Here is a 115343-nt window from a genome sequence, read left to right as displayed (position 1 = left end):
TGGCATCGAGCATGTCACAGCGCCTTTCGTGGCACTCGACGTGCATACCAAGCATGTCTTCCTCGCCGACGGTCAACACATCGCCTTCGATGTCCTCTCACTCAATGTGGGCAGCGACGTCGTCCCGCCGACCCCGACCGGCGCAACCGTGCCTGCCTGGGGCGACGCGCGCTACTGGCACGTCAAGCCTATCGAGCGCCTCGACGCGCTGCGCCAGCATGTACACGCTTCGGCGCAGCAGCACCGTGCTTTGCGCATGCTCGTAGTCGGCGGCGGGCCCTCCGGCGTGGAAATGGCCGCCAATCTGGCGGGGCTGAGCCAACGCCTCGGGGCCGCCAACGACATTCGCCTGGCCACCCGCCACTCGCGCCTCTTGCTCGCCGCACCGGACGACGCGTCCCGGTGGGCCAGTCGTCAGTTGGCACGCCTGGGCGTCGAATGGCAACCCAACGTGGCCTTCGATGGTGGCGCCGGATGGCTCGACACTCTGGATGTCTTTCCCGATGACATCGTCCTCGCCACGGGATTGCGCCCCGCCTACTGCGTCGCCGACCTGCCACTGGCGCTCGACGATAACGGCATCCGTATCAAGGCGACACTACAGAGCGAGGAGCACGCCACCGTCTTCGCCGTCGGCGACTGCGCCTCATTGATCGATCACCCCCTCCCCAAGCGCGGCATCGAAGGCGTACGCCAGGGCCCCGTGCTACTGCAGAATCTGATTGCCCTGCAGAATGGCACGCCACTGCGCGATTACCATCCACCGGCCACGGCACTGGCCATCGTCGACATGCACGACAAGGGGTTGGCGCTTTACGGGGAACACTGGCGAGGCGGTCGCCTGGCCTTGCGGCTCAAGCGCTATATCGATATGCGCTTCTTGCGGCATTATCGGTAGGTAGGCGTCGGCTCAAGGCAAGAGCCACGACGCATCGCACCGCCGAGGATGACGGTGCCTGGCAACGCTCGCGCGTCACACCTGCATATTCATGACATCCTTATAGGCCGTCACAAAGCGGTTGCGTACCTGTGTACCCATTTCAAAGGCGATGCTGGCCTTTTGCATATCGACCATCACATCGTTGAGCTCCACGCCCGGGGCGCCCGCCTCGAACGCCTTGATCTGAGCGTTGGCGGTCTGCTTCAAGCTATTGATGCGTGAGATCGCACTATGCAATTCGCCGGTAAAACCACCGCTGCCGACCGACGTATTGACCTGACTCCCAGGCATCTGGCCCGCCTGATTGGCCATGGACTGCATTTGCTGAAGTGCCTGGGAAATGGCCGGTGCACTCATGACTTCACCTCCACCGTTCGAAAAGCTCCGGGATACGTTGACGAACCCTATCAGCAAACCAGCATGCGTCATATCTGCAATTGAGACCTAAAACATCGGCTTTTCCGCCCTTTATGCTTTTCTTAGCTCCACATAATAGCGGTCATCACACATACGCCTCGTCACGGTATCGATCACACCGTCTCACGAGGCATCAAACGATGCGCAGAATTCTGGAGTTGGACACCCCCATGCTTGCCGCTGGACCGTTTCAGTGCCTACCCCGGCGTCGCCGGAGGATGACATGAGCACAGCAGCATCCTCCTCGAACGAGGCCACTCAAGGTGCGTCAGGGCAACGTCAGGGCAGCGCCGCCCCGGCCAATGCTCAATCGTTCATCGACCGCTTGCGAAGCAATCCGCGTGTACCGCTGATCATCGCCGCCGCCTTGTGCGTCGCGGTCATTGCCGTATTGCTGCTCTGGGCACGCTCGCCCGAGTATCGCGTCCTTTATTCAACGCTCACTCAGAAAGATGGTGGCAAGATCGTCACCGAGCTCGACAGCATGGGCGTGCCCTACCAGTTCAGCGAGAACGGCCAAGCCCTTTTGGTACCCGCCGACCGGGTCAACAGGTTGCGCCTGCTGCTGGCCGAGCAAGGCTTACCCGAAGCGTCCGGTGTCGGTTTCGAACTGATGGACAGGCAGTCTTTCGGCATCAGTCAGTTCACCGAGCATGTCAACTATCAGCGCGCCCTCCAGGGTGAGCTTGCCCGCACCATCGAAGAACTCGGCCCGGTATCCAGCGCTCGCGTTCACCTGGCCATGGCCAAACCCTCGGTTTTCGTGCGCGAAAGCGAACCTGCCAGCGCCTCGGTGGTGCTCGACCTGCAACGTGGACGCGTCCTTGGCGAAGGCCAGGTACAAGCCATCATGCACATGGTTTCGAGCAGCGTATCCGAGCTTGCCACCAGCGACGTGACAGTGGTCGACCAGACAGGGCGCATGCTCTCTCCGGCCAACGATGGCAACAGCGTGCTCAGCGGTTCACAACTGGATTACGCCGCCCGCGTCGAACGCAACTATGCCCAGCGCATCGAATCGATCCTGGCGCCCATCGTCGGTGCGGGCAACGTCAAGGCTGAGGTCTCCGCACAACTCGACTTCTCCAAGCGTGAGGCCACCAGCGAAACCTACGATCCTAACCAGCCGCCCAACCAAGCGGCCGTGCGTAGCAAGCAGACCAGCGTCAGCTACAGCGGTGCCGGCGATCTGGCCATGGGCATTCCCGGCGCGCTGAGCAATCAACCACCGGGTATCGCTGCCTCTCCCATCAACGCCGCGCAAGCCGATGCCGAGGGCAATGATGGAGAAGGCAACAACGCTGCCCAGGGGGATGCCGCTCAGGGGGACGACGCGCAAGGCGCTGAAAACGATGCGGCCCAGGAAGAAGCTCCCCAAGGACGCACGAGCAGCAACCAGACCATCAACTATGAAGTCGACCACACAGTCGAGCATGTAAAGAAGCAGACCGGCACCATCGAGCGCCTCAATGCCGCCATCGTGGTCAACTATCGCAACGGCGTCGACGAAGACGGCAACCCCACGCGGGTGCCGCTAAGCGACGAGGAAATCGCCAACATTCGTAGCCTCGCCCAGCAAGCCATCGGCTTCTCGGCAGCACGCGGTGATCAGCTCAAGGTCGTCAACTCACCCTTCGAGGAGACGTCCAAGCAACTCCCCGAAGCACCGTGGTGGGAATCTCCCCGACTTTGGTCGCTGGCCGCCACGCTGGGCCAATATCTGCTGATCGGCCTCATCGCCCTGTTCCTGTGGTTCAAGGTGCTGCGCCCGCTGATTCAACGTCAGAGCGAACGCCCCGCCTTCACGCCGGCCATGCCGAGCCCCGCCGGTGCAACTGCCGGGGCAGGCGGTGGGGCCGATGCCTACGCGGCCACTCAAGCCGAGACGGCTCACGCCGAGGAAGAGCCACCGGCACCGCCACAGAAGCGGCGTGAACGCCGCTCGGCCAGCTATGAGCAAAACCTCCGTGACGTACGTGAGATCGCCCAGGAAGACCCGCGTCTCGTCGCCATGATCGTCAGAGGCTGGATGAGTTCCCATGAGTAAGATGAGCGGCGCTCGCCGAAGCGCAATTCTGCTGCTCTCGCTAGACGAGGACAGCGCCGCCGAGGTCTTCAAGTACCTCAGCAACAAAGAGGTCCAGGAAATCAGCCTGGAAATGGCCTCGTTGAGCCAGATCTCGCACGAGGAAATGGAAGAGGCGCTGAGCGAGTTCCACGACGAGGTGGAGCAGTTCTCCGCCGTCAACCTGCACAGCAGCGAACACATTCGCACCGTGCTCACCAAGGCACTGGGCAGCGAGCGGGCCAATAGCCTGATCGAGGACATCCTCGAGACGACCGGTTCCGCCTCGGGCATCGATGCGCTGAACCTGATGGAAAGCACCACCGTCGCCGAGCTGATCCGTGACGAGCACCCACAGATCATCGCCACCATCGTCATCCACCTGGATCGCAACTTGGCCGCCGATGTGCTCGAACAGCTCGACGATAAACTGCGCAACGATGTCGTGCTGCGCATCGCCACCTTCAGCGGCGTGCAACCGGCAGCCTTGCAGGAACTCACCGAGGTGCTCGGCAGCATGCTCGACGGCCAGAACGTCAAGCGCAGCAAGATGGGTGGCGTAAGAACTGCCGCCGAGATCCTCAACCTGATGAACTCGTCTCAGGAAGAGCTGGTCATCGACGCCGTGCGGGCACACAACGACGACCTCGCGCAGCGCATCATCGACGAGATGTTCCTGTTCGAGAACATCCTCGACATCGACGACCGAGGCATCCAGCTCATCCTCAAGGAAGTCGACACCAACTCGTTGGTGGTGGCCCTCAAGGGTGCCCAGGAAGCACTGGTCGAAAAGATCACGCAGAACATGTCGCAACGCGCAGCCACACTCATGCGCGAAGACCTCGAGGCACGCGGTCCGGTGCGCGTTTCCCAGGTGGAGACCGAGCAGAAAGCGATTCTGCAGGTGGTGCGCCGCCTGGCCGACAACGGCGAAATAGTACTCAGCGGAGGCGACGACAGTTATGTCTGACAAGCCGCTATCCGACGATGTCATTCATACGCCGGACGACCAGCGCTGGCGCCCCTGGCGCATGGACGAACTCCCGCGTGACCATGACAACGGCAGCGATCAGCTCGACCGGGCGCAACGCTTCGAGCAGCGCCGACGCCAACAGCGCCAGCGTCTCGCCGAAGAGCGCGATGCATTGCATCGCAAGACACGCGATATCGCCCATCGTGAAGGTTACGACGCCGGCTTCGAAGAAGGCCGTCAGGCAGGTTACGCACAAGGCCTCCAGGAAGGCCGCGAAGCAGGCGAACAGGAAGCCAAGCGCCAGCTCGACGATGCCCTCGCCCCGCTCGGCCAACTGGCCGGCGAATTCCGCGCGGCGCTGGATGGCATGGATACTCAGCTTGCCGATCAACTCGTCGAACTGGCCATGCTCACCGGCAAACATCTAGCCGACGAAGCCTTGGTCGCCACACCCGAGCATGTCGTGACGCTCGTTCGCCAGCTACTCCACGAGGAGCCCGTGCTCGACGGCCCCTGCCAACTGTGGCTGCACCCCGACGATCTTGCGCTGGTCAACGATCACCTGGGCACCGAGCTCGAAGCGGCTCATTGGACACTACTCGAAGACACCTCGTTGCAACGCGGCGGTTGCCGCGCCGAAAGCGCCACCGGCGGGCTCGATGCCACGCTGGAGACCCGCTGGCAAGCCGCGTTGAATCAGCGCCGCCAGCGCCATGTCGCGCCTTCCCCGGCAACGGGGCCGGAGGCCGGTAATGACTGACACGCACCTTGCCGATACGCACAACGAGACTTCGCATGGCGCCCATTGGCAGCGCGCCCTGGGCAAGGTCGCGCAGCGTATCGAGGGGCTGGATTCACGCCGCCCCCATGGCAAGATCGTGCGTGCCACCGGGCTGGTGCTCGAAGCCACCGGTTTACGCCTCCCCCTGGGCAGCGCTTGCCTGGTGGAACTCGCCCAGCACGGGCACACCGACTATGCCGAAGCCGAAGTGGTCGGCTTTGCCGGTGATCGACTGTTTCTCATGCCATTGGGTGACACCCAGGGCCTGGTGCCGGGGGCACGTGTGCTGACGCTGGGCAGCAACCAGCGCGATGCCACAAGCGCACGCCGCTTCCCACTCGGCGATGCGCTTCTCGGGCGCGTGCTGGACGGCAACGGCCGCGCGCTCGACGGCAAAGGCTCACTGGAGAACGCACCGCATGCCCCTTTGAACACGCGGCCCATCAACCCGCTCGACCGTGCCCCCATCGAGTCCGTCATCGATGTGGGTATTCGCGCCATCAACGGCTTGTTGAGCGTCGGCCGTGGGCAGCGCATGGGGCTTTTCGCCGGCTCAGGGGTCGGCAAGAGTGTGTTGCTGGGCATGATGTCGCGCTACACCCAGGCCGATGTCATCGTCGTCGGCCTGATCGGCGAGCGTGGTCGCGAGGTCAAGGACTTCATCGAGAATATCCTCGGCGCCGAGGGGCGTGAACGCGCCGTGGTCGTCGCCGCGCCCGCCGACGTCTCGCCGCTGCAGCGTCTACAAGGTGCCGCTTACGCCACGCGCATCGCCGAGGGCTTTCGCGACGAGGGGCGTAACGTCCTGCTGATCATGGATTCCCTGACACGCTATGCCATGGCCATGCGCGAGATTGCCCTCGCCGTGGGCGAGCCGCCCGCCACCAAGGGCTATCCGCCGTCCGTCTTCGCGCGCTTGCCGGGGCTTGTCGAACGCGCCGGCAACGGCAAACCCGGCGGCGGGTCGATCACCGCTTTTTATACCGTGCTCACCGAGGGCGATGATCAGCAGGATCCCATCGCCGATGCTGCGCGCGCGATTCTCGATGGCCACGTCGTCCTCTCGCGGGATCTGGCGGAGAGCGGGCACTACCCCGCCATCGATATCGAAGCCTCGATCAGCCGCGCGATGACCGCTATCACCGAAGGTGTTCATCAACGTCGCGCGCAACGCTTCAAGCAGCTTTTCTCGCGTTATCAACGCAATCGTGACCTGATCAGTGTCGGCGCCTATGCCGCAGGCCACGACCCGCAGCTCGATCGCGCCGTCGCCCTGTATCCGCGTCTCGAAGGTTTCCTCCAGCAGGGAATCAACGAACAGGCCGATGTCAACGCGACCCTGGACGCCCTGGCATCGCTATTCCCGGAGACGCGCTGATGTCATTCACTCTGCATCGCGGTAAGGAGCTCTCATGAACGCACGCTCACCGCTCACCACGCTCAAGGAATTAGCGCAGGAAACCTGCGATCAAGCGGCACAGTCGGTGGGGCATTCCCAGCGCAGCCTGCAGGAAACGCAGCAACGCCTGGACCAGCTCTTGAACTATCGGCACGAGTACCGTCAGCGCCTCGACGCAAGCATGGAAAAAGGCATCGAGCCCGCCAACTGGCACAATTATCAGCAGTTTCTAGCCTCCCTCGATCAGGCCATCGCCAGTCAGCGCAAGGCGCTCCATGACCAGCAGCGCCATCTCGATCGTCAGCAACAAGCGTGGCAAGGCGAGAGACGCAAGCTCAATACCTACGATACGCTGGTCTCACGCCGCGAACAGGTCGAGCAAAAACGTGCCACACGACGTGAGCAGCAACTCTTCGATGAGATGTCGGCGCGCATGTCGCGCCAGCAGGAAAACGATCGCGGTCTCGATATCACCGCGACGGACACCACACATTCCAATAACCGCTTTTGACGAGGCACGCACATGGATATTGCCCTGCTGAACAACCTCCAAGGCAGTAATCACGCCTCCGCAACCTCCCACGGCAGCGCTGGCGAATCGCGCAGTGGCAAGAATGCCGAAGACGGCGCCTCACCGTTCGCTAGCCTCTTGGGCAAGGCCCGTGGCGGCTCGGAAGTCAAGCGCGTTGCCAGCGACACCCAGCCGCTTGCCAAGGACAACACGTCTCAGGACGGAGGCAACGATCTCGCGGCGGCACTTGGCGTGTTGATGCAAGACAGCGATGACGCCAAGCTGCTCAGCGACTGGCTCGAAAGCGGCGACGCCAGCCAGCTCGAAGCCCTGACGCAACGCCTGGCAGAAATACAGCAAACGCTGGGCGGAGATGCGCAGAGCGATTCAGCGCTCGCCAACGACGCTCTGGCGGCGCTACTCGCCGCGCAGCTGCCGGCGAACGTGGCGACTAAAACCACTGGCATCGCCCAAGCTCAGGGCAGCTCCGGCACGCTGGCCGGCCAGCGCGGCGAGCTGTCGCTCAACGACATCCAGCAACGCATGCTGCTCATCCAGCAATCCTCCAGTGCCTCGCAAAACGCGACGGGCGATGCGACTTCGCCCCGGGATCTCATGGCTCGGCTAACCAACGCCGCCACCAACACCGGGCAAGACGCGCCATCGCTCATGCAGTTGATGCAGAACGCACAGAGCGCGTCAGGACAGGCGTCCTCGCAAACCAATGGCCAGGTATCCCCGGCAGCGGCGTTCAGTGCCACCTTGGTGCAGCAGGCCCAGGCCGTCGCCAATGCACAGGGTGGCGAGGCCTTGTCGGGCCAGCACATGGAGCGACAGGGCGATACGTCGCTCTTCACCAATCTGGGGCCCCACGCCGCCTCGGGTAATGCCACCACCGGCGCTGCGGTCAATGCTAACGCGGCTGCCAGTGCCGCCGGCGCATCCGCCACCGCAACACTCACGCCCCAGGTTGGTATGGCCGCATGGGGACAGTCACTGGGACAGCAGGTCGTGCGCATGGCGCAACGCGGTGACCAGCAGATCGAGTTACGCCTGCACCCCGCCGAACTGGGCCCATTGAGTGTCTCGCTCAAGATGGGTGATCAGCAGCAGGCCAACCTGCAGTTCTTCTCCGCTCACGGCGCCGTACGCCACGCCCTGGAAGCAGCGATCCCGCAATTGCGCGAAGCCCTCGCCGATAGCGGCATCGCCCTGGGCGAGACCTCCGTCGGTGAACAGGACCAGTTTCAGCAACAGTCCGACGAGCAACAAGACCAGCCCGGCTCTGGGGGAAGTACCGATGGCGGGCTTCTCGCCAATGACTCGGACGCAGATATGCCGCCCCTGAACGAGACGCCACTGCAATATATCGCGTCCTCGGGCATTAGCCTTTATGCCTGAGCCTAGCTGCCGATAACACTAAAGAGGCGTCCGTCGATGGGCGTCTCGGCAAAGCCCGAAGTGGCGTGCGTGAAGCTTTCTATTCGAGCAATCGAATAGCGCCTTCTATCGCCATACTCGGCCCACTTCATCTACGTCGAAGCGAATAGATATAAACGATGGCCAAGTCCGAATCGGCAACCAACAAGCGCGGCAAGTCCCTATGGCTCATAGGACTGCTGCTCGTCCTGTTCTCAGTCGGTAGCTCCATTGGCGTTTACCTGCTCATGGACTCGCGTCAGGAAGCGTCAGCCAACGAGAAACCGAGCGAGCCCGAAGAAGCACCGGCCCCTATTTTCGTCAAGATCGAGCCGTTCACGGTCAACTTGCAACACGACGAATACAGTAACCGACTGCTCTATGTCGGCCTTTCTCTGCAGGTGGGCGACAAGAAGACGAAAGAGATCCTGCAGCAATACATGCCGGAAGTGCGCAGCCGTTTGCTGATGTTGCTTTCCAGCCAGGAGGCCGAGGTCCTTATCAAGCCCGAAGGCAAGCAACGTCTTGCCAATCAGATTCTGGCGTCGTTCGACGAACCGCTGGCCGAGCCGCAGCCGCCTCTGGACGTCACCGGCGTGCTATTTTCCGAATTCATTGTGCAATAAGACAACATGTCCCAAGACGATCTGCTCTCGCAGGAAGAGATCGACGCGCTCCTAAAGGGCGTGAGCGGTGACGAAGAAAGCGCGAAGGAAGACGATACTTCGCGTCAGGGAAAGGTGCGTCCGTTCGATCCCGCCAAGCAGCATCGCATCATTCGCGAGCGGCTCCATGCGCTGGATATCATCAACGAACGCTTCGCCCGTCAGTTCCGCGTGGCGCTTTTCAACCTGATGCGGCGTAGCGCCGACATCACGGTGGAAAGCGTTCGCTATCAAAGCTATAGCGAGTTCTCGCGCAACCTGCCGGTGCCCACCAATCTCAACTTGATCACCATGAAGCCGTTGCGAGGCTCGGCGCTGGTGGTGTTCCCGCCCAGCCTGGTCTTCATGGTGGTCGACAACCTGTTCGGCGGCGACGGGCGCTTCCTCACCAAATCCGAGGGGCGAGAATTCACGCGCACCGAACAGCGCATCATCCATCGCATGCTCAAGCTGGCGCTGGATGGTTACAGCGAATCGTGGAAATCGGTCTATCCGCTGGAAATCGAATACACGCGTTCGGAACTCCAGGTGAAGTTCGCCAACATCACCAACTCGCCGAACGAGATCGTCGTCAACAGCACTTTCCATGTCGAGGTCGGCAATCTCTCCAGCGAGTTCAACATCTGTATTCCCTACTCGATGATCGAGCCGATCCGGGATACGCTCGCCAGCCCGCTGCACGACACGCATCCCGACGAGGAACAGCAGTGGGAGGCGCGCATGGCTCAAGAAATTCGTCACTCGGACGTGGAATTGACCGCCGATTTCGTCGACATCCCCTTGCGCCTGCGGGATGTCACCCAACTCTCGGTGGGCGACATCATCCCCATCGAATTACCCGAGGCGGTGAATGTCAGCGTCGATGGCATTCCCGTGATGACATGCGATTACGGCAGCCAGAAATCCCAACGCGCGTTGCGCGTTCGGCACCTCATCGAACACGGCTCGAGCCAAGTTGCAGCGAAGGATCCGAAAGATGACTGATTCCAAGAACCCCGATCAGAAAGGCACCGAGGACGAGTGGGCCGAGGCCATGGCGGAACAGAAAGATGCCGCCACGGATACCGATGAGAGTGCCGCCGATGCAGAAGAAGACCTGTGGGCGGCGGCAATGGCCGAGCAAGAAGCGACCGAGGATGACGCGCCAAGCGCTGAGGCTGCTTCGGACACCAGCGCGTCACGCGCGCAAAACGCCGAACACCAAGTGTTCAAGCAGCTCGACGAAGGAGTCGCCGGCACGACCCCGCGTGACCTCGATCTGATCATGGATATCCCGGTCAAGCTGAGCGTGGAGCTGGGACGCACCCGCATCACTATCAAGCAGTTGCTCGAACTTGCCCAAGGCTCGGTGATCGAACTGGATGGCCTGGCCGGCGAACCCATGGATATTCTCATCAATGGCTATCTGATCGCGCAAGGGGAAGTCGTGGTCGTGGATGACAAGTACGGCATCCGCATCACCGAGATCATCACCCCCTCGGAACGCGTCAAAAAGCTGAACAAATGAGTGTCGCCGACAGCGCACGCGAGGCGGCCATCTCGCTCAACGGTAGCGATGAAGCCGCCATGGGCATGGCGTGGGTAGGCAAGGCCACCCTCTCTCTGGCGTTGATCGTCGCCATCATCCTGCTGTGTGCCTGGCTGCTGCGCCGGCTGACGCCGGGGCGCCTGCGTGCGTCCCAGCACGTCAAGGTAGTATCCAACACCGCAGTCGGACAACGCGAGCGTGTGACCATCGTCGAAATCGATGGACGCTGGCTAGTACTCGGTGTCGGCGGCAACCAGGTCAACCTGCTCAAGGACATGCCGGCCGCCGAGAAAAGCGACGCGCCGACGCCCCCAGCACCGCTCAGCGGAAGCTTCGCCCAGCGCTTCCGCCAGGCGTTGGCGCAGAATATCGGCCGCAAATCGCCTGACTACACCGCCTCGCGATCTCAGGATGCCGCTACTGCGGACAAGGAATCCGATCGATGAACGTCGTTGCCATGCTCAACCGGATAGACGTCGCCGTCATGCTGCGTCGAAGCCTGGCGCTACTGTTGCTGGCCTGGCCCGCGCTGGGCTGGGGACAGGAAATTTCCGGCATCGTCAGCGAACCCACGGGCGACGGGGGTCAGCGCTGGTCACTGAGCCTGCAGACACTGCTCCTGCTCAGCTCATTGGCCTTCTTGCCTGCGTTGCTGCTGGGGATGACCTGCTTTACCCGCATCATCATCGTGCTCAGCCTACTGCGTACGGCGATCGGCACCCAATCGACACCCCCCAACCAGGTATTGCTAGGCTTGGCGCTTTTCATGACGTTTTTCATCATGTCGCCGGTCATCGACCGTGTGCATGAGCAGGCGTGGGTGCCTTTTTCCGAGGATCAGATAAGCCTTCAGCAAGCCCTGCAGCAAGGCAGCCAACCATTTCGCGAGTTCATGTTCGGCCAGACGCGTGAAGCCGATTTGGCGCTCTTTGCGCGCATGGCCGATGCCGGTGAAATGCAGGGCCCCGAAGATGTCCCGATGCGCCTGTTGGTGCCGGCCTTCCTGACCAGCGAACTCAAGACCGCTTTCCAGATCGGCTTCAGTATCTTCATTCCGTTTTTGATCATCGACCTGGTAGTGGCCAGTGTGCTGATGGCACTCGGGATGATGATGGTGCCACCGGCAACGATTTCCCTGCCCTTCAAGCTAATGCTGTTCGTGCTCGTCGATGGCTGGCAGCTACTGATCGGCTCACTGGCCGAAAGCTTTTATATGTAAACTGCGGGTGGTCGCGTATAGGCCACTGACACCTAAGCAACGCGAGGAGATTCCGCCATGACCCCCGAAATGGTCATGGGGCTGGCTTACCGAGGCATGAAGGTCACCCTCATGCTCGCCGGCCCTCTACTGATGACGGCCTTGTTGATCGGTCTGCTGGTCAGCCTGTTCCAGGCGGCCACCCAGATCAATGAGATGACGCTAACGTTCATCCCCAAGATTCTCGGCGTCGTCGGTGCGTTGGTCATCGCCGGGCCATGGCTGATTCAAACCATCGTCGATTTCACCCAGGAACTGTTTCGGAACCTTCCTGCGATGGTCAGCTAAACGTCCATGGTTCAGGTAACGTTCGACCAGTTGCACGAATGGTTGACGCTATTCTTTTGGCCGTTCGTACGCATCCTCGCTTTTCTGGCGGCCTCCCCCTTATGGAGCCAGCATAGCGTACCGCGCCAGGTATCGATTGTGCTCGGGGCGCTGATTGCCTTTGTCATCGCCCCCGCTTTGCCGCCAATGCCCGATACCCCCATCGTCTCGATCGGTGGCCTGGGCATTCTCATGCAGGAGATGTTGATCGGGATCGCCATGGGCATGGTTCTGCGCGTAACCATCGCCGTGGTCCAGGCCGCCGGCGAGTTCATCGGCCTGCAAATGGGACTAGCTTTCGCGACCTTCTTCACCCCAGGCGTTGGCAACAGCATGGTGCTATCGCGCATCTTTCAGATGATCACCCTGCTCATGTTCCTGGCACTCAATGGGCATTTGATGACGCTGGAGATTCTCGCCAATTCCTTCCAGACCCTACCGGTCGGCGGTCCCAGAGTGGATGCCAGCGCCGGTGAGCTCATCGCCCGCTGGGGGGGCGAGATTTTCACATCCGGCGTACTGATGGCACTGCCCTTGATCGTCTCATTACTGATCATCAACCTGACACTCGGGGTACTCAACCGTGCCTCGCCGCAGTTGTCGATCTTCTCGATAGGTTTTCCCATGACCCTGACCACCGGGGTCGTGTTGCTGATGACGCTGATGCCGGACCTTTTGCGCTTTCTGGAGATCATCTTCAGCGAAAGCCTGAACACCATGCAGGAAGTGGTGCAACGCTTGGCGGGCGGCTAGATGTTCTATCTATCAAAACTTGCCTTTAGGTAGAATCTGAAACGCCACGTCCTGACGAACGTGGCGTTTGGCTTTCAGGCAGGATTTACGTGCGTAAACACGGTGCTGCGTTCAGGGTGACCTGGTTCACAGATACTGGAACAGTGACATCTTCTGAATATCGGCGAACGACTTCTGCGATGCCTGCAGACCTACCTTACTGAGCATGTAATCGGAGATCGCCGAGTTGTAGTCCAGATCGACCAGATCGGAGCGTGTCTGCTCGTAGGCAAGTTCGCGGTTGCCACCCACATCGTCTAGAGCGTCCAGTTCGTTCATGCGCGCACCGACCGAGGCCCGCGTGGTCAGCACGTTATCCAGCGAGGCGTCCAGCTTGCGACTGGCGGTAGACAGGGTGTTATCCAGCGCCGCCTGGTCGGCATCGGTATCGACGGGCTGACGCAGCGCATTGATGGTATCGCCGATGGTCTTGAACAAGCTGGCCTGCTCATTGCTCATCTCGCCACCCGGCGTGACAGTAAACGAATCACCGCCTGCCGGCTCGCCTTCCAGCGTCAACGCCATGCCACCAAATTCGATGGTCTCACCATCGGTGTACGCCACATTGGTCTGGTCGGTAAACTCCGGCCCGTTGCTTGCAATGTCGTAGGTGCCATCGCCATTGAAGGTGATATCGAATGTTTCACCATGCGCGGGATCGTCAGCATTGCGTACATCCGGCCCCGTGAAGGTGACGCTGCCCGTGTTGGCATCACCGGCCTCAGCGATGTATTCGCTACCCGACGAGAAACTCATGAACACATCGGTGCCGGTATCGTTGGTCGCCATGAGCCGCTCGGCATCCACTTTCTGCTGCTTGGTACCCTGATCGCCTTCATAACTGATGGTATCGACACCCGCGCCGGTATCGGTCCGCGAGAAGGCCTTGGCATTGTCCTGATAGCCGCTGAACAAGTAAGTGCCATTACCGTCAGTGGTATTGGAAAGCCCCACCAGCGTTTCGAACTTACCCTCGAGATCCGAGGCCAGCGATTGGCGATCAGCATCACTCAAGGTACCGTTACCGGCCTGTACGATCAGCGACTGAGCCGATGTAATGGCATCGCTGACACTAGAAAGGACACTTTCCTCCTGCCCCAGGGCATTGCGCGCCGTCGTGCGGCTACTTTCCTGCTGCGCATTGACCGCCAACGACTGCGACACACTGACCGCCCGAGAGGCAGCGCGCGGATCGTCGGATGGGTTCACCACCCGCTTGCCAGACGCAATCTGCTGTCCGATCTCGGTAAAATCGCTTTGCTGGCGATTCATTGCCGAAACGCCTTGCTCGTACATCGTCACGGTGCTGATACGCATCTTTGCTTACCTCGTCACCACGCTGTGTTCACCCAGCGTCATATTGTCTTCGCGAACGTTATCTTCAAGAACGCACCCCAACCGTCATGGCCTTGATAGCGTCGTTCTACCGGCTTTATCAACGCAACTGCAGCACCGAATCGAGGACGGTCGACCCTACGTCGATGACCCGGGCATTGGCTTGGTAATACTGCTGATAGCGCATCAGGTTGGCGTATTCTTCATCCAGGTTCACGCCCGACTCGGACTGCTGATACTCACGCAATTGCTCGGTGAGCCCCGATTGCGCGTCCAGATTGACCTGCGTGATATTGGTGGTGTTCCCAACGTCATTGACCAGAGACGCGTAAGCATCGCTGATCGACGAGGTGCCTCCGACGATCTTCTGGCTCTGCAAGTCGAGCAGCGCCAGTGCATTTTCATTATTGCCGCTACCGCCTGCGTTACTTGCGGCGGCGATCTCCGCGCCCTCACTGATCGCCACTTCGAAATCCTGAGACGCGGTGCGCGTCGGCTGCAACATAAAGGAATCGCCTTCCTGCGCAGTGCCGGAGATATTCAATGTCATGCCATCGAGCTGAACATCGCCGCTGGCATCCGGCGTCAAGGTTGTCGTATCACCGTCCGATAGTTTCTCGGCTTGATACTCTCCTCCCGAGTAGGTGATCCGGTAATCGCTCGAGGTCAGTTTATTGACGTCGCTATATTCGGCGGTGATCGCCCCATTGCCGTCATTTTGGCTATTGGTCATCACGCGCGGCGAGCCGATATCGAAGAAGGCTTTGCCAGCGTCGCCGTTGAGATCCTTGCCACTTTCATGCACGGCGTTGAATTCCGAGCCCAGCACCACCGTCATGCGGCCGAGCTGATTCTGCACGCTATCCAGCGTCTCGTTGCGGAACGACAACAAGCCACCCAGTTCGCCGTTCTCAAAAGCGCTATCATCGATCTGGTTGACGTTTCCCCCGGCATCGCGATAGCCGATCACGGTACGCGACGGGTCCTCATTGGAGGCTACCGCCTCGAGGTCGTAGCTCCTGGTGCCCGAGACCAGCGGCTGGCCATTTTCCAGGTTGATGTTGTAGGTCTTGCCATCCTGAACGTTCAGCTCGGCCCCCACCAACTCATTGAGATCGGCAACCAACTTGTCGCGCTTGTCGAGCAGCGTATTGGGCTCTTCGCCACCGGACTTGGCACGTGCCTGAGTGATCTGGTCGTTGAGCGAGGCGATCTGCGTGGCGGTGTTGTTGATGTCCGTCACCGCCCCTTCGAGCTGGCCATTGAGGCTGCTACGCATGTCACTGAGATAAGAGTCGAACGAACGAAACTGCGCCGCCATCGACGAGGCCGAGCCCAGCACGCCCTCGCGAGCTGCAGGATCGGATGCCGCGCCGGAAAGATCGTCAAGGCTGGAGAAGAAATCCTGAACCAGGGGCGCAAGCCCCGCATCGCTATCGGCCAGCAGATTATCGATCTGAGAGACCTGGCTCTGATAACTCTTGAGGGCGCTTTTCTGGCTGTTGGCGTCGTTGTACTGCTCGGTGACGTAGCTGTTGAATTGGCGCTGCACCTCGTCGACCGAGACCCCGGTCCCCGTCGAGCCGTTGCTATAGCTTTCCCCCAGGATCGTCACCTGACGATTGTAGCCCTCGGTGTAGACGTTGCTCAGGTTGTTGCTGGTCGTCGACAACGCTGTCTGGGCAGCACTGAGGCCACTCAGTCCAATCGAGAAAATGCTCATGACACCTTTTCCTGGCTAGGGGCACCGGACGCTATCAAGTGTGGCCGGCACGACGAATAGTGATTATTTAGGGTATCGGCCATAGCGCGCGCGACTTGAGGAAAAATCCATGCGGACACTCAAAAAATGCCCGATGGCATGCGCGATATCCCATAGGGATCGGACTCGCCAATCTCGCCGCTCGTGCCGGAGCGTTCAGCGGCACTGGCCAGCGCCGGACCGCTCGCGAGGCCGTCATCGATCTGCGCCATGACGTCGATGACCTTATCGGCATAGTTCGGGTCGGTGGCATACCCACCGGACTGCAAGGCACGCGCCGCGTTCTCAGGTGTCGATGCTGTGACCACACCCGCATAACGCGGATTGTTACCGATCAACTGAGCGTAGTCCTTGAACGCGGCTTCGAAGGAATCGTAGACACGAAATTCATCGCGCTGTTGGCGGGCACGGCCGTCGACATACTCCGTGGTCATGATGCGCGTGGTATCGCCATCCCAGCTGCTGCCGGCCTTGATGCCGAAGAGGTTATGGCTATTGCCGCCACTGTGGGTGGGAATCTCGCGCTCCCCCCAGCCCGTTTCCAGCGCTGCTTGCGCCAGGATCAGTGACGCAGGGACTCCGCTCGCCTGGGCAGCCGCCTCGGCGGGCTCACGCAAGCGTGACAAGAACTCTTCGACATGCGGCGCCGTGCGTGTCTCGCCCGTGTCGGCCTCCGCCCCCGTTGGCCGTGTCTCGCGATTTGCCGCCACATCCGGCGGCGTCGAACGTGAAGATGACGCTTCGTCGGCCTGCGTCGCGGCATTCTCCTTGGGACCCCCATCCTCCTTGGGAATTACCGGATCGCTCAGCACTTTTGGCGTTCCCCGCGGGATGCCGGCAATCAGATCGCTGCGCGTGACGTCGTCATCGCGACCGACGATCCCTCTGCCCTGCAGCTGCTCGACCAGCATGTCCGAGAGCCCAATGTTTCCCGTGAGCTTCTGTGCCCATTGCTTGTCGAGCATGGAGGTGTAGGTGTCGGTCTCATTGCTACTGAGCAGATCGGACTGCGGAATCGCGTCACGCATGCTCTTGAGCATCATCTGCAGGAATACCGCCTCGAACTGGTCCGCCGCCTGAGAAAGCCCCTTCTCGGGCGAATGGCTGGCGGTATGCTTGAGCCGCGACAACGACTGCACATCGAGGGCGAACTGGTTTCTAAGTCCATCGACACTCATTAGATGATCTCCAGCTCCGCATTGAGCGCACCCGCCGACTTCAGCGCCTGCAAGATCGACATCAGATCCTGCGGAGACGCCCCCAGCGCGTTGAGCGCATTGACGACATCCATGAGGTCGGCGCTGGTATTGACCATTTGCAGTGCGCCGCCTTCTTGTTGGACCGTGATGTCCGCATTCGGCACGACCACGGTCTCGCCTTCTCCCAGCGGGTTGGGCTGGCTGACCTGCGGGTTGGAATCGATGGTCACCGACAGATCACCGTGCGCCACCGCCGCACGATCCAGCGTCACCTTGCGGTTGAGGACCACCGAACCGGTACGCGAATTGACGATCACCTTGGACGGCCCTTGGCTAGGCGTGACATTCAAGTTCTGGACCCGTGCCATGAAGTTGACCCGTGAATTGCTGTCGCTGGGCGAATTCAGGCGAATCAAGCGACCATCCATCGCTGCTGCCACGGGCGAACCGAACTCAGCGTTGATGGCCTCCACCACGCGCTGGGCCGTCGTGAAATCGGACTTGTCCAGATAAAGATCCAACGTACCATCACGCCGCCCCAGGCGCAGGGCCACGGATTTCTCGACGGTGGCACCACCGGGAATACGCCCGGCCGTCGTATGGTTGACCTGAACACTGCTGCCTGCCTGCTGGGCACTGATGCCACCGACCAGCAAATTGCCCTGTGCCATCGCGTACACATTGCCATCCACCCCGCGCAAGGGCGTCATCAGCAAGGTGCCGCCACGCAAGCTGTCGGCGTTCCCCATCGACGACACGGTAATGTCCATTTCCTGCCCTTGGCGGGCAAACGGAGGCAGTTGCGCGGTGACCATGACCGCTGCCACGTTCTGCAACTGCATGTTAGTGCCTTCCGGAATACTCACACCCAACTGCGATAACATGTTGATCAACGTCTGGCCGGTAAACGGCGTCTGCGTCGTCTGGTCACCGGTGCCATCCAACCCCACGACGAGCCCGTAGCCCACCAACTGGTTCTCGCGGACTCCCGCGAAGCTTGCCAGATCACGTATGCGCTCGGCCTGCGCGGGGACGGCGCAGACGCCACACAACAACAGCACGCCCATCCAACGCAGCAATTTTCTCATGACGTATCTCATCCTCATCAGAAAGGCGCAATGTTCAGCCAGAGACGCTGGAGCCAACCCATGTGCTGCGCCTCGTTGATGTAGCCATCGCCCACGTATTCGATACGCGCGTCGGCCACCTGCCCCGAGGGCACGGTATTCTGCGTCGTCACCGACAGCGGATCGACGACCCCCGAGAAGCGGATGTATTCGGTCCCCTGATTGATGGCGATGCGTTTCTCGCCACGAATCTGAAGGTTCCCATTGGGCAGAATATTCACCACCGTCGCTGTCAGGGTCCCGGTGAAGGTATTGCTGGCACTCGACCCGCCACTACCTTCGAAGTCGTTGGTGCCCGAGACATCCAGACCGTTGTCCTCGAGGAAGCTCATCAGGTCGGGAATCGTCTCCAGATCCAGCCCCATGCTGCTTTCACGACTGGCGCTGGAGGAAGAGTCCTTGCTGGCACTGACATCCTCGTTGATCGTGATCGTGATGATGTCGCCGATCTGACGCGGGCGCCGATCCTGAAAGAGTGGATGAAAGCCACCGCGGGCCTGATAAATGGCACCGTTGGGCGTGGCAAGCGAGGGATCGGGATATGAGATCGGCTGAGCCTCGGGCACCACCGATTCATGCGGCAACTGCGCACAACCGCCCATGATCAACAGCACGACCAGGCACAGCACACGCGCCGACATGCCAAACCCACCGCAACCGGACATCCATCCGACCATCGTCCATCGCGATTCATCATCATCGGCCACGTCCACGTTCGACCCTCTCTCCACGTCCATTTCCGTCACGACGCTACTCCTCACAGCTGCGTCAGGCGCGACAGCATCTGATCGGAGGTTTTCACCGCCTTGCTGTTGATTTCATAGGCACGCTGGGTCTCGATCATGCTGACCATCTCTTCCACCACATTGACGTTGGAGGTTTCGACATAGCCTTGATACAGCCGCCCCGCCCCCTCCATGCCCGGAATCAGGTCGTTACGTGGTCCCGAGGCATCGGTCTGCTGATACAGGTTTTCCCCCATGCTCTGCAGCCCGGCGGGGTTGATGAACTTGGAGAGCATGATCTGCCCGACTTCCTGCGTCGCGGTGTCACCGGGCTGCGTCACCGATACCGTGCCATCCTGAGCCACTGTCACCGACAACGCGTTCTCGGGAATCACGATGGGCGGATCGAGCGGATAGCCACCCGCAGTGACCATCTGGCCGTTTTGGTCGATCTGGAAGCTACCGTCACGGGTATACGACGTCGTACCGTCAGGCATTTGCACGGCGAAGAAACCGTCGCCGTTGATCGCCAGATCCTTGGAATTATCGGTATTCTGCAGGCCGCCTTGAGTATGCAAACGCTCGGTGGCGACCGGACGCACCCCGGTACCCACCTGCAGGCCGGAAGGCAGCGTATCCACCGCCGATGCCTGAGCACCGGGTTGGCGCACGTTTTGGTAAAGCAGGTCCTCGAACACCGGCCGCGAGCGCTTGAAACCGTTCGTCGACACGTTGGCGAGGTTGTTGGAAATCACGTCGAGCTTGACCTGTTGAGCTTCAAGCCCCGTCTTGGCGGTCCACAGCGATCTAATCATGGCGTTTACCTGTTATGCGGGCACCGAGCGGACGGTGCCGAGAATTCGATGGCGCGCGACGCGTCATGTCACCTGCGCGTCGTTACGCTTGAACGGACAGCAGGCTATTGGCACGTTGCGCGTTCTGATCGGCGCTCTCGATCACCTTCATCTGCATGTCGTAACGACGCGCGCCGTCGATCATGGAAACCATGGCATCCGTGGCGCTGACATTACTGCCTTCCAGCACGCCGGACTGCAGCCGCGCCTCCTCATCCAGGGGCTGCGGCGGCGCCATTTCGGCCCCTTCTCCCGGCGGCAGGCGGAACCAGCCATCGTCGCCGCGCTTCAATGCTTCCAAATCCGGCGTGACCAGTTTCAAGCGCCCGATCGGCGCGACTTCATCGGGATTGGCCCCGGCTTGGATCACACTGACCGAGCCATCAGCACCGATGGAGAAGTCCGCATCCGGCGGGACCATCATCGGGCCTTGTTCGCCCATCACCGGCTGTCCCTTGACGGTCAACATGCCGTCCGCGCTGACCTGGAGATCGCCACGTTTGGTATAGGCTTCACCGCCTTGCGGATCCTGAATGGCGAGGAAGGCATCGCCTTGCATGGCGACGTCCAAACGCCGACCGGTGGCATTCATATAGCCCGGCGAAAAGTCCGTGCCCGGCGTGGTCGCCGCCACCGTGGTACGCGTATCCAGGCGGCCATCGCCTTCCACCGGTACCGCCCGCATCGCATCGAGTTCGGCGCGGAACCCCGGCGTCGAGACGTTGGAAAGGTTGTGGCTAATCACCGCCTGCTGGCGCATCGCTTGGCTGGCGCCGCTAGCGGCGGTATAGATAATCCGATCCATGCTGATCGTCCTGCTCGACTCACAACGAATGAAGCCGGCCGCAACGGCCGGCCGACTCAAGGCTTAACGCAAGTTGTTGACTTCTTTCATCACATCGGACTGCGTCTGGATGGCATTGGTATTGGCCTGGAAGTTGCGCTGGGCAATGATCATGTCCACCAACTCCTGCGTCAGGTCGACGTTGGAGGCCTCCACGGTGCCCGACTCCAGGCTCCCGAGCTGACCGGTACCCGCCTGGCCTGTCAGTGCCGCGCCGGAGGCTTCGGTGGCCGTCCACAGGTTGTCGCCCTCCGGCGTCAGGCCTGCAGGGTTGCGGAAATTGGCCATGCCGATGGTGCCGACTTCGCCGCTATTGCCGTTGGAATAGTTGGCCATGATATTACCGTTCTCGGTGATATCCACGCCTACGAAACTACCTGAGGTATAACCGTCCTGAGCAAAGCTTCTTAGCTCGAATTCGGAACCGTACTGGGTGTTGTCTTCTAGATTAATGTCGAAGTTCATCGGCGCGGCCCCCGTACCCAAGGCCGCAGTTGATGCCGTAGCGTTAATAACGCCTCCGCCTGTCAGGGCACCACTGCCGGGATCAAACGTCATATTATTACTTGTACCTACTACCTGGCCTTCCATGACAGCGTTGGCACTCCATGTGTTATCTGCAGTCTTGGTGTAATAAAGACTCAGATCATGTCCCACGCCTAGAGCATCATAGACAGTGCCGGCATTGGTCACATAGTTATATGTATCGCTGTCATTTTGATCAAAGCCGGCAGCGATCGTATCCGCCTCGGCATTCAAGTTGAACCCGGCCTGTACGCCAGTATCAGTACCTGTTGCCTGAGCCCCCTGACTAAATTGCGTTATCTGAAGCGGCTCGCCCTGCTGATTGGTCAGACGTGCGCCCTGGGCATTCTCGAAATAGCCATCGGCGCTCATGGTCAACTGGCCGTTACGCGAATAGGCCATTTGCTCATTCTGCGAAAACTGGAAGAACCCGTCGCCGGCAATGGCCAGGTCGAGCGCCCTACCGGTAGACTCAAGACTCCCCGTAGTGAAGTCTTGCACTGTGTCCGAAACACGCGTGCCAAGGCCTTTACTGTTGGCGTAGATATCCGCGAACTGCACCGATGAGCTTTTGAAGCCGACGGTCTGCGAGTTGGCGATATTGTTGCCGATGGTGTCCAGCTGCGATGAGGCCGCGTTGACCCCGCTCAATGACTGTGAAAAGCCCATTATTCCTTCCCCGCGTTATAAATTAGTGGCGTCAAAACAGCGTAAAATCGTGATCAAAGGATCTGGCGCACGTCCTCGAGAGCGACGCTATCGGAGGTTCCCAAATCGAGGGTCGGCCCGCTTTCGCCCGACGTCACGCCCTGTACCAAGGCATAATTGAGCGGCGTGACGGGGACTTTCTCACCGCCGACCTTGGCCGTCATCTCGACGTTATAAGCGCCCTCGGCCACGGCATTGCCATCCAGCCCAGTGCCCGGCCAATCAAAAGCTTGCACCCCCGCCGGCACGTTTTCCTCGACACTCTGGTGAACCACCTGGCCGGCGCCGTTGGTGATGGTGATCTCGAGCTCATCGGCCCCCGTTGCCAGTTCGGCGCCCAGCGGCGTGGCCACGGCGCTGCCGTCCTCGGCTCTACCCACGCGCACGGTATCGCCCGGCACCATCACGCCTTGACCGATCAACGATGACGCCTGCAACGTCTTGCCGGCATCGATCTGATCGTTGATCTTGCCCAGCGAGTCGTTGAGCTCCTGAATCCCGCTGACCGTGTTGATCTGTGCCAACTGCGCGGTCATCTGCGAGTTGTCCATCGGCTTCGTCGGATCCTGGTTCTGCATCTGCGTGATCAACAACGTCATGAAGCGATCGTTGAGATCCTGAGCAGATTTCTCGCCGGTGGTACGAGTAGTCTCGTTCGCAGCGTTGGCGTTGGGCGTGCCGTTGATCGTGGCAAGCGTATTACTGCCGATGACGGGGCTAGCCATGTCTGTCTCCGTTAACCTTGTCCGATGGTGAGCGTCTGACGCATCAGTGACTTGCTGGTGTTCATGACCTCGACGTTGGCTTGGTAGGAGCGCGACGCCGCGATCATGTCGACCATTTCGTCGACCGGGTCGACGTTGGGCATGGCCACGTAGCCCTCTTCATTCGCCAAGGGGTGTTCGGGGCGGTACTCCATGCGGGGAGGCGCGTCGCTCTCGACCACCTCGGTGGCACGCACGCCCCCCAGCTCGCTGCCGCCTTGCGACTGTGCCTGAAACATGACGTGCTTGGCGCGATACGGTTCGCCATTGGGTCCGGCCACGCTGTCGGCGTTGGCCATGTTGCTGGCGGTGGCATTCATGCGCTGAGACTGCGCACTCATCGCCGAAGAAGATATTTCGAAAATGCTGAACATAGACATAGCGATTCCTTACCTTGCAGGCTGCATGGCAGCTTTGATGCCTTGAATTTTGCTGGTCAAGATCGTCGTATTGGCTTGATAACGCAGTGCGTTGTCGGCGAACGCGGCGCGTTCGCGATCCATGTCAACGGTATTGCCATCCAGGCTCGGCTGCTCGGGAACGCGATACAGAAGGTCCTGAACACCGCCCCCCCCTGTCGCCTGAGCGGGGATGTGGCGCGCGGACGTCGTGGTGAGCGACAAGCCACCCCCGTGGCCGCTGCCACCGGATTGCATGGCGCGATCCAGCTCCGCCGAGAAGTCGAAATCACGCGCCTTGTAATTCGGCGTATCGGCATTGGCGATATTGTTGGCCAATACCTTCTGGCGCTCGTGGCGAAGGCCAAGTGCCTCCTGGTGGTAATCCAGGTAGCCTGCAAGCTTGTCAATCATGCCCTGTGTCCCTGTCATCGCGTTCGTGTCGCGGTTCGTTCCCCTTCGCTAGACATGGGGAAATGTGCACGATGCAGAATAGCCGCGCCGCCGTCACGGCAAACGACTAAACAGGCCGACATTTGAGCGCCATTTCCACCGTTGCTCGTTGCGGTGTCGCACTAGAATCGTGCCATCGGCTTTCGACCTGACTCTCTTTCAGGTTCACTCAAGGGCTCCGGCAATGCAGCGCATCGTTGGCAAGACAATTCGAGCACTTAACAGCACATGCCTGTTCAGCGGATTCGTTGGCTTGCTGATGCTCGCGACAACGCCTGCAGCACTCGCCACGCCGGATGACGCCATCGCCCAAGCCACCCAACGCTTTCTGATGAGCCAGGCCGCGTCCCTGGGGAATGATATCGGCGTCGAGATTCTCAGCGAGACCGCTCGCTTCCCCGAGTGTCACTCACCGCAGCCCTTCTTGCCCCGCGAGGGCATTCCGCAAGGCCGGGTCATGGTCGGGGTACGGTGCAGCAACGATGAACGAGTGCGCTATGTGCAAGCACGCGTTTCAGCCAGCGTCCGTTTCCTGGTAGCCGCCACGGCCATTCAGCGCGGCGAACGCCTCACCGCCGACATGCTCGACTGGGAGCGCGCCGATATCTCGCGCCGGCCACGCAATGCCCTCGACGATCCACGCCAAGCCGTCGGCAAGGTCGTCATGCAGCGTCTCGTCAAGGGTATGGCATTGCAAAGTGATAGGCTGCGTCAGCCCTACCTCGTCCATCGCGGCGACCCCGTGACCCTCATCGCCAAGGGTGAGGGCTTCTCGGTAACCCGCGAGGGCGAAGCGTTGAACAATGGCGGCAAGGGCGACTCGATCCGCGCCCGGATGCCGGATGGAAAAGTACTTCAAGGCCAGGTAGACGCCCGGGGAAGACTCACGATAGGTTACTGATAGATGTGTCAACAGACGCTATAATGCCAGCAGCGTGGCAGTGATCGACCTTTTTCAAAAAGGTACGCTCAATGCCCTACAGTTTTTGCCACCGTGGCCGATGAAGGGTACAAGCCCGCGCTGCAAGAGAGTTCAATTGTGAAAATTTCCAATCTACATCCGCCGACTCAAACCACTCCGAGTGAACAGGGTGACGCCGCCCAGCGCACACGCCGTGGCGATGACACCGCACAAGCGGGCACCCCGGCAAGCATCACCACGTTGAGTCAAAGCAACGAAGCCGACACCAGCCAGGACATCGATACCGCTCGTGTCGATGAGATCCGCCAGGCCATCAGCGACGGCCAACTGGAACTCGACACCGGCAAGATCGCCGATGGCTTGATCGACAGCGTCCGCGACCTGCTCGGCGACACGCCAGAGCGTTGATGCCTAACCCGCGGGCTTGCCAAGAAAGCAACACATAAAGGAACAAGGACCCATGTCGCTCGCCGAAACCCTGGACCGCCAACTCGACGCCATGCAGCGCTTCGTCGCCTTGCTGCGCGAGGAGCGGCAATCTTTGTCTCAGGGCGAGATCGACGGTCCCGAGCTGGAACGCCTCGCCGAGGCGAAGTCCCTGGTCGCCACCGAGCTGGAAACGCTCGACGCCGAACGCCGCCGACTCCTGCATGAACAGGGCCATGGCGACGGCCGCCAAAGCGCCGAGCGTGCCGCCACCGAGGCGCAGCGACAAGACAGCTGGCAACAGCTTCGCAGTACCGGTGAAGAAGCTCGCCAGCTCAACCGCATCAACGGCTTGCTGGCCATGAACCGCATGGAACAGAACCAGCGCATGCTCAACTTCCTGAAAGAAGCCGCCGGCAGCACGATGTACGAAGCCGACGGGCGCTCACGGCACAAGGGACTCAACCGCATCAGCTCGCGGGTATAGCACGGGCTCAATCGACTCCCCTGCCAAGCACTGCCACCTTACTCCCCTCGCCTTGCGTGCAGGCTGAGAAATCGCTCCATATGAACCATACTGATGGCATGCTCATCGTCTAATGGGAGCCTGCCCACTATGGACCTTGTCGCCGTTGCCCTCAGCCTGCTGATAATCCGCCTCGCGCTACCCTCTGATACCCCAAAGAGTTCATGCGCTCACATGCCGCGACTTCACCGACCGCGACATACCGCGCACTACCAGTGCCGACCACCCACGCCACCACCACGTTGCCTTCACCGCCGCAATACAGCGACTTACAAGGATTAACGTAGATTAATAACCCCATTTCATCGCTAAGGCATAGCCCGCATCAGGGTAATATATGCATCGAGACTACGCTGCATCCCAAGTCTAGTCTCTACTCTGCGTACAAAGCTTCGCCCCGTCCTCTTGGACGGGGCTTTTTTCGTTCGTATGGATGTCGCCTGAGCAGCAAATACGTTGTTTTAAACGTCCGACGCAATACCACGCAACCGTTCGATCAATGCCTCGCGCCTTTCCTCGGCCATGAAGGCGGCCTGCAAGGCATTGCGGGTCATGTCGATGAAGTCGTCGCGAGTCCAGTCGAAGGCGGTGTGACAAGCGACATAGTTATCCAGCATGCCGCCGCCGAAATAGGCAGGATCGTCCGAGTTGAGGGTGACGTTGAGCCCCGCGTCGCGCAGGGCGGGCAACGGGTGTTCGGCCAGCGTGTCGGTTACCTTGAGCTTGACGTTGGACAGCGGGCACACCGTCAGCGGCACCTGCGCATCGCGTAGCCGCGCGACCAGTTCGGGGTCTTCCAGGCAGCGCACGCCGTGATCGATCCGACACACCTCGAGCGCCTCCCAGGCTTCGCGGATATAAGTGGCAGGACCTTCCTCCCCGGCATGCGCCACCCCGGGGATGCCCGCCCCACGGGCATGCGCGAACACCTCGGCGAAACGCCCCGGTGGATTGTCGCGCTCGGCGCTATCCAACCCCACCGCATCGATCATTGCATGCCATGGCGCCGCCTGTTCGAACACCTGGAGCGCCTCAGCGGGGTCGCGATCGCGCAGAAAGCTCATGATCAACGCCGAGGAAATATCGTAGCGCGACTCGGCCTCACGACACGCGGCCAGCAGCCCCTCAAACGGCGCCTCGAGCGGCACGCCACGCACTAGATGCGCCTGCGGATCGAAGGACAACTCGACATGCACCACGCCGTCTTCTCGAGCGCGAGCGAAATACGCCATCGCCAGATCGAAGAAATCTTCCCGGGTATGCAACACCCCCATACCTTGATAGTACAAATTCAGAAACGATTGCAGGTCGTCGAAATCATACGCCGCGCGCACCGCCTCTACCGAGCCGTGCGGTAACGTCACACCATTACGCTCGGCCAGCGCGAACATCAACTCCGGCTCCAGCGTGCCTTCGATATGCAGGTGCAGCTCCGCCTTGGGCAACGTTCGCAGCCACGCCGCCATCTGTGTCTCGCTCGTCGTCATCGCGTCTCTCACCTCATGCTGTCCGTTCGGTCAAGGATGCATCAAGGGCTAGCCGGATGCCAATGGCGACCCCCTCACGTCGCTTCCCAACGCCGCACCGCCACCATCGAGACGAACTTGCCTTCCTCACTGAACGTCAGCCGAAACACTCCGCGTGCACCCTCCGGCGTGACGATGCGCCGTAACGCGGTGGCGGGAAAGCTCACCCGGCGCCCATCCACGCTAGTGGCGATCACGGTATGCATGGCGCCTTCATAGTGGTAACGGCAAGTCTCGAGCGATAGATCGAGCATGATATCCAGCGACGGCATGACAGGCGCAAGCTCCAGGGAATCGACGGGCACCAAGTATACCCAGCCACGCCGCATGAAAAAATTTGCAATTCACCCTAAAGCGAATTCCCCCTGCGCCGATAACTGGAATAACGGCCAACGGCGCCGTTGCGGTGGCTAACCCGGATCCCCGGAACGCCGCTGGAGCCTCAAGACCTTGTCGATGGTAAAAAGGAAGGAATACCAAAATGGCAGTTATCAATACTAACATCACCTCGATGATCGCTCAGCAGAACCTGACCGAATCCAAGAGCGGCTTGACTACCGCCATGGAGCGTCTGTCCTCCGGTCTGCGCATCAACAGCGCCGCCGACGACGCCGCCGGCCAGGCCATCGCCAACCGCATGAGCAGCCAGATCACCGGTCTGGGCCAGGCGCAGCGTAACGCCAACGACGGTATCTCCGTCGCCCAGACCACTGAAGGCGCACTGAACCAGGTCAACGACAACCTGCAGCGCGTGCGTGAACTGACCGTTCAGGCCGCCAACGGCACCAACAGCCAGGAAGATCTCAACTCCATCCAGAACGAAATCGGCCAGCGCCTTGCCGAGATCGACCGCATCTCCGAGGAAACCAGCTTCAACGGTGTCAACGTCCTTGCCAAAGACCAGGAGATGTCCATCCAAGTCGGTTCCGAGGATGGCCAGACCATCACCATGAACCTGCAAGAAGTCAACTCTGAAACGCTTAACTTGGGTAGCTTCAACGTCAGCGGCCCATCAGGTGGTACTGGTGCAAATACAGCTGCAATGGCGGCCGAGCTCGGCATCGATGATGCTTCTTACTCCGCATCAGTAGGCCCCACAGACGCTGCTACCGCCATTGCCAATGCCGCATCAGCAGCAACCGGCTCCGTTGATGTTGAAGGATTCACTGCCGACACCGGCACAGCTGCCCTCGTCATGGATCAGGAAGGTAACTTCTTCGTTCAAGGGACAACATCTGATGGCACCGCTTATGTCTCAGTGGACATCACGGCCAACACCAATGAGAGTGGTCAAGTCACTGGAATGAACGTTTCCACTGGTGATACTGCGGTGGGAGCCCGTTCGGAGAACCCACTGGCATCACTGGACTCCGCGATCAGCGATATCGACAGCCAGCGCTCCGAGCTGGGGGCCATGCAGAACCGTTTCGACTCAGCAATCACCAACCTGAGCACTACCGAAACCAACCTCACCTCAGCCCGTTCGCGCATCGAAGATGCCGACTACGCAACCGAGGTGGCCAGCATGACCAAGAACCAGATCCTGCAGCAAGCAGGTACCTCCGTCCTGGCCCAGGCTAACCAACTGCCGCAGAGCGCCCTATCACTGCTGGGCTAAGTTAGCCGCCAATGACAAGATGTGTGACACTGAAGCGGGCCCTACGGGGCTCGCTTTTTCAGTTCTTCTTCCTTTCTTCAGCCTATCCTCCGCAAAAGCTGTAAAAGCTCGTTCCCTAGGTGGCTTTTCCCCCCTTTGACATTGTCGCAGCACTTTATAGTGGTGAAATCGATCACCCTCATCATGCGATCCTTATGTCCAAGAAACGCAATCGCCATCATGCAAGCACGAACCACTCGCTCACCCTGGCTCAGGCTCGCAAGCAGACGCAACGCCACCCCACTGACCCTGATGCGTGGCTGACACTGGGCCGTTTGCACGCGGGTCAGCAAGACTTCGACGACGCCCTCGCTGCCTTAGAAAAGGCCCGGGAGCTACGCCCGAGCCATCATGAGCAAGAGGAGTGGCTCGGCTATGTCGCGCACAAGCAACACCGCCTTAAGGATGCCCTGCAACACCTTGAGCAAGCCCATGCGTTAGCGCCCGAATCGATATTCGGCCTGGTGACGCTCGCGCACCTCTATCTCGAAGGAGGTAGATCGCATAAGGCCCTTGAATACGCCCAAAAAGCCTGGGAAGCCGATCCGCAAGATACTAGAGGTATGGATGCGCTCGCCAACTGCTTGAGTGCCCTATATCGCTTTGATGAAGCCATGGATATCTATGACTTATTAATAAAACGCGACCCGAGAAATTTCGTACACTGGAACAGTGCCGGCAACATGCGGCGTGAACTCGGGCTGCTGGATGAAGCCTATGACTGCTATCAAAAAGCTAGCCAGTTGGCGTCACACAGCGCCATTCCTTACTCCAATCATCTAACCACCCTGCATTACGATCCACGCGCCAGTCGCAGCGAAATCGCTGAATTTGCTCGCTCATGGGAAAATCGTTTTGCTCCTCAACCCGATACACTCACGCCACGCCCAGCACGTCCCGACAAGCCCTATCACCGGAACTTGACCATTGGTCTTCTCTCCGATGGACTACGCAATCATCCAGTGGGCAAGATGATCGTGCGCTGCCTGGAAAACATCTCATCCAGTCAGATGACACTGGTGGCCTACACCACCAGCGAAGTCAACGATGACCTGACGCGCCGGATCAAGGCCCAAACGAAGAAGTGGCAACCCATTCGCCATTTAAGTAATGACGACCTCAGTCAGCAAATTGATGACGACGGCATCGACATCCTCATTGATCTATCGGGGCATAATGCGGGCTCCCGGATGCGTGTGGTTGCCATGCAGCCGGCGCCGTTGATCGTCAAATGGGTCGGCGGGTTGATCAATACCACGGGTGTGCAAGCTATCGACTATTTGATCAGCGATCATGTCGAGACGCCGGAAGGTGAAGACGAGTACTATACCGAGAAACTCATTCGCATGCCGGATGACTATATTGTCTTCAACCCACCAGAGACCCTGCCTGCACTGAGTACGCCACCTGCACAGCAAAACGGCTACATCACCCTGGCGTGCTTCAACAACCCCACCAAACTCAATGATGTCGTACTCAAAGAGTGGGCAGGCATCATGCATGAGCTGCCCAATTCACGGTTACTGCTCAAGGGGCGTCCTTATACCAGCGAGAGTTTCTGCGAACGCCTGTATGCCACGCTTGAAGCTGAGGGCATAGCCCGTGAACGGTTGATTATCGAAGGCCCCAGTAACAACTACGACATGCTGGAAGCCTACAATCGCGCGGATATCTCACTTGATCCTTGGCCCTACTCGGGTGGATTGACGACCTGCGAGTCATTCATCATGGGCGTGCCCGTGGTGACGCTCCCCGGCCCGACCTTCGCCGGCCGCCATAGTGCCACTCACCTCGTTCATGCCGGCATGCCGGAACTGGTGGTCAACAGCTGGGAAGAATACCGCGCCCGCGTGATCGAGCTCGCCAGCGATCTTGAAAGCTTGGCAACCATTCGCCAGCACCTGCGCGATGTACTCCTGCAATCACCGGTATGCGACGGCCCGCGCTTCGCCAAGCATTTCACGGATGCCATGCGCGCCATCTGGCAGCGTTACTGCGACGACAAGGCCCCCGCCGCCCTCACCTTCGATAAAGAGGGACAAGCTTGGTTCGAGGATGAAGACGCCCCGGTGGAAGTCCATTACGCAGAAGCGCCGGAGGATGATACCGAGTTTCAATGGCAATTCGAGGGTAAACTCATCGCCGTCGACAATGGCGGACAACTTCTGCAAAGCGAGGTCGTTCGCCAGCTCTTGCAACGCGAAGCACTTGAACTGATCGCCTTCGACCCAAGCAGCCAAGCGCTGGATACCTCGCTCAAGCAACACAAAGGTGTGCACTACTACCCCAACGCCACGCTGGGCGACGGTCAGCCAGGGCAATTACATGCATGCCTCGACCCCAAGCTGAGCGCCAGCTTGGCGCCACTGGGTGACGAGCATCAGCCCGAGGCCATTCGTACCGGCAGCCAAGTACTCACCCGGCTACCGCTGAACACCATCAAACTCGACAGCATCGACGGCCTCCCCGCCATCGACTGGCTCGTGCTGGATGACCTCAACGACGCCACCGCGATTCTCGACAACGGCACCCAAGCCTTGAAAGACACCCTGTTGCTCCAGGTGAAGGTCGCGTTTCAACCCACGCACGAACGCCAACCCAACCTGGCGGAACTGCAACACTGGGCCAGCCGCCACGGCTTCCGCTTTTACCGGCTACACGAACCGCAACACCGCAGCCACCTTCCGGAAGAAGTACCGGCAGCTCAGCGCCAAGCCACCGAACTGACAAGTGCTGATGCACTTTTGCTGCCTAGTCATGAACGCATGGCGTCGTTAAGCGATAACCAAAGGACTCGACTCGCTTTTCTTTTGCACACGGTTTTTGGGGTGAAAGACGTTATTTATACGCTTTTAAAAGAGACTGGGAATAACTGCGCAGAAGATTACTTAAAATCTGAAAACTTAATCAAAGAATTAGAAACTAACAGCACACCTCAAAAACCCCAAAGCTTAAAGGCTGACGACGACACAATCGCCAACCAAATCGACAAAATCATTAGCAATCTCCCGGAAATTTAAAATTTATGATACCACCTATCAATAAACAGCCAGACGATAGCACCACTCCGTCACCCGAGGCAAAAAGCCAAGGCACAGAGAATAGCGAAAGTGAATTTTTGTCCCTTCTAAAAACTGCTAAGAAAAAAGAGCTTGCAGCTTTAGCTAAACTATTAATGCCTTACCTGGCAGAAGCAGAAATGCGTCAATTACGCATTTGGGGCGACAAAAGCAGGCTGCATTTAGAGCGTGCGACAATCTCTGTAAATGATCTTCTCGTCAACACCCGTTCCGGCCATGTCACGATCGAAGAAGAATGTTTTTTTGGCCATCGCTGCATGTTGCTAACCGGCACTCACGATTACTCTAAAACAGGGCATGAACGGCTCACAGCAGTACCTGATAATGGTCACGATATAATAATTAAGAGAGGTGCTTGGCTAGGCTCTGGCGTTACTGTCTTAGGCCCGGCGACCATTGGTAAAAACGCTGTTGTAGCTGCCGGAAGTTTGGTTACAAGCGATGTACCACCAAATACTATTGTTGCCGGACGTCCTGCTCACCCCGTAAAGAATATTGACGGCACGCCTTATGAATAAACCAACAAAAAACCTCATCTTCACTGTTACACATGGTAGAACAGGCACTACCATGCTAACTGAAGCTTTCAGCATCTTCGCAGACACATGCTCAGTTCACGAACCGGAGCCTAACTATGCGACGGTACTTCCTAGAGTAAAAGAAAATCCTAGGTATGCGCTAGATTTCCTAGACAAAAAACTCAAAGCAATTGAAGACACAACTTCTTCAAATTATGTTGAGACGAGCAATGTTTTTGGGAAGGGATTCCTCATCCCACTATTGAGACAAGGAATATTCCCTAACCTCATATTCCTTAATCGCGACTTCAGGGAGACGGCAAAGAGCCTCTACAAGCGAGGTAGCACTCCCATGCGCACCAAGCGCGGCGCTCACTTTTCAGCCGATCCGAGGGTGCCTGGCAGCCTGCCTATTTTTTCACCCGACACGCTTTCTGACTATCAACTCTGCTACTGGGGAGTACTAGATTCCTATTTTAGACAGATTGAAGCAAAAAAAATTTACGATCAAGAGGAGCAAAGATATTGCTGGGTTACAGCAGACGACTTCCATGATTTTGATTTCACAATATCGGTTGGCAGTCATTTTGGCTTGCAGGTAGAAAATCAAAACTCCGCAAGAATCCTACACTCTAAAATAACATCCAAACACCACAACCCTAACGCTCAGGAAAGAGAAATTCATCATACCAGCCTTCTTAAAGAAGAACTTGAAGTCATCGACAGAATCGCTTTCTTCAACCCTCTTTTCATAGATGAGGTTTTATCTTCTAGCTTTATTTCTGCCGAGGTAAAATCAAAGGTCACCAGTTAAAGCAATTAACTATTATAGGATGTACTGGTATGACAAAAGGGCCAGTTTGGCACACACACAAAGTCGACCGCTCACACCGCGAACAACTCAACGGACACCGAACGTGCCTGTTGTGGTTCACGGGGCTGAGCGGTTCAGGCAAATCCACCATTGCCGGTCTGGTGGAGGAAAAGCTGCATGCCATGGGCAAACGCACCTATCTGCTGGACGGCGATAACGTGCGCCATGGCTTGAATGGAGATTTGGGATTTTCCGATGGGGACAGGGTCGAGAATATTCGCCGTATTGGCGAGCTGTCACGGTTGTTCGTCGATGCGGGGATCATCACGCTGGCCGCGTTCATCTCTCCTTTTCGTGCCGACCGGCATAACGTACGTGAGCTGATGGGAGAAGGCGACTTCATTGAGGTTTTCATCGACACGCCGCTCGCCACCTGCGAGCAACGTGATCCCAAGGGGCTGTATCATCGAGCACGCAATGGGGAGATCAAGCACTTCACCGGCATCGACTCGCCCTACGAGCCTCCTGAAGTGCCTGAACTACGTATCGTGAATGACGGTATCCAGCCGCACGAGGCGGCGGAGAAGGTCATTCGCTACCTGCAAGCCAATGGCTATTTTTCACAGCAAGATAGACAAGCATGATAGGGGATGCCGCCAAGCTGGCACTATGACGACGGTTTTCCTATTCCCCTTGAATTTTGTTGTTTCGGAAAACAATATCAATACAATTTATTGGACCAAAAGTCCCATTTTTATCATTATAGGAGCATTTAAAAAATGGCATGTTCTATCTGCGGGGCCGGTAATCACACAGCCAGGAACTGCCCGAAACCACAGCGCTGCTCTCATTGTGGCAGAACAGGCCATAACGTGCAGACTTGCCCTGATGCCAGGCGCTGTAGTCTCTGTGGCAGCTACCAGCATGACAAACGTACATGCCCTGATAGGTAGGGCTATAATATAGGTTTAAAAAAACCGTGGGGCGACTACAAACATAGCAGCCATCCCAAGCCTAAAGTTTTCGACCCATCAGCCGATCAGGTGCGCTAAGACGGCCTATTGATACCTCATACACCTGTGATACAATACTTATGGATGATAGCTCTTCAAAAAACGATGCCCCGTTGTCCGTCACACTACGGAACGCTACCCACCTGCTTTTTATCACGGCTTCCATGGGGATTTTGACTGCATGTCACATGCTGTTCTTTGGTATCAGCGACATGACAGCTCTATTTCTTTTTATCATTACGAGCTATTTGATATTTCGCTCGGTTCTCGACTTGCGAATGGGTAGTCGAAAAGCACTGCGCGTTTATTTAAAAAAAGAGTCCTTTTTCACCGCCTATCTTTCGCAAGATAAACCATGGGGGCAGATTGCTCTCTCTATCATTACCGCTGCGTTTCTATCCCTGGCATTTATCGTAGTATTAAAAGGCATGTCTTTGTCATATGGATTTTGGTCAATGCTAATCATAGTAGGCATTGCAGCCCTTTTTGTTCGAGCGATCAACATTGGCACTATCAAGGAAACCGTTGGCAACAATGCTACGGACTCCGTCTCACACCATGCCATATCGATGATTTCCACTATTGTAACGGCATTTTGGCTGAACCTACTCCTCTCCATGATTCTCAGTGCTCATGATCTATTTACATTTCTCAGCAGCGAAATCGATTTCTCCTCATTTGTAACTTATGCCGAAACTCGCTCTATCGACGAAACCATCGATAACGAGGTATCAAGATTTTTTGTCAATCTTTACGTTATCATCAATTCCTTCAAAGTCGCCATGGCCAATGAGATCACGACTGCGCTTGATGTAAGCTACCAAGAAAAGTCCCAATACTTCTATGTTTTTTATTTCTCAACGCTTGTCATGAACATGGTGAAATTATTCGGCTTTTCACTTACGTTGGTATTCATACAAAAAACTGTTGAAGAGCGTATCGCTCCTTTTGTCAGAGACACATGGGGAAAAGCATGCCCATTTCTCCATAAGCGTTTTTATTCTGTGAAAAAACGCTAAAGCTTCACCAATAACATGAAATTAAAATATCCAGGAGCAGGAAATGACGGCAAAAAAAGCACCTCCACTACCAAAATCCATAGCACTTATCTTTTTAACTATCGTGTTGACGGGATGCGAGTACGGAGAAAAACTAGAGAACCTTCAAGAAAAAACAAAAACACTCGAGAACAAGGTGAAAAAACTCGAGACACAATATCAAAATATAAAAATAAAATACGATCAACAGCAAAAGGTCAATTCAGAAAAAGTACAAAACATGCTCCGCTGACTCTTCAACGTTCGAGGGAATAGAAAATGAAATGCTAAAGCGCTTCTCTTTCGTGCCGCACAAGCCGCATTTCAGAAAGGAACAACTCTATTGACCGCACAATGCAATTGCATTACCTTTTCTCTATTTCCCTTGCATTGCCATCGAGCGGAGGCCAATCATGAACACGGCCATTGAGGATGACTCCACCCTCACGGATCGCTACCAGACGACCGTGCCGGCATCGGTTCGACGCGCACTCAAACTAAAGCGTCGTGATCGGCTTCACTATACGGTTCGTCCCAATGGAGAAGTCGTGCTCTCGCGTGCCGATGATAAGCCCAGCCAAGATCCCGTGGTAGCTGGCTTCTTGGCATTCCTGGAGCGCGATCTGCAGGCGCATCCGGAAAACATTCGTCCTGTCACCACCAGCACCTTTGCCGAGGCTGAACGCCTAACGTCGGGCATTGAGGTAGACCTCGATGAGACGCTGCCAGAAGACGATGACGACGCATGAGCCCGCTGAAGATCAATGGATGGACGATCTACGCCCATCCACTCTTTCTGGAGCAGGTCGATGCGTTGACCGACAAGGTGAAACGGCTGCAAGCGAAAGATCCGGCTGGATATCAGAGCAAACCCGCCACCAAGCGTCTGGCCGCGATTGTGAAGCTGGCGTTGAACGACATCCCCCAGGACCCATCAGGCCCTCAGTATCGCCAAGGGAACACACTTGGAACAGCGCATACCCATTGGCACCGCGCAAAATTCTATCAGCAATACCGGTTGTTCTTTCGCTACGACCTCGCCAGCAAGATCCTCATTTACGCCTGGGTCAACGACGAATCCACCAAACGCGCCTATGACAGCAAGCACGACGCCTATGCTGTCTTCCACAAGATGCTCGAGAACGGTAACCCGCCGGATAGCTGGGATGACTTAAGGAAAGCTGCCAGTGGTGATGACGAACGCTTAAAAGCGCTGTTGGACGCCAACGCATCGCGATGAAGGGTGGCTAAAACTATCGAGAACAAGTTCTCTCCCGCACAACCGCTACGGTGGGCGGGCCAGCCGCATGGCCAAGCTGGCCACTAAATCAATCAGTGTCTCTCGTCGACACGCATTGCTTGCACCTCGGCCACTGTCAGCCCGGTGGCTTCGACAATCTGCTCATCGCTCAGTACACCCAGCTTGATCAGGTTACGAGCGGTTTCTTGCCTGGCTTCTAACTGACCTTCCTGACGCCCTTCTTGACGCCCTTCTTGACGCCCTTCTTGGCGCCCTTTCTCAAGCCCCAGACGCTCAGCCGTGTTGATGTAAGGCATCTTCTTTTCCTCCTCAATGTTGAAACAGGGCGAGACACATCCACCTACAAAACAGCCACAGGGCCCAGCATATCTTGCCCATTACAAAGTGTTACTCCACTATGCATGATAGTGGAAGTCGGTAAGGCAAGCCTTCTATATGCTGATACAGAATAAGGTGTCCCCTAGGAGATGGAGGCTGCGGCTTGCTCAATGAACTTAAACTAATGGAATCGCAACAGGAAGTCCACGAGCGGATCGCTCGACAGTCGCCGCTCGGCGAGACGCTGGATGCCATTGCCCGCTGGATCGAGGTGTTGCTGCCGGAGGCCGTCGTGGCCTTCATGCGTTTCGATTCCCAGCATCAGACGCTGAGCCTCTACCCTACCCTGCGCTTTTCCCCCGCCTACCAGGCGCGACTCCAAGGCGTGCCGATCGGCCCCGATGCGGCTTCCTTCGGTGATGCGGCCTATCGTCGAGAGCCGGTGGTGACGGAGGACATCCGCACGGACCCGCGCTGGTCGGCGTTCCGCGAAGCGGCCGAGCGCGAAGGGTTACGCGCCTGCTGTTCGAACCCTGTGATGACGGCCGAGGGGGAATTGCTGGGCACCTTCGGTACCTATTTTCGCCAGCCCTTCCACCCTACCGACACGAGTCAACGCCGCCTACGTCAGGCCGCCGCGCTTGTGGCGCTGGCGATCATCCGAGACCGCGACGCTTCCAGCCACCGTACGCTCGCCGAATGGCACCGCTCATTGTTCGTGAATCATCCCGACGGCGTCTACGAATTCGACATGGAAGGCCGCTTCCAACGCGGTAACGCCGCTCTGACCCGTATCACCGGCTACTCGGAGGAGGCCCTGGTTGGGCATCACTTCAACGAATTCGTTGAGCCGGCCTACCGCGAGTTCACCCAGGCGAGTTTCGATGTGGCCCGAGAAGGCGGCTCACGCCAGTACGAAACCATGGGGACGCATCATGATGGCCACGCCTACCACCTGGAGATACTGAATTTCCCTGTCTCCGTGGATGGCGAGGTCATCGGGGTCTATGGAATTTGTCGCGACATCACCGAGCGCAAGCAGGCAGAGGCGTCGCGGCATCTGTTGGAGCGCGGCATCCAGGCAACGCCCAATGGGGTTCTGATGGCCGATGCCACGCAGCCCGACATGCCGCTGGTCTATGCCAACGAGGCCTTCTACGACATCACCGGCTATCCCCCCAGGGAAGTGCTGGGCCGCAATTGCCGTTTCCTGCAGGGAAGCGATACCGAACCGGAGGCAATCGCCGCCCTTCACCGTGCCATCGTTGAGCAACGGGCAGCGGATGTAGTGCTTCTCAACTACCGCAAGGATGGCACCCCCTTCTGGAATCATCTGTCCATCAGCCCGGTATTCGATGATCAGGACCATTGCACCCACTACATCGGCATCCAGCAGGACATCACCCGGCAGCGTGAACAGGAAGCCCAACTGGCATACCAGGCGACGCACGACCTGCTGACCAACTTGCCTAATCGCACCGCCCTCGATGAGCGTCTGGAGGAAGCGTTCGAGCAGGAGGGGCGCCTGCTGGTGGTCATGCATCTCGACCTGGATGGTTTCAAGACGGTCAACGACGGGCTAGGCCACCATATCGGCAACCAACTGCTGGTGGCGGTGGCCGACCGGCTGCAGCAGGTGCTCGGCCAGGACGATACCCTGGCGCGCCTCACCGGTGACGAGTTCGCCCTGCTCTTCACCCGTCTCAAGGATTGTCAGGCCGGGGTCGATATGGCCGAACGGATGTTGGATGCCCTGTCGACGCCTTTCCAGATTGAAGGCAAGCCTGTCCATATCAGTGCCAGCATCGGTATCGCCTGTACCTGCGACTCCGTGGAACATGCCCACGAACTGTTGCAACGGGCCGACCTGGCCATGGCTGACGCCAAGCAGCAAGGCCGTAATACTTGGCACTGGTATGAAGGCGACGAGCTGCGGATCACCGAAGCCTCGGTACTACTGCGTCACGACCTGCATACGGCGCTGCAGGATGATCAGTTCGAACTCTATTACCAGCCGATCGTAGAGGCGGTGAGCGGTCGCATCCGTGGGCTGGAAGCGCTGATCCGCTGGCATCATCCCGAGAAGGGAATGATCTCGCCGGGGATATTTATCCCGCTTGCCGAGCAGACGGGGCAAATCATTCCACTGGGACGCTGGATACTACGTCGTGTTTGTCAGGATGCCGCCGCCATGCAGGCGACAGATGGGCGCACGGTGCCGGTGGCCGTCAATATTTCGTCGCTACAGTTCCGGCGTGCAGGGTTTTTGGAGGATGTTCAGCAGGCATTGAGCGCGTCGGAGCTCCCACCGGAGTGTCTGGAGCTGGAAGTAACCGAGAGCGTGTTGCTGGACGGTGCCGGGCAGGCCATTGAGCTGATCAGCCAACTCAAGTCGATGGGCATCAAGGTAGCGCTCGATGATTTCGGCACCGGCTTCTCCAGCCTGAGTTACCTGCGTGACCTACCGATTCACAAGGTCAAGCTGGACCGCGCTTTCATCAAGGACATCACCACCGACCCGCGCGACGCCGCCATCGTGCAAGGGATCATCGACATGGCACACCACCTGGAACTGGTAGTGGTCGCCGAGGGTATCGAGGAACGTGAACAACAGCAGGATTTGGCCCAACGGAATTGCGACCTGCTACAGGGCTTCCTCTTCGCCAAACCCATGCCGCGAGAGGCTGTCATGGCGCTACCTGATGTGTTGCCTGCAACTCTGGAGGCTTGGGCGCAAGGACATTAATTTAGCAAACACAGATATATAATAACACGCTGCGTTTCCCAAAATTTCGACGCGCCACATCTCGCAAGCAAATTTTAATTTACGTAAACTGGCTGTAGCCAACAACCGCATGAAAGCTCCTCCCGATGCAAATGGGTCTCAATAATAAAATATAAAACCAAAAATTAGTAGCCAGCTCAAGGTGAACCATGTTGACTCAAGACCATGCCGAAAATCATCCCGCGCAGGTATTACGTTCCTTACTCTCCAAGGAACATGCCATCACGATTTTTTCTAAAAAGACGACTAAACCGCTATCCGCCGAAGTCGTCAATCTCGATCTGAACACAGGCCAGTTCGATCTAAGCGTCGATTACCATAAAAGTGATATCGATAAATATATCTACCAGGAACACCTCTCTTTCGATATTGAAATCGAGGGCACCTCTCCAGAAAACGGAACCGAAATATACAATTTCGAGAAGGTGAAAGCGAAGATATTCAAGAAGGATACAGGGCTATACGAAATAAAGTGCCAGCTCGGGGATGAGCTCTTCCTTCAGGAGTCACGCGGGGCGGTACGTATCCCCTTCATCCTGGGGATGAACGCTCATGCCAACGTTGAAGTTTATGCCGACGAATTGAACATCAAGGGGCGACTGCGCAACCTTTCCAGTGGTGGCTGCATGATCGATATCGCATTGGAAGATAGCCTGCCGCTGTACGTCGATCAACTATTGCCGAATATCACCATCGAATTTCCCAATGGGGAATATTTTTATTCGCAGGGTTCCATACGCCACATGCGTCCTTTCGGAAATGAAGGCCATGCCGCCATCGGCATTCAATTCATTGATATACCTCGGGATATGGAGAATACGCTATTCAGGCTGGTCTCGGAATCGGAACGAGAGGCCGCGCATCGCGTGGGAATGAATATGCGCGGCGTGGGGCCCTCCCCTTTATTTGTCCCGAGAAAGAAGGAAAGCAGTATCTTGAAAAATGAGCACCAAGCCAAAGCTGACGAATCCACCAATATGCCGCCGATGGTGAAGGGTATTCGAGAAATTTCGCGTCAGCTTCAAGCCGTGCTGATCTTCGTTAAAAATTGGAATTCATTTCCCGAGGAAACGCTTTATGATTGCACCGATTCGCTGATTTTCCTCGCCAGACAGGACCGTAAAAAATTCTTGTATGCGCTTTCCTTCGTGCGTGATCAGCCCGAATGGGTACGCCATGCCGTTCAGGTCTCCGGCTACTTTGCCGATATGCTGATCGCGCGCGACCCACACTCGGGTCAATTGCGTGAAGCCGTGGCGGGGACACTGATGCATACGATGGGCAAGCCGCTTTTGATGAGCGAAAAGCTACCCTCGCTTAAAACCAACATGACACCTCAGCAGAAGGAGATACTCCTCGGCCACGTTGACAAGTTACTCGAGAAGGTCGCAGCGATGGGCTGGACCCCCAGTAAGGGATGCCTGGATACCATCGAAAATGCCAATGAGCTGCTCGATGGCAGCGGATACCCCGCAGGCAAAACAGGCGAACAGCTTTCCGAGCTAGTGAAGCAGCTCTCGGTCATCAAGGTGATCAACAAGCTCACCAACGAGCGCAATAGTGTGTCGCCACGTACACCACTGGATGCGTATCGCTGGGTGCATGAAAATGATACGAAGTATGAACGCACCGTTATTATCGACTACATCCAGCAATACGGCTTGTATCCCATCGGTAGCCTGGCCAAGTTTTCGCGAGGCTTTCTCGCCTGGATCATGGATATCGATAACAAAGGAATGCCGACCCAGATCCATGTCGTCAAGAATCTAGCTTTCATCGATGCCAGTATCGATACGTATCTCTCTTCCAATGATTTTAGCCAGATTGGTCGGCTGGAAGGTATTGTCAACCCCAATGATTATAGCGTCGATCATAAGCATTGATTTTATAATAAAAAATTAGGTTAAAGTTCATGGCAAACGGGCCGATAGCATTCACGTAGGTATCGCGAGCGCTTTACGTTTATGGATACCGACACTCGCTGTGTATGACGCTTGCCAGCCGGCGAGCCTTGGGCCAGCTTGGCTGGCCCTTTTGTCATCCACCTCATTTTATGGCCTTTATCACTCAGGCGTTGCCATGTCCTCACCCCGCACCCAAATCACCGTTAGCGAGTTAAACAATCAGATCATACCGCGTCTCGATCTGGTCGAGAAGTTGATCAATACCACCTTGGCGTCACTCATCGAAACCACCGAATCCGTCGAGGAACGCGCCCGGCGCGAGGATCAAAAACAACGCTTCGAGCTGATGCTGCTATCCATCCGGATGAATGTCGCCAGTGTATCGCGCCGCCATGCGGCGGTGATTCGCGCCGCCCAGAACGGCGACCCCACTGGCGGTTCTCTGTTGCAGTTGGATGAAAACGAGGCCATCGCCTTGGATAACGCCAAGTCATTATATGATCAGGTCAAGGCGCATACGCGCCAGTAACGTCACGGCGCGTATGCTTCGTTTTCTTGTAAGGTACAGCATAATGCTAGTACGCACTTTAGGGTAAGAAGCACTTGATTTTTCCCTGAAATGCGTTAAACCTGCTGAACTTCTTTGAAAGTGGCTAGCACACCATGCGGGCAATACTGCGCAGTCAGATCGTTATCGTCGTCTTGTGGATTGTGGTCATGGCTACCCTGCCTTACACGACGTACAAGCTATTGATGCTTCAGCGCGAGGCACCGTCACTACTGGGCGAGCACATGGTCGCCCTCGTTATCGGCAATATCGCCATGACGGCCATTTTGATCGTTATGCTGCTTCTGGTGACCGCCGCGCATTCGCAGTTGCGCCAGGGCCGTTCGCAGCGCCGGAGTGAGGCTCCGCCATCTCCACCGCCTAATCGCCAGCCCTCGGCTCGTTCCGCACGCTCGCCACGTCCAAGAGAATCCGCAGGCTCGCCTCGCCCACAGGGGGAAGCACCCGCAGACCCCGCCAACACCGGCCTTCAACTGGTCGAGGTCGGCGCAGACAGTCCCTTGCAAAGCCGTTTGCCAATTGGCGCGGTGGTGATATCGGTGAATGGCACCTCCGCGACATCGCTCGCAGCAGCAGAGTCTGTTCTCAAACCGGGGGTCAATGAACTCGATTGGCTGGACGACGCCGGCAAACGCAATATGGCGTATGTCATGGTGCGCGATGGCAAACTACATGCCGAATTTCGGCCCGTCTAACGCACACCATTAAAGTTTGGCCCACTCCGGTCGATATCCTGCGATATAAGAGCGCAATCTTTATTAACGCGCTTGTGGAGCACAATAAACACGAGGCCTCCGATGACCCATATCGGTACATTCATCACGGAATCCGGCACCAGCATCCACGATAAGCTGACCCACGCTCTGGAAACCCTTCTAGAGCGCGACGCTTCTTTGCTCAAGGCGTCAGCGACCGAGCGCTCGCTTTCCTTTCGCTTGGCCATGTACCTGCAACAGGCGTTCCCCGACTGGGAGGTCGACTGCGAATACAACCGCTGGTCGGGCCCCTGCAAACGCACCCGGCACATGACGACCGTAACCAATACCGCCGATACCGATGCACGTACCGCCTACCCCGATATCATCATCCATCATCGCGGAACCCACGAGAACCTCGCCGCCATCGAGGTACAGAAAAGCACCAATAGCTTCGGCAAGCATCAGGACATCAAGAAGATCCAGGCTTATAAACGCGATAGCAGTTTTCGACATGCCTTCTTCGTCGACATCGGCGTCGGCGACGATGCCGGGCACACGCACATCGACATGATGACGTGATCCGGTTGCCACCGAGTGCTCTTAGGCTCTCTCTGAAAAGAGCCTGCCTCTGAAAAGAGCCTGCGCTCGACAACAAAATCGATAACAAACAAGGGACGCGTATGTCGTCGAATATTCCCGAATTTCCCACTAACAGCGGCCCCGCCACCGCCAACATCACACCCAACCCGTTGAGCGGCCGCCAGCGATTGGACATGGCCCTCGCCCACATCCAGCCCGACAATGACGCTCAGGGGACCTCGGCGTCATCGTCCTTGACCATGAGCGAGCTCGCCGAGCCCATTAGCCGTGTAAACGAGGTAATGAGCGCCTACAACGTCCAATTTGAACTAACGGAATACGAGGGGCGGATCGTGACACGCATCGTCGACCGCGAGAGCCAGGAACTGATCCGCCAGATCCCCAGCGAGGAAGTACTGCGCATCGCCGAAACTCTGGAGCAACGCCAAGGCCGGCTGGTCGATTGGGAAGTATGATTCAAAAGGCCGGCACCGAGAGGCCATGCGCAGCTTCGCCGGTGCCGCGCTTGCGATTCGGCATCAGTAGTCCCTTCCAAGACACGTCCAATACACCTCGTCCCACCCAGAAACAACACCTTGTGCCAGCCCCCTCGTACTTGCACACACGGCCCCCACGTCGCACCATTGGTATCTATTAGAAATACTTCTAGCGTTATATCTTTTCGCTCAGGAGTCTGACTTCCTTGCACACCAACGAGACCCGGATGCTCAAGCGTTACTTTCCCATCATCGAGTGGTTGCCTAGCTACGATCGCCACACGCTATCCCAGGATCTCTTCGCCGCCGTCATCGTCACCTTGATGGTCATTCCGCAAGCCCTGGCCTATGCCCTGCTCGCTGGGCTACCGGCGGTGACGGGGCTGTACGCCAGCATGCTGCCGCTGGTGGCCTATACGGTCTTCGGCACCAGCCGCACGCTGGCGGTGGGGCCAATGGCAATCGTCGCCCTGATGACGGCCGCGGCGTTATCGAACATCGTCGCCACGGGAACCGTCGCCTACAGCGAGGCCGCCGCAACACTGGCGTTCTTGTCCGGCGTCATGCTGATGCTGATGGGTGTCTTCCGGTTGGGTTTCTTCGCCAATTTCTTGAGTCATCCAGTCGTTTCCGGCCTGCTCAGCGCCTCGGGCGTGTTGATCGCCACCAGCCAGCTAGGCAACTTGCTGGGCATCACGATGTCCGGGTTCACGCTGATCGAGCAGCTCGCCGGGCTGGTCACGCATTGGCAGGATTTCAACATACTCACGGCGTTGATCGGCCTCGGCTCGCTGGCGTTTCTGATGGTGATGCGCCGCGCCGGCCCCACGCTGCACCGTTTGGGCATGACCGCGACACTGAGTGGCTTCATCGCCAAGGCTGGGCCGATCATTGCCGTCATGATCTCGACCCTGCTGGTGTGGGCGTTCAACCTGGAGGCGCACGGCGTTGCCGTGGTCGGCGAGATTCCGCGCCATCTACCGCCGCTGGCACTGCCCTCGCTCGACCCGACTTTGATCAGCACGCTGCTCATGCCGGCATTTCTGATCAGCTTGGTGGGCTTCATCGAATCGGTATCGCTGGCGCAGATGCTGGCCGCCAAGCGTCGCCAGCGTATTTCACCCGACCAGGAGCTCTTCGCGCTGGGGGGCAGCAACATCGCCGCCGCAATGAGCAGCAGCATGCCGGTGACGGGCAGCCTGTCGCGCACGGTAATCAACTTCGATGCCGGCGCGCGTACCCCCGCCGCAGGCAGCTTCGCCGCGCTGGGCGTGGCGCTGGTGACGCTCTATCTCACGCCGCTGATTCACTTTCTGCCCATCGCCACGCTCGCCGCCAGCATCATCGTCTCGACCTTCACGTTGCTCGACGCGCGCGGCCTCAAGCGTACCTGGCACTACTCGAAGCGCGACTTCGCCGCCATGCTGGCAACCATCGTGCTGACCTTCGTCAGCGGTGTCGAAATCGGTGTGATGGTCGGCGTGGGGCTCTCGCTGGCGCTGTTTCTCTACACCACCAGTCGCCCGCACAGCGCCCTGGTAGGCCGTGTGCCGGGCACCGAGCATTTCCGCAATGTCGAGCGCCACACCACCGAGCACGACCCCAGCGTGGCGCTGCTGCGCGTCGACGAGAGCCTTTACTTCGCCAACGCGCGCTATCTCGAAGACACCGTCTACGCCATGGTCGCCGAACGCCCGGCACTCAAGCATGTGGTACTGATCTGCTCGGCGGTCAACCTCATCGACGCCTCGGCGCTGGAAAGCCTGGAAGCCATCAACGCTCGCCTCGAAGACTCACAGGTCAAGTTGCACCTCGCCGAAGTGAAAGGCCCGGTGATGGACCAGCTAAAGCAAAGCGACTTCCTGGACCATCTCACCGGCGACGTCTTCCTCAGCACTTATCACGCCTGGGAAGCGCTGCGAGATGAGAAGAGCGCCGTGAATCCGACTCGGGACGCCCCTCGCTAGGCTGCATCTCGAAGCGTGAGTCGATGACCAAGCAAGATAAGAATTGGGGAGATCTATATAGCATATTGCTATTTATTGCAAATTGCTATACGCTTATCCGAACACAAGGAGACACCATTCAGTGCATGTGATTACACAAAGGCGCATATGGGACGCCAAAAGGGCCAATCCTAATACTGCTAACGCGCTGGATGCATGGTATCGGCTGATTAAGTCAAACGATCCCCAAAACTTCGACGCCATGAAACGCTTGTTTCCCGCTACCGACAAAGTCGGTAGGCTCCATGTGTTTGACATAGGTGGCAATAAGTTACGATTGATTGCAATCGTTCATTATCAAGCCAAGAAAGTGTATATCCGTCATATCCTAACGCATGCGGAATACGATCAGGGCAAGTGGAAACAGGAGTGACTATGCACACGCTCGTAGAACAGGCCACTCAGCATTGGAGCTATCTGGCACCGCTGCTCACCATACCCACCGACGATGCCGACTACGACGCGCGTGTCGAGGCCTTGGATGAACTTCTCGACCTGATTGGCGACGACGAATCTCATCTCCTTGCCAGCCTGGCGAGTCGTTTGGGGGACGTCATCGAAGCCTACGATGAAGAACGCCGGCCCCTGCCAGACGTTTCGGGTGTCGATGTACTGCGTTATTTGATGCAGGAGCATCAGATTTCACAAAGCGAGTTACCTGAAATAGGCGCTCAATCGGTGGTATCAGCCATTCTCGCCGGGCGCCGTAAACTCAACTGGCGCCAAGTCTGCGAGCTATCGGAGCGCTTTGGCATCGCGACTGATACCTTCAAGGAGCCCAGCCCCACCCGCCGTGTTGCCGGTTAAATATCTCTCTCAAGGGAGACGCTTATCTTTCCACCAGCGCCTTCACCTTGTCGACGATATGCTTGCCGATGGGGATCGCTGAGGTGGCGGCGGGCGATGGCGCGTTGCAGACGTTGACGCTGCGCCGCGTGTTGACGAACAGGAAGTCGTCGATCATCTTGCCGTCCTTGGCGACGGCCTGGGCGCGCACGCCGGCGGGATAGGGACGTAGATCATCGCGCGTCAGGCGCGGGCAGTACTTGCGTACTTCTTCCAGATAGCCGCCCTTGAACAGCGAGTTCTTCATTTCATGAAGCCCAGGCTTGAGGTTGGCCCATAGGACCTTACGAATTCCCGGGTCGCCGGCCATGGTCGCCAGATCGCCGAACGACACGTCGCGCTTGCGATAGCCTTCGCGTTTGAAGGCCAGCACAGCATTTGGCCCCACGGTCACGCTGCCATCGATCATGCGCGTCAGGTGCACGCCGAGAAACGGCATCGACGGATCGGGAATCGGGTAGATCAAATGATTGACGATGCGATTGTGCTCGGGTGGCAGTCGATAGTATTCACCGCGGAACGGGCAGATGCTGAACTCCGGCGTGACGCCCAGCATGCGTACCACGCGGTCCGCCATCAGCCCCGAACATGACACCAGATGGCGCGTAGTGAATGTGCCTTGGTCGGTGGTAACCACGACTTCTTCGCTGCGCTCTTCGAGGGCCGTGACCAGCGCCGCGTAACGCACCTCCCCACCGGCGTTCTGGAACACTTCGGCCATCTTCGCGGTGACCTGCCGGTAATCGACGATGCCACTGGCGGGTACGAAGATGCCGCCCTGCCCGGTAATGTTGGGCTCACGCTCGCGAAGTTGGTCGGCGTCGAGCCATTCGCGCTCCAGGCCATTGGCGGCGGTGCGTTCCCACAGCGCCTGCATGCGCTGCATTTCTACCGAGTTGGTGGCGACCAGCAGCTTGCCGCAGCTCTCGTAGTTGATGCCGTGGGTGTCGCAAAACACCTTGGTGGCGCGGTTGCCTTCCAGGCAAAAGTGCGCCTTGAGGCTCCCCGGTGTGTAGTAGACCCCGGCATGGATCACGCCGCTGTTGTGGCCGGTCTGGTGATGCGCCGGACCGCTTTCCTTCTCGACGAGCAGTATGCGCTTGTCGGGATAGGCCTCGATCAGTTGCATGGCGGTGGACATCCCCAGGATGCCGCCGCCGATGATGATGAAATCGTACACCGCGTTCTCGCTTGTCAGAGTCGAATCGTTACAGCCTGCGCAACGCCCGGTCGGCGTTCAAGTCATCCGCCTTGCTCATCGCATGACTCTTGCCGCTCAGGCGTGCTTGGGATTGGCGAGCGTCTGCTTGTGCGTGAAATAACCGCGCTGGCGCATCAACTCGCGGCGGAGTTCGGGATGCGGCGTAAAGCGGTCGCGCCCGTGCAGCCAGAAGTGATTGTTGAGCAGCAGGAAGCTGCCGATAGGCACCGGCACGGACAGCCGCGCCTCGCTGCTTTCCAGCGACTCGGAAAGATCGCACAGCCAGTTGCCCTCCTCGAAATCGCGTGGCTGTACGAACTGGTCGATGTAAGACATCACCGGCCGCCCCTCGGCATCCACATCGAACACAGAATGATAAACATCCTTGCTGACATTCTTGCTGGGCGGCGCCGCCCAGCGCATTTCCCGGCGTGCCATGGGGTGTCCGTGGAAACGCTCGAGATCACCCCAGTCGTCGAGGTGCAGCAATAGCGAATTGCCGCCCTGCATATGCTGCTCGTCGATTTTCATCATCAACACGTAGTCGGTGTCCTGCTCGACGAAGGTGCCGTCGTTATGCAGCTCCATTACGCGATGTGGCTGACGCAGATAGCTGTCGGATTTATCGACGTTCTTGACCACGAAGCGTGCATAGTACTGTCCGCTCATGGCGTCGAAGTTGGAGCGCCCGATGCAATGCGCTACCGCCGTGGCGACTTTCACCATGTCGTCGGCCTGCGCCACCTCATTGAGTCCTTCCGGCGTTACCAGCAGGCCACCACCTTGCCATCGGCGCGTATCGACAACTCAAACGCGACATCATTCGCGGCGTCTACGCACCGGGCGAAAAGCTGCGCATAAGCGATCTGAAGGCGCGTTACGATCTTGGCGTGGGGCCCATGCGCGAGGCGCTGTCACAACTCGTCAACGAGCGGCTGGTGACGCCGGTGCCGATCATCAAAGAGGTATTGCGGGAACGAGGGCTCGTTTAACCAAGTTGATCCACAAGCGATCATGTTCTGAGCCGAATTTCGAAATTTTCACATCGACTCGCTTTTTTCACTGACGAAAACAAAATATGAGCGGACTGGGCTCTACCCAATGGGCATCCGCGCCATGTTGTTGATATGAGTCATGAGCCAAAATAACGTCTACTACCTTTTGCCTAATTAAAAATGTTCGATTTCGCGCCACAATGATCATATTAGAACATTGGTGAGCGAACCCGAACATGTGCAACCAACCCTACGATCTGATAGTCATCGGCGGTGGTATCAACGGTGCAGGCATTGCCCGTGATGCGGCAGGCCGAGGACTTTCGGTGCTGCTCGTCGAGGCGGATGATCTCGCCAGTCATACGTCATCGGCTTCGACCAAGCTTATCCACGGTGGCCTGCGTTATCTCGAGCAGTACGAGTTCAAACTCGTGGCCAAGGCCCTCTCCGAGCGCGAGATACTCCTCAAGGCGGCGCCGCATATCATCTGGCCGATGCGTTTCATCCTGCCCCATCAGAAGCATCTGCGGCCGGCCTGGATGATCCGAACCGGGCTTTTCATGTACGACCACTTGGGTGGACGACAGACGCTCGCCGGCTCGCACGGCATCAAGTTCGCCGATCATCCGGCCGGGACACCACTGAAGCCCGAGTTCACCAAGGGCTTCGTCTACTCGGACGCCTGGGTTCAGGATGCCCGACTGGTAGTGCTCAACTGCATGGATGCGGCCAGCCGTGGCGCCTGCATCATGACCCGCACACGTGCCGAAACCGCGGTACGCGGCACCGACGGATGGACCGTCACCCTGCGTACTGTCGATGGCGAGACTCTTCAGGTCGCCGCCCGCGGTCTGGTCAATGCGGCCGGGCCCTGGGCCGTGCGTTTTCTCGACGAGGTCGCATCGCTGGATCACACGTATTCGCTGCGCCTGATCAAGGGTAGCCATATCGTAGTGAACAAGCTATTCGACCACGCTTACTCCTATATCTTCCAGCAACCCGATGGCCGCATCGTGTTCGCCATTCCCTATGAGGCCGACTTCACGCTCATCGGCACGACCGACGTCGAGCATGAAGGCGCTCCCGGCGATATCACCATCGAGGAGGACGAGGTTGGGTATCTCTGCGAATCGGCCAATCGCTATTTCGAACAGCCTATTGGCCCCGACGATGTCGTCTGGCGCTATTCGGGCGTGCGCCCCTTGCTCGATGACCGGGAGGACAACGCCAGCGAGATCACCCGTGATTACCGCATCCAACTCGATACATCCGGCGGTGCTGTGCTGCTCAACGTCTTCGGCGGCAAGCTGACGACCTATCGGCGGCTGGCCGAGGACGCTGTCGATCAATTGGCACCCGAGCTCGGCAATCGGGCAAAAGCCTGGACGGGTAAGGGCCATCCACTGCCCGGCGGCGAAGAAGCGAAACCCCAGCATCTGTTCGAGTCGCTACAGGCCAGTCATCCCTTCATGCCACTGGGCATGGCCAACCGTATGGTCTTCAACTATGGCACTCGGGTCACGAACATCGTCGGTGACGCCGAAAGCCTGGACGATCTGGGGGAGTATTTTGGCGCCGACCTGTATGCCGCCGAAGTCGATTATCTGCGCGATCATGAATGGGCACGCACCGCCGAGGACATTCTCTGGCGGCGATCCAAGTTGGGGCTGCGTCTCAATGACAGCGAACAGCGCCGACTCGCCGGTTACCTCAGCCGTTCCTTCGCTGAATCGCCCAACGTCGATCCAGAGACTTAAAACGAGGAAAATCATGACTCGTCAGCCCATTTGTATCCCCATCGTCATCACAAGGCATGCGTATCCCGCCTTATCCGACCGTGACACTCATTACCGCAAGGCATATCCATGGGAATCGTAGAAACGATACTGGTCCACGAGATCGCTGGAACGGCGTTCCTGACTCTACTGGGTTGCGGCGTAGTGGCCAACGTTCTGCTGAACAAGACGAACGGTAACGGCAGCGATGGCATCGTGATCTTCTTCGGCTGGGGGCTTGCCGTGTTCTGCGGTGTTTACGTCGCCTACGATACCGGTGCGCATCTCAATCCAGCCGTGACACTCGGTTTGCTCATCGGCCCGGCCAAAGAGTATGCCGAGGGTATTCCGATCAATTTCGTCACCACCGTCACCTACTTAGTGGCCGAATTCATCGGGGGGTTTCTAGGGGCTGTCATTTGCTATCTGGCCTACAAGAAACAGTACGATGACACCGAAGATAGCGCGATCAAACTCGCCACTTTTTCCACGGCACCGACCATCCGGTCCTATGGCTGGAACCTGATCAGCGAGATCATCGGCACATTCGTGCTGATCTTCGTGATCATCATGTTCGGTCACACGCCCTCCGGCCTCGGGCCCTTGGCGGTCGCACTCTTGGTGGTCTCTATCGGAGCTTCGTTGGGCGGGACGACCGGCTATGCCATCAATCCGGCGCGCGATCTCGGCCCGCGCATTGCCCACGCCGTATTACCGATCCAGAACAAGGGGCCTAACGACTGGCACTATGCCTGGGTTCCGGTCGTCGGCCCTGTCATCGGTAGCACGCTGGCGGCACTTGTTGCTTACGCCTACTAATCGTCCAAATTGATCGATTTTTTGTAACGAACACGAGGAGTGACCTTCCATGAGCAATGAAAAGAAATACATACTCGCGATCGACCAAGGCACGACCAGTTCCCGCGCAATGCTGTTCGACCACGACGGGCAGATCGCCGGCATCGCCCAACGCGAGTTCGAGCAGATCTTTCCGCAGCCGGGCTGGGTGGAGCACAACCCGCGCGACATCATGACCAGCGTGTTGACCACGCTTACCGAGGTGATCAACAACACCCAGGTCGATGTCTCGGAAATTGCCGGCATCGGCATCACCAACCAACGCGAAACCACCGTCGTGTGGGACAAGAACACCGGTCAACCGGTCTATAACGCCATCGTCTGGCAATCACGCCATTCGGCCGAAATCTGTGACGAGCTACGTGAAGCCGGGCATGAAGAGATGGTCCGCGACAAGACCGGGCTGGTCATCGATGCGTATTTCTCGGGCACCAAGCTCAAATGGATCTTCGATAATGTCGAGGGCGTAAAGGAAAAAGCCGATAACGGTGAGCTGCTGTTCGGCACCATCGATTCTTGGCTGGTGTGGAACCTGACCGGCGGCGAAGTGCATGTCACCGACGTTACCAACGCCTCGCGGACGATGATGTTCAACATCCGCAACCGTCAATGGGACCCGGAACTCCTGGCGTTGTTCGGCGTGCCCGAATCGATGCTGCCCAAGGTCAAGTCCTGCAGTGAAGTCTATGGCAAGGTGCTGCCGAAGTACTTCTTCGGCAATGAACTGCCCATCGCGGGTATGGCCGGTGACCAGCAAGCCGCGCTGTTCGGCCAGGCCTGCTTCAACCCCGGGATGGCCAAGAACACCTATGGCACGGGTTGCTTCACGCTGATGAACACCGGCCCGGAAGCCACGGCCTCTGAAAACGGCCTGCTCACGACCGTGGCCTGGGAAGTAGACGGCCAGCTCGAATATGCCCTCGAGGGCAGCGTGTTCGTCGCTGGCTCGGTGATCCAGTGGCTACGCGACGGCCTGCGCATGCTGGGCAAGTCTTCCGATTCCGAAGCCTATGCCGAGCGCGCCGGCGACAACGACGGCGTCTACCTCGTACCGGCGTTCACCGGTCTGGGCGCGCCTTACTGGGATTCCAACGTCCGCGGCGCGATGTTCGGTCTGTCGCGCGGCACGAGCAAGGAACATTTCATCCGTGCGGCGGTGGAATCCATGGCCTACCAGAGCGCGGACGTTCTCCACGCGATGCAGGCCGATGCCGATCTCGAACTCACCGAACTGCGTGCCGACGGTGGCGCCATCGCCAACGATTTTCTCGCCCAGTTTCAGGCCGACATCCTGGGCGTGGACGTTCTGCGTTGCGCGGTCAATGAAACCACCGCACTGGGTGCCGCCTACCTGGCCGGTCTCGCACTCGGCTTCTGGGAATCGCGCGAGCAGATTGCCAAGCAATGGGCCATGGACCGCCGCTTCACGCCCCAGATGAGCGTGGAAAAGCGCGACGAACTCTATGAGGGCTGGAAGCATGCCGTCCAAGCGACCATGGGCTTTCATGTGGCTTCGTGATCCGCATTCGCGCTTGGCAGCTCTCCCATCGTACGTGGATTGCTCTCAGTAGTAAGTTGGATAGTTCGTTTAGCCGGCATCAAGGTCCGAGTCTGTCTTCCGCGAGGCTCGGACCTTTTACGCTTTATCTATACATAGACGAGCAAGCCGGCACTTGTTTTTTGCCTTCATATACCTATACTGAAAGCATAATGAAAGCATTCGACATGCATGGGTGCAGAAGGAGGCATACGCTATGGGCATGATGTCAGTCAGGAATATTCCCGAAGAAGTACACAATGCGCTGAAAGCGCGAGCCAAACGGCACAATCGTAGCGCCGAGGCTGAGGTGCGCGCCATCCTGGAAGAAGTAACGCGACCAGAGACACGCCTTCACATGGGCGACGCCCTTGCTGACGTGAGCCGTCAGGCTGGGCTGACCAATGAAGACGTTACCGCTCTTGAGCAAGTGCGCAACAAGACGCCGGCAGAGCCACTGAGGTTCGAATGATCGTCTTGGATACCAACGTCGTTTCCGAGGCCATGAAACCCGAGCCTGATCCGGTCGTGAAAGCTTGGCTCAATGAGCAGTCGGCCGAAACACTCTACCTGTCCAGTGTCACATTGGCAGAGCTGCTGTTCGGCATCGCAGCACTGCCCGACGGGAAGCGCAAGAATATGCTGAACGAGGCTTTGGATGGCCTTGTGCAGCTGTTCAAGGGACGCTTCTTGTCCTTCGACGCCGACGCTGCTCGCCAGTATGCCAAACTGGCTGTAACGGCTAGAGCTGCCGGGCAAGGCTTCCCCATACCAGATGGCTACATTGCAGCCATTGCCGTATCACAGGACTGTCAGGTTGCGTCCCGTGACACGGCACCGTTTAAAGCGGCCAATGTGGACGTCATCAATCCGTGGGATCAGAAAGGACGCTAGGCGTCACCCTTCGCGAGGGATGCTAACGCCCTATCGCAGCGCGGTAGGGCGTCGCGGCGATGGGCGAACATCAGCGCTTCTGACAGCCACACCACCGTTTATCCATAGGATTCCCGAAAATACTGGTAGGAATCGAGATCATTTCAGCATTTTCAGACGAACCAAAAGCTGCTCCAACATTACCTCGTTAAAGCTGCCTCCACTGAATGAGATCAGCGCACGTAGTGGGCTGTAGCGCCACATCGCCGTCATCATCTCGCTCGCTTCATCCTCCTTGCTACCCTGCATCGCAGCGAGCAGCGGGACGTCGCCGGCCACGGGGGCTAACGCCTCGTGGATATACTCGCGGGCCTGCGGGAAGTCGCTCAGATCACCGATCAGGGTGTTACGATCAATCGTCGGCAGCGGACGCGGATCGCCTTCGACCTCGACCGAACGCGTCAGGCGGATATCGCGTGATGAGGCGCCGATACGGATCTCGAACGCCCCTGTCGGCACGCACCAGCGCTGCTGTTCGACATCGTAATAGGCGAAGTCACGCCGCGTGAGCGTAAGCGCGACGCGATGCGTCTCGCCGGGTTCGAGAGCAAGCTTGGTGAACGCCTTGAGCGCCTGGTCAGGCGTCGGCACCGTGCAGCTGGAATCGTGGAGGTAGAGCTGAACAACTTCCTTGCCGGCGCGCTCGCCGCTGTTGGTGAGATCGAAGCTGATCGTGAGCGTCTCGTCGCGGCCCAGGCGTTCGCTGGATAGTGAAAGCTCACCGTAGGTGAAGCGGGTATAGCTCAGGCCATGGCCGAAGGGAAACAGTGGCGCAACACCCGCACTGTCGTAGTGGCGGTAGCCGACGAACAAGCCCTCGCTATAGCGTGCCACGTCACCCTCTCCCGGGAACGACAGGTAGCTGGGCGTATCTTCCAGCCGCTGGGGGAAGGTTTCAGCCAGCTTGCCCGAGGGGCTGACGGCACCGAACAGCAGATCGGCAATCGCCGCGCCGAGCGCCTGGCCGCCCAGGTAGCCTTCGAGAATCGCGGCGACCCGCGATGCCCACGGCATCATAATCGGCGCGCCGTTGGCCAGCACCACCACGGTGCGCGGCTGGACCTCGCTCACCGCCTCGATAAGGGCTTTCTGGTTGGCGGGCAGATCCAGGTGAGAGCGGTCGTAACCTTCGGATTCGTAGCGCTCCGGCAAGCCGATGAAAAGCACCACCACGTCGGCGCCGCGCGCCTGGGCGACAGCTTCTTCGAGAAGTGCGGCATCACTGAAGTCGTGCGCAATCGCGAAACCTTGCGCATAACTGAGACTCTCCGGCACCGTGGCACGCAGGGCCTCGAGCGGCGTTTCAACTCGGGTCGGATTGACGTGGGAGCTGCCGCCGCCCTGATAGCGCGGCTTTGCGGCGAACTCGCCAATCACGGCGATGCGCTGCGTCGGCACAAGAGGCAGAGTACCGTCGTTTTGCAGCAGCACCATGCATTCGCGCGCCACTTCGCGCGCTAGCTGGTGGTGTGCTTCGGCGTCGTAGCTGGCCTGCGGACGGTGTGCCTCATGGGCGCGCAGGATGATGGTCAGCAACCGGTGCACGGCGCGGTCGAGCACCGCCTCGGCGAGCTCACCGCTGCGCACCGCTTCGACGATCAGGCGGTCGCGGTCGCCGTCGGTGGCCGGCATCTCCAGTTCGAGACCCGCCGCGAGCCCGGCAACACGCTCGTTGACTGCCGCCCAGTCGGAGACGACGAAGCCGTCGAAGCCCCACTCGTCACGCAGGATCTCGGTCAGCAGCTTTTCGTGCTCGGCACAGTAGGTGCCATTGACCTTGTTGTAGGCGCACATCACCGTCCACGGTCTGGCCTCACGCACCGCCTTCTCGAAGCTTTCGAGATAGATCTCGCGCAGCGTGCGCTCATCGATCTGGGCATCGACCGACATGCGCCGATGCTCCTGATTGTTGGCGGCGAAGTGCTTGAGCGAGGCGCCGACGCCCTGGGACTGCACGCCTTCGATGTGGGCTGCGGCAAGGGTCGACGACAGCAGCGGGTCTTCCGAGAAGTATTCGAAGTTGCGCCCGCACAACGGTGAGCGCTTGATGTTGGCGCCCGGGCCGAGCACGATCCCCAACCCTTCGGCCTGCGCTTCCTGGCCGAGGGCTTCGCCGAGACGGCGCAGCAAGGCGGGATCCCAGGAACTAGCCAGCCCCGCAGCGGTGGGAAAACAGGTCGCTGGCACACTATCGAGCAGGCCGAGATGGTCCTCGCCCGGGCCGTTAGGCTGCTTACGCAGGCCATGCGGGCCATCGGACATCATGATAGAGGGAATATCGAGGCGTTCGACCGCCTTGGTGTGCCAGAAGTCCGCACCCGAGCATAGGCTCGCCTTCTCTTCGAGGGTCATCCGCGCAATCAGCGTCTCAACGGGGGTATTCATAGCGTCTCTCCTTGCAAGAATGGGGTCATGCCACCGTAGGCTTGGCCGCACGAATGTGGCTCATGCGTCGGTCAGTGAGTGAATAGATCAGCATCAAGACGACGATGCCCAGTGCGCCGACAGCGGGCAAAAGGCTCATCATCGTCTTGATCAGGGTCAGGACTTCGGCGCTCTGCGACGTGTTGGGGATATAGCCGTAAAACGAGAACAGCACGCCAGTTAACATGCCACCGATGCTCATGCCGAATTTCTGACTGAACGTGACCGCGCTGGTCGAAGCGCCAGTGGCCTTGCGGCCCGAGCGGTACTCCACGTAATCGGCAATATCGGCAACCATCGCCCACATCGTCGGCGAGATAATGCCGTTAAGAAACTTGGCCACGAAGAAGGCCATGAAATAGGCCGGTGCGCCCAGATCGGCGGCGAAGAAGAAGCTCGCCAGCGCTACTGCGTAGCCGAGATTAGCCAGCAGCATCACCCGACGCTTGCAATAGCGGCGAAGCACGAACTGATTGAACAAGATGCCGAGGAGGACGCCGATATAACCCAGCGCCAAAAAATAGGACACCTGTGCTTCATCGCCGATGTAGTATTTGAAGAAATAAATCGCTGCCGCGTCGGGCATCAGCATCAATGTGAAGGTTAGAATGCTGACCGCGAACATGATCCAGAATGGCTTGGCACGAGCAATATGGCCGAAGGTTTTGAGCGGATTACGGTCTTCCTCACCCTCGGTGTAGCGTTCCTTCACGCCGCGAAAAGTCAGCAGGAAAAAAGCGAAAGTCACTAATCCATAAAGGGCGTAGGTCATTGCAAAACCGCGCTGTTCATCACCATTGCCGAACCAGTCAACCAGCGGCAAGGTCGAGTAGCTGATGATGACGAAACCGATGTATGAACATAGCATGCGCGCATTGGTCAGCTGGCGGCGTTCGTCGTTGTCGATGGTCATCGCCACCGGGAGCGCCGAGTAGGGAATGTTGACCAGCGTGTACATGCCCATCAGCACGATGTAGGTGACGAAGGCGTAGACCGTCTTCGCCGTGTCGCCGAACGCCGGGGTAGTGAAGGTCAGTGCGAGCACGACACCAAGTGGCAGCGAGAAGAACAGCAGATAGGGGCGCAGGCGGCCGAAGCGAGAGCGGGTGCGGTCGGCCATTAGCCCGACGATGGGATCGGTGATCGCGTCCCACAGCCGCGTGACCAGAAATAGCGTGCCGACCAGGGCCGGGCTGATGCCGAATACATCAGTATAGAAATACATCAAGTAGAGCGACAGCGATGCCCATGTGAAAGCGCTTGCAAAATCACCTAAACCGTAGCTCAGCTTCTCTTTTGTTTCTATCATGGCGTTCTCCCTGTATGGATAGCAGGAGGCATTGGCAGAGCTTCATTTTATTTTTATGAAAGCGCTTTCATTATTAGGCTAGACACTTACCGCTCACCACACCACTTTTGTCTAATGAATTGGGCCGGAGATCTCGCGTCTAATTCCGTATCATCGCCCTAGCCAGAGGCGCGAATCCGAGCGCACAGAAGAGTAAACGGCTTTCAGGAGAGAACATGTCAACCATCAAGGAGGTGGCGGAGCAGGCTGGCGTCTCCCAGGCAACGGTCTCGCGCGTCATGAACGGTGAGGTGCGCGTCGCCGAGCCGACACGACTGCGCGTCGAGGCTGCGGTCGCGGCGCTGGGCTATCACCCCAACGCCTTCGCCCGCTCGCTGGCCTCTAACCGCTCCCACGGCGTGGGCCTGATCATCTCCCATCTCGGCGGGCCGTTCATGGGCCGCCTGATGCTGACGCTGGAGGATGTGCTGCGGCGGCACGACAAGTCGCTGCTGGTCGCCTCAGGGCGCAGCGACCCCGAGCGTGAGCGCGAAGCGGCAAGGTTTTTGTTGGCTCGGCGCTGCGACGGTCTGCTCGTCCATGCCGATGGCATGAGCGACGAAGAGCTTGAGGCACTAGCGGCGCAGACACCACTGGTGGTGATCAACCGACTGGTGCCGGCGCTAAGCGATCGCTGCGTTCATGTCGACAACGTCAGTGGCGGCTACCAGGCCACGCGACATCTGATCGAGCAGGGCCATCGCCGTATCGCCTGCATCACCGGCCCACTATGGAAGCAAGACGCCACGCAGCGGCTGATGGGATATCGCCGCGCCATGGCGCAGGCCAAGCTTGCAGTAGACACCGATGCTGTGTTCGAAGGCGATTCCTTGGAGCACAGCGGCCGCCTCGCCGTCGAACGGCTGGCAACGCGCGGCGTCGACTATACCGCGCTGGTGACAGGCAACGACGAGATGGCGCTCGGCGCGATCGCGCGACTACGCGAACTGGGCCGTAGCGTGCCGGAAGAGGTTTCAATGGTCGGCTACGATGACGAGGCCTATGCCCGCTACGTCTCACCGGGGCTGACCACCGTTCACGCCCCGCTCGAAGAGATGGCCGCCGCTGCCGCCCAGCGCCTGCTCGCGTTAGCCTACGACCGGCCATGGCAGGGCGAACTGCGCTTCACGCCGTGGCTAGTCGAACGCGGCACGGTTGCACCACCGGCAAGCTAAGCTTCTCAGCGACTACGTGAGTCCGCTGTAGTATGGAGACGCACCACATACTAGGCCCAACCCGATCTACGTGAGCACCGGTATCGAGACAGCCCTATCGCAGCGCGGTAGGGCGTCGCGGCGATGGGCGAACATCAGCGCAGTGCGCCCGTCGAGCCAGGTGTCGAGCCGCTCAGCCACCGTCGTCGCGGTGGCGGCGTCCAGCCCCGCCAACGGTTCGTCGAGCAAGACCAGCGGCGCATCCCGCAGGATCACCCGGGCCAGCGCCACGCGTCTCGCCTGCCCGCCGGAAAGCTGCCGCCCCGCCTCGCCGACCCATGTCTCGAGCCCGTGCGGCAGTTCGCGCGCCCAGCCGTCCAGATCGACGATCCATAGCGCCTTCCACAAGGCCCGCGCGGCAGCCGCTTCATCCAGGTCGTGCTCGATCGGCAATCCCAGGCGCAGATTGTCAGCCAACGAGGCATGGAAGAGCTCGGTGTGCTGGGTCAGGTAGGCGAGCCGTCCATGCAACGCTTGCGGCGCCAGGCTGCGTAGGTCCTGCCCTGCCAATTGCACGCTGCCCGCGTCGGGGTCGAACGCGCGGACGACGAGCTGGGCAAGGCTCGACTTGCCGCTGCCCGAGGGACCCAGCACGGCGACACGCTCGCCGGCGGCTACATGCAGATTGACGTTTTCGAGGGCCGGCGTAGTACCCATGCCCGGATAACGCAGCGTCACTGCCTCGAAGGTGAGCGACGGCGCCTCGGTATGCGCCATGGACGCCTCGTCGTCACTCGCAGGCGCCGACGCCTCGGCATTGAGCCGCGCGGCCGCCATACGCGTGGCCCCGAGTTGCACGAAGGCGCCCGGCAGCATGGCGAGTCCTTCATTCAGCGCCAGTACCGCCAGTGGCAACATGCTCGCCACCGGTGCCGAGAGCTTGCCCGCGGCAAACGCGAGCAGCGCCAGGCATAGAATCGCCACGGCGGCGCCTTGCACAGTCAAGGTGACCAGCGCGTTACCCAGCGCGGTGCGGCGGGCTAGACGCCGCTGATCGTCGAGCAACATCCGCTGCTCATGCTCTACTCTTTCCCGGTGAGCGCCGAGTACACCGAAGGTACGCAACTCGGCCAGGCCTTGCAGATGCTCCAGGGCGCGAACGCGCAAGCGTTCCAGCGTCTCGACGCGTCGTGCGCTGGGGCCACGCCCCGCCACGGCCATGCCCAGCGTGACGATCACCCACAACGGCAGCATGATCGCCAGCAACACGCCGCCCAGCGCGGGCATGGCCAGCGCCAGAATGCCACCGACGACGAGGATCGCCAGCAGCCCCACCAATGGTGGCGCCAGCAAGCGCAGATAGAGATTGTCGAGCGCGTCGATGTCGGCGGTCAGCCGGTTGAGCCATTCACCGGCGCGGTAGCGCGCCAGTTCACGCCCCGACAGCCGTGACAGGCCGGCAAAGGTACGCCCACGAATATCCGCCAGCAGGCGCAGCACGGTATCGTGATTGTAGAGCCGCTCGGCGTAACGCGCGGCGGTGCGTCCCACGGCGAAGAAGCGAATGCCGCTGCCCGGCGTGAAAACATTGATCGTCGCCGTTCCGCCCGCCGCGAGAATCATCCCGGTCAAACCGGTGGCGGTGATGAACCACCCTGACAGCGTCAGCAGTCCGATGGCGAACAGCAGCGTCGCCAGCATCAGCAACGCCCCGAGCAACAAACGTGCACGCCGCTCGGCCATCAGGCGCAACCATGGGCCCAGCACCTTTCTAGTGGACCCCTTCATGGTAGTGGCCCCCTTCATGATAGTGGGCTCCGTCATGACAAGGCCTCCGACGATGCCGATACATCCTGTGAATGCCACTGCCCCGCCTCGAGACGCAGCACACGGTCGGCCATGCCCATCACGGCGGGATGGTGCGTGGCGATCACCAGCGTCCGCCCTTGCGCGGCTAGTTGCTTGAGCCCCTCGATCACACGGCGCTCACTATCAGGATCGAGACTCGCCGTGGGTTCGTCGAGCAACACCAGAGGCGCGTCACTGAGAAACACCCGCGCCAGCGCCAGGCGACTGGCCTGCCCGCCGGAAAGCCCCAGGCCGCGCTCGCCGAGGAACGTCGCGAGTCCGTCGGGCAAGGCATTCAGCAAGTCGCCGAGCTGCGCCGCAGTCATCGCCTCCTGCAGCCGCTCGTCACTGGCCTCGGGCGCGACCAGGCGCAGGTTCTCGGCCAGCGTGCCCTGCATCAGGAACGGCCGCTGATCGAGCCAGGCCAGGCATGTCTCTGCACGCAACGCGACCTCGCCCGCCTCGGCGTCGACGAAGCCGGCGAGCACTTGCAGCAGCGTCGACTTGCCGACGCCCGACGGCCCCACCAGCGCCACCACCTCGCCATCGGCGATATCGAGATCGAGCGGCCCCAGCACGCGACCACGGCCGGCATGCGCCACACTGACGCCAGCCAAGCGCGCCCTCGGCACTGTCGCATCATCGCTTGGACTATCGAATGCCTGCATACGCACGCCCTGTGGGGGCGTCTGCGACAGCAGTGCGCGCAAACCCTCGGCGGCGCCTAACGCACTGGCGCGGTCGTGATAATGCTGAGCAAGCAAGCGCAGCGGCTGGAAGAAATCCGGCGCCATGAACAGCAGGAACAACCCGCTGAACAGCGTCAGTTGATCGGCGGGGCCGAACTGGATGTAGCCCAGCAGCCCAAAACCAATGTAGATGGCGATCACCGCAATCGACACCGAAGCGAAGAATTCCAGTACCGCCGAGGAGAGAAACGCCACGCGTAGCGTCTTCATATTGCGCCGCCGGTAGTCGTCGGCCACCGCTTTGACCTCCTCGGTGGCCTGACGGGTGCGACCGAACAGCTGCAGGGTGGTCAGCCCGCGCACGCGGTCGAGGAAATGCCCCGCGAGACGCGTCATGGCCTGGAACTGCTGCTCGTTGAGGCGCTGGGCGCCCATTCCGATCAACGCCATGAACAACGGGATCAACGGCGCCGCGATCAGGAAAAACAATGCCGCCAACCAGTCCAGCGAGAACGCCACGCCGAGAAAGATCAGCGGCAATACCACCGCCAGCGTGGCCTGGGGCACGTACCGCGCGATATAGCCTTCCAGCGCCTCGACCTGATCGACCAGTTGCGCGGTGCTGCCGGCGCTATGTCGCTCGGCCAGAGACACCGGCCCCAACGCGGCGAGATGATCGAGCACCTGGGCGCGCACGCGTGCCTTGACGCGCAGCCCGGCTTCCAGACCGCTGGTCTCCTGCAGCCACTGCGCCAGAGCACGCAGGACCACCGCGCCGGCCAACGCCGCCGCATAGGGCCATAGCGTCACCAAGGCCGTGTCGTGGATCACGACGGCGCTGATCAGCCACGCCATCAGGCCCAGTTGCGCGAGGGTCGCGAGCCCGCCGACGACACCGGCGGCGATAGCGAGACTCAGCCAGCCACGTACATCGCGGGATTGCGCGGCCAGCCATTGGCGCGATGCGCGCGCCGGTGTGTGTGCTTGAGATCGGGACACGGCTCAGTGATACCCGTCGCCGACACGTACCTTGCCGCGGAACACCCAGTACGACCAGGCGGTATAGGTCAGGATGATGGGCACCACGAACAGCACGCCGATCAGCAGGAAGAACTGCGATGCGGGGGCGGAAGCGGCTTCCCATAGGGTGTAGTCCGGGGGAATGACGTACGGCCAACGGCTCACCAGCAGCCCTAGGTAGGTGAAGATGAACATGCCCAGGGTACAGAGGAACGCCAGCAGCTCGCGCCCCTTGCGATTGGCAATATAAGTGCCGATCACACAGGCCAGAGCCAGCGCCGGCAGCAACCAGATCACCTGCATGTGGTCGAACCAACGCTCCCAGACGTCAGGGTCGATCCACGGCGTCCATAAGCTGACGATGACGAAGACCAACACGACGCCGACGAGCAACTTGGGCACCAGGGCGCGCGCCCAGTCACGCACATGGCCTTCAGACTTGAGCACCAGCCAGGTCGCGCCCAGCAGCGCATAGCCTGCTACCAGACCGAGACCGGTGATCACCGAAAACGGCGTCAGCCAGTCGAGCGGCCCGCCAGTGAAAACGCGGTTGGCGGTCTCGAAGCCTTCGATATAGGCCCCCACCACAGCGCCCTGGGCGAAGGCCGCCACGAAGGAGCCGCCGGCAAAGGCCGCATTCCACCAGTTGCGTGTACGCCGCGACTTGAAGCGGAACTCGAAAGCCACGCCGCGGAAGATCAAGCCCGCCAGCATCAGAAAAACCCCGATGTACATCGCCGGCAAGAGGATCGAATAGACCAGCGGGAAGGCCCCGATCAATCCTGCGCCACCCAGCACCAGCCAGGTCTCGTTGCCGTCCCAGACCGGGGCGACGGAATTCATCATCACGTCGCGCGCGTCTTCGTCGGGGGCGAAGGGGAACAGTATCCCCAGCCCCAGATCGAAGCCATCCATGAGCACGTACATGATCACCCCGAAGGCGATGATGACGGCCCAGATCAACGAGAGATCGAACGTTTCCATGGCTTAGCTCCTGTTCGGGGCGCGATCGTCGCGCGCATCATCAAAGGGCACGTGGGCAGCGGACATGGGCCGCGCCGGACGGTCGTGGCTATCCAAATCCTCCGTGTCGTCGCGCTCATCGAGTCCCTGGTCGATCACCTTGCACAGGTAATAGACACCGGCGATGAAGATCACCGCATAGACGGCGATGTAGCCGATCAACGTGAACAGCACCATGCCGCCACTCAACGATGGCGTGACGGCGTCGGCGTAATCCAGCACGCCGTAGATCAGCCAGGGAGAGCGTCCGGTCTCGGTCACGAACCAGCCCGCGACCACCGCCACGAACGGCGCCAGCGTCATGCCTTGCAGCCCACGCAGGAACCAGCGGCTGCGATAGATGCGTCCGCCCTTGCGCAGCACCAGCCCGGCGACGGCGAAGGCGATCATCAGTAGCCCCAGACCCACCATCACGCGGAAACTATAGAAGGTGATCCACACCGGCGGTTGCCGCTCGGGAGAGATCTCCTCGAGTCCCGGCACGACGCCATCGGGATCGTGGCGCAGAATGAGACTCGCGCCATTGGGAATGCCGATCTCGAAATGGTTGCCTTGTATATCGCGGTCCGGCAATGCGAACAGCAACAGCGGCACGTTCGACTGGGTTTCCCAGTTAGCTTCCATGGCGGCGATTTTCATCGGCTGGTGTTCCAGCGTGTTCAAACCGTGCTCATCACCGACGTAAGCTTGCAGCGGCGCCAGGATCAACAACAGCCATAGCGTCATCGAGAGCGCACGCTTGTGGGCATCGACTTCACGCCCGCGCAGCAAAAACCAGGCACTGACCCCGGTCACCACGAAGCCGCCGGTCAAGAACGCGGCCAGCGCCATGTGCGTGAAGCGGTACGGGAAGGACGGGTTGAAGATCGCATCAACCCAGGAGGTCACATGGATCACGCCCTCGCGGATCTCGTAGCCGTCGGGGGTCTGCATCCAGCTGTTGGTGGCGAGAATCCAGAACGCCGAGATGAAGGTGCCCACGGCGACCATCAACGCGGCGAAGAAGTGTACCGCCGGCGAGACACGATGACGGCCGAACAGCAACACCCCCAGGAAGCCGGCCTCGAGGAAGAACGCCGTGACCACCTCGTAACTCAGCATCGGGCCGATGAAGTTCGCCGCCATCTGCGAGAAGTTGCTCCAGTTGGTACCAAACTGGAACGCCATCACGATGCCGGACACCACCCCCATGCCGAAGACCACGGCGAACACCTTGGTCCAGAACAGGCCGAGGCGATCCCAGACGCGATTGCCCGTGGACACGTAAAGGCCCTGCAGTACGGCAATATAGGACGCCAGACCGATCGTGAAGACCGGGAAGATGGCATGAAAGGAAACCACGAATGCAAACTGCAATCGCGACAGGAGGATCGGATCTAGCGCCATGGCTGACTCCTTGAAGCCCACGTAGTCGAAATGTCATCGGAATGAGGGGGTCATAGCCGGAAACGGCCCGCCGCCTGGATCTTATTGTTGCGTTTCCAATACCCCTACATCGTAGAGGGTTTATATAGCCTTAAAAAGCGCTATGACTGGGTTTGGTATGTGTCGCGTTGCCGCAAGGCAAATTGCCGCATGCGCGCCGATGTCGCAGGGCCTTTGTTCTGCACCGTTCGTCTAACGGAAAACACCATCCCTCTTTGGTAGCGTAGCCGCATCAAAAAATACGGTCGGCGCCCCGCATGACCTATCTCGACAAGGATCACTCATGAACGCTATCTGGATCGCCATCTTTGGCGCTGTGTGTTTCGTGATGGGCTATCGTTTCTATTCGAAGTTCATCGCCGAACGCATCTACCGTCTCGACCCCGATTTCCAAACGCCCGCGCACGCCTATCAAGATGGCGTCGACTACGTGCCCACCAACAAATGGATCCTGTGGGGACACCATTTCACCTCGGTGGCTGGCGCAGCCCCCATCGTGGGGCCCGCCATCGCCATCTACTGGGGGTGGCTGCCGGCCATCCTGTGGGTCGTGCTGGGGACCGTATTCGCCGCCGGGGTGCATGACTTCGGCGCGGTGGTGCTTTCCAATCGCCACAAGGGCCATTCCATCGGTACGCTGGCCAACAAGCTGATCGGCCAGCGCGCCAAACTGCTGTTCCTGTTCATCATTTTGATTCTGGTATTGATGGTCAACGCGGTCTTCGCCTGGGTCATCGCCAAGCTGTTCATCACTTTCCCGGCCAGTGTGCTGTCGGTGTTCATCCAGATTCCTCTGGCGGTGTGGATCGGCTATCGCGTCTACCGCCACTCGGGATCGATGCTCTTGCCTTCGGTGATCGCCCTCGCCGTCATGTATGGCGCCGCGTTATTGGCCAGCGAGATCCCCATGCTGCAAATCGATCTGGTCAGCTGGTTCGGCGGTGCCGAAGCCTCGGTCGTGGGTGGCTTCAATGCTACGTCGATGGCCTTCCTGGTATGGATCGTGGTGCTGATGGTGTATGTCTACATCGCTTCCACGCTGCCGGTCTGGAAGCTGTTGCAGCCGCGTGATTACATCAACTCGCACCAGCTAGTGGTCGGCTTGGCTCTGCTGTATCTGGGGCTATTCTTCGGAGCACCGGAGATGACCGCACCCAGCGTCAATGGCGAAGCCGATATCAGTTGGTATCCATTGCTGTTCATCACCATCGCCTGCGGGGCGATTTCCGGCTTCCATGGTCTGGTCGCCTCGGGCACGACATCCAAGCAGCTCGACAAGGAAACTGACGCCCGCATGATCGGCTATGGCGGCGCTCTGGGCGAAGGCATGCTGGCGATGATCGCGATCATCGCCGTGGGCACGCTGTTCGCGTCCGGTGCGGATTTCACCGCCACCTACTCGAGCTTCTCGGCGGCCGGTTCCAGCGGGCTCGGTTCTTTCGTGAAAGGTGCTGGCCAGCTCGCCGGTAACCTCGGCATTCCCGAGCACATGGGCTCGACCCTGGTGGCAGTGATCGTGGTCAGCTTCGCCGCCACCACGCTGGATACCGCGGTGCGTCTGATGCGTTATATCATCGCCGAACTGGGCATCGAGTACGGCATGCCAGTGATCGCGCGCAAGCACGTCGCGACCAGCATCGCCGTCATCTCCAGTGCCGCGCTGGTGATCCTGCCAGAAGGCCCCAACGGCTTCGGATCCGGCGGCTATCTACTGTGGCCGCTGTTCGGCACCAGCAACCAGTTGCTGGCCGGTATCACGCTGATGCTGGTGTCGGTATGGCTCAAGCGTCAGGGCCGTCCGGTGGTGTTCACGCTGGCGCCGATGCTGTTCCTGCTGGTCATGACGCTATGGGCCATGGGGCAACAAGTGATCTTCACCTGGTCGGGCTTCGGCGATGCCGATCGCAACTTGCTGCTGTTCACCTTCGGCAGCTTGATCATGGTCTTCACGCTATGGATTCTGCTCGAGGCTTCACGCAGCTTCCGCCAGGGTGGCGTCCCTACGCAGCAACAACAGCCGAGTTCCGATGAGTCGCGCTGATGACGAACGTACCGCGTCCGCCGGCTGGCGGACGCGGGTCAAACGACTCATCGAGGGTTACGATTCGGTGCTGAGCCTTCAGCACCGGCGTGAAATCATCCGTGAACTCCAGGATGAAGAAGATCTCTTCATGCTGCTGTGCTTCTGCGACATGATGGGGATTCCCAACCCCGTCGGCGACATGACCCTGGAGCTATATCCCTACATGCTGGACCGCTTTCACGAGTGGCATCAGCGCCAGGGCATGCCCCGCTCGCCCCTGGATGGTTTTCGCTGTTGCTGAGCGGCGCCGATGACGCGTGGCATAACCGAGGAGAGATAGCCGATATGGCCAAGAGCCTGTTTTTCGGCGGCAAGGGCGGCGTCGGCAAGACCAGTTGCGCGACCGCCTACGCACTGAGCTGCGCGAATGCCGGATGGAACACCCTGCTGGTGTCCACCGACCCGGCCCACAACCTGGCCGATCTATTCGGTCGCCAGCCCGGCCCGACACCGACACGCATGCGCCCCGGCCTGGATGTCGTCGAACTCGATCCTGACCATGAAACCAAGCGTTATTTGGACCAGGTCAAGGACACCATCAAGCCCATGGTGAGCGGTGAACGTAGCGCGGCGGTCTTCCGCCAGCTCGATCTGGCCCGTCACGCACCGGGCACCGAAGAAGCTGCTCTGTTCGACGCCCTGGTCGGCTTGCTACTCGATACCGGGCAACACTACGACCGCTTGATCTTCGATACCGCGCCAGGCGGCCATACCGTGCGCTTGCTTGCATTGCCGGAGATCATGGGCGCCTGGGTGGACGGCTTGATGCAGCGTCGCCACAAGGTGCGCAGCGATTACAAGGCCTGGCTGGGGGATGGCGAGGTCGTCGACGACCCTATCCAAGAGGCGCTGATGCGCCGACGCGGACGCCTCGCCGCCGCTCGCGAACACCTGACCTGCCCTGCGCACTCGGCGATGATTCTGGTCGCTAACCCGGAACGCCTGCCGGCGCTGGAAACCGCTCGCACGCGTGACCTGCTGGAAGCCAATGGCCTGCATGTGGGCGCGGTGGTCATCAACAAATGCCTGCCCACGACGGTCGATAGCCAGTGGCTCGCCAATTGGCGCGAGGAACAACGCCCGTGGATCGAGCAGCTCGAGACGTCATTCGCGGACCGCACATGCATACGCATCGAACATCAGCCCCACGCCCCAGCCTCCATCGACGATCTACGGCCTCTCAGCGACGCCCTTGGCGTGCTCTCGCCGTGGCAAGCGCACGCCTGATTCACGCGCTCTTTAGCGCCCGCCGATGACCGACACGACCAACCATGTCGTATAGGCAATAAACGTTGCCAACAGCAAGGCCGCCTCCAGGCGGTTGATTCGCCCCTGGCCCTTCCAGCCGATGCCGAACACGGTCAGCGCAAGGGTCAAGCCCGCCATGACCGGCCAGTCACGCACTACGACCGCGTTATCCACGTCGATCGGATCGATGATCCCCGCCAGCCCAACCACGGCGAGGGTATTGAAGAGGTTGGAACCCACCACGTTGCCGAGCACCAGATCATGCTCGTTCTTGCGCACCGCGCTGATCGAGGAGGCAAGCTCCGGCAACGAGGTCCCGATGGCGACCACCGTCAAGCCGATGACCAGATCGCTGACGCCGAATGCCGAGGCGATATCCACCGCGCCCCATACCAGCAAGCGTGAACTGACGATCAGCATGACCAGTCCCACCAGCGTCCAGGTGATCGCACGCTTGAGCGTCATCGACTGAGTATCGAGATTGGCGGTGGTATTGTCGGCCAGCGTGTCACTGCCCTGCTGACGCCCCCGCATGATGCTGAACACCAGAAAGGCCACCAGCATCGCCAGCAGCAACAGCGCATCCACCCGCGACACACTGCCATCCTGCAGGCACCATAGCGATGCCACCGTCACCAGCATCAAGAGTGGCAACTCTTGACGCAGCACTTGCGAGTGCATGGTCAGGGGGCTGAGCAGTGCCACGAACCCCACGATCAAGCCAATGTTGGCGATGTTAGAGCCATAGGCGTTACCCAGTGCAAGGCCGGGATTGCCTGCCCAGGCGGAAAGCCCCGAGACCATCAGCTCCGGCGCCGAGGTGCCGAAGCCGATGACCACCATGCCGATCAACAGCGGTGGCAACCCCAGATGACGCGAGGTCGACGCCGCGCCATCGACAAACCGGTCGGCGCTCCATACCAGAACCGCCAACCCCAACGCTACGGCGATGATGGCCATCAGCACGATACTTCTCCTTGAATGTCGTTGTCCTTGAATGTCGTCGTGTCATGCATGTTATCGCGATGCCGCGCTATTCTAACGCAATCCACTGAGTACGCTACTGACAAACATACGTAAGTGAATGTATGCTGTCCGCGCTGCTGATGTTATCAGGCAAAAGTCTGTCGGAACGACACCGCGCCGAATTGCTATAGTGCATGCATCATTCGGCACCATGAACCCATGAGCGAGACTGAGTTTGGCAGATAACGTTTCGTCACAAGCGCCTCATCACTCGCCATGCGACGCGGCGACGCCGGTGGCGACGACGCGCCATTCTCGGCGCCGTCTGCGCGCCTGTCACGAATGCGACCTGCTGGTGGCACTACCGCCCTTGCAGCCACGCCAGAAAGCCAACTGTCCACGTTGCGACCATACGCTAGCCACGCGCCATGACAAACCCGCCGAGCGTAGCCTGGCACTGGCCATCGCCGCCTTGATCATGCTGATGCTGTCGGTCGTCTTTCCCTTCATTAGTTTCGAGGCCCGCGGCGTCACCAACCGCATCGAGCTGACTGACACCGCCTCGACGCTAGTCGGCTTCCATGAACCCTTGGTGGCGATTTGTGTGCTACTGACCGTCATCATTCTGCCTGTGGTCTATTTGTGTGGCGTCACCTGGCTCTCGTTAGGGCTCATGGGGCGCCGCATACTGCCCCATTCGCGCGGCATCGCTCGTGCCCTGGAGCATTTGACGCCCTGGATGATGGCCGATGTCTTCGTCATCGCGGCGCTGGTCAGTCTGATCAAGGTCGCGGGTATGGCCGATGTCAGCCTGGGGCTCTCGTTCTGGACGTTTTGCGTTTATGCCTTGCTATTGCTGCTCACCACCCAGTCCATCGACACCGACTGGATGTGGTTCGCGCTGGCCAGCGAGCCCCTGGCACCGGAAGGCGCCCGCTCGGGCGAGCCCGCAACGCCGCAAGGCTTGAGCGGATGCGCGACCTGCGGGCTGGTCAATCGTCTCGATACACAAGGGCGCGGGCGCTGCCGACGCTGCGGGGAAACGCTTCATGCGCGGACACCTGGCAGCCGACAGCGCACGCTGGCCTTGCTGCTCGCTGCGGTGGTGATGTACGTTCCGGCGAACATTTACCCGATCATGAGCACGACATCGCTGGGTAACACATCGCCTTCGACCATCATCGGCGGTGTCATGCTGTTTCTGCAGCACGGCGACATTCCCATCGCAGTGATCATCTTCACTGCAAGCGTGGTGGTGCCCATCGGCAAGATCCTCGCACTCGGCTGGTTGTGCTACGCGGTACGTCATCGCGGCGAGCCACTCAGCAATGTCACCCGCGTGCGCCTCTATCGCATCACCGAGTTCATCGGCCGCTGGTCGATGGTGGATGTTTTCGTGGTCGCCATCCTCGTCGCGCTGATCCGCGCGGGCGAGTTGATATCGATCACGCCGGGGCCTGCCGCCCTCTCCTTCGCCAGCGTCGTGGTGATCACCATGCTGGCAGCCAATAGCTTCGACCCGCGCATGATCTGGGATGAGCTCCCTGAACGCCCGGATCGCACGTGGCGACCTCGTCTGACACGGCGCACCGCAACAGCTTCAACACGCAAGGAACCCGACGATGCCTGATGCTCCACAGCGCGCGACCCGCCAATATCGCCGGCGCCTCTCGCCGATCTGGATCGTACCGCTGGTGGCGGTCCTCATCGGCATGTGGATGCTTTACGACAATTTTTCCGGCCTGGGGCCGACGATCACCTTGGAAATGAAGAACGCCGAGGGTATCGAGGCAGGCAAGACATTGATCAAGACACGCAATGTCCAAGTCGGCCGCGTCGAGGAAGTGGCGCTCTCCGACGACATGTCACACACCGTGATCACCGCGCGCATGAAACCCGACACAGAACGCATGCTCAATAACGAGACACGCTTCTGGGTGGTCAAGCCACGTATCGACCGTGAAGGCATCAGTGGCCTGGGGACCGTGCTCTCAGGGGCGTACATACAACTCCTCCCTGGCAGTAGCGACGAGTCTCAACGCAACTTCGATGTGCTCGACCAGCCCCCCGTGGCCCCTCCCGATGCGCCAGGCATTCGCATCAACCTGGTCAGTCAAGTGGGAAGCTCCCTGCGTACCGGCGACCCCATCACCTATCAGGGCTTCACCGTGGGACGCGTGGAAAACACCGAATTCGACCCCCAAGAAAAGGAAATGCGCCACCGCCTCTACATTCAGTCACCCTATGATGTACTGGTCACCGATACCACGCGCTTCTGGGTGTCGTCCGGCATCGATCTGAGCCTGAATTCCCAGGGCTTCCAGGTCAATGTCGAGTCAATAGAGTCACTCATCGGTGGCGGTGTGACCTTTGGGGTCCCCGAAGACGTCAAGATGGGGCAACCCGCCGAGCCAGGCGCCACCTATCAATTATTCAGCGACAGGGAGAGCGCCCGTGAAGGGACCTTCGATCGTTATCTCGACTATGTGCTGCTCGTCGACGATACCGTTCGTGGCCTCGGCAAGGGGGATCCGGTCGAGTATCGAGGGGTGCGCGTTGGCACAGTGGAGGCGGTGCCATGGCGTTTCTCCGCACCGCAGCCCGATACCTTGAATCGCTTTGCGATTCCGGTCTTGATTCGCATCGAGCCTCAACGCTTCGATGATATTCAGGCAGACTTCAATGCCGACGAGTGGCGCGAACGCTTACAAGGCATGTTCAAACACGGCCTGCGCGCGACGCTCAAGGCCGGCAATCTATTGACCGGCGCCTTGTTCGTCGACCTAAACTTCAAGGAGGACCCCGCTGCTTATCAACCTTTGACCTTTGAAGGCAAGCAGGTCTTTCCCACGACATCCGGTGGTTTTGCCCAAATTGAACAGAAGGTCGCAAACCTGCTCGATAAACTCAACGAGTTGCAGGTCGAACCGATCCTTGACTCGCTCGACAAGACGCTTTCGACGACACAGGCAACGATGCGTCAGGTCAACGAGATAGCCAATTCCGTGGATGCCTTACTGAACGATCCCGCGACTCGCCAATTGCCGCAAAACCTTAACGCCACGCTACGTCAGACCCGTGAGACCTTAGAGGGTTTCTCCCCCGGCTCGCAGGGTTATCGCGAACTCAACGATACCCTCTCGCGACTCGAATCGTTGATGCGCGACCTGCAACCCTTCGCCCGTACATTGAGCGAAGAGCCCAACGCCTTGATTTTTGAGAGCAAAGACATTCCAGATCCGCAACCGAAGGCCCCGCAATGATGACCGAGACGACCTTTGACCGTAGTCGACGCCTGGTACGCCCGATACGACTTCTCGTCATCGTCGGGCTGGGGCTTATCACGATGGTGCTGGCCGGTTGTGCCAGCCAAGGCATCGAGCAATCCCGCTATACGTTGCCCAGCGAAGTAAAAGATGTCGACGTCGCCGGCAACTTCAGGGGGAGCGTATGGCTCGCGCCACCCAACATGGCCAGCTACCTGAAGGACGGCGGCATCGTCATGCAACTCGGTGAACTTCGTATCCACCAGGCCCGCCACCATCTTTGGGCCGAGCCCCTGGCTCGCCAGTTGCAAGAGCGCATGCGCCGACATCTCGCTCAGGCCTTGCCCAATGCCGAGGTGCTACTTCGCGGCCAGCCCGCTGCGGCGCCCTCGCCGGCGCTGCATGTCCAGCTCGACGTCGACCGATTCCAGGGCCGCGACGACGGCATGGCCGTGGTCAGCGGCGAGTGGCGTATCCGCGACGATCAAGACCGCACGCTGTCACGCGAGTCCTTCAAGATCGCGCGCCCGCTGGAAGACGATGGCTACCCCGCCCTGGTAAGGGCGTTGGGCGCGGCCTGGAAGACTCTCGGCGACCGCCTGGCTGAGACCCTGGCAGAGGTGGAGGTCAAGACGGAGACACACTGACGCCGCGAACGTTATAAGCAGGCCGACGTTTATAGCGGGATGATCCTTGTACTCGCCCCGCCCGGCCCCCATTATCGCTTCCGCCATTGTTACCATGAGATACTTTTCCCATGCCCTTCTCACGGATACCGGAAGCCGAAAATGCCGAAGGCCTGCTGGGTGACCATGGTGTCTCGATCAATACGCACAAAGCCTTGCGACGTCTGCGTAGACTGGTCGATAGCTGGCCCGACGGCGTTCTGGTGTGCGATTTCGGAAGCTTGTGTATCTACGAATGGAATAGCGCCGCGCGCCACCTGATCGACGCGCGAGGTGCCGCCATCAAAGGCTCGCGATTGCCGCAATGGTTTCTTTCCAGCGATCGACGCATTTTGCAGCGGCGCATCCGCCAAGAGCTTGCCGAGCAAGGCGACACGCTGCGACACAACCTGACGCTGCATAACGATACGCCGGTCGAGATCACCCTTGTGCCGATGCGCGACACCGACGCTACCTCGCTGATCGTGGTGTTACGCGACCGGCGGCCCTATCTCGACCATCTGCATAAGGTAAAGCGCAAGCTCGCCGAGGCCGAGGAGATGATCAGCCAGGATGCGCTGACAGGATTGCTCAACCGATTCGGCTTCGAGCAGGCCATCGAGGAATTCATGACCGAGGCACGGCATGGCACGCCCTTCGCGTTGATGATCGCGGATATCGATCACTTCAAGGATATCAACGATACCCATGGGCATCAGTGGGGTGATGAGGCGCTGAAAGTCGTCGCATCCCGTCTCGCCGAACAACTCCGCGACGACGATGCCGTGGCACGATACGGTGGCGAGGAATTCTGCATCCTGATGGCAATTCCCGACACAAGAGTCGTGGAAATCGCCGAGCGTGTGCGACATGCAGTGTCGGCGACCCCTATCGGACTCGCCGATGGCAGTTGGTTGACGCTGACGATCAGCATCGGCGCCACCTATTATCAGCCGGCACTGAGCGCGGAGGCCATGTTCGAGCGCGCCGACGAGGCACTTTACGAAGCCAAGGAATACGGTCGCAACCGTACGGTCATGCTACAGCCGTTGCCCGTAACCGCCGCAGACGAGGAAGAATGAGCCTCAGGCCGCGAGCCGCCCCCTGAGACGTGCCACGGCCTGGCTATGCAATTGGCATACTCGCGATTCGCTGACCCCGAGCACGGCACCGATTTCCTTGAGGTTGAGTTCTTCCTGGTAATAAAGCCCCAGCAACAGCTTTTCACGCTCGGGCAACTGCTCGATGGCCTCGACCAGATGCGTGCGCGCATCGCCTTTCAGCAATGCCTCGTGCGGAGTCGCCGGGGCGGTTTCGCCCCCTGGTGGTTCGCCGAGCTCGGACACGACCTCGTCGAAGCCCAGCAGATAGCCGTTATTGGCATCCAGCAGCAACTGATGATATTCATCGACGCTCATATCCAGCGCGCTGGCGATCTCGCGCTCGTCCGGGGCACGCCCCAGCGACTGTTCGAGCTTGTGTACTGCCTGATCCAGCGCCCGCACGCTGCGCCGCACGCTGCGTGGCATCCAGTCGCGACTGCGCAGTTCATCGATCATCGCGCCGCGCACGCGCTGGTTGGCGAAGGTGGAAAAACTCGCCCCCTGGGCGGTATCGAAGCGCTCCAGCGCATCGAGTAACCCCACCATGCCGGCTTGAATCAAATCATCGAGTTCGACACTGGCCGGTAAGCGTACTTGCAATGCCAGCGCATGACGCCGCACGAGCGGCATGTATTGCTCCAGCAATGCGTGTTGGTCGATTTTGCCCTGTGCCGTATACATCTCTATCGCCTCGGATGTTCGGGTCGACGCTCGACGCGACGCCCGCTGACATTATCGAGCTTCCGGCCCGATGCCCAAGGCCGGAATAACCCTCGCTAGATGGGCCTTTTCCCGAATTCATCCCTGCCGCGACCAATCAGTGGTAATTCACGATTAACTGCAGATTCTCGATGCGCACGCCAGGACCCGCTGCGCTTGCAGAAGCGGCACACCGGAAACGCAGTACAAAGGGCCCTTCAGCAGACAGCCCCTCCAGAGCTTGGGTAGCGCCACGCCGGGTCGCCAATTCGACACAACCGCGTGGATGGCATAACCACGCCCGCACTGCGTGCGTCTCCTGCATGGCGTAGCGCCAGGATACCCGCGTGATGCGACCATTGCCGACCAGCTGGGACGTAGGCGGACGCAGGGGCTTCGTGCGCTCGTCACGTCCCGGTGTCGTCAACAGCGGACCTCGCGGCAGTGTCACCGCCCAGCTGCCGGCTTCGGCGGCGTTTGCGCTGGGTGTCACGCCCAGCGCGGCACTCAGCACAGCCATCACGACCAGAACACATCCCCAGGATGTCATGAGCGACGCTCGTTCGTGGGACGTGTTTGCGCCAGCCACTCAGCGGGTTCCACGACCAGCTCGACCGCCAGGAAGCGGCGTGCCGTGTCCACCAAGTTGCCAAGCGGCATGTCACCCGCGCTGGCCGGATCACGTATCACCAACAGTCGCGGCAGGCGTTCACGCTGCGACCACTGCTTGAGTTCGCGATAGGCGCGCTGCAGGCCTTCCGCGCCAGAGGCAACCCAGATGCCCCAGTGTGGCGAGGCGCGCTGGCCGGCTGTCACCTCACCGACGGCGAGAGGCAAGGTCTCCCAGGCAAGCCCACTAAGTGATTCAAGTCGTTCACAGGTCGCCGTCACCGCCTGAGGCGACGGATGGCCGATCGTCACCAGACTCGCCTTGTCACGCCGTTGACTCGCATAGGCCCGCAATCCCGCCGCTTGATCGCTCATCGTCACCTCACGATGCCTGTGACAGCGCCGCATGCGCCGTCAGCAAGTGCATCAAGCCATGCAAAAGGGTTTCGGGACTGCGTCGTTTGCGCTCGCCGGCGAGGCGCTTCACCACCGGCCGTGCATCCACCGCCCAGCCTTCGTCGCTTAAATCCATACGCAGCGCCAAAGCCGCCAACTGAGCCGCCAGATAGACACGTAATTCACAATCCAGCGACGCCCCCAGCTGTTGCCAGGCAGTACGCATCAAGCGCATCAGATCGTCCTGTTCGAGCTGCCGATAGATGAAGGCGCGCATGTCGATATCCAACGCATCGCCCCTGCGACCCAGCCAATGGTACACGCCCCGCCGGCGACCGCTTTCGGGGTCGTGACTCGCCGCGATCCATAGCTGCAGATCATCCGCCTCGGCTTCGGCCAAGGACACGGGTAAACACGATAGTGTCACGCGACGCGCGCGTCCGCGTAGGCGGCAGGTATGCTGGCCACATGACTCGGCCAAATCGCCCAGTTCGCCTATTGCCAGACGTTCACCGGCATGCCAGACACGCTGCTGCACGTGCGCGCGTGCCAGCCAGGGGCTGTCTGTCTCGCGCAGCTGTTGCCTCACCTCAGTGTCGGGCACGCGTGCGAATACATGCCAATGACTGCCCAGGTGGCGACGCGCCAGGGTCAAACGTTGCGTATCGGATGGCGGCCAGCGGTGCAGGGGCCACGCCATCGGTAACACATCGCCGTTGGCATCCAACGGCAGCATTGGCGCAACCCAGTCCATCCCCCGCGGCCTCCCGCTGGGCCAGAACAGACCGGTGGCCTCGGCCTCGCCCCATGCCTTGACCATCGGCGGCGGCGCCAGATGCGACTCGAGCCAAGTTTGCTGCATGCTACGCGGCGACTCGCCACGGCGCCAAGCAGCGGCAAGCAACGCCATACCCGGTACGTCGCGCTGCAGTGCCTCCATCACCCGCGTCAACTGGTGACGTTGCGCCAAGAGGTCACGCGATAATGCCTGCAAGCCCTGTCCGGAGTCGGTGGGCCGCAGCATGTCGGTAAGCACGTTTTCATCGAAGGTGAACGGCGAGCCCTGCCCCACGGCCAAGGCCTCATCCAATAATGCCGGCGCTTCAGCCAGGCGCATGTCTTCAGGCACACGCTGACCATGGGACACGTAATATAGCCGCAGTCCGTGACGCATGACGACATCCAGCGCGGCTCCCAGGCGGGGCGCCTCGTCCACCTTGGTCAACAGACATCCATATAATGGTGCCCCCGCGTCGCGAGAGGCACGTTGATAGGTATCGACGACTTCCTCGAGCGTATCGCCATGGCTGGCTGCGTTCAGTAACAGCAGACGCCGCACCGGACGCCCCGCACCGCCGAGACGCGCGATCTGCCCTGCCACGCGCTGATCGCGCTGACTCATGCCCACGGTATCGACGATCACCATGCGCTTGCCTTCAAGCGCCGACAACAGCCCTTCGAGGTCGTCTTCGTGGTGCACCGCATGCACATCGACCCCCAACAAACGCGCATAGATACGCAACTGCTCATGCGCACCGATACGATAATCATCGGTCGTCACCAGTGCCACGTCGTCCCCACCGAAGCGCATCACGTAGCGTGCTGCGAACTTGGCGGTGGTAGTGGTCTTGCCCACGCCGGTCGGCCCCACCAACGCAAACACGCCGCCGGTCTCGAGCATCGTTGCTTCGTCATCGAGTACCTCGAGACGCGTTTCCAATTGACGCCGGCTCCAGGCCAGCAAGCGCGGATCATCGGCCTCGACGTCGGTGAACTCGTCAGGCAGCGTCTCTAGCATTTCGCGCACCAGTCGTGCGCTGAAGCCGGCAGTAATCAAACGCTGGCGCAGAACGCCACGCACCCCGGGACGTGCACTCCGCGGGCGCGGTGTCTCGGCAATATGCGACATCAGCAGTTCGCGCATGGCCTGCATCTCGGCGTACAGGCGATCCTGCCCCGGCGCGGGCGATGCGTCGCTCATGGGCGGGGACGCCGGATCTGCAGGTGCTGTTCTAGTCTCGGCCTGCTCGACCAGTGACGACTGTGCCTCTTCGGCCACCGCCACGACCTCGACGCCATCCTCCACACGCCGATTGGAAACAATCAGCGCGTCGTCTCCCAGCGCGTCTCGCACCTGCCGCATCGCCTCGCGGCTGTTGACACCGAGAAAGCGCATCACGCTCATGAACGGGCTCCGATGTGGGTGGTGACACGCAAGGTGCGGTCATCAGGAATTTCGGCATTGGACATCACCACCAGATGGGTGATGCGCCGGCGCAGGAAGCGGGCCAGCAAGGCGCGCAAGCTATGCTGGACGACCAGCACCGCCGGCTCGCCACGCCCTTCCTGGCGCTCCACGGCGGCCACCGACTGTTCCATGAGCGTGTCGGCCAGCCCCGGTTCCAGGCCACCACCGTTGCTCAGTGCTTGGGTGAGGACCTGTTCGAGATTGGCTTCCAGACCGATGACATGCATCTCCTGGTCCCCTGGGAACCACTGCTGGGTGATCGAGCGTCCCAACGCCACACGCACCATGGCGGTCAACTCATGGGGATCGGCCTGCTGTGGCGCATACTCGGCCAGCGTATCGAGGATGGTGCGCATATCGCGAATCGAGACTTCTTCGGCGAGCAGGTTCTGCAGAATGCGCTGCATCGCAGTCAGGGTCAGCAGCTTGGGCACCACGTCCTCGACCAGCGATTTGTTCTCGGCGGCGATCTTATCGAGCAATTGCTGCACTTCCTGACGTCCCAGCATGTCATTGGCGTGGCGATGCAGCAGGTGGTTGAGATGCGTGGCCACCACAGTACTCGCGTCGACCACGGTGTAACCGTAAACCTGAGCGCGTTCACGCTGCGCGGCGTCGATCCATACGGCGGGCAAGCCGAAGGCTGGATCCTGGGTCACAGTGCCTTCCACCTTGCCCGACACTTGCCCCGGGTCGATGGCCAACCATTGCCCCGGATGCGCATCGGCGCGTCCCACCTCGACGCCCTTGAGGGTGATGACGTAGGTCGACGGCCCCAATTCGAGGTTGTCGCGAATATGCACCACCGGTGGCAGAAAGCCGACATCCTGGGCGAATTTCTTGCGAACGCTCTTGATACGCCCCAGCAACTCACCCTTCTGGCGATGGTCGACGAGCGGAATCAAGCGATGGCCGACTTCAAGACCCAGGGTGTCGACCAGTTGCACATCGTCCCAGCTAGCTTCCGGCACTTCCGCCTGTGGGGGCGGTGTCTGGGGCGATGCTTCCGGGGTATCTTGTTGTTGGTTGCGACGCCACATCCACCAGGCCAAGCCGCCAAGCAACGCGGTAAACAGCAAGAAGACTACGTTGGGCATCCCTGGCACGAGGCCCAGCAGCCCCATGACACCCGCCGCCAGCATCAATACCTGTGGGTTATTGAAGAGCTGGCTGATCAGTTGCTGGCCGACGTCCTGTTCGGTATTGACGCGCGAGACGGTGACACCCGCTGCCGTGGAAATCACCAGTGCCGGGATCTGCGCCACCAGACCGTCGCCGATGGTCAGCAGGGTATAAGTATGGGCGGCTTCGGAAAAGCTCAGGCTGTGTTGCGCCATACCGATCACCAGGCCGCCGATCAAGTTGATCATCATGATGATGATGCCGGCGATGGCATCACCGCGCACGAACTTGCTGGCCCCATCCATGGAACCGTAAAAATCGGCTTCTTGGGAGATTTCCTGACGCCGCGCGCGTGCATCTTCCTCACCGATCAAACCGGCATTGAGGTCGGCGTCGATCGCCATCTGTTTGCCGGGCAGGGCATCCAGCGTAAAGCGCGCGCCGACCTCGGCGATACGCCCGGCCCCCTTGGTGATGACCATGAAGTTGATCACCACCAGGATCATGAAGACGACCAGACCGACGGCGAAATTGCCCCCGATCAGGAATTCGCCGAACGCCTGGATCACCTTGCCGGCGGCATCGCCACCCTCGTGGCCTTCCATCAAGACCACGCGTGTGGAAGCGACGTTCAACGACAACCGCAATAGGGTCGAAAACAACAAGACCGCCGGGAAGGCCGCGAAGTCGAGCGGCTTCTGCGTGAACATGCTCACCAGCAACACCATGATCGCCAGGGTGATATTGAAGGTAAAGAGAAGGTCCAGCACGAACGCCGGCAACGGCAGGATCATCATGCTCAGGATCATGATGATCAGCACGGGGCCGGCCAGCACCTTCAGGCGGGTGTCGTTCAGCCACTCACGACGGCCCCATAACTGACTCAACGCATTCATGGTGTGTCCTTGGCGTCGGCAACGTTTGGCCGAGACGGATCTAACTCGTCGGGCACGGGCAGGTCATAAGGCGTTTGCGGCCAGTCACCCCCTTCCTCGCGCACACGTTTCAAGCGGTAGGCCCAAGCCAGGACCTCCGCCACGGCGGTATACAGATTCGCGGGAACCTCTTGATCGAGGTCCACATGCTGATGCAGAGCACGTGCCAACGGGGGCGCTTCCAGCAAGGGCACACCATGCGCTTCGCCCATCTCGCGAATACGCGTGGCGACCATGTCCGCCCCCTTGGCCACAACGCGTGGCGCCTCCATCTGGCTCCCTTCATACATCAGCGCCACGGCATAGTGCGTCGGGTTGGTGACGATAACGTCCGCATCCGGCACCTTGGCCATCATCCGTCGCCGTGCCATGGATTGCTGCTGGGCGCGCATGCGGGCCTTCACCTGGGGATCGCCCTCGGTTTCCTTATGCTCTTTCTTGACCTCGTCCTGGGTCATGCGCAGCTTCTTGGAAAAGCTCCACAACTGGAAAGGCACGTCGATCAACACCACGACGATGAGCGTCGCCACGCACAAGGCCAGACACAAAGCGGCGAGCTTCATACTGCGCGCCAATGCTTCGTTCAGCGGCAGGTTCATCAAGCCCAGGAGATCGCCGCGATGCCACCAGAGGAAAGCCACGGCGACACCCCCCACCAACGTCGACTTGGCCACGGCCTTGCCCAGCTCGGCCAGCACCTGGGAAGAGAACATGCGCTTTAAGCCCTTGATGGGATTGAGCTTGGAAAGCTGTGGTTGCATCGACTTCGCCGACATCAGCCAGCCACCCAGCATGACCGGTGCTGCCAGGGCGACGACCGCTACGATGAGGAACAACGGCAACAAGGACAGCAGCATGTTTTGGCCCAGCGACCAGACATGCGACATCAGCACGGCGGTGTCGAACGCCTCACCACGCGAGAAGATGAACGACTTCTCCATGGCCGCTCCCAAGCTGTCGTAGAGGTGTCCGCCCAGCATCCACAACGTGGCCACGCCCGCCGCCAATAGCATGAAGGTGGTCAGTTCACGCGAGCGCGCGACCTGCCCGTCTTCCTTCGCCTTTTCGAGGCGTCGGGGTGTCGGGTCTTCGGTCTTTTCCTCGTCGCTTTCGCTACCTTCGGCCATGGCCCCTCTGACGTCGCGGCAATAGACGCCCCGCACCAAGGCAACCACCAAGGCACCGGACGAGCACATGCATAGAATGCGGGCTATTTTCTCGGGAACGCGGGACGGCCGATCACTGGAATAGCGACTACTTAGCCGTGCTATTCAGGCGACGCGAGGCTGAAATGCTGCCGGCGGGCCACCGGCAGCGCAAGGAGGGATCAGAAGCCCAGGCTATCGAGGAGGTCGTCGACCTGGTCTTGGTTATTGACGACATCGGTGCCTTCGGGCTTGATCTGCGGCCCGTTGAGCAACTCATCACCACCCTTCTGAGGTTTACGCGAACGCTCGTCGGCAAGTTGCTGCAACTCTTCCTTGTTATGGCTCTCCGGCGCGGTATCGATCAGCACCTGTACTAGCTGCTGTTCGATCTCACGAATGACATCCATCATTTTCTTGATGACCTGGCCGGTCAGGTCCTGAAAATCCTGGGCCATCATGATTTCGAGTAACTGCGCGTTGGTCGCCTTGGTTTGCGTGGGCACATCACGCAAAAATTCTCGCGTGTCCTTCACCAACTCCTTGGCGTCGTCCAGTTCGACAGGCGCCGCAAACCATTCTTCCCAGCGTTGATCGAGTTTCTCGGCCCCCGACTCCATACGCTCTTGCAATGGCTGTGCCTGGTCGATGGCATTCAGCGACCGTTCCGCCGCTTGCTCGGTCATGGCCGCGACATAACTGAGGCGATCCCGCGCATCGGGAATCGCTTCGGCCGCCTTTTCGATCTCCTTATCCAGCCCCAGCTCACGCATGCTTTCGTGGAGCATCCGCGTCATTTTGCCGATCTTGTGAATCAGCTCGTCAGCGGGGGCGCCATCCGCACTGTTCTCCGGCTGCGTTTCACCGCTCATAGCCTACCCTCCTCGTGCGAACTTACTTGCCCAGTTTCTCGAAAATCTTGTCCAGCTTCTCTTCCAACGTGGCGGCGGTGAACGGCTTAACGACATATCCATTCGCCCCCGCCTGAGCGGCGGCGATGATGTTTTCCTTCTTGGCTTCCGCCGTGACCATCAGCACCGGCAGTTCCGACAGCGCATCGTCCTGACGAATCTCCTTGAGCATCGAGAGACCATCGAGATTAGGCATATTCCAGTCCGAAACCACGAACTCGAAGCCACCGGCACGCAACTTGTTGAGCGCTTCTTGACCGTCTTCCGCTTCATCGACGTTATTGAAGCCCAGCTCCTTGAGCAAACTGCGCACGATGCGCCGCATGGTCGGGAAGTCATCCACGACCAGAATGCTCATATTTTTGTCTGCCATACATCCTCCGATTCATTCAACCTGGCTAATCGATTCGCATCACACGCTTGCTACCAGGGTGGCGTACCACCCTGGCGTATGGCCTAAAACTCTTCCCATTCGTTTTCTTCGTGCGCCTTCGCGGCTGGTTTCGACGGTACATGATGCGTCTGCGCTGAAGACTTGGACGTCGCGGAGGGTGTAGACACCGCCGACTTGGCCGTTGACGAACGCTTCCCGGGCAATGCCTGGTGTGACGCGCCGCCCGGCAGGCGGAAGACCGCGACAACGTCTTCCAAACGCTGTGCCTGCTCTTCCAGCGACGCGGACGCGCTCGAGGCTTCCTGAACGAGAGAGGCGTTCTGCTGGGTCACCTGGTCCATCTGGGTCACGGCCTGGCTGACCTGCTCGATGCCATCGCTCTGCTCCTGCGAGGCTGCGGAGATCTCATCCATGATGTCACTGACGCGTTTCACCGCCTGGACGACATCGCGCATGGTGGTCTCGGCGTTACCCACCAGTTCGGAGCCCTGCTCGATCTGAGTCGTCGAGGTGTGGATCAGCCCCTTGATTTCCTTGGCGGCCTCGGCACTGCGGCTGGCCAGGTTACGTACCTCACTGGCGACGACCGCGAAGCCACGCCCCTGCTCGCCGGCACGCGCCGCCTCGACCGAGGCGTTCAACGCCAGAATATTGGTCTGAAAGGCGATCGAGTCGATCATGCCGATGATGTCGGAGATCTGCTTGGAGCTTTCGGTGATGCCCTGCATGGTCGTGGAAACCTCCTGCATGACATCGCCGCCGCGCCCTGCCGTGGTCGAGGCATCGCTCGCCAGGGAACTCGCTTGACGGGCATTGTCGGCATTCTGTTTCACGGTGGAGGTCAGCTCTTCCATGCTCGAGGCGGTTTCCTCGAGCGAGGCGGCCTGCTGTTCGGTACGCGACGACAGATCGGCATTGCCGGAAGCGATCTCACGGGCGCCGCCATGAATCGAACCGCTGGCGTCACGCACCGAGGTCACCGTGCCCACTAACCCGTTTTGCATGTCGCGCATGGCGGTGAACAGGCGACCGATCTCGTTCTTGCCGCGTTCGGCGATGCGATGCGAGAGATCGCCCTTGGCAATGTGTTCGCAATGCTCGACCGCTTCGTCCAACGGTTTGACCACATTCTTGACCAGCACCATACGCACCAAGACGGCGACGATAATCGCGAGTACCAACAGCACGATGGACAGAATTTCCATCAGCCGGCTGTTCTCAGCATCGGCCACGATGGCACCGTCGACGCGTGCTTCGGCATACTGGATGAAGTCCCGCACACTCTCGTCAAGATTTCTCATCAGCGGATTGATGCGCTGGTCGTCCTCGGCGCGCACCGCCTCCTCGCCAGCCTGCATCTGGCGCTGGACTTCATCGCGGAATGCTGCATAGGCCTCGCCGATACGTGCGGCGTACGGCTCACCGGACTCGGTTTTAGGCACTTGTTCGAACTGCTGCATACGATCGTTAGCGTTGCTCAACGCCGCTTCGATCTCGGCTTGCAACGCTTGCGCACGCTGTGTGTCGTCCACCTCCACCGCATTGCGATAGCTGGCCACCAACGCGCGCGCGCGCACCAAATTGATGGTGGCGCGATTAACCGTGTTGGTCTGCTCGAACCCGATGGTGCCGATGGTATCCAGCGCTTCGGCACTTTTCTGGTTGGAATAGAACCCCAGCGCACTAATGACCGCAATCATCACGACCATGATGGTCAGCGCGATCGTCAAGCTGGCCCTGACCGAAAGGTCGTTGAGTATTTTTCCCATGTCGTCTCCTGACAAGTTCCCTGGCATAGATTGAGGTAGATGAGTCGAGCGTTATTGTTCGAATGCATTCATGCGTAAGCTTTATACGCGTTGTGCGCGTCCCGAGGCTTCGGCACGCTTCATCAAGGCAGCGGGGATCTCGGAAAGCGCAATGGTATCGGTGGCGCCACCGAGGATGACGGCTTCGCGCGGCATCCCGAAGACCACGCAACTCGCTTCATCCTGGGCAATGGTATAGGCCCCCGCCTGACGCATTTCGAGCAGGCCCGCCGCGCCGTCCTTGCCCATGCCGGTAAGAATCACGCCGATGGCGTTACGGCCCGCATTTTGCGCGGCGGAATGAAACAACACGTCCACTGAGGGGCGATGCCGGTTGACCGGCGGCGCATCGTCCAGGCGAATGACATAGTTGGCCCCCGAACGCGCGAGCTTCATATGCCAGTCTCCCGGCGCGATGTAGACGTGACCAGGCAGAACACGCTCGCCGTCCGCCGCTTCCTTGACCGAGATGCGACATAGTTTGTCGAGGCGTTCGGCGAAGGATTTGGTGAAGCCACCTGGCATATGCTGAGTGATTAGAATCGCCGGGCTATTGGCTGGCAGAGGCTCCAGCACATGGCGGATGGCTTCAGTGCCGCCTGTGGAAGCCCCAATAATGATCACCTTTTCGCTCGATAACAGCGGTGCCTTGAGCGGTGCCTTGTCCTTGGCCGGCGGCTGCTTGGACACGGCTTTCGGACGTGAGCGCGCCGCCGCTCGGATCATGTCGGCGATCATTTCGGTATATTCGAGCATGCCCTCGCGAATGCCCATTTCCGGCTTAGCGACGAAATCGACGGCGCCTAGTTCCAGTGCGCGCAGGGTGATCTCGGAGCCTTTCTGGGTCAGCGAAGACACCATCAATACCGGCATGGGGCGTAACCGCATCAAGCGCTCGAGGAAGTCGAGGCCATCCATGCGCGGCATTTCCACATCCAGCGTCAATACGTCGGGGTTGGTACGCTTGATCAGATCTCTGGCCACCAGGGGATCGGGTGCCGTGGCCACGACCTCCATATCCGGCTGACTGTCGATGATCTTGCTCATTAGGTCGCGAATCAGCGCCGAATCATCGACACATAGCACCTTGATCTTATTCGAGGACAACGCCACCACTCCTTACGCACTGTCTGCAAGCTGTCTGCGCTCGCCGACTGTTCAGACAGGGCTTAATCTTCGTTCCAGGGATATCGCGGGGCCACGCATGAAAACTAACGACGCACTGCCGGGCACGACAAACCAACATGCATGTTCTATCGGCCGGTCACGTGAACCCTGAAGGGTCAGCGCGATAATTCGTACACGGTCTGCCCCCGCAGCTTGAAGCGCTGCGTCAGGTAGGAGAAATTCTCGGAATGGCCGGTAAACAAAAGGCCATTGGGTTTCATCAGGGGTGCAAAACGCTCCAGGATCCGCGCTTGCGTTTCCTTGTCGAAATAAATCATCACGTTACGACAAAAGATGGCATCGAACGGCCCCTTCGCCACCCAGCTACCCGAGGTCAGGTTGAGTGATTGAAAATCGATCATCGAGGCCAGTTCCGGGCGAATCTTCGCCATCCCGGCACGTGCTCCGCTCCCCCGCAGGAAAAACTTTCGACGACATGCTTCGGAAACCTTCTCGAGCTGATCCAGCGCGTAGATACCCTTGCGTGCCTTGTTCAGCGCGTCGGTATCGATGTCGGTGGCCAGGATCTGTGCCTGAGAGGCTCTGCTACCCAGCGCTTCGCTCAGGGTAATCGCCAACGAATAGGGCTCTTCCCCCGTCGACGCCGCAGCACACCAGATGCGCACGGGAGATGTCGCTTGCTTGACATGCTCCGCAAGCAGCGAGAAGTGATGTGCCTCGCGGAAAAATGACGTCAAGTTCGTCGTCAATGCGTTGGTGAACGCCTCCCACTCCGGCGAATCTGGATGCTGATCCAGACGCGCCAGATAATCGCTGAAGCGGCGCATACCATGTAACCGCAGCCGCTTTGCCAAGCGGCTGTAGGCCATTTCACGCTTGTGCGACGCCAGCACAAGGCCGGCGCGCTGATAAATGAGCGTGCGTATCTTATCGAAATCCGCCTCCGTGAATTCCAGATCTCGGTCGGCGCTTCCGAACAAGCTAGGATGTTCTTCCTGCGGCACAGGAGACTGACGAAATTCGCTCAAAAGGACTCCCACTCCTCTTCATGTGATGCCTGGTGAGCGCCCGCCTTAGGCGACTCCTGACGCTGCGACACCAGAGAGGTCTCTTGACGTTGCGCTGAATGTGACGTCGCCTGCTTACCGCCACCGTGACTTGCGGGGGCCTGCGGCTTGGCAAGGCTCGCCGAATTCTTGTTGCGGCGCACCATTTCGACGCCGCTACCGGCCAAGCGGAAGACAGCCACAGAGCGCGATAGATCGATGACGCTGGATTCGAGTTCTGCAGCGACCGAGGCCGTCTGCTGTACACGATGGGCATTCTGCTGGGTGACATCGTCCATCTGGGTGATGGCCTGATTGATCTGTTCGATACCGCTGCTCTGCTCGTCTGAGGCGGCCGTGATCTCGCTCATGATGTCGTTGACACGCGTCACCGCATTGACGACTTCTTCGATGCTGCCCTCGGCCTTGCGTACCAGGTCGGTGCCGCCTTCGATCTCTTGCGTCGAATTGTCGATCAAGGCGCGGATCTCCTTCGAGGCGTCCGCGCTGCGACTGGCGAGATTGCGCACCTCTCCTGCGACGACGGCGAAGCCACGGCCCTGTTCGCCGGCACGTGCGGCTTCGACGGAAGCGTTCAAGGCCAGGATATTGGTCTGAAAGGCGATCGAGTCGATCATCCCGATGATATCGGCCATCTCATGTGAGCTATTACGGATACGCCCCATGGTGTTGACCACTTCTCCCATGACCTCGCCACTCTGACGCACCGATTCACTGGCGGTGTTCGACAGCTGGCTGGCCTGACGCGCATTGTCGGCATTCTGCTTAACGGTAGCGGTCATCTCTTCCATGCTGGAAGCCGTCTGGGCGAGCGAAGCGGCTTGCTGCTCGGTCCGCGAGGAAAGATCCTCGTTGCCCTCGGCAATGTTGCGGGTTGCCGGTGCCACCACCCCGACGTTCTCATTGACTTCCTTGACGATATTGCCAAGGCTGCGACGCATGGTGTCCAGGGCACGCGTCAGACGGCCGATCTCATCTTGCTTGCCGCCTTTGAGGCTGGCACCGAGGTTACCGGCCGCGATCTGCAACGAGAAATCCAGTGCTTCACGTACCGGGCGTAGTGTCGAACGCACCGTGATGATCCCCAATACCACCAGCACGATCAGTCCGAATATAAAGACGCCTGCCTGCCACAGCAGCATCTCTTGCTGCGTCTCGGCCGCTTCTCTAGCCATGGTCATGGCGTCGTTGCGTTTTTCACCGATCAAGGCATTGAGTTGCTCACTGACCTGGTCGCTTTCACCTTCCAGAATATCGTTGTAGGCCACATAGGCTTCGTAGAAGTCGCCTGCATTGAGCGTGTCCAGTACCACTTGCATGCCATCGTTCAAATAGCGTTGCACGGACGCATCGAACGCCTTAGCCGCCTGAGTATGATTGGCAGGGCGATCCTGATAGTAGGCATTCCATGTATCGCGAAGCTTCGCCATCAACGACTCAGCCTTCTCGGTCACCACCTCCATATCACCGGACATGGGATTGCTGACCGGCTTATCGACCAGATCACGTCCTTGAGACATCAATTGGCCGACCTGCTGCAAGCGCGCAACGTCTTCCAGCCCTTGTTTGGACAAGGCCTGCAGCTTGTCGCCGGCGCTTTGCAGGCTGGCCATGGACAGCACACTACTGACCGCCAGCATCAACACCGCGACCACGACCATGGTCACCAAGCGCCCCTTGAAGGTGCTCAGCTTGAGACGTTTGAGACGCGCTAGAACACCAGTATGCTGGATCTCGCCACGTTCGAGCTTGACCCCGCGACGCTTGCCGGCCGACATGGCCGCATAGGTGCGCTCCGCATCGGCACGCGCCTTGGCGGAGGGCTTCACACGCACCGAGGTATAACCGACGATCTCGCCGCCTTCGAAGATCGGGGTCACCGTAGCATGCACCCAGTAGAAGTCACCGTTCTTGCAACGGTTCTTGATCACCCCGCTCCAGATCTCGCCTTTCTTCAGCGTGACCCAAAGATTTTCGAAGGCTGCCGGCGGCATGTCCGGATGACGCACGAGATTGTGTGGCGCCCCCACGAGTTCCTCGTAGGTAAAGCCGCTGATCGCGATGAAAGCCGGATTCGCGTAGGTGACAACCCCTTTCAAATCCGTTCTGGACAACAGGTAGTCTTCATCCGCGAGCTCATGCTCGCGCTGGGTAACGGGCTGATTGTTGCGCATGATACGGTTCCCTGGTGTTCGTTTTTTATTGGTTTGTCTCGGCGCGCTCTGGTGGCGACTCGCGACAGCTTATTGTGCTTGTTGCTCGACCAATGCCATTTCCTCGCTCGTCAGCAGTTTCTCGATATCGACGATGACCAGCATGCGATCTTCGAGACTGCCCAAGCCACTGAGATAATCGGCAGACAACGTCTCACCGAACTCGGGTGCGGGCTTGATCTGATCGGCAGAGAGCGTCATGACGTCGGACACGCCGTCGACGACGATGCCCACGACTCGGTCGGCAACGTTGACCACGATCACCACGGTTTGCCCTTCGTATTCGACCTTGTCGAGGTGGAACTTGATGCGCAGATCGACGATCGGCACGATCACGCCACGCAAGTTGGTCACGCCCTTGATGAAATCGGGGGCATTGGCGATACGAGTCACGTTTTCGTAGCCACGGATTTCCTGCACTTTCAGGATATCGACGGCGTACTCTTCGCTACCCAGCGAGAACACCAGGTATTCCTGGCTTTGCGTATCGATAGCCGCCTCGGCGGCCTGGGTCATGTCACTCATGAAACTACATCCTCCTGGCGTGATGCGGTTAGTTCGGCGTGCTTGGGGGAGTTGGCACGCTGACGGTGCAGACGATTGACATCGGCGACGTCGAGAATCAGCGCCACGCTGCCATCCCCTAGGATCGTCGCTGCCGAAATGGCCGGCACCTTGCGATAATTGGTTTCGAGATTCTTGACCACCACTTGTTGCTGACCGACGAGGTCATCGACCAACAAGGCGTAGCGCCGCCCCTCGGCCTGCAGGATGACCGCGATACACTGGGTCGGGTCCTGCTCGGAGCCGTCGATGTGCAGAATGTCGTGCAAGGCGATCAGCGGCAGGTACTCGTCACGCACCTTGAGCAGTTTGTCGTTGCCCGCCATCGAGTAGATATCATCGTTGCTGGGCTGTAGTGACTCGAGCACTGCCGAGAGCGGCAGGATGAAGATTTCCGGTCCACTCTTGATCGACATCCCATCGAGAATGGCCAAGGTCAGCGGCAATACCACGCGGGTCGTGGTGCCTTTCCCCGGCCAGGACTGAATTTCGACGTGGCCGCCCATGGCCTGGATATTGCGTTTGACGACGTCCATGCCCACGCCGCGTCCGGAGACATCGCTGACCTGATCGGCGGTCGAAAAACCCGCCGCGAAGATCAGCTGCCATACCTCGTCGTCACTCATGGCATCGGAAACCGTCAGGCCATTGCTGGCTGCCTTGGCGAGGATCTTGTCGCGATTCAGCCCGCCGCCATCGTCCTTTACCTCGATGAGAATGTTACCGCCCTGGTGCTGGGCGGAAAGCGTCAGTTGACCGGTACGCGGCTTGCCGGCGGCCTCACGCACATCAGGCATCTCGATGCCATGATCGAGACTATTGCGCACTAGGTGCGTCAACGGATCGATGATGCGCTCGGTCAGGCTCTTGTCGAGTTCGGTGGACTTGCCCTCGGTGACCAGCTCGATATCCTTGCCTAGCTTGCCGGTGAGATCGCGCACCAAGCGAGGAAAGCGGCTGAACACGTAGTCCATCGGCACCATGCGGATCGACATCACCGACTCTTGCAGGTCACGCGCATTGCGCTGCAACAGGTTCATGCCATTGACCAGTGGGCCATGGGCGGCGACGTCGAGTTCGCTGGCCGTCTGCTCGAGCATGGATTGGGTAATGATCAATTCGCCGACGAGGTTGATGATCTGATCGACCTTCTCCACCGGCACGCGAATCGTCGCCGACTCTGCGCCGGCCTTTTTCTTGGCACCACCGCCCTTGTTACCTGGCGCCGCATTCGTGGGCTTATCGTCGGTCGCTGCCTGGGCCGGCGTTTTTTCTGCGGGAGCCGCCGTCTGCTCAGCAGGGGCCGGTACCTCAGGTGTCGGTGTATCGTCCTGAGACACAGCAGGTGTCGAAGCAGATGCGGCATCTCCCTGCGCGGTCTCGGTCGGTGCGGCAATCGCCGCGATGTCTAGTTGCTCCGGCTCGACGATGAAGCACATCACGGCTTCGATATCGTCGCGGCTGGAGGCACTTTCCAGCACCACTTCAAAACGCGCGGCGTCTCCGTGCTGCTCTGTCACGGTCCCCAGGTTCCCGAGTTCCTCGACGAGGAGTTCACGATCCTTGTCAGAGACATTCAAAAGCACGACACGCAGCCAGCCACTATCGGCGTCGGCGTCCTGCCCCCCCTGCGCCTGCTCCTCCGACGCTTCCTCGCCAACCGTACTCCCAGCCGGGCTTTCGGTTTCACCCGCCGCCCGCTCGGAGGACGCGGTATCGGCATCTGGCTCGCTACCCACGCCATGCCCCAGCTCCGCCAGCGCTAGCTGCTTCAGCGTCTGGCAAATACGGGCAAAAGCTTCCGGGTCCGGCTCGGCGCCGTTGCGGTAAGCATCAAGTTGGTCGTGAAGCATATCCTTGGTTTCCAGAAAGAGGTCGACGATATCCGTGCGCAAGATGAGCTCGCCCTGCCTGGCATAATCCAACAGGTTTTCGAGCATGTGCGTGGTTTCTTGCAGCACGCTGAACCCGAAGGTGCCCGCGCCACCCTTGATCGAATGCGCGGCACGAAAAATGGCGTTGAGTTGCTCCGGATCCGGCTCGTCGAGATCCAGCTCGAGCAGGTGGCGCTCCATGTCGCCCAGTAGCTCTTCGGCCTCTTCAAAAAAGGTCTCGTAGAATTCTGTTATATCCATGCTCGTTCCACGTGATCGTGATCGTTAGGGCGATGGCTGATCTTGCCCTTCACCGCCACCGGTGGTGCGTTCATACACTTGCGGGAGTGCATTACGCATCAATGAGTCAGCGCCCTGCGTCGGCGACAACCCTTCCGAGCGCGGACCTCCCGCGCCATCAAGTATTGCTTCGGGGCTAGGTGCACCCATCTCGCCACGGTCGCGTATCTGCTCGGCGGCTTTCTCCGACAACACAACGATGCTGATACGTCGATTGACGGCATCATTGGGTTGCGTGCCTTCGAGATTGACACGTGACCCCATTCCTGCGACTCGCAGTAGCTTGTCGGCGTCGAGCCCGGCCGCCACTAGCGCACGACGCGAAGCGTTAGCTCGATCAGCCGACAACTCCCAATTGCTGTAACCTTCTTCGCCCCCTGCGTAACGCAAGTTATCCGTATGGCCGGTCAGGCTGATCGCATTGGGGACGCTATTGAGTTCAGGCGCCAACGCTTGCAACAGATCGCGCATATAGGGGGCTAGGCGGGCACTGCCCAGTTCGAACATGGGACGCTTGTCGGTATCGACCAACTGTATGCGCAATCCTTCGGGGATAAAGCCGGTACGCAATTGCGAACTCACCCTGCGCAGATTCGGATCTTCACGGACCTGACGCTCCAGACGTTCGCGAAGCATCCTCAAACGACGCATTTCATCGCTGGGCCGCGAGTGCTGACGAACGTCCAGGCGTCGCTCCTCGCCTTCCGAAAAAGTCGGATCCGCTCCCCCTCCAGGGATAGCACTGGTGCTTGCCGTCGATTTGTCGCCACCAGTCAGCGCCACTGCCAGAGGAGTACGAAAATACTCGGCAATATGATGGAGCTCGTTCTTGGGCACCATGGCCAGTATCCAGAGCACCAGAAAAAGTGCCATCAGTGCCGTCATGAAGTCGGCGTAGGCAATTTTCCAATTACCCCCCTTATGGCCCTTGCTGACGACCTTCCGGCGCTTGACGATGATCGGGCGGCGTTCGGCACTCATGCTTAGCCCGTCCCAGTGCCACGCGTGGAACTTCCTTCTGAGCGAACATGGTCTTCAAGCTCGGTAAACGAAGGACGCTCAGCGATAAACAAGGCCTTGCGTCCGAACTCCACCGATAATTGGGGTGCCAGGCCATTCAGACTTGCCATCAGTGTCACACGAATGCATTGCAGCATCTTGGTCGCTTCGGTGACCTGAAGCTGGAGTCGCTGAGAGGCGGGAATCACGAAGCCATAGGCGAGCAGAATCCCCAGAAATGTCCCTACCAGCGCCTGGGCAATCATCTGCCCCATGGCTGCGGCCCCCTGATCAGCCGCTCCCAAGGCGTGAACGACGCCCATGACAGCCGCCACGATGCCGAATGCAGGCAAACCATCGCCGACACTGTGCAGGGAATGCGCAGGAATTTCCGCCTCGTGCTGGAAGGTATCGATCTCGTGTTCCATGAGCGTATCGATCTCGAATGGATCCATGTTGCCGCTAACCATCAGGCGCAGATAGTCAGTGATGAACGCCATGATCAAGGGGTCGCTGGAAATCTTGGGATAGTCGGAGAAGATCGCACTATCCTCGGGGGCATCGATATCACGCTCGATAGCCAGCATGCCGTCCCGACGCGCCTTGGTCAGCAAGCGGAACTGCAATGCCATCAGTTCCATGTACATCGCCTTGTTGTACTTGTTCGTACGCTTGAGTTTCGAAAACGTACGCAGGGTCGCCTTGATCGCCTTGCCATTGTTGGCGGCGATGAAGGCCCCCACGGCAGCACCGACAATCATGAGAATTTCCGATGGCTGGAACAGCGCACCGAAATGACCTCCAACGAGAGTGTACCCCCCCGCGATCGATGCGATAACAATCACATAGCCGATTAGAATCAACACAGCAGAACGCTCCTAGCGACATGCATGACTGGCCCGTTGATATCTCTATCGGCAGGAAGAGACACACCTTGAATGAAAAAATACAGAAATGCGGCGGGTCGCCTCCCGGTGTCGCGCGTTACGCATGCGCTCACGACGACACCGGGATCGGCTTCTTCTTATCTCGCGACGAGTCGGCGTGCGGTCATGACGTCCGACGCAGCCGCCGACACGGCCTGCCGAGGGGGCGTGGCCACGCGTTCCTCGGCCTGACGTTTCTTACGCGTTTTTCCGGCACGCGATGGCGGCTGACAGATACCGCACACGAAGTCGTGATCGGGACTGTGCGCATGAGCAACGAACCGCCCACCACAACTGGTGCAGGCAGAGAGCTGCATCATGCCGCTTTCGAAGAAGCGAATGAGCGTCCAGGCGCGCGTCAACCCCAACACCGGCTCACCCTCCTCGAGGCTCACTTGCTCCAGATAGAGCCTGAAGGCTTTGACGAAGGCCGACATCCGCTCGCAGCCTCGGGCTTCGAGCAGGCTCCCGTAAATGTTGTAAAACAACGAGGAATGGATATTCGGCATCCAGGTAATGAACCAATCGGTCGAAAACGGCAACATGCCCTTGGGAGGTGACATGCCACGCACTTCCTTGTAGAGCTTGATCAAACGCCCGCGGCTCAAATCCGTCTCGGTCTCGAGTACTTGTAGACGTGCCCCTAGATCGATCAATTCGATGGCGAGCTGCACCTGCAGCATTTCGCCAACTAGACTTTTTTCACTCACGACGACACTCCTCAATTCGAAGAGACGGACGAGCACTCGTTGCGTGCGCTCGCCATCAACAGGGCAGCATGCGTCTGCCCCAACCCCTGCTCCCGCTGATTGTGAGTCAGCTTGTAAAGTTGTTCCGGATCGTCATAACAGAGCCGGCAGAGCAGTTGGTTCGTGCGAGTTGTGTCAGTTGCTTGATCGACAAGGAAGCGATGAGATCCGCCATTTCGTCGTCCATCTTGAGACGAAAGAGCGCGGTGGTGCGATCTTCGCTGATCATGCGCTGCGCAAGCAGCAGGTAGGACAGGTTGATATCTTGGATATCATCCAGAAGGCTATCGGTTTCCATATAATTCCCTGCGTACGACGTTATTGTGGCGAAGGAGGCTTCTACGGCCCCTCTTCCATGAGTCTTTTTTGCTTTTGAAGCTGACTCGATTCTTACCGTCGCATCATTTTGAGACGTTTTTATGAAAAGATTCAACATCTCCTACACGGGAACCAACAAATACTTACAAAAAAAGGATGAGTCCTCTCATCCATAACGACGATATCAGCCATGCTGAATGGAGCTGCAACACACGAGCGGCAAGCGTTGCCGACGATTGAAGGCCTGCCACAGCAGATTAATTATTAGCAAGCTATATATCGCAGGGTGCGTCAATAAACCGCACCCCATCGTCGCAATTCAGCGACTCGAGGACGTTCCTGACTCCGTGCTCGAGGCTGCTTCTTCACGCTCCAAGTCATAGACCCAGGCCAGTAGCTCGGCAATGACTTGATACAGCGTGGGAGGAATCTGGGCATCGAGATCGACCTGCATCAAAAGCGCCACCAACTCGGGAGCATCATGCACGAAAATGCCATCGCTCTTGGCTGTCGAGACGATACGCTCGGCCAGGTCACCGTACCCCTTGGCCACTACCACCGGCGCTGCCGAGGGATCTTGATAGGCCAGCGCAACGGCACGCCGCCTTTCGTCGGGCGTATCACTCATGGCGTTCCTCGCTCCCCTCTTCGTCAGTCAAGCGCCGCACATCGATCACAGCCTGCACGCCCAAAGCATCGAGACGTTCATGTAATGCCGTCACCTGCTCCGAAAGACGTGCGAGGGCTGGCCCCTCAGGCGCCGAAATCGACACCGAAACCTGCTCAGAACGCAGCGTCATGGCCAAATGCACATCACCGAGATGAGGCAAGGAAATATTCATCTCGCTATGCCAGGGGGATTTATCATTTCCTTGAGATGGCGATTGATCACCGGCTTCTTGACCATCGCCTCCCGACCATTGCTGCAGCGTCATGGCCAGCATGACACCTGGCCACAGCATGCCCTCCCAGCGCAGTGTCGGCGTTACCAGCATTTCCAGCTGGTGGCGGACGACCGACTGCAACGTATCGTTTTGATCCGCGCCGATTTGCTTCAAGGCCGCACTCGCCAGCGCTGGGCGTTGTTCATTCGCCGGCATTTCCCCTCGTGCCAAAGACAATTCAGGGGACGCGGCTTGCTGGGCAAGCAAGGGCGCATTGACGAAGCGATTGACGGCAAACGCGGGACGTAAGGAGGTAAGTGTCGGTAGCGCCGTCTCGGCCATGGCTGAGCGAGAGGCAGTCGGCCCCGCATCCGGACGCGCCGCATGAGTCACCGGGTCGGCACCAAGGCCCGCCGTCCCCAGCATGCGCGGCGCCAATGCCATCTGAGGTTCACGCGCCAAGGCAGCCGTCGACCATTCGCCCTTCAACCAGCGCGCCAGATGCGACTCGTAAAACACGCCGCTGTGTTGAATATTTTGCTGCAATTGAGAGGCCAGAAACCTCGGCGAGGCATCGCCTTGCTGGAGCAATGGCTGCGGTGAGGTAATCGATGAAGGTGGCGCAGGAAAGCGTGCCAACACATCAGCAATGGTACGCGCGGCGGTACTAAAATGCGTAGTGGATGAATGGGGAGTTGCCGAATTTTCCCCTGCTTTGCCTGACGACACGCCCAGCTCGGGAGACATAGGCGTCTTCGTCGGCGCAAATTCGGCTTGCGATGAGCCGCGCTGCTGAAGCCCGCCGCCCTCACGACTGAATGCCTCGATGGCATTACCGTACGCCACCGGCTTGACCGGCGCCGGCAAATCGCTCGTTCGCAACGCATCTACCCGTTGCCCCAGTACCTGATGGAGCAAGGTGTCGATGATGGGCGTGATGCCGCTCACGTGCGCCCTTCAGTGCCCCGAGAGGGGCGTGTACGCTGCGATAATGAGCCCTGCCCTTGATTGTAGGCACGCACCAACGCTTGCTGGCGCCGAGAGCTACCAATCAATTGCGTAAGCTCCTCGCAACGCGCATCTAGCTGGTCTCGAATGGCGCGGTCGTGCTCAAGAATCTCCTCGATCATCCGCGCGCAGTACTGACGCTCTTGCGCATTGAGCCGATCGCCTTGAGGCATGCGCCGCAACGTCTCGACATCGTCCACGTAGAGAGCACGCTGCTGGATCAGCGTATCCCACTCCTGGTGATGCGCGCTTTCACGCATCGCCCGAGAACGCTCAAGCATATCCTCATAGATATTCAGGCGATCCGACGCATCGTTCATATCATGACCCATCCACTTGTGGGGCTATTTCGCGCCAGGCCGAACCGATATCTTCCAGCAGGTACGCGGCCTCGTCGAGCGCGGCCTGATCATTGCGCAAGTTAGCTTTCAGCAATAGGCGTGAGATATAGTCATACAGGCTACTCAAGCGCTCCGCAATTTCACCGCCGCGCTCATGGTCGAGTGCAGCGGACAACCCATTGTTGACGATATCCAAGGTCTTGGAAATGGCCTGCCCCTTGGCGGCGGAATTGCCATCTTCCATGTGTAGCTTGGCAGCACGGATGGAGGCTTGCGCGCCGTCGAACAGCATCACGATCAACTGATGAGGACTGGCCGACATCACCCCGGATTCGACGCCGACACGGGCATAGGCCTGGGCACCTCGCATCATGTTCATGATAGTTCCCCTATTGGTTCAATTGTGTATTCAAGCTATCGAATTGCTGGGTCAGATAAGAACTCGTCGAGTTCATCTGCGACACCAGCGAGTCCAAATCAGCGAATTGCGTTCGATAGCGATCCACCGTTGCGTCGATGGACTCCTGCATACGGGTATAGCGTTCACCGAGGCGCTCGATCGACGTATCGATGCCACTGGTAGCGGTATCCAGTGTTCCACCATCCTCCAGCAGGCTACCCAACACCGTCTCCAGGTTGGCAGCAAATCCGCCTTGCTCTTCAGAACCGACGAAAAACGCACTGACACTGTCGAGATTGCCCTCGATCGCTTCATCCAAGGCCTCATCGTCGATTTCGAGCGTTCCATCGAGCGCCAAGGAAATCCCCATGTTGGACAGCAACCCATAGTCCCCTTCACCAACATCCCCCATGGCATTGCGCAATTGCGACTCCACGCCGCGCAGTGTGGAATTGCCCAGCAGCTCACCCGCCGCTCCGGTCTCGACATCGAACGAGGTGAGGTTCGACATGGTGCCTTGCAGCGAATTGTAGGCCTTGACGAAACCTTCGATGGAACCCTTGATCGCAGCGTCGTCGCGGCTGAGCGTCAATGTATCCGCCGCGCCTTCATTGGTCGCCGTCAGGTCGAGTGTGACGCCCTGCAGGGCCCCTTCGACATGATTCGAGGTACTGGTGATGGCGATACCGTTCACGCTCAACTGCGCATTCTGAGCCGCCACCGTCTGGCGCATGTCGCCAGCCGCAGGCGCCGCAGGGTCAAAACCGAAGGTCGTCTGCAGCGCCGCATTCGTGGAAGAAATCGCGATCTGATTCGTCTCGCCCGTCTCGGTGGCGGTCAACACCAGACGCTGGGGCGTGGCGCTGCCATCGTTGATGATTGAGGCGCTGATACCGGCACCTTCCGCGTTGATCGCGTCTCGCAAGCCTTCCAGAGTGTTATTGTCAGCGTCGAGCGTGATGGAAAACGCCTCCTCCCCAACGCTGAAGGCAAGCTCGCCGGTACCGAGTTCGGCCGCTTCTTCAAAACCTCCTGAGGCCAGCGTCTGCGACTGGGCCAAGGCAGTGACTTCGACCTGGTAGCGGCCTGGCACAGCAGTACTATCGGCCGACGCGCTGACGGCATCGCCCTGCATTTGGCTGCTGAGCGCCTGAAAGGTTTCGGAATCATCCAGCGCCGTCGCCGCCTCGCGCAGCGAGTCCAAGGCATTCTCCAGCTTCCCGAAAGCCGACAGCTTGGCCTTGTAGCTTGCCCTCTGTTCGGTAATCGGCTCTAGCTTCACGCTTTCAGCCTTTTCCAGCTCGTCCAGCAAGCCACTCAAATCCAGCCCCGAACCAACGCCCAGGGAAGTAATCGTTGGCATGACATGCCCTCACTGAATGGATCGATATTTTTACCACGAGGCTCGTCGACACTAGCGCCGAAAAGACACACTTTACGAACTTAATTCGTACATCGGCACCCGACGCGCAAACTTTAGGCCTGGCGTATCATCATTTCCCGTGGCGTCGGACACGACGCCCATCACCTCGTACAACCGTGGACGCTGGCAATATCACGCCTCGATGAGCGATGATAGGCAATTCGAATCGACCCTAGGAGCCACAGCCACGATGGACTCGACATCGCTTTTCGCCGACTACGCACGCTGGCAACGCTTTCAACGTCAAGACCAGCTCCATCGCGAGCATAACGCTGCCGTGCGCAAACTGGCCGAGTCAGGCGCAATGGCGTCGCGTGTCGCCGAGGGCTACCGCAGCATGGCGGAGAAAGGCGCCGCAGAAGGCGCTTGTTACCGAACGCTTTTCCTTCGCCGACGCCCACATGAAGCTTCCCTAGCCTGTGAAGGCTGGCTGTTCGTACGCCGGGTTCTTTCTGAAGGCGGCATCACCCGCGTACGCGGGACGTTACTGGAGAGTTTCACTCTCGAAGACGGAAGCATCGCGCCCGGCGACAAGCCAGCTCTCAAGGTCACGCTGGATATTTACGATGAAATTCTCGTCCAACGCACTATGAAGATGGGGTGCCGTATCGACCGTCAGGATGATGATCGCGACCTCCATTTCATTACTTTTCTCGACAGTGTACGTGGCGATCTTCGCCAGCACATCTAAAACCTGCTCGCCGGGCTGCGTCCTGCGGCCTCCAACGCGACCTGGCAGCTTAGCAAGTGAGGCAATGCACCATGACGACATCTTCCACACCGCACCTCTACTCCACGCTGACCCTATCGGAGCTGGACGGCGTCACCGGCATCGCTCAACCGCGCGTCACCCACCACAAGCTAACGCTGGATAGCCCCGCGGCACGCCTGTTGACCGATTTCAGCACACAGCGTGCCCAGACCATCCTGACCTCCAACACCATCTCGCAGGCCCTCAACACCATGAAACAGGCAGGTGTGCGCTTGCTCATGGTCATGGGCCCGGATGGAAGTTTCACGGGTGTCATCAATGCTCGCGAGCTGGTCGGGGGACGCAAGATCACCATCGCCATGCAGCAACACGACGTGCCACGCGAGGAAGTCACCGTGGACATGATCCAGACGCCACGCGAGCAGTTGCACTCGCTGTCGCTAGCGCAGTTGGAAACCGCACGCGTCGGCGACCTCGTGGAAACACTCAAGGCCTCTGGTGACCAACACTTGCTGATCACCGCGCCCGGCGAGCAAGGCCCGATCATTCGCGGCTTGGTGTCGGCCTCCGATATCAGCCGGTCGCTGGGGATCGATCTCGATCACCCACCGGAAGCGCGTAGCTTCGCCGCTATTTGCCAAGTCATTCTCGGGCACGACCTGTAACGCACGCCTCACCGAGCTCGGCACTCATCGCCGAGCTCGGTAGCGTCTTTTACCGGTCGAAGGAGCTTGCATGCTCAAGTGGTTGCAAGACCGCCTGTCCCGCCGACAGAGCATTGCCATCTGGGTCGTCAAACAACTCGACGACACGACCTTGCATCTGTGTGGCAGAGGAATGGCAGAGGGCACAGAGCGGATTTCGCATCGTCGAAGCGCCTTGGCCCACGGCACGTTCGTAGGGCCCGTACGTATCGGTGAGCATCACGAGGTCTGGCATTCCGATCTCTTCGCGCGGCTACCACTACGCGACGAGCTACGCTTGATCGATGAGCGTGAAGCCGAATATGCCGGTCGACGTTATTACGTTTCCTGGGTCCCCGAGCGTTGCTGGAATTTCCAGGCCCGCTGATTTCTCAGCCTCAGCGCAATGACGGTAAATTGCGCTTCGTCAGCCACGAAGACGTCGCTGCAATACGCCAGAAGGCTGCCACCCCGGATGCCTCGGCAACGCCACCGCGCCCTTCCGATGGGTGGTCGCTGGCCGAACGAGACGTCGACTAGCTATCATCACACTCTTACGATATCTCCCCGGACACCCGTGACACCATGATTTCCAACACCGTTCTCGTCCTTTATGCCGGCGGCACCCTCGGCATGCTCGACGGGCCTCGAGGACTTCGCCCCGGCGGCGACTTCGAAGCACGTCTGCGCCAAGCCTTCACACACCTCACGACGTCCCGGCGTGATGCCCTCCCGCCTTTCGAAATGCTCGAATACACGACGCCCATTGACTCGAGCAGCGCCACGCCCGCCGACTGGCAACGTCTGGCGCGTGACATCGCCGAACGCTATGCGGACTATGCCGGCTTCGTAGTCTTGCATGGCACCGATACCTTGGCGTGGTCGGCCTCGAGCCTGGCCTTCCAATTGCAGGGCCTGGGTAAGCCGGTCATTGTCACGGGCGCGCAGAAACCACTGGAAGCGCCCCACAGCGACGCACTCGACAACGTCGAAACGGCGCTGCGCTTCGCCACCCTGACGGATCTCACCGAGGTGGCTATTGCCTTCGGCGGCAAACTCATGCGCGGCTGTCGCACGCGCAAATGGGATACCCAGGCGTTCGATGGTTTCCATTCTCCCAACTGGCCGCTGTTGGGGGAAATCATCGAGACTCAACCGGTCCTCTATGCTGCGCGGCTCCTCTCTTCTGGCGGCGCACCACGCTTCGAGCTTCCCGACCTGAAGTCCATGTCATCTATCGTGCGCTTGCCACTGTGGCCCGGCATCCAGGCACATCAAGTCGCGCGTCTACTCGACGACGACACGGTACACGGCGCAGTGCTCGAGTGCTGGGGCAGTGGCAACATTCCCGAAGACAACGCCCTCATCGGAGCACTTGCTAACGCCAGCAGCAGCGGCAAGTTACTTGCCATCATCAGCCAGTGTCCGCACGGCCCCGTTGCGTTGAGCACTTATGCCAGCGGCAACGCCCTCAAGGATATCGGCGCGCTCGCTGGCGACGACATGACCCCCGAGGCGGCATTCACCAAACTCGCCCACCTGGTTTCGCAGCCGCTGCCCGAAGCTCAACGCCGTCGCCAATTCCTGACCTCACTATGCGGCGAACGCAGCGCGCTGACTTGACGCCACGCTAGCCGGCGAATGGTTCGCCGGTTACACTGTGCGCGCTTCGCCCGGACCGGATCCCGGGCGTGTTTTCCGCGAGTGTTGCGACACTTGCGGGAGGCTACAAATTCTCCGCTCAGGACAAATCTCATGACCGACGTACCACGTCACTCTCTCCGGCCATCCGAGACTGGAGAACCCCCCATCACCGCACTCACCACTCCCGACGACACTGCCAAGGCCGTGGTCATCTATTCCGGCGGGATGGATTCCTATACCGTGCTGCATCGCGCCTTGCGCGCCGGGTTCGACGTCCACGCTTTGTCGTTCCACTACGGTCAGCGCCACTCACGCGAACTCGAGACCGCAAGCCAAGTCTGCCAGCAGCTGGGTGTCGCCCACCAAGTGGTCGACATTCGTGCCATCCACGGCCTGATCGGCAATTCCGCGCTTACCGATGCCGAACGCGACATGCCCGGAGGCGATTATGATGCCGACAACATGGCCGCCACGGTAGTGCCCAATCGCAACATGATCCTACTTTCATTGGCCATCGGTCACGCCATCAACATCGGTGCCAACGTCTGCTTCTATGGTGCCCATGGCGGCGATCATGTGCTGTATCCCGACTGCCGCCCCGAATTCGTCGAAGGCGTTAACGCGGTTGCCGCCATCGCGGATTTCAAGCCTGTGCGCATTGCCGCCCCCTATTTGTATGCCAGCAAGCACGGGATCCTGGCCGATGGTTTGTCCATGGGGCTCGACTACGCTCAAACTTGGACCTGCTACCTGGGAGGCAAACACGCCTGCGGTCAATGCGGTAGCTGCCGGGAACGTCTGGCGGCCTTCGCCGCGCAGGGGATCGACGATCCCCTTACCTATGTCGCGCCGGAGAAGATGTCGTAATGTACAGCGTCAAGGAAGCTTTCTATACGCTCCAGGGCGAAGGCGCCCGCGCCGGGCGTGCCAGCGTTTTCTGCCGTTTCACGGGCTGCAATCTCTGGTCGGGGCGTGAACGCGACCGTGCCACCAGCCACTGCCGCTTTTGCGATACCGACTTCATCGGTACCGACGGTCAGCACGGCGGTCGCTTCGAGGACGCCCACGCCTTGGCGGCCCATCTCATGAGTCTCTGGCCTCACGCGCAAGAGGCTGCCGTACCCTACGTAGTATTCACCGGCGGCGAGCCGCTGCTACAACTCGACACAGCGCTTATCGAGGCCATGCATGCCCAAGGTTTCGAAATTGCCGTCGAGACCAACGGCACGCTGCCATCGCCCGACGGCATCGATTGGCTATGCGTCAGCCCCAAGGGCGACGCAACGTTACGCATCACACATGGCGACGAGCTGAAGCTGGTATTTCCGCAGTCCGATGCTATGCCCGAGCACTTTACGCATCTCGCCTTCAGGCATTTCTTCCTGCAACCAATGGATCTCGCGCCGCGCGGCGGGCAAGGCACGACCATGCGAGAAACCGTGTCTTACTGCCTTGCTCATCCACAGTGGCGCCTGGCGCTGCAAACCCACAAGATCGCGGGAATCGACTGATGACGCTTTTCGTCAACCACCTCACCCATATCGACGCATCGCTGTGGTCACCCACGTACGGGCTAATGGGTGCCAGCTGGCATGTCGATGCCGAACTCGACGGCGAGCTGGGCCCCGATGGCATGTTGTTCGACTTCGGCGAGGTCAAACCTTGGATCAAGGCATACCTCGACGGCGGCCTCGACCATACCTTGCTGGTACCAACTCAGGCGCCTGGAATCCAGGTGTTCGATTGCGCCGAAGGGCTCTGCCTGCGCACGCAGTTTCCCTACCCCATCGAGCTTCGAGGTCCGCGCCAAAGCTTCACCTTGCTGCCCTGGCCGGAGATCACCATCGAGCAATTGGCCACGCACCTCTCCGCCGAACTCAGCCGTCGACCACCCGTCAAGGTGGAGACGATTCGCCTACGTTTGCGCGACGAAGACATCGAGACGGCCGCCTATACCTACAGTCATGGACTCAAGCACCATGCTGGCAACTGCCAGCGTATCGCCCATGGCCATCGTTCACGCCTGCACATCTGGCAAGATGGGCAGCACGCCCCCGAGCTGGAGCGACAATGGGCGCAGGCGCTGGATGCCTGCTATTTGATCCACGAGGAGGATCTCGCACCGCAAGCCGATGAGTCTCTGGATACGTTCAGCGTGGCCTACAGCGCCGAACAAGGCCGCTTTTACCTGACGCTTCCCCGCGAGCGCTGCCATGTGCTCTCGACACCCACGACCATCGAGCATATCGCCGCCTGGCTGGCCGACAAGATCGCCCAGGAGACGCGCAGCCGGATTCGCGTGCAGGCGTTCGAGGGCATCGATAAGGGCGCCATCGCCGAATCAGTGTGATCGAGACGTCAAACACATCACCCATTCTATACGGAACATCTCCATGTCGTGCCGCGTCGGTTGTGGCGCGTGTTGCATCGCGCCGACTATCAGCTCTCCTATTCCTGGCATGCCCGATGGCAAGGCCGCAGGCGTCCGCTGCGTTCAACTCGATGAAGACAATCGCTGCCGACTGTTCGGCGACTCCCGACGGCCCACCGTCTGCCGGGCATTCGATTACGATCGCGCAATCTGCGGCGACAGTCGCGAAGAGGCGCTGACCATCCTCGATGATCTGGAACGTCATACCGAAACGTTTTCTTAAGCTTTTCCCCTGATCGACAACCTATAAACGACCTCCTGCACAAATAAAAAAGCGCGGCTCCAGGAGCCGCGCTTTTGACCTTCCCACGTGAACATCGGTCAATGACGTTTGATTTCGGCGTCTTCGCGCAGTGTCTCGATCAAGCCCTGAATGGCAGCTTGTGCGCGCAATCGCTGAGCCATTTGCGCACTGCCCTCCGTACCCTCAGTATCGCCGGCACGCACGCTGGTCAACTCGATAACCGCGACCCCATCCTCGGTCGGCGTCTGCCCGAAGCTACTGCCCTGACCGGGATGTGGTAGGCGGAAAGCCTGGCGCAATACCGCATCGGGAGCGCTATCGCCATTGCGCGTGGCATCCTCGACGCTCTGCCAGTCGAGTGACACCGAGTCACCGTTGTCGAGTTTCTTGATCAATTCCTCGGCCCGGGCTTCAAGCGCTTCGCGCGTTTTCGCTTCCTTGACCGCTGTACGTACCTGGTTTTTGACTTCATCGAGCGGCAGGGTCGTGGCATCACGATGGTCGACGACGCGCACCACAGCACGGCGCTGGGCGTCGAGTTCCAGCACATCACTGTTGTAGCCATTTTCCAGCACATCCTCGCTGAACACGGCATCCATCACGCCAGGCTCGGCAAGCATCCCTTGGGCACTCTTTCTGGAAACCCAGTCACTCGTGTGCAGTGTCAGACCTAGCTCCTTAGCCACGCTTTGCAGATCTTCTGCGGCATAGCTTTGGTCTTCCAACGCCTGAACTTTCTTATTGAATGCCTCGCTGGAATTATTGAGACGCACTTGCTGGGCAAGCTGGTCACGCCGCGCCTCGAAGCTAGGGAAATCAATGTCGGTGACCTTGATCAGATGCAAGCCATCGCCGCCATCGACGATCGACGACACCTCACCTTCATTAAGCGAAAAAGCAGCGTCATCAAAAGCATCGCCGAAGAAGCCACGTTTGATCACCCCCAGGTCACCGCCGTCATCGGCAGACGTCGCATCATCGGAGTACTCGGCCGCCACGGACGCGAAATCCTTACCCTCATCGAGCTCGCTCTGCGCCTCTTTGATACGCGCCATTGCCTCCTCGCGAGTGCGCTCATCGCCATAATCGACCATGATGTGGGCAACCTCACGAGGAGCGTCCTGACGCTGCTGGGCATAGGCATCGCGCAATTGCTTCTCATCGACGTCGACATCCTGGGCCACCTTCTGCTGATTCAGCACGACATAAGCGACCTTGACCTGTTCGGGGCGCTGATACTGTTCACGATGCGCATCATAATAGGCCCGCAAGTCGTCTTGGCTCACCTCTACCGGCGCTTGCAGATCTTTCGGCGAGAGCACTGCATAGCGAAAATCGCGTGTCTGGTTCTGTAGGGCCTGCAGGCGATTCGCTTCGCTAGGCAGGACAAACGTCGACAGCGCCAGCCCTTGCTGAAGCTGCTGGCGCTTCATGTCACTGCGCAGCTCCCTGCGAAAGGACAAGGGCGTATAGCCCGCTTGCGCAAGACGGTTGGTGAACAGTTCCTGGGAAAAATTACCCTGCGAATCCTGGAACTCGGGACGACTGACGATGAGCTGGTCGACCTGAGCATCAGAGAGATGCATACCTCCGTCATTGGCGTATTGATCCAACAACTCAGTGGTAATCAGTCGGTCGAGGACATCTTGACGAAGCTCGCGCTCCTGACCGGGCGGCACTTGCCCTGAACGAATGGCGCGTTGTACCTGCAACTCGACCGCCCGCTTGCCGATCGATTCGCCGTTCACGGTCGCGGCGTCATTACTGCCGGAGGTAAAGACCCCGACCAGGGACTCGGCCCCGAAGAGTGCGAACGTCACGATGATCGCGCCGACGATCATTTTGGCGGCCCACCCTTGGGAACCCTCTCGAATTCGTTGCAGCATGCTTGCCTCGACGTGATGGAGATTCTTGAAATCTGGGACGGATTATACCGGCAACGAGTGCGTCCCGGTCAAAGCGGGGCACGTTGCGGAATGGCCATCGCATGAAAAAGGCGCACCGCTTACGCGATGCGCCTTTTTGGCTGGGCCGAGTCGACACGATATCTCGCTTCAGACACGGCTTCCGTCATGCGTCGCGCTCACGACGGCCACTCGGCCCCGCTCGGCCGGTCTTAGTTGACCGAATCCTTGAGCGCCTTACCTGCCTTGAACGTCGGCACCTTGGCGGCGCTGATTTCGATCGTCTGACCGGTCTGAGGATTACGACCAGTACGTGCAGCACGCTCCTTGACAGAGAATGTGCCGAAGCCGACCAGTGCGACGGAATCGCCCTTTTTCAGACTATCGGAGACGGTCTCGACCATGGCGTCGAGCGCACGGCCTGCAGCCGCCTTGGGAATGTCGGCAGATGCAGCAATGGCTTCGATCAGCTCGGACTTGTTCACACTTCACCCCTTGACTGTTTCGGTAATGACTGGAAATCGGCGCGAAACTTCCACTTCCTGAAGCGTCACAACAAAGGCTGGGATTTATAGCAATGCCACGAAACTCTTGTCAAGAAAGCTTCGCGCCGAGCCGCGCCATGCGCGGTTTTATACCGCGACATGGCCGCTAAATTCTGTCAATGCGTGCTGATGTTGGAACGCGAAGGCTGATCAGTCTCCGTTAAGGAGTCACCGGTTTCAACCTCTGCCTTTCCGACCAGCGCCGCGTCGAGAACTTCATCGATCCATTTCATGGGCCGGATATCCAAAGCATCCTTGATATTATCCGGCACTTCCTTGAGATCCCGGCGATTTTCCTCCGGTATTAGCACCGTCTTTATACCACCGCGTCGCGCCGCCAGCAATTTCTCCTTGAGACCGCCGATCGGCATCACCTCGCCCCGCAGGTTGACTTCGCCGGTCATGGCCACGTCACAACGAACCGGGCGCGCGGTATACGCCGACACCATCGCAGTCACCATGGCGATACCCGCGCTCGGGCCATCCTTCGGCGTCGCCCCTTCCGGCACGTGGATATGCAGATCTTCCTTCTCGAAGCGATCCGGGTCGATCTCCAACGCAGAGGCACGAGCACGTACCACGGTATGCGCAGCATCCACGGATTCTTTCATGACATCGCCGAGCGAGCCAGTCTTGTTGAGACGTCCCTTGCCCGGCGATACCACCGACTCGATATTGAGCAGTTCACCGCCTACCGAGGTCCAGGCAAGCCCGGTGACTCGGCCCACCTGATCTTGCTGATCGGCCAGCCCATAGCTATGACGGCGCACACCGGCATAGTTTTCGATATCCGATGCGGCAAGCCATTGCGGCCCCTGCGCACCTTGCCGTTTCTCAGCCTCGACCCGCTCGCGCAGCACCTTACGGCTTACCTTGGCGATTTGACGCTCCAACTCACGCACGCCCGCTTCACGGGTATAATAGCGCACCAGTTCGAGCAACGCGTCATCCGAGAAGCTGAGCTCGCCATCCTTGAGACCATTGGCCTTGAGCTGCTTGGGCACCAGATAACGCTTGGCAATCGCCAGTTTCTCGTCTTCGGTATAACCGGGCAGGCGAATGATCTCCATGCGATCGAGCAGCGGCTCGGGAATGTTCATCGAGTTCGCGGTGCAGATGAACATGACATCGGAGAGATCGTAATCCAGTTCCAGGTAATGATCGCTGAAGCTGTTGTTCTGCTCGGGATCGAGCACCTCCAGCAACGCCGACGAAGGGTCGCCACGATGATCCATACCGATCTTGTCGACTTCGTCGAGCAGAAAGAGCGGGTTGCGCACCTCGGCCTTGCTCATGCGCTGAATCATCTTGCCCGGCAGCGAACCGATATAGGTACGCCGGTGGCCACGAATCTCCGACTCATCGCGAATCCCGCCCAATGCCAGACGCACGTAGCGCCGGTTGGTAGCCCGCGCGATCGATTGCCCCAACGAGGTCTTGCCGACCCCCGGGGGGCCCACTAGACACAGTACCGGTCCCTTGAGCTTCTTGACGCGCTTCTGGACGGCCAAATACTCGAGAATCCGCTCCTTGACCTCTTCCAAGCCATAGTGGTCTTCATCGAGCACTTTCTGCGCATTCACAAGGTCGTGCTTGACGCGCGAGCGCTTTTTCCAGGGCACCGCCACCAACCAATCGAGGTACGAACGCACCACCGTCGCCTCGGCCGAGGTCGGTGCCATCATCTTGAGCTTGCCCAGCTCCTGGCGCGCCTTCTCGGCCGCTTCCTTGGGCATGCCCGTGGATTCGATCAGTTGCTCGTACTTGTCCGCCTCGTTGGGCGCATTCTCGAGCTCACCCATTTCCTTCTGGATGGCTTTCATTTGCTCGTTGAGATAGTACTCGCGCTGCGACTTCTCCATCTGATCCTTGACGCGCGAGCGAATGCGTTTTTCCACCTGCAGCAGGTCAATCTCGGATTCGATCAGCGCCATCAGGTGCTCGATGCGATCACGCACGCGATCCATCTCGAGCAATTCCTGCTTATCGCCAATCTTGAGCGACAGGTGCGCACAGATGGTATCCACCAGACGGCTGGGGTCCTCGATGCCGGACAACGAATTGAGGACTTCGTTGGGTACCTTCTTGGACAGCTTGACGTACTGCTCGAACTGATTGAGCAGCACGCGTACCAGCGATTCCTGTTCGCGTTCGGTCAGCGCCTCGCTTTCACGGCGCACGGCTTCGGCCGATGCGTACCCCGCATCGTCCTCTTGGATGTCGCGAATGTCAGCCCGGTAATCGCCTTCGATCAATACCTTGACGGTGCCATCGGGCAGCTTGAGCAGCTGCATGATTTCGGCCACCGTGCCGACATCGAAGAGATCGCCGAATTCAGGATCGTCCTGACCGGCCTCGCGCTGTGCAACGAGCAATATCCGCTTGTCGTGTTCCATGGCCGTCTCGAGCGCGCGAATCGACTTTTCGCGCCCCACGAACAGCGGAATCACCATCTGCGGATAGACGACCACGTCCCGCAGCGGCAAAAGGGGAAGACTCAGGGTCTGTTCAGCGTTCTGCTCCATCGCAGACGTTCCTCAACAAATTCGGTGGATGGGCCGCGAGACGGCACTAATGCCTGGGAAATTGGGGCGCATCCAGCATGATGCAACCGTGCGGCCCGTCGGTTTCATGGCTCAATGGCAGGAACACATACGAAAAGGGGGCCCTTGGGCCCCCACAGTGACTCGGGCCGGACATCAACCGTCCTTGCCAGCCACCTTGCTTTCTTCCTGCTGGGAGTAAATCAGCAGCGGTTCGCTGTCACCGGTGATGACCGAAGCGTCGATGACCACCTTGGAGACGTCCTCGAGCGACGGTACCTCGTACATGGTATCGAGTAGCACGGACTCAAGAATCGAGCGCAGACCACGTGCACCGGTATTGCGCGCCATAGCCTTGTGCGCTACGGCGCGCAAGGCGTCCTCGCGAAAATCCAGCTCCACGCCTTCCATCTCGAACAAGTGCTTATACTGCTTGATTAGCGAGTTCTTGGGCTCGGTCAGAATCTGGATCAAGGCTTCTTCGCTGAGCTCGGTCAGTGTCGCGATGACCGGCACACGGCCCACGAACTCCGGAATCAACCCGAACTTGACCAAGTCCTCAGGCTCGACACCAGCGAGAATATCGCCCATCGCTTTTTCGGAGTCTTTACTCTTCACCTCCGCGTTAAAGCCGATGCCTCCTTTCTCGACGCGATCACGAATCACCTTCTCCAGCCCTGCAAACGCCCCGCCAACGATAAACAGCATATTGCTGGTATCGACTTGCAGGAATTCCTGCTGGGGATGCTTACGTCCCCCCTGGGGCGGTATCGAGGCCGTGGTACCCTCAATCAGCTTGAGCAGCGCCTGCTGGACACCTTCACCCGAGACATCGCGGGTAATCGAAGGATTGTCCGATTTGCGAGAAATCTTGTCGATCTCATCGATATAAACGATGCCGCGCTGCGCCTTATCGACATCGTACTCGCACTTCTGCAGCAGCTTCTGGATGATGTTCTCGACGTCTTCACCCACATAACCGGCTTCGGTCAGGGTCGTCGCATCGGCGATCGTGAACGGAACGTTAAGCAGTCGGGCCATGGTCTCGGCCAACAAGGTCTTACCACTACCGGTCGGGCCGATCAGGAGAATGTTCGACTTGCCGAGTTCGACATCGTCGGTCTTCACATCGGCACGAAGACGCTTGTAGTGGTTGTAGACCGCCACCGACAGCACCCGCTTGGCACGGTCCTGCCCGATGACATAATCATCCAATGTATAACGGATTTCACGCGGTGCCGGCAGGCGCTCTTCATCGCCCTCGGCATCGGCTTCCAACACTTCTTCGCGAATGATGTCGTTACATAGATCGACACATTCGTCACAGATGTAGACGGAAGGACCCGCGATCAGCTTGCGCACTTCGTTCTGGTTCTTGCCACAGAACGAGCAGTACAGCAATTTGCCGCTCTCGTCTTTGCCTTTGCCGTCAGCCATTCGTGTACCTCGTGATAGCGGCAGCCCTGACGGGCCGCCGGTAATAAATGCATGTCTCGCTAAACGCTACCATGTTTGGTTAAACGCTATCAGGATACAGGGCGCTTATCCAGCATGGCATCGATGAGGCCGTACTCAGCCGCCTGGGCACCGTTCATGAAATTATCGCGATCCGTGTCTCGTGCCACCGTTTCTACATCCTGGCCGGTATGCTTGGCGAGAATCTCGTTGAGCTGCTGACGGATGTTGAGAATTTCCTTGGTGTGGATCTCGATATCGGCGGCCTGACCCTGATATCCGCCTAGCGGCTGATGAATCATCATCCGCGAGTGCGGCAGGCAGTAGCGCTTGCCCTCGGCACCACCGGCAAGCAACAACGCGCCCATGCTGGCGGCCTGGCCAACGCAAACGGTGGACACGTCGGGCTTGACGAACTGCATGGTATCGTAGATAGACATTCCTGCTGTCACCGAGCCGCCAGGCGAATTGATGTACAGATGGATGTCCTTGTCGGGATTCTCGGATTCGAGAAACAACAACTGAGCTACCACCAGATTGGCCATGTAGTCCTCGACCGGGCCAATCAGAAAGATAACGCGCTCTTTGAGCAGGCGAGAATAAATGTCGTAGGACCGCTCGCCACGCGCGCTCTGCTCCACGACCATGGGGACTAAACCGCCGGCATTGCTGATATCGAACTCGTTGCCCATTGCGTGGCTTCCTTAAATCCGGTGACTAATTGCTCCAGTGACTAGAGACCCGGCCGTAGCCGGGTCCAGGCACTTGCGACGGAACGCGAGATAACGCTTAGGCGCTGGTCTCTTCCTGCGCTTCGCCCTCATCATCTGCTTCTTGCTGCTGTTGTGCCGCTTGCAAAGCCTGCTCGTAGGACATCTCGACATCCTTAACCTGAGCTTGCTCCAGCAGCTTGTCAACCGCCTTGTCTTCAAGAACCGAGGACTTGACCTGGTTTTTCATGTCCTCGTTCTTGAGATAGTGCTCAACTACTTGCTCGGGTTGCTGATACTGCTGTGCCAACTCTTCGACACGTGCCTTGATTTCGTCGTCGCTCGCGTCGAGCTCATTGACCTTGACGACTTCAGCCAACAGCAGGCCAACCTGAACACGCTTCTTCGCCTGGTCGGCGAACAGCTCGTCGGGCAGCTGGGAAACATCGAAGTCTTCCCCCAGACCGAACTGCTGCGCCGCTTGGCGTTTGAGTCCCTCGGTCTCCTGCTGAATCAATGACTGCGGGACCGGAATATCATTGGCCTGCTGCAACGCTTCGAGCGCCTGCTGCTTGACGCGATTGGTCACGGCCTGCGATAGCTCGTGCTCCATGTTCTTCTGCACATCGGCACGGAAGGCAGCGACGCCACCCTCTTCGATACCAAAGCGCTTGATGAACTCTTCGTCGACCTCAGGCAACTGCTTGCCGGCCACTTTGTGCACTTTCACTTTGAAGGTGGCTTCCTGGCCCGCCAGATGCTCCGCCTGATAATCTTCGGGAAAGGTCACCTTGATCTCGAGATCGTCACCGGCCTGGGCACCCACCAGTTGCTCTTCGAAACCGGGGATGAAGCTATTGGATCCCAACTCCAGCTCATGGCCTTCGGCGGCGCCACCTTCGAACGGCTCATCGCCCAGGAACCCCTGGAAATCGACAGTCACCTGATCGCCATCGGCCGCAGCACGCTCGACTTCTTCCCACTCGGCATTCTGCGAGCGCAGGGTATCGATCATCTGATCGACATCGGCCTCGGTCACTTCCGCCTGGGGGCGCTCGATCTCGGTGTTTTCGATCGTGTTGAGCTCGAACTCGGGATACACCTCAAGGGTCGCGACGAACTCCAGATCCTTGCCGTCTTCGTCGACGGTCGGCTCTACCTGCGGAGAACCCGCCGGATTGAGGCTTTCCTGAGTGATCGCCTGCACATAGTGCTGGCGCATCATTTCGCCCACTACTTCGTTGCGGACTTCTTGGCCGAAACGTTGACGTACGACCGTCATCGGAATCTTGCCACGCCGAAAGCCGTTCAGCCGCACGTTCTTGGCGGTTTCCTGCAGGCGGGTAGCCACGGCTTGATCGACTTCGGTCGCCGGCACTTGGACGGTGACACGACGTTCGATCTGGGAAGTCGACTCAACGGAAACTTGCATGAATGATCCTCTACCGACTGGGGCGTTCTGAAAAAGCGTAATAAGACGAGGATTCTATGAATCCCCATCCGCGCTGGCAAGCGCAATGCGTGGTTTATGGGGCTGTATGCCTCATCTTACAAGGGAAAAGACACGAAAAAAGGGCGAATGGTCATCATGACGACGCAAAAAAACCGAACGAAGCACCTCGGTACAGGCGTGCGACGTGCAGACTAGCGAAGACGGTGGTTACACCAAGGAAAAAACCGGGAGAAGAAGGAGAAAATCATCGCTGGGGTGGATGATGGGGATCGAACCCACGACCACCGGAGCCACAATCCGGGGCTCTACCACTGAGCTACATCCACCACGACGACGAATTGTTGCAACGTATTCAAGCATGGGGTGGATGATGGGGATCGAACCCACGACCACCGGAGCCACAATCCGGGGCTCTACCACTGAGCTACATCCACCAGAACTTGTATACGCTCGGGAATGATCCCGACACCGACACGCATTGACCTATAGCATGGCGCGCCCAGCAGGACTTGAACCTGCAACCTACGGCTTAGAAGGCCGTTGCTCTATCCGGTTGAGCTATGAGCGCTTGATAACGCCGGCACAGGCCCAACCTAGAACCGACCCTCGAGAGGATTCGGATGCTGGTCGGGGTAGAGGGATTTGAACCCCCGACATCCTGCTCCCAAAGCAGGCGCGCTACCAGACTGCGCTATACCCCGTCGCCCCGAGACCGCTTGGGCATGGCCAATCGAGCCCGTCGATGCGCAGCGTATTCTACGCATCTTCCTTGCCAGGTCAAGCCCTTACACTCCACCTTCCGACTTGTCCCAGCGCAGGATACATTGACTGCGCCTCCCAGCGTGCGAAAATTGCGCATCTTTCAAAACGCCGCCCCTCACCGGGCCACGCACGCCAAAGGAACGAGTCGATGACCGCTCAGTTGATCGACGGCAAAGCGATTGCCGCTAATGTCCGCGAACAGGTATCTCGTCAGGTCCAGGCACGCCGCCATGATGGCAAGCGTGCCCCAGGGCTCGCGGTCGTCCTCGTCGGTGAAGACCCCGCCTCCGAAGTCTACGTCCGCAACAAGCATCGCGCCTGCGACCAGGCCGGTCTGCATTCGGTGCAGCACCAATTGCCCGCCACGACCACGCAGACGGAACTCGAGGCATTGATCGACTCGCTGAATGCCGACGCCGACATCGACGGCATCCTGGTGCAACTGCCTTTGCCCGAGCATCTCGACGAACGCCCGATTCTCGAACGCATCCGCCCCGACAAGGATGTCGATGGGTTTCATCCTTACAATCTCGGCCGCCTCGCTCAACGACTTCCCGTACTGCGCCCTTGCACCCCCAAAGGCATCATGACGCTGATGCAACAGAGCGGCATCCAGGTACGCGGTCTGGATGCCGTCATCGTCGGCGCCTCCAATATCGTCGGGCGCCCCATGGCCATGGAGCTGATGCTGGCGGGTAGCACGACCACTGTCTGCCATCGCTTCACCCAAGATCTCGAATCGCACGTACGCCGTGCCGACTTGCTCATCGTTGCTGTCGGCAAACCCGGGCTCGTCAAGGGCGAATGGGTCAAAGAAGGAGCCGTCGTCATCGACGTGGGCATCAATCGCCAAGCCGATGGCAAGCTCGCGGGCGATGTCGAGTTCGCGCCCGCCGCCGAACGTGCCAGTTTCATCACCCCCGTACCCGGCGGCGTCGGCCCCATGACGGTCGCTTCACTGCTGGAGAACACCCTGCTCGCCGCCGAACTCCATGACGGCATGCATGCCTGACATACAGGCGTTACAATGAACAGCGATACCGAGATCGAGAAAATAGGAGTGGATAGATGAGCGATAAAGAAATGAATGTCGAAAGCTTCAACCTCGACCACACCAAGGTCAAGGCACCTTATGTGCGCCTGGCCGGCATCAAGACCGGCGAGCAAGGCGACGCAATTCATAAGTACGATCTGCGCATCTGCCAGCCCAACAAGGCACACATGGAAATGCCTGCGCTGCACTCCTTGGAACACCTGATGGCCGAACTGTCGCGCAACCATACCGACAAGGTACTCGATATCAGCCCCATGGGCTGCCAGACCGGCTTTTATATTTCGCTGATCAATCATGACGACTATGACGACGTGCTTGACCTGATCGACAAGACCCTCAACGACGTCCTCGTCGCCACGGACGTACCGGCCTGCAACGAGATGCAGTGCGGCTGGGCCGCCAGCCACAGCCTGGAAGGTGCGCAAGCCCTG

At 59.3% G+C, this 115343-nt stretch carries 109 protein-coding genes, 4 tRNA genes and 3 pseudogenes (2 of these 116 cut by a window edge); 59 read left to right on the top strand and 57 right to left on the bottom strand.

Going from position 1 to position 115343, the window contains the following annotated elements; translation table 11 throughout:
- Window positions 1-898: the 3' portion of an NAD(P)/FAD-dependent oxidoreductase gene (locus tag RVY79_RS09075; RefSeq protein WP_317463800.1), read on the top strand. The gene continues 203 nt to the left of window position 1, outside the view; only the last 898 of its 1101 coding nucleotides appear in the window; its start codon lies off the left edge, out of view; it ends in the stop codon at window positions 896-898.
- A gap of 75 nt (window positions 899-973) precedes the next feature.
- Here the strand turns inward: RVY79_RS09075 and fliE are convergent, their stop codons facing one another.
- Window positions 974-1297, bottom strand: coding sequence for a flagellar hook-basal body complex protein FliE (gene fliE, locus RVY79_RS09070; RefSeq protein WP_317463799.1), 324 nt, complete (start codon window positions 1295-1297; stop codon window positions 974-976).
- Window positions 1298-1580: 283 nt separating this feature from the next.
- Between fliE and fliF the strand changes: the two genes are divergently transcribed.
- The 13 genes from fliF (at window position 1581) to fliR (ending at window position 13036) form a co-directional block, all read left to right on the top strand.
- Entirely contained in the window at window positions 1581-3404 is a 1824-nt protein-coding gene (gene fliF / locus RVY79_RS09065; RefSeq protein ID WP_317463798.1) for a flagellar basal-body MS-ring/collar protein FliF, read from the top strand.
- Window positions 3397-4392: a flagellar motor switch protein FliG gene (gene fliG / locus RVY79_RS09060; protein ID WP_317463797.1), complete on the top strand. Its 996-nt coding sequence runs from the start codon at window positions 3397-3399 to the stop codon at window positions 4390-4392. Before fliF ends, fliG begins: the two co-directional genes overlap by 8 nt.
- Window positions 4385-5155 carry a flagellar assembly protein FliH gene (locus RVY79_RS09055; RefSeq protein ID WP_317463796.1) on the top strand — a complete coding sequence of 257 codons (771 nt, stop codon included), beginning with the start codon at window positions 4385-4387 and terminating at the stop codon, window positions 5153-5155. Before fliG ends, RVY79_RS09055 begins: the two co-directional genes overlap by 8 nt.
- Window positions 5148-6554, top strand: a complete 1407-nt coding sequence (gene fliI, locus RVY79_RS09050; protein WP_317463795.1) for a flagellar protein export ATPase FliI — start codon at window positions 5148-5150, stop codon at window positions 6552-6554. Before RVY79_RS09055 ends, fliI begins: the two co-directional genes overlap by 8 nt.
- 34 nt (window positions 6555-6588) lie before the next feature.
- Complete coding sequence (fliJ, locus tag RVY79_RS09045) at window positions 6589-7086, top strand: flagellar export protein FliJ (RefSeq protein WP_317463794.1); 498 nt, start codon at window positions 6589-6591, stop codon at window positions 7084-7086.
- Window positions 7087-7098: 12 nt separating this feature from the next.
- A complete protein-coding gene (locus RVY79_RS09040) occupies window positions 7099-8487 on the top strand; it encodes a flagellar hook-length control protein FliK (protein ID WP_317463793.1) in 1389 nt (462 codons plus the stop codon).
- Window positions 8488-8645: 158 nt separating this feature from the next.
- On the top strand, window positions 8646-9131 hold the full coding sequence (gene fliL, locus RVY79_RS09035) for a flagellar basal body-associated protein FliL (protein ID WP_317463792.1): 486 nt from the start codon (window positions 8646-8648) through the stop codon (window positions 9129-9131).
- A gap of 6 nt (window positions 9132-9137) precedes the next feature.
- Window positions 9138-10154 carry a flagellar motor switch protein FliM gene (gene fliM / locus RVY79_RS09030; RefSeq protein ID WP_317463791.1) on the top strand — a complete coding sequence of 339 codons (1017 nt, stop codon included), beginning with the start codon at window positions 9138-9140 and terminating at the stop codon, window positions 10152-10154.
- On the top strand, window positions 10147-10677 hold the full coding sequence (fliN, locus tag RVY79_RS09025) for a flagellar motor switch protein FliN (protein ID WP_317463790.1): 531 nt from the start codon (window positions 10147-10149) through the stop codon (window positions 10675-10677). The genes fliM and fliN overlap by 8 nt, the downstream gene beginning before the upstream one ends.
- A complete protein-coding gene (fliO, locus tag RVY79_RS09020; RefSeq protein WP_317463789.1) occupies window positions 10674-11144 on the top strand; it encodes a flagellar biosynthetic protein FliO in 471 nt (156 codons plus the stop codon). The genes fliN and fliO overlap by 4 nt, the downstream gene beginning before the upstream one ends.
- Entirely contained in the window at window positions 11141-11917 is a 777-nt protein-coding gene (fliP, locus tag RVY79_RS09015) for a flagellar type III secretion system pore protein FliP (RefSeq protein WP_411161715.1), read from the top strand. Before fliO ends, fliP begins: the two co-directional genes overlap by 4 nt.
- A gap of 57 nt (window positions 11918-11974) precedes the next feature.
- Complete coding sequence (fliQ, locus tag RVY79_RS09010) at window positions 11975-12244, top strand: flagellar biosynthesis protein FliQ (RefSeq protein WP_317463788.1); 270 nt, start codon at window positions 11975-11977, stop codon at window positions 12242-12244.
- Window positions 12245-12250: 6 nt separating this feature from the next.
- Window positions 12251-13036 carry a flagellar biosynthetic protein FliR gene (gene fliR, locus RVY79_RS09005; RefSeq protein ID WP_317463787.1) on the top strand — a complete coding sequence of 262 codons (786 nt, stop codon included), beginning with the start codon at window positions 12251-12253 and terminating at the stop codon, window positions 13034-13036.
- A 126-nt stretch (window positions 13037-13162) separates the two neighbouring features.
- Here the strand turns inward: fliR and flgL are convergent, their stop codons facing one another.
- From flgL to flgB, 11 genes are all read right to left on the bottom strand, one after another.
- Window positions 13163-14392 carry a flagellar hook-associated protein FlgL gene (flgL, locus tag RVY79_RS09000; RefSeq protein ID WP_317463786.1) on the bottom strand — a complete coding sequence of 410 codons (1230 nt, stop codon included), beginning with the start codon at window positions 14390-14392 and terminating at the stop codon, window positions 13163-13165.
- 118 nt (window positions 14393-14510) lie between these two features.
- Window positions 14511-16133 (bottom strand): flagellar hook-associated protein FlgK, encoded by a 1623-nt coding sequence (gene flgK / locus RVY79_RS08995; protein WP_317463785.1) that lies wholly within the window; start codon window positions 16131-16133, stop codon window positions 14511-14513.
- A gap of 119 nt (window positions 16134-16252) precedes the next feature.
- Window positions 16253-17350, bottom strand: coding sequence for a flagellar assembly peptidoglycan hydrolase FlgJ (gene flgJ, locus RVY79_RS08990; protein ID WP_317463784.1), 1098 nt, complete (start codon window positions 17348-17350; stop codon window positions 16253-16255).
- The gene (locus RVY79_RS08985) at window positions 17350-18459 is read right to left on the bottom strand and encodes a flagellar basal body P-ring protein FlgI (RefSeq protein ID WP_317463783.1); all 1110 of its coding nucleotides are present in this window, start codon (window positions 18457-18459) and stop codon (window positions 17350-17352) included. The genes flgJ and RVY79_RS08985 overlap by 1 nt, the downstream gene beginning before the upstream one ends.
- Before the next feature lie 17 nt (window positions 18460-18476).
- Complete coding sequence (locus tag RVY79_RS08980) at window positions 18477-19139, bottom strand: flagellar basal body L-ring protein FlgH (protein WP_317463915.1); 663 nt, start codon at window positions 19137-19139, stop codon at window positions 18477-18479.
- A gap of 116 nt (window positions 19140-19255) precedes the next feature.
- Window positions 19256-20038 carry a flagellar basal-body rod protein FlgG gene (gene flgG / locus RVY79_RS08975; protein WP_317463782.1) on the bottom strand — a complete coding sequence of 261 codons (783 nt, stop codon included), beginning with the start codon at window positions 20036-20038 and terminating at the stop codon, window positions 19256-19258.
- An 82-nt stretch (window positions 20039-20120) separates the two neighbouring features.
- Complete coding sequence (locus tag RVY79_RS08970; RefSeq protein ID WP_317463781.1) at window positions 20121-20882, bottom strand: flagellar basal body rod protein FlgF; 762 nt, start codon at window positions 20880-20882, stop codon at window positions 20121-20123.
- Window positions 20883-20945: 63 nt separating this feature from the next.
- Window positions 20946-22115: a flagellar hook protein FlgE gene (locus RVY79_RS08965; protein ID WP_317463780.1), complete on the bottom strand. Its 1170-nt coding sequence runs from the start codon at window positions 22113-22115 to the stop codon at window positions 20946-20948.
- Between the two features lie 53 nt (window positions 22116-22168).
- On the bottom strand, window positions 22169-22879 hold the full coding sequence (locus RVY79_RS08960) for a flagellar hook assembly protein FlgD (RefSeq protein ID WP_317463779.1): 711 nt from the start codon (window positions 22877-22879) through the stop codon (window positions 22169-22171).
- A gap of 11 nt (window positions 22880-22890) precedes the next feature.
- Window positions 22891-23298: a flagellar basal body rod protein FlgC gene (gene flgC, locus RVY79_RS08955; RefSeq protein ID WP_317463778.1), complete on the bottom strand. Its 408-nt coding sequence runs from the start codon at window positions 23296-23298 to the stop codon at window positions 22891-22893.
- A 9-nt stretch (window positions 23299-23307) separates the two neighbouring features.
- Entirely contained in the window at window positions 23308-23730 is a 423-nt protein-coding gene (gene flgB, locus RVY79_RS08950) for a flagellar basal body rod protein FlgB (RefSeq protein ID WP_317463777.1), read from the bottom strand.
- Window positions 23731-23953: 223 nt separating this feature from the next.
- Between flgB and flgA the strand changes: the two genes are divergently transcribed.
- The 3 genes from flgA (at window position 23954) to RVY79_RS08935 (ending at window position 25604) form a co-directional block, all read left to right on the top strand.
- Window positions 23954-24670, top strand: coding sequence for a flagellar basal body P-ring formation chaperone FlgA (gene flgA / locus RVY79_RS08945; protein ID WP_317463776.1), 717 nt, complete (start codon window positions 23954-23956; stop codon window positions 24668-24670).
- Between the two features lie 138 nt (window positions 24671-24808).
- Window positions 24809-25099 (top strand): flagellar biosynthesis anti-sigma factor FlgM, encoded by a 291-nt coding sequence (gene flgM / locus RVY79_RS08940; protein WP_317463775.1) that lies wholly within the window; start codon window positions 24809-24811, stop codon window positions 25097-25099.
- Between the two features lie 52 nt (window positions 25100-25151).
- Window positions 25152-25604: a flagella synthesis protein FlgN gene (locus tag RVY79_RS08935; RefSeq protein WP_317463774.1), complete on the top strand. Its 453-nt coding sequence runs from the start codon at window positions 25152-25154 to the stop codon at window positions 25602-25604.
- Window positions 25605-26104: 500 nt separating this feature from the next.
- Here RVY79_RS08935 and RVY79_RS08930 read toward each other — a convergent pair whose 3' ends face one another.
- Both RVY79_RS08930 and RVY79_RS08925 read right to left on the bottom strand, forming a co-directional pair.
- Window positions 26105-27109, bottom strand: coding sequence for an adenosine deaminase (locus tag RVY79_RS08930; RefSeq protein ID WP_317463914.1), 1005 nt, complete (start codon window positions 27107-27109; stop codon window positions 26105-26107).
- A gap of 95 nt (window positions 27110-27204) precedes the next feature.
- Window positions 27205-27474 (bottom strand): DUF2835 family protein, encoded by a 270-nt coding sequence (locus tag RVY79_RS08925; RefSeq protein ID WP_317463773.1) that lies wholly within the window; start codon window positions 27472-27474, stop codon window positions 27205-27207.
- A gap of 176 nt (window positions 27475-27650) precedes the next feature.
- Here RVY79_RS08925 and RVY79_RS08920 point away from each other — a divergent pair, with 176 nt between their 5' ends.
- From RVY79_RS08920 to RVY79_RS08880, 9 genes and pseudogenes are all read left to right on the top strand, one after another.
- Window positions 27651-28787, top strand: coding sequence for a FliC/FljB family flagellin (locus RVY79_RS08920; protein WP_317463772.1), 1137 nt, complete (start codon window positions 27651-27653; stop codon window positions 28785-28787).
- 194 nt (window positions 28788-28981) lie between these two features.
- Entirely contained in the window at window positions 28982-31846 is a 2865-nt protein-coding gene (locus RVY79_RS08915; protein WP_317463771.1) for a tetratricopeptide repeat protein, read from the top strand.
- A 404-nt stretch (window positions 31847-32250) separates the two neighbouring features.
- Window positions 32251-32424, top strand: a pseudogene (locus RVY79_RS08910) (acyltransferase); the annotation flags it as partial.
- A 52-nt stretch (window positions 32425-32476) separates the two neighbouring features.
- On the top strand, window positions 32477-33238 hold the full coding sequence (locus tag RVY79_RS08905; RefSeq protein WP_317463770.1) for a hypothetical protein: 762 nt from the start codon (window positions 32477-32479) through the stop codon (window positions 33236-33238).
- A 29-nt stretch (window positions 33239-33267) separates the two neighbouring features.
- A complete protein-coding gene (cysC, locus tag RVY79_RS08900) occupies window positions 33268-33882 on the top strand; it encodes an adenylyl-sulfate kinase (RefSeq protein ID WP_317463769.1) in 615 nt (204 codons plus the stop codon).
- 449 nt (window positions 33883-34331) lie between these two features.
- Entirely contained in the window at window positions 34332-35270 is a 939-nt protein-coding gene (locus RVY79_RS08895) for a hypothetical protein (protein ID WP_317463768.1), read from the top strand.
- 43 nt (window positions 35271-35313) lie between these two features.
- Window positions 35314-35541, top strand: a complete 228-nt coding sequence (locus RVY79_RS08890; protein WP_317463767.1) for a hypothetical protein — start codon at window positions 35314-35316, stop codon at window positions 35539-35541.
- A gap of 160 nt (window positions 35542-35701) precedes the next feature.
- Window positions 35702-36037, top strand: a complete 336-nt coding sequence (locus tag RVY79_RS08885; protein ID WP_317463766.1) for a type II toxin-antitoxin system PrlF family antitoxin — start codon at window positions 35702-35704, stop codon at window positions 36035-36037.
- Window positions 36034-36528 carry a type II toxin-antitoxin system YhaV family toxin gene (locus RVY79_RS08880; protein ID WP_317463765.1) on the top strand — a complete coding sequence of 165 codons (495 nt, stop codon included), beginning with the start codon at window positions 36034-36036 and terminating at the stop codon, window positions 36526-36528. Before RVY79_RS08885 ends, RVY79_RS08880 begins: the two co-directional genes overlap by 4 nt.
- Before the next feature lie 92 nt (window positions 36529-36620).
- On the opposite strand, the gene RVY79_RS08875 is transcribed toward RVY79_RS08880, so the two are convergent.
- Window positions 36621-36845 carry a hypothetical protein gene (locus tag RVY79_RS08875; RefSeq protein ID WP_317463764.1) on the bottom strand — a complete coding sequence of 75 codons (225 nt, stop codon included), beginning with the start codon at window positions 36843-36845 and terminating at the stop codon, window positions 36621-36623.
- A 185-nt stretch (window positions 36846-37030) separates the two neighbouring features.
- On the opposite strand from RVY79_RS08875, the gene RVY79_RS08870 reads away from it, so the two are divergent.
- From RVY79_RS08870 to RVY79_RS08830, 9 genes are all read left to right on the top strand, one after another.
- Window positions 37031-39613 (top strand): EAL domain-containing protein, encoded by a 2583-nt coding sequence (locus tag RVY79_RS08870; RefSeq protein ID WP_317463763.1) that lies wholly within the window; start codon window positions 37031-37033, stop codon window positions 39611-39613.
- Window positions 39614-39801: 188 nt separating this feature from the next.
- Window positions 39802-41535 carry a PilZ domain-containing protein gene (locus RVY79_RS08865; RefSeq protein WP_317463762.1) on the top strand — a complete coding sequence of 578 codons (1734 nt, stop codon included), beginning with the start codon at window positions 39802-39804 and terminating at the stop codon, window positions 41533-41535.
- Between the two features lie 196 nt (window positions 41536-41731).
- Window positions 41732-42085, top strand: coding sequence for a hypothetical protein (locus RVY79_RS08860; RefSeq protein ID WP_317463761.1), 354 nt, complete (start codon window positions 41732-41734; stop codon window positions 42083-42085).
- A gap of 188 nt (window positions 42086-42273) precedes the next feature.
- Window positions 42274-42819, top strand: coding sequence for a hypothetical protein (locus tag RVY79_RS08855; RefSeq protein ID WP_317463760.1), 546 nt, complete (start codon window positions 42274-42276; stop codon window positions 42817-42819).
- Between the two features lie 102 nt (window positions 42820-42921).
- A complete protein-coding gene (locus RVY79_RS08850) occupies window positions 42922-43401 on the top strand; it encodes a hypothetical protein (RefSeq protein ID WP_317463759.1) in 480 nt (159 codons plus the stop codon).
- Between the two features lie 101 nt (window positions 43402-43502).
- Entirely contained in the window at window positions 43503-43877 is a 375-nt protein-coding gene (locus RVY79_RS08845; RefSeq protein WP_317463758.1) for a flagellar protein FlaG, read from the top strand.
- Window positions 43878-44125: 248 nt separating this feature from the next.
- Entirely contained in the window at window positions 44126-45865 is a 1740-nt protein-coding gene (locus RVY79_RS08840) for a sulfate permease (RefSeq protein WP_317463913.1), read from the top strand.
- A 121-nt stretch (window positions 45866-45986) separates the two neighbouring features.
- Window positions 45987-46277: a type II toxin-antitoxin system HigB family toxin gene (locus tag RVY79_RS08835; protein ID WP_317463757.1), complete on the top strand. Its 291-nt coding sequence runs from the start codon at window positions 45987-45989 to the stop codon at window positions 46275-46277.
- Window positions 46278-46279: 2 nt separating this feature from the next.
- The gene (locus RVY79_RS08830) at window positions 46280-46711 is read left to right on the top strand and encodes a transcriptional regulator (RefSeq protein WP_317463756.1); all 432 of its coding nucleotides are present in this window, start codon (window positions 46280-46282) and stop codon (window positions 46709-46711) included.
- Window positions 46712-46733: 22 nt separating this feature from the next.
- Here RVY79_RS08830 and lhgO read toward each other — a convergent pair whose 3' ends face one another.
- Together lhgO and glaH are read right to left on the bottom strand one after the other, a co-directional pair.
- On the bottom strand, window positions 46734-47930 hold the full coding sequence (lhgO, locus tag RVY79_RS08825) for an L-2-hydroxyglutarate oxidase (RefSeq protein WP_317463755.1): 1197 nt from the start codon (window positions 47928-47930) through the stop codon (window positions 46734-46736).
- 96 nt (window positions 47931-48026) lie between these two features.
- Window positions 48027-48695 carry a glutarate dioxygenase GlaH gene (glaH, locus tag RVY79_RS08820; RefSeq protein WP_317463754.1) on the bottom strand — a complete coding sequence of 223 codons (669 nt, stop codon included), beginning with the start codon at window positions 48693-48695 and terminating at the stop codon, window positions 48027-48029.
- A gap of 44 nt (window positions 48696-48739) precedes the next feature.
- On the opposite strand from glaH, the pseudogene RVY79_RS08815 reads away from it, so the two are divergent.
- From RVY79_RS08815 to RVY79_RS08790, 6 genes and pseudogenes are all read left to right on the top strand, one after another.
- Window positions 48740-48901, top strand: a pseudogene (locus RVY79_RS08815) (GntR family transcriptional regulator); the annotation flags it as partial.
- A 281-nt stretch (window positions 48902-49182) separates the two neighbouring features.
- Window positions 49183-50703 carry a glycerol-3-phosphate dehydrogenase gene (gene glpD, locus RVY79_RS08810; protein ID WP_317463753.1) on the top strand — a complete coding sequence of 507 codons (1521 nt, stop codon included), beginning with the start codon at window positions 49183-49185 and terminating at the stop codon, window positions 50701-50703.
- Between the two features lie 108 nt (window positions 50704-50811).
- Entirely contained in the window at window positions 50812-51540 is a 729-nt protein-coding gene (locus RVY79_RS08805; protein WP_317463752.1) for an MIP/aquaporin family protein, read from the top strand.
- Between the two features lie 49 nt (window positions 51541-51589).
- Complete coding sequence (glpK, locus tag RVY79_RS08800) at window positions 51590-53098, top strand: glycerol kinase GlpK (protein ID WP_317463751.1); 1509 nt, start codon at window positions 51590-51592, stop codon at window positions 53096-53098.
- Window positions 53099-53339: 241 nt separating this feature from the next.
- The gene (locus RVY79_RS08795; protein WP_317463750.1) at window positions 53340-53588 is read left to right on the top strand and encodes a FitA-like ribbon-helix-helix domain-containing protein; all 249 of its coding nucleotides are present in this window, start codon (window positions 53340-53342) and stop codon (window positions 53586-53588) included.
- Complete coding sequence (locus tag RVY79_RS08790) at window positions 53585-54010, top strand: type II toxin-antitoxin system VapC family toxin (RefSeq protein ID WP_317463749.1); 426 nt, start codon at window positions 53585-53587, stop codon at window positions 54008-54010. Before RVY79_RS08795 ends, RVY79_RS08790 begins: the two co-directional genes overlap by 4 nt.
- Before the next feature lie 138 nt (window positions 54011-54148).
- Here RVY79_RS08790 and RVY79_RS08785 read toward each other — a convergent pair whose 3' ends face one another.
- A complete protein-coding gene (locus tag RVY79_RS08785; RefSeq protein ID WP_317463748.1) occupies window positions 54149-56434 on the bottom strand; it encodes a glycoside hydrolase family 3 C-terminal domain-containing protein in 2286 nt (761 codons plus the stop codon).
- A 25-nt stretch (window positions 56435-56459) separates the two neighbouring features.
- Window positions 56460-57782 carry an MFS transporter gene (locus tag RVY79_RS08780; RefSeq protein WP_317463747.1) on the bottom strand — a complete coding sequence of 441 codons (1323 nt, stop codon included), beginning with the start codon at window positions 57780-57782 and terminating at the stop codon, window positions 56460-56462.
- 215 nt (window positions 57783-57997) lie between these two features.
- On the opposite strand from RVY79_RS08780, the gene RVY79_RS08775 reads away from it, so the two are divergent.
- Entirely contained in the window at window positions 57998-58996 is a 999-nt protein-coding gene (locus tag RVY79_RS08775; protein ID WP_411161714.1) for a LacI family DNA-binding transcriptional regulator, read from the top strand.
- Between the two features lie 66 nt (window positions 58997-59062).
- On the opposite strand, the gene cydC is transcribed toward RVY79_RS08775, so the two are convergent.
- Genes cydC through RVY79_RS08755 form a run of 4 tightly spaced genes read right to left on the bottom strand, consistent with a single transcriptional unit; the run spans window position 59063 to window position 64941 of the window.
- A complete protein-coding gene (cydC, locus tag RVY79_RS08770; RefSeq protein ID WP_317463746.1) occupies window positions 59063-60799 on the bottom strand; it encodes a thiol reductant ABC exporter subunit CydC in 1737 nt (578 codons plus the stop codon).
- The gene (gene cydD / locus RVY79_RS08765; protein WP_317463745.1) at window positions 60796-62511 is read right to left on the bottom strand and encodes a thiol reductant ABC exporter subunit CydD; all 1716 of its coding nucleotides are present in this window, start codon (window positions 62509-62511) and stop codon (window positions 60796-60798) included. The genes cydC and cydD overlap by 4 nt, the downstream gene beginning before the upstream one ends.
- A gap of 3 nt (window positions 62512-62514) precedes the next feature.
- Window positions 62515-63516: a cytochrome d ubiquinol oxidase subunit II gene (gene cydB, locus RVY79_RS08760; RefSeq protein WP_317463744.1), complete on the bottom strand. Its 1002-nt coding sequence runs from the start codon at window positions 63514-63516 to the stop codon at window positions 62515-62517.
- A 3-nt stretch (window positions 63517-63519) separates the two neighbouring features.
- On the bottom strand, window positions 63520-64941 hold the full coding sequence (locus tag RVY79_RS08755) for a cytochrome ubiquinol oxidase subunit I (RefSeq protein WP_317463743.1): 1422 nt from the start codon (window positions 64939-64941) through the stop codon (window positions 63520-63522).
- Between the two features lie 322 nt (window positions 64942-65263).
- Here RVY79_RS08755 and RVY79_RS08750 point away from each other — a divergent pair, with 322 nt between their 5' ends.
- The 3 genes from RVY79_RS08750 to RVY79_RS08740 are packed head-to-tail and all read left to right on the top strand — an operon-like array spanning window position 65264 to window position 68290.
- On the top strand, window positions 65264-67021 hold the full coding sequence (locus RVY79_RS08750; protein WP_317463742.1) for a carbon starvation protein A: 1758 nt from the start codon (window positions 65264-65266) through the stop codon (window positions 67019-67021).
- The gene (locus RVY79_RS08745) at window positions 67008-67304 is read left to right on the top strand and encodes a cory-CC-star protein (protein WP_317463741.1); all 297 of its coding nucleotides are present in this window, start codon (window positions 67008-67010) and stop codon (window positions 67302-67304) included. Before RVY79_RS08750 ends, RVY79_RS08745 begins: the two co-directional genes overlap by 14 nt.
- A gap of 44 nt (window positions 67305-67348) precedes the next feature.
- The gene (locus tag RVY79_RS08740; RefSeq protein ID WP_317463740.1) at window positions 67349-68290 is read left to right on the top strand and encodes an ArsA family ATPase; all 942 of its coding nucleotides are present in this window, start codon (window positions 67349-67351) and stop codon (window positions 68288-68290) included.
- Window positions 68291-68302: 12 nt separating this feature from the next.
- Here RVY79_RS08740 and RVY79_RS08735 read toward each other — a convergent pair whose 3' ends face one another.
- Complete coding sequence (locus tag RVY79_RS08735) at window positions 68303-69277, bottom strand: calcium/sodium antiporter (protein WP_317463739.1); 975 nt, start codon at window positions 69275-69277, stop codon at window positions 68303-68305.
- A gap of 235 nt (window positions 69278-69512) precedes the next feature.
- Here RVY79_RS08735 and RVY79_RS08730 point away from each other — a divergent pair, with 235 nt between their 5' ends.
- From RVY79_RS08730 to RVY79_RS08715, 4 genes are all read left to right on the top strand, one after another.
- Window positions 69513-70907, top strand: coding sequence for a PqiA/YebS family transporter subunit (locus RVY79_RS08730; RefSeq protein ID WP_411161713.1), 1395 nt, complete (start codon window positions 69513-69515; stop codon window positions 70905-70907).
- On the top strand, window positions 70900-72540 hold the full coding sequence (gene pqiB, locus RVY79_RS08725) for an intermembrane transport protein PqiB (protein ID WP_317463738.1): 1641 nt from the start codon (window positions 70900-70902) through the stop codon (window positions 72538-72540). Before RVY79_RS08730 ends, pqiB begins: the two co-directional genes overlap by 8 nt.
- Entirely contained in the window at window positions 72537-73190 is a 654-nt protein-coding gene (locus RVY79_RS08720; protein ID WP_317463737.1) for a membrane integrity-associated transporter subunit PqiC, read from the top strand. The genes pqiB and RVY79_RS08720 overlap by 4 nt, the downstream gene beginning before the upstream one ends.
- Window positions 73191-73300: 110 nt before the next feature.
- The gene (locus tag RVY79_RS08715; protein ID WP_317463736.1) at window positions 73301-74290 is read left to right on the top strand and encodes a GGDEF domain-containing protein; all 990 of its coding nucleotides are present in this window, start codon (window positions 73301-73303) and stop codon (window positions 74288-74290) included.
- A 3-nt stretch (window positions 74291-74293) separates the two neighbouring features.
- Here the strand turns inward: RVY79_RS08715 and RVY79_RS08710 are convergent, their stop codons facing one another.
- The 23 genes and pseudogenes from RVY79_RS08710 to fliD all read right to left on the bottom strand — a co-directional run bounded on the left by RVY79_RS08710 (window position 74294) and on the right by fliD (window position 98712).
- Complete coding sequence (locus RVY79_RS08710) at window positions 74294-74992, bottom strand: RNA polymerase sigma factor FliA (RefSeq protein WP_317463735.1); 699 nt, start codon at window positions 74990-74992, stop codon at window positions 74294-74296.
- Window positions 74993-75128: 136 nt separating this feature from the next.
- Window positions 75129-75560, bottom strand: a complete 432-nt coding sequence (locus RVY79_RS08705) for a flagellar protein FlhE (RefSeq protein WP_317463734.1) — start codon at window positions 75558-75560, stop codon at window positions 75129-75131.
- Window positions 75557-75994 carry a hypothetical protein gene (locus tag RVY79_RS08700; RefSeq protein ID WP_317463733.1) on the bottom strand — a complete coding sequence of 146 codons (438 nt, stop codon included), beginning with the start codon at window positions 75992-75994 and terminating at the stop codon, window positions 75557-75559. Before RVY79_RS08700 ends, RVY79_RS08705 begins: the two co-directional genes overlap by 4 nt.
- Before the next feature lie 7 nt (window positions 75995-76001).
- Window positions 76002-78200 carry a flagellar biosynthesis protein FlhF gene (flhF, locus tag RVY79_RS08695; RefSeq protein WP_317463732.1) on the bottom strand — a complete coding sequence of 733 codons (2199 nt, stop codon included), beginning with the start codon at window positions 78198-78200 and terminating at the stop codon, window positions 76002-76004.
- Window positions 78197-80281, bottom strand: a complete 2085-nt coding sequence (gene flhA / locus RVY79_RS08690) for a flagellar biosynthesis protein FlhA (RefSeq protein ID WP_317463731.1) — start codon at window positions 80279-80281, stop codon at window positions 78197-78199. The genes flhF and flhA overlap by 4 nt, the downstream gene beginning before the upstream one ends.
- Window positions 80278-81447 (bottom strand): flagellar biosynthesis protein FlhB, encoded by a 1170-nt coding sequence (gene flhB / locus RVY79_RS08685; RefSeq protein ID WP_317463730.1) that lies wholly within the window; start codon window positions 81445-81447, stop codon window positions 80278-80280. Before flhB ends, flhA begins: the two co-directional genes overlap by 4 nt.
- Before the next feature lie 200 nt (window positions 81448-81647).
- Window positions 81648-82337: a protein phosphatase CheZ gene (gene cheZ / locus RVY79_RS08680; RefSeq protein WP_317463729.1), complete on the bottom strand. Its 690-nt coding sequence runs from the start codon at window positions 82335-82337 to the stop codon at window positions 81648-81650.
- 22 nt (window positions 82338-82359) lie between these two features.
- Complete coding sequence (cheY, locus tag RVY79_RS08675) at window positions 82360-82749, bottom strand: chemotaxis response regulator CheY (RefSeq protein ID WP_075369676.1); 390 nt, start codon at window positions 82747-82749, stop codon at window positions 82360-82362.
- An 83-nt stretch (window positions 82750-82832) separates the two neighbouring features.
- Window positions 82833-84539 (bottom strand): methyl-accepting chemotaxis protein, encoded by a 1707-nt coding sequence (locus tag RVY79_RS08670; protein ID WP_317463728.1) that lies wholly within the window; start codon window positions 84537-84539, stop codon window positions 82833-82835.
- Between the two features lie 81 nt (window positions 84540-84620).
- Window positions 84621-85685, bottom strand: a complete 1065-nt coding sequence (locus RVY79_RS08665; protein WP_317463727.1) for a chemotaxis response regulator protein-glutamate methylesterase — start codon at window positions 85683-85685, stop codon at window positions 84621-84623.
- A gap of 176 nt (window positions 85686-85861) precedes the next feature.
- Window positions 85862-86734, bottom strand: a complete 873-nt coding sequence (locus RVY79_RS08660; RefSeq protein ID WP_411161712.1) for a CheR family methyltransferase — start codon at window positions 86732-86734, stop codon at window positions 85862-85864.
- The gene (locus tag RVY79_RS08655) at window positions 86731-88947 is read right to left on the bottom strand and encodes a methyl-accepting chemotaxis protein (protein ID WP_317463726.1); all 2217 of its coding nucleotides are present in this window, start codon (window positions 88945-88947) and stop codon (window positions 86731-86733) included. Before RVY79_RS08655 ends, RVY79_RS08660 begins: the two co-directional genes overlap by 4 nt.
- 69 nt (window positions 88948-89016) lie before the next feature.
- Window positions 89017-89511: a chemotaxis protein CheW gene (gene cheW, locus RVY79_RS08650; protein WP_317463725.1), complete on the bottom strand. Its 495-nt coding sequence runs from the start codon at window positions 89509-89511 to the stop codon at window positions 89017-89019.
- Window positions 89508-91685, bottom strand: a complete 2178-nt coding sequence (cheA, locus tag RVY79_RS08645; protein WP_317463724.1) for a chemotaxis protein CheA — start codon at window positions 91683-91685, stop codon at window positions 89508-89510. Before cheA ends, cheW begins: the two co-directional genes overlap by 4 nt.
- Before the next feature lie 24 nt (window positions 91686-91709).
- Window positions 91710-92705, bottom strand: coding sequence for a flagellar motor protein MotB (gene motB / locus RVY79_RS08640; protein ID WP_317463723.1), 996 nt, complete (start codon window positions 92703-92705; stop codon window positions 91710-91712).
- A gap of 2 nt (window positions 92706-92707) precedes the next feature.
- Entirely contained in the window at window positions 92708-93589 is an 882-nt protein-coding gene (gene motA, locus RVY79_RS08635; protein WP_317463722.1) for a flagellar motor stator protein MotA, read from the bottom strand.
- Window positions 93590-93747: 158 nt separating this feature from the next.
- Window positions 93748-94359 (bottom strand): flagellar transcriptional regulator FlhC, encoded by a 612-nt coding sequence (flhC, locus tag RVY79_RS08630; RefSeq protein WP_317463721.1) that lies wholly within the window; start codon window positions 94357-94359, stop codon window positions 93748-93750.
- 11 nt (window positions 94360-94370) lie between these two features.
- Window positions 94371-94834: pseudogene (gene flhD / locus RVY79_RS08625) on the bottom strand (flagellar transcriptional regulator FlhD).
- 201 nt (window positions 94835-95035) lie between these two features.
- The gene (locus RVY79_RS08620) at window positions 95036-95344 is read right to left on the bottom strand and encodes an EscU/YscU/HrcU family type III secretion system export apparatus switch protein (RefSeq protein ID WP_317463720.1); all 309 of its coding nucleotides are present in this window, start codon (window positions 95342-95344) and stop codon (window positions 95036-95038) included.
- A complete protein-coding gene (locus RVY79_RS08615; protein WP_317463719.1) occupies window positions 95337-96548 on the bottom strand; it encodes a flagellar hook-length control protein FliK in 1212 nt (403 codons plus the stop codon). The genes RVY79_RS08620 and RVY79_RS08615 overlap by 8 nt, the downstream gene beginning before the upstream one ends.
- The gene (fliT, locus tag RVY79_RS08610; RefSeq protein ID WP_317463718.1) at window positions 96545-96928 is read right to left on the bottom strand and encodes a flagellar protein FliT; all 384 of its coding nucleotides are present in this window, start codon (window positions 96926-96928) and stop codon (window positions 96545-96547) included. Before fliT ends, RVY79_RS08615 begins: the two co-directional genes overlap by 4 nt.
- Window position 96929: 1 nt before the next feature.
- A complete protein-coding gene (fliS, locus tag RVY79_RS08605) occupies window positions 96930-97328 on the bottom strand; it encodes a flagellar export chaperone FliS (protein ID WP_317463717.1) in 399 nt (132 codons plus the stop codon).
- A 10-nt stretch (window positions 97329-97338) separates the two neighbouring features.
- The gene (gene fliD, locus RVY79_RS08600) at window positions 97339-98712 is read right to left on the bottom strand and encodes a flagellar filament capping protein FliD (protein WP_317463715.1); all 1374 of its coding nucleotides are present in this window, start codon (window positions 98710-98712) and stop codon (window positions 97339-97341) included.
- Between the two features lie 250 nt (window positions 98713-98962).
- Between fliD and RVY79_RS08595 the strand changes: the two genes are divergently transcribed.
- The 8 genes from RVY79_RS08595 (at window position 98963) to RVY79_RS08560 (ending at window position 104465) form a co-directional block, all read left to right on the top strand.
- A complete protein-coding gene (locus tag RVY79_RS08595; protein ID WP_317463714.1) occupies window positions 98963-99463 on the top strand; it encodes a hypothetical protein in 501 nt (166 codons plus the stop codon).
- Between the two features lie 71 nt (window positions 99464-99534).
- Window positions 99535-100149, top strand: a complete 615-nt coding sequence (locus RVY79_RS08590) for a CBS domain-containing protein (RefSeq protein ID WP_317463713.1) — start codon at window positions 99535-99537, stop codon at window positions 100147-100149.
- Window positions 100150-100219: 70 nt separating this feature from the next.
- A complete protein-coding gene (locus tag RVY79_RS08585; protein WP_317463712.1) occupies window positions 100220-100555 on the top strand; it encodes a hypothetical protein in 336 nt (111 codons plus the stop codon).
- A 197-nt stretch (window positions 100556-100752) separates the two neighbouring features.
- On the top strand, window positions 100753-101790 hold the full coding sequence (locus RVY79_RS08580; protein WP_317463711.1) for an asparaginase: 1038 nt from the start codon (window positions 100753-100755) through the stop codon (window positions 101788-101790).
- A 132-nt stretch (window positions 101791-101922) separates the two neighbouring features.
- A complete protein-coding gene (gene queC, locus RVY79_RS08575; RefSeq protein WP_317463709.1) occupies window positions 101923-102678 on the top strand; it encodes a 7-cyano-7-deazaguanine synthase QueC in 756 nt (251 codons plus the stop codon).
- Window positions 102678-103322 carry a 7-carboxy-7-deazaguanine synthase gene (queE, locus tag RVY79_RS08570; protein ID WP_317463708.1) on the top strand — a complete coding sequence of 215 codons (645 nt, stop codon included), beginning with the start codon at window positions 102678-102680 and terminating at the stop codon, window positions 103320-103322. The genes queC and queE overlap by 1 nt, the downstream gene beginning before the upstream one ends.
- Complete coding sequence (locus RVY79_RS08565; RefSeq protein ID WP_317463706.1) at window positions 103322-104161, top strand: 6-pyruvoyl trahydropterin synthase family protein; 840 nt, start codon at window positions 103322-103324, stop codon at window positions 104159-104161. The genes queE and RVY79_RS08565 overlap by 1 nt, the downstream gene beginning before the upstream one ends.
- 43 nt (window positions 104162-104204) lie before the next feature.
- Window positions 104205-104465, top strand: coding sequence for a YkgJ family cysteine cluster protein (locus RVY79_RS08560; protein ID WP_317463704.1), 261 nt, complete (start codon window positions 104205-104207; stop codon window positions 104463-104465).
- Between the two features lie 98 nt (window positions 104466-104563).
- Here RVY79_RS08560 and RVY79_RS08555 read toward each other — a convergent pair whose 3' ends face one another.
- The 10 genes from RVY79_RS08555 to RVY79_RS08510 all read right to left on the bottom strand — a co-directional run bounded on the left by RVY79_RS08555 (window position 104564) and on the right by RVY79_RS08510 (window position 113797).
- Window positions 104564-106372: a SurA N-terminal domain-containing protein gene (locus RVY79_RS08555; protein ID WP_317463702.1), complete on the bottom strand. Its 1809-nt coding sequence runs from the start codon at window positions 106370-106372 to the stop codon at window positions 104564-104566.
- A gap of 230 nt (window positions 106373-106602) precedes the next feature.
- Complete coding sequence (locus RVY79_RS08550) at window positions 106603-106875, bottom strand: HU family DNA-binding protein (protein ID WP_040241491.1); 273 nt, start codon at window positions 106873-106875, stop codon at window positions 106603-106605.
- A 176-nt stretch (window positions 106876-107051) separates the two neighbouring features.
- A complete protein-coding gene (gene lon, locus RVY79_RS08545) occupies window positions 107052-109460 on the bottom strand; it encodes an endopeptidase La (RefSeq protein WP_317463697.1) in 2409 nt (802 codons plus the stop codon).
- Between the two features lie 174 nt (window positions 109461-109634).
- A complete protein-coding gene (gene clpX, locus RVY79_RS08540; protein WP_317463696.1) occupies window positions 109635-110915 on the bottom strand; it encodes an ATP-dependent Clp protease ATP-binding subunit ClpX in 1281 nt (426 codons plus the stop codon).
- An 89-nt stretch (window positions 110916-111004) separates the two neighbouring features.
- On the bottom strand, window positions 111005-111625 hold the full coding sequence (clpP, locus tag RVY79_RS08535) for an ATP-dependent Clp endopeptidase proteolytic subunit ClpP (protein WP_097024142.1): 621 nt from the start codon (window positions 111623-111625) through the stop codon (window positions 111005-111007).
- A 97-nt stretch (window positions 111626-111722) separates the two neighbouring features.
- Window positions 111723-113075, bottom strand: a complete 1353-nt coding sequence (gene tig, locus RVY79_RS08530; RefSeq protein ID WP_317463694.1) for a trigger factor — start codon at window positions 113073-113075, stop codon at window positions 111723-111725.
- A gap of 272 nt (window positions 113076-113347) precedes the next feature.
- A tRNA-His gene (locus RVY79_RS08525) sits at window positions 113348-113422 on the bottom strand.
- 33 nt (window positions 113423-113455) lie between these two features.
- Window positions 113456-113530 (bottom strand) — tRNA-His (locus RVY79_RS08520).
- A 57-nt stretch (window positions 113531-113587) separates the two neighbouring features.
- A tRNA-Arg gene (locus RVY79_RS08515) sits at window positions 113588-113664 on the bottom strand.
- Window positions 113665-113720: 56 nt separating this feature from the next.
- Window positions 113721-113797, bottom strand: a tRNA-Pro gene (locus RVY79_RS08510).
- A gap of 209 nt (window positions 113798-114006) precedes the next feature.
- On the opposite strand from RVY79_RS08510, the gene folD reads away from it, so the two are divergent.
- Together folD and RVY79_RS08500 are read left to right on the top strand one after the other, a co-directional pair.
- Complete coding sequence (gene folD / locus RVY79_RS08505) at window positions 114007-114870, top strand: bifunctional methylenetetrahydrofolate dehydrogenase/methenyltetrahydrofolate cyclohydrolase FolD (RefSeq protein ID WP_317463693.1); 864 nt, start codon at window positions 114007-114009, stop codon at window positions 114868-114870.
- A gap of 56 nt (window positions 114871-114926) precedes the next feature.
- Window positions 114927-115343, top strand: the 5' portion of a protein-coding gene (locus tag RVY79_RS08500) for an S-ribosylhomocysteine lyase (RefSeq protein ID WP_317463692.1). It continues 51 nt past the right edge of the window; 417 of the gene's 468 nt are visible here — the first part of the coding sequence; its start codon is at window positions 114927-114929; its stop codon lies off the right edge, out of view.

It is taken from the genome of Chromohalobacter sp. HP20-39 (assembly GCF_033052815.1).
In the GTDB taxonomy this organism is placed as follows: Bacteria; Pseudomonadota; Gammaproteobacteria; order Pseudomonadales; family Halomonadaceae; genus Chromohalobacter.
Note: the sequence above shows the minus strand (reverse complement) of the source record. Positions and strands in the feature narration are given on the sequence as shown.

Coding starts and splice junctions, on each gene's coding strand:
- flhB (WP_317463730.1), bottom strand. CDS start 81,447: ATGGCCGAAGGTAGCGAAAGCGACGAGGAAAAGACCGAAGACCCGACA.
- RVY79_RS08740 (WP_317463740.1), top strand. CDS start 67,349: ATGGCCAAGAGCCTGTTTTTCGGCGGCAAGGGCGGCGTCGGCAAGACC.
- RVY79_RS08580 (WP_317463711.1), top strand. CDS start 100,753: ATGATTTCCAACACCGTTCTCGTCCTTTATGCCGGCGGCACCCTCGGC.
- fliI (WP_317463795.1), top strand. CDS start 5,148: ATGACTGACACGCACCTTGCCGATACGCACAACGAGACTTCGCATGGC.
- flhA (WP_317463731.1), bottom strand. CDS start 80,281: ATGAATGCGTTGAGTCAGTTATGGGGCCGTCGTGAGTGGCTGAACGAC.
- RVY79_RS08880 (WP_317463765.1), top strand. CDS start 36,034: ATGAGCCCGCTGAAGATCAATGGATGGACGATCTACGCCCATCCACTC.
- RVY79_RS08865 (WP_317463762.1), top strand. CDS start 39,802: ATGTTGACTCAAGACCATGCCGAAAATCATCCCGCGCAGGTATTACGT.
- RVY79_RS08845 (WP_317463758.1), top strand. CDS start 43,503: ATGTCGTCGAATATTCCCGAATTTCCCACTAACAGCGGCCCCGCCACC.
- motB (WP_317463723.1), bottom strand. CDS start 92,705: ATGAGTGCCGAACGCCGCCCGATCATCGTCAAGCGCCGGAAGGTCGTC.
- RVY79_RS08700 (WP_317463733.1), bottom strand. CDS start 75,994: ATGAGCGATCAAGCGGCGGGATTGCGGGCCTATGCGAGTCAACGGCGT.
- fliJ (WP_317463794.1), top strand. CDS start 6,589: ATGAACGCACGCTCACCGCTCACCACGCTCAAGGAATTAGCGCAGGAA.
- RVY79_RS08595 (WP_317463714.1), top strand. CDS start 98,963: ATGGACTCGACATCGCTTTTCGCCGACTACGCACGCTGGCAACGCTTT.
- RVY79_RS08705 (WP_317463734.1), bottom strand. CDS start 75,560: ATGACATCCTGGGGATGTGTTCTGGTCGTGATGGCTGTGCTGAGTGCC.
- fliP (WP_411161715.1), top strand. CDS start 11,141: ATGAACGTCGTTGCCATGCTCAACCGGATAGACGTCGCCGTCATGCTG.
- RVY79_RS08875 (WP_317463764.1), bottom strand. CDS start 36,845: ATGCCTTACATCAACACGGCTGAGCGTCTGGGGCTTGAGAAAGGGCGC.
- RVY79_RS08655 (WP_317463726.1), bottom strand. CDS start 88,947: ATGCGCAACAATCAGCCCGTTACCCAGCGCGAGCATGAGCTCGCGGAT.
- cheY (WP_075369676.1), bottom strand. CDS start 82,749: ATGGCAGACAAAAATATGAGCATTCTGGTCGTGGATGACTTCCCGACC.
- RVY79_RS08905 (WP_317463770.1), top strand. CDS start 32,477: ATGCTAACTGAAGCTTTCAGCATCTTCGCAGACACATGCTCAGTTCAC.
- flgC (WP_317463778.1), bottom strand. CDS start 23,298: ATGTCTATGTTCAGCATTTTCGAAATATCTTCTTCGGCGATGAGTGCG.
- RVY79_RS08915 (WP_317463771.1), top strand. CDS start 28,982: ATGTCCAAGAAACGCAATCGCCATCATGCAAGCACGAACCACTCGCTC.
- RVY79_RS08935 (WP_317463774.1), top strand. CDS start 25,152: ATGTCGCTCGCCGAAACCCTGGACCGCCAACTCGACGCCATGCAGCGC.
- fliM (WP_317463791.1), top strand. CDS start 9,138: ATGTCCCAAGACGATCTGCTCTCGCAGGAAGAGATCGACGCGCTCCTA.
- clpP (WP_097024142.1), bottom strand. CDS start 111,625: ATGGGCAACGAGTTCGATATCAGCAATGCCGGCGGTTTAGTCCCCATG.
- flgJ (WP_317463784.1), bottom strand. CDS start 17,350: ATGAGTGTCGATGGACTTAGAAACCAGTTCGCCCTCGATGTGCAGTCG.
- fliO (WP_317463789.1), top strand. CDS start 10,674: ATGAGTGTCGCCGACAGCGCACGCGAGGCGGCCATCTCGCTCAACGGT.
- RVY79_RS08720 (WP_317463737.1), top strand. CDS start 72,537: ATGATGACCGAGACGACCTTTGACCGTAGTCGACGCCTGGTACGCCCG.
- fliG (WP_317463797.1), top strand. CDS start 3,397: ATGAGTAAGATGAGCGGCGCTCGCCGAAGCGCAATTCTGCTGCTCTCG.
- RVY79_RS08560 (WP_317463704.1), top strand. CDS start 104,205: ATGTCGTGCCGCGTCGGTTGTGGCGCGTGTTGCATCGCGCCGACTATC.
- fliT (WP_317463718.1), bottom strand. CDS start 96,928: ATGAACGATGCGTCGGATCGCCTGAATATCTATGAGGATATGCTTGAG.
- cydB (WP_317463744.1), bottom strand. CDS start 63,516: ATGGAAACGTTCGATCTCTCGTTGATCTGGGCCGTCATCATCGCCTTC.
- RVY79_RS08855 (WP_317463760.1), top strand. CDS start 42,274: ATGGCTACCCTGCCTTACACGACGTACAAGCTATTGATGCTTCAGCGC.
- fliS (WP_317463717.1), bottom strand. CDS start 97,328: ATGAACATGATGCGAGGTGCCCAGGCCTATGCCCGTGTCGGCGTCGAA.
- RVY79_RS08965 (WP_317463780.1), bottom strand. CDS start 22,115: ATGGGCTTTTCACAGTCATTGAGCGGGGTCAACGCGGCCTCATCGCAG.
- RVY79_RS08805 (WP_317463752.1), top strand. CDS start 50,812: ATGGGAATCGTAGAAACGATACTGGTCCACGAGATCGCTGGAACGGCG.
- RVY79_RS08840 (WP_317463913.1), top strand. CDS start 44,126: ATGCTCAAGCGTTACTTTCCCATCATCGAGTGGTTGCCTAGCTACGAT.
- cheW (WP_317463725.1), bottom strand. CDS start 89,511: ATGAGTGACATGACCCAGGCCGCCGAGGCGGCTATCGATACGCAAAGC.
- RVY79_RS08860 (WP_317463761.1), top strand. CDS start 41,732: ATGTCCTCACCCCGCACCCAAATCACCGTTAGCGAGTTAAACAATCAG.
- RVY79_RS08850 (WP_317463759.1), top strand. CDS start 42,922: ATGACCCATATCGGTACATTCATCACGGAATCCGGCACCAGCATCCAC.
- RVY79_RS08590 (WP_317463713.1), top strand. CDS start 99,535: ATGACGACATCTTCCACACCGCACCTCTACTCCACGCTGACCCTATCG.
- glpD (WP_317463753.1), top strand. CDS start 49,183: ATGTGCAACCAACCCTACGATCTGATAGTCATCGGCGGTGGTATCAAC.
- pqiB (WP_317463738.1), top strand. CDS start 70,900: ATGCCTGATGCTCCACAGCGCGCGACCCGCCAATATCGCCGGCGCCTC.
- folD (WP_317463693.1), top strand. CDS start 114,007: ATGACCGCTCAGTTGATCGACGGCAAAGCGATTGCCGCTAATGTCCGC.
- RVY79_RS08930 (WP_317463914.1), bottom strand. CDS start 27,109: ATGGCGGCGTGGCTGCGAACGTTGCCCAAGGCGGAGCTGCACCTGCAT.
- RVY79_RS08670 (WP_317463728.1), bottom strand. CDS start 84,539: ATGGGAAAAATACTCAACGACCTTTCGGTCAGGGCCAGCTTGACGATC.
- cheZ (WP_317463729.1), bottom strand. CDS start 82,337: ATGAGCGGTGAAACGCAGCCGGAGAACAGTGCGGATGGCGCCCCCGCT.
- clpX (WP_317463696.1), bottom strand. CDS start 110,915: ATGGCTGACGGCAAAGGCAAAGACGAGAGCGGCAAATTGCTGTACTGC.
- RVY79_RS09040 (WP_317463793.1), top strand. CDS start 7,099: ATGGATATTGCCCTGCTGAACAACCTCCAAGGCAGTAATCACGCCTCC.
- RVY79_RS08920 (WP_317463772.1), top strand. CDS start 27,651: ATGGCAGTTATCAATACTAACATCACCTCGATGATCGCTCAGCAGAAC.
- flgG (WP_317463782.1), bottom strand. CDS start 20,038: ATGATTAGATCGCTGTGGACCGCCAAGACGGGGCTTGAAGCTCAACAG.
- fliE (WP_317463799.1), bottom strand. CDS start 1,297: ATGAGTGCACCGGCCATTTCCCAGGCACTTCAGCAAATGCAGTCCATG.
- RVY79_RS08710 (WP_317463735.1), bottom strand. CDS start 74,992: ATGTATACGGCACAGGGCAAAATCGACCAACACGCATTGCTGGAGCAA.
- RVY79_RS09055 (WP_317463796.1), top strand. CDS start 4,385: ATGTCTGACAAGCCGCTATCCGACGATGTCATTCATACGCCGGACGAC.
- flgB (WP_317463777.1), bottom strand. CDS start 23,730: ATGATTGACAAGCTTGCAGGCTACCTGGATTACCACCAGGAGGCACTT.
- queE (WP_317463708.1), top strand. CDS start 102,678: ATGTACAGCGTCAAGGAAGCTTTCTATACGCTCCAGGGCGAAGGCGCC.
- RVY79_RS08885 (WP_317463766.1), top strand. CDS start 35,702: ATGAACACGGCCATTGAGGATGACTCCACCCTCACGGATCGCTACCAG.
- lon (WP_317463697.1), bottom strand. CDS start 109,460: ATGGAGCAGAACGCTGAACAGACCCTGAGTCTTCCCCTTTTGCCGCTG.
- flgK (WP_317463785.1), bottom strand. CDS start 16,133: ATGAGCATTTTCTCGATTGGACTGAGTGGCCTCAGTGCTGCCCAGACA.
- glpK (WP_317463751.1), top strand. CDS start 51,590: ATGAGCAATGAAAAGAAATACATACTCGCGATCGACCAAGGCACGACC.
- RVY79_RS08985 (WP_317463783.1), bottom strand. CDS start 18,459: ATGAGAAAATTGCTGCGTTGGATGGGCGTGCTGTTGTTGTGTGGCGTC.
- queC (WP_317463709.1), top strand. CDS start 101,923: ATGACCGACGTACCACGTCACTCTCTCCGGCCATCCGAGACTGGAGAA.
- RVY79_RS08790 (WP_317463749.1), top strand. CDS start 53,585: ATGATCGTCTTGGATACCAACGTCGTTTCCGAGGCCATGAAACCCGAG.
- RVY79_RS08715 (WP_317463736.1), top strand. CDS start 73,301: ATGCCCTTCTCACGGATACCGGAAGCCGAAAATGCCGAAGGCCTGCTG.
- fliN (WP_317463790.1), top strand. CDS start 10,147: ATGACTGATTCCAAGAACCCCGATCAGAAAGGCACCGAGGACGAGTGG.
- RVY79_RS08780 (WP_317463747.1), bottom strand. CDS start 57,782: ATGATAGAAACAAAAGAGAAGCTGAGCTACGGTTTAGGTGATTTTGCA.
- RVY79_RS08745 (WP_317463741.1), top strand. CDS start 67,008: ATGAGTCGCGCTGATGACGAACGTACCGCGTCCGCCGGCTGGCGGACG.
- RVY79_RS08830 (WP_317463756.1), top strand. CDS start 46,280: ATGCACACGCTCGTAGAACAGGCCACTCAGCATTGGAGCTATCTGGCA.
- cheA (WP_317463724.1), bottom strand. CDS start 91,685: ATGGATATAACAGAATTCTACGAGACCTTTTTTGAAGAGGCCGAAGAG.
- RVY79_RS08890 (WP_317463767.1), top strand. CDS start 35,314: ATGACGGCAAAAAAAGCACCTCCACTACCAAAATCCATAGCACTTATC.
- RVY79_RS08795 (WP_317463750.1), top strand. CDS start 53,340: ATGATGTCAGTCAGGAATATTCCCGAAGAAGTACACAATGCGCTGAAA.
- RVY79_RS08980 (WP_317463915.1), bottom strand. CDS start 19,139: ATGTCGGCGCGTGTGCTGTGCCTGGTCGTGCTGTTGATCATGGGCGGT.
- RVY79_RS08750 (WP_317463742.1), top strand. CDS start 65,264: ATGAACGCTATCTGGATCGCCATCTTTGGCGCTGTGTGTTTCGTGATG.
- fliQ (WP_317463788.1), top strand. CDS start 11,975: ATGACCCCCGAAATGGTCATGGGGCTGGCTTACCGAGGCATGAAGGTC.
- RVY79_RS08620 (WP_317463720.1), bottom strand. CDS start 95,344: ATGAGTGATACGCCCGACGAAAGGCGGCGTGCCGTTGCGCTGGCCTAT.
- flgL (WP_317463786.1), bottom strand. CDS start 14,392: ATGCGTATCAGCACCGTGACGATGTACGAGCAAGGCGTTTCGGCAATG.
- RVY79_RS08565 (WP_317463706.1), top strand. CDS start 103,322: ATGACGCTTTTCGTCAACCACCTCACCCATATCGACGCATCGCTGTGG.
- flgA (WP_317463776.1), top strand. CDS start 23,954: ATGCAGCGCATCGTTGGCAAGACAATTCGAGCACTTAACAGCACATGC.
- flhF (WP_317463732.1), bottom strand. CDS start 78,200: ATGAGCGTGATGCGCTTTCTCGGTGTCAACAGCCGCGAGGCGATGCGG.
- RVY79_RS08785 (WP_317463748.1), bottom strand. CDS start 56,434: ATGAATACCCCCGTTGAGACGCTGATTGCGCGGATGACCCTCGAAGAG.
- cysC (WP_317463769.1), top strand. CDS start 33,268: ATGACAAAAGGGCCAGTTTGGCACACACACAAAGTCGACCGCTCACAC.
- fliF (WP_317463798.1), top strand. CDS start 1,581: ATGAGCACAGCAGCATCCTCCTCGAACGAGGCCACTCAAGGTGCGTCA.
- RVY79_RS08755 (WP_317463743.1), bottom strand. CDS start 64,941: ATGGCGCTAGATCCGATCCTCCTGTCGCGATTGCAGTTTGCATTCGTG.
- tig (WP_317463694.1), bottom strand. CDS start 113,075: ATGCAAGTTTCCGTTGAGTCGACTTCCCAGATCGAACGTCGTGTCACC.
- RVY79_RS08960 (WP_317463779.1), bottom strand. CDS start 22,879: ATGGCTAGCCCCGTCATCGGCAGTAATACGCTTGCCACGATCAACGGC.
- fliL (WP_317463792.1), top strand. CDS start 8,646: ATGGCCAAGTCCGAATCGGCAACCAACAAGCGCGGCAAGTCCCTATGG.
- fliR (WP_317463787.1), top strand. CDS start 12,251: ATGGTTCAGGTAACGTTCGACCAGTTGCACGAATGGTTGACGCTATTC.
- fliD (WP_317463715.1), bottom strand. CDS start 98,712: ATGCCAACGATTACTTCCCTGGGCGTTGGTTCGGGGCTGGATTTGAGT.
- RVY79_RS08895 (WP_317463768.1), top strand. CDS start 34,332: ATGGATGATAGCTCTTCAAAAAACGATGCCCCGTTGTCCGTCACACTA.
- RVY79_RS08585 (WP_317463712.1), top strand. CDS start 100,220: ATGCTCAAGTGGTTGCAAGACCGCCTGTCCCGCCGACAGAGCATTGCC.
- RVY79_RS08775 (WP_411161714.1), top strand. CDS start 57,998: ATGTCAACCATCAAGGAGGTGGCGGAGCAGGCTGGCGTCTCCCAGGCA.
- RVY79_RS08555 (WP_317463702.1), bottom strand. CDS start 106,372: ATGCTGCAACGAATTCGAGAGGGTTCCCAAGGGTGGGCCGCCAAAATG.
- RVY79_RS08970 (WP_317463781.1), bottom strand. CDS start 20,882: ATGGATCGGATTATCTATACCGCCGCTAGCGGCGCCAGCCAAGCGATG.
- cydC (WP_317463746.1), bottom strand. CDS start 60,799: ATGACGGAGCCCACTATCATGAAGGGGGCCACTACCATGAAGGGGTCC.